The organism is Nocardioides pakistanensis, assembly GCF_054781215.1.
Window position 1 is genome coordinate 111,583 of record NZ_BAAGUV010000025.1, and the last position, 81,049, is coordinate 192,631.

At 72.3% G+C, this 81,049-nt stretch carries 74 protein-coding genes (1 of these 74 cut by a window edge); 47 read left to right on the forward strand and 27 right to left on the reverse strand.

Annotated elements, in window-relative coordinates:
* The 3 genes in view from ACYVIH_RS11820 to ACYVIH_RS11830 are tightly spaced (each overlapping or abutting the next) and all read right to left on the reverse strand, a layout consistent with a single transcriptional unit that may run on beyond the window.
* Positions 1 to 181, reverse strand: partial view of an SGNH/GDSL hydrolase family protein gene (locus ACYVIH_RS11820; protein WP_460869550.1) — the beginning only. Its footprint begins 734 nt before the window's first position; the window shows 181 of its 915 coding nt (coding positions 1-181); its start codon is at positions 179 to 181; its stop codon lies beyond the left edge, outside the window.
* Positions 178 to 960: an ABC transporter permease gene (locus tag ACYVIH_RS11825; RefSeq protein ID WP_460869552.1), complete on the reverse strand. Its 783-nt coding sequence runs from the start codon at positions 958 to 960 to the stop codon at positions 178 to 180. The genes ACYVIH_RS11820 and ACYVIH_RS11825 overlap by 4 nt, the downstream gene beginning before the upstream one ends.
* A complete protein-coding gene (locus ACYVIH_RS11830; RefSeq protein ID WP_460869555.1) occupies positions 957 to 2,246 on the reverse strand; it encodes an alpha/beta fold hydrolase in 1,290 nt (429 codons plus the stop codon). Before ACYVIH_RS11830 ends, ACYVIH_RS11825 begins: the two co-directional genes overlap by 4 nt.
* 52 nt (positions 2,247 to 2,298) lie before the next feature.
* Here ACYVIH_RS11830 and ACYVIH_RS11835 point away from each other — a divergent pair, with 52 nt between their 5' ends.
* Positions 2,299 to 3,867 (forward strand): FMN-binding glutamate synthase family protein, encoded by a 1,569-nt coding sequence (locus ACYVIH_RS11835; RefSeq protein WP_460869557.1) that lies wholly within the window; start codon positions 2,299 to 2,301, stop codon positions 3,865 to 3,867.
* A gap of 15 nt (positions 3,868 to 3,882) precedes the next feature.
* On the opposite strand, the gene ACYVIH_RS11840 is transcribed toward ACYVIH_RS11835, so the two are convergent.
* The gene (locus ACYVIH_RS11840) at positions 3,883 to 5,334 is read right to left on the reverse strand and encodes an alpha,alpha-trehalose-phosphate synthase (UDP-forming) (RefSeq protein WP_460869559.1); all 1,452 of its coding nucleotides are present in this window, start codon (positions 5,332 to 5,334) and stop codon (positions 3,883 to 3,885) included.
* 61 nt (positions 5,335 to 5,395) lie between these two features.
* Complete coding sequence (locus ACYVIH_RS11845) at positions 5,396 to 6,385, reverse strand: Gfo/Idh/MocA family protein (protein WP_460869562.1); 990 nt, start codon at positions 6,383 to 6,385, stop codon at positions 5,396 to 5,398.
* A gap of 195 nt (positions 6,386 to 6,580) precedes the next feature.
* Between ACYVIH_RS11845 and ACYVIH_RS11850 the strand changes: the two genes are divergently transcribed.
* Genes ACYVIH_RS11850 through otsB form a run of 3 tightly spaced genes read left to right on the forward strand, consistent with a single transcriptional unit; the run spans position 6,581 to position 8,240 of the window.
* Entirely contained in the window at positions 6,581 to 6,880 is a 300-nt protein-coding gene (locus tag ACYVIH_RS11850; protein ID WP_460869564.1) for a DUF3263 domain-containing protein, read from the forward strand.
* A gap of 1 nt (position 6,881) precedes the next feature.
* Positions 6,882 to 7,385, forward strand: coding sequence for a LytR C-terminal domain-containing protein (locus ACYVIH_RS11855; RefSeq protein ID WP_460869566.1), 504 nt, complete (start codon positions 6,882 to 6,884; stop codon positions 7,383 to 7,385).
* 12 nt (positions 7,386 to 7,397) lie between these two features.
* Positions 7,398 to 8,240, forward strand: a complete 843-nt coding sequence (otsB, locus tag ACYVIH_RS11860; protein ID WP_460869568.1) for a trehalose-phosphatase — start codon at positions 7,398 to 7,400, stop codon at positions 8,238 to 8,240.
* Here otsB and ACYVIH_RS11865 read toward each other — a convergent pair.
* Positions 8,203 to 8,634: a hypothetical protein gene (locus ACYVIH_RS11865; RefSeq protein ID WP_460869571.1), complete on the reverse strand. Its 432-nt coding sequence runs from the start codon at positions 8,632 to 8,634 to the stop codon at positions 8,203 to 8,205. The two genes, otsB and ACYVIH_RS11865, sit on opposite strands and share 38 nt — an antisense overlap.
* Positions 8,635 to 8,689: 55 nt before the next feature.
* Here ACYVIH_RS11865 and ACYVIH_RS11870 point away from each other — a divergent pair, with 55 nt between their 5' ends.
* The 3 genes from ACYVIH_RS11870 to groL all read left to right on the forward strand — a co-directional run bounded on the left by ACYVIH_RS11870 (position 8,690) and on the right by groL (position 12,019).
* Positions 8,690 to 9,151: a PPOX class F420-dependent oxidoreductase gene (locus ACYVIH_RS11870; RefSeq protein WP_460869573.1), complete on the forward strand. Its 462-nt coding sequence runs from the start codon at positions 8,690 to 8,692 to the stop codon at positions 9,149 to 9,151.
* Complete coding sequence (locus tag ACYVIH_RS11875; protein ID WP_460869574.1) at positions 9,148 to 10,020, forward strand: ATP-grasp domain-containing protein; 873 nt, start codon at positions 9,148 to 9,150, stop codon at positions 10,018 to 10,020. The genes ACYVIH_RS11870 and ACYVIH_RS11875 overlap by 4 nt, the downstream gene beginning before the upstream one ends.
* A 373-nt stretch (positions 10,021 to 10,393) precedes the next feature.
* A complete protein-coding gene (gene groL, locus ACYVIH_RS11880; RefSeq protein WP_460869577.1) occupies positions 10,394 to 12,019 on the forward strand; it encodes a chaperonin GroEL in 1,626 nt (541 codons plus the stop codon).
* Positions 12,020 to 12,228: 209 nt separating this feature from the next.
* Here the strand turns inward: groL and ACYVIH_RS11885 are convergent, their stop codons facing one another.
* Positions 12,229 to 12,714 (reverse strand): DUF6281 family protein, encoded by a 486-nt coding sequence (locus tag ACYVIH_RS11885; protein ID WP_460869579.1) that lies wholly within the window; start codon positions 12,712 to 12,714, stop codon positions 12,229 to 12,231.
* A gap of 99 nt (positions 12,715 to 12,813) precedes the next feature.
* Complete coding sequence (locus tag ACYVIH_RS11890; RefSeq protein WP_460869581.1) at positions 12,814 to 13,458, reverse strand: alpha-ketoglutarate-dependent dioxygenase AlkB; 645 nt, start codon at positions 13,456 to 13,458, stop codon at positions 12,814 to 12,816.
* Between the two features lie 243 nt (positions 13,459 to 13,701).
* On the opposite strand from ACYVIH_RS11890, the gene ACYVIH_RS11895 reads away from it, so the two are divergent.
* The 3 genes from ACYVIH_RS11895 to ACYVIH_RS11905 all read left to right on the forward strand — a co-directional run bounded on the left by ACYVIH_RS11895 (position 13,702) and on the right by ACYVIH_RS11905 (position 17,813).
* The gene (locus tag ACYVIH_RS11895) at positions 13,702 to 14,451 is read left to right on the forward strand and encodes an ABC transporter ATP-binding protein (protein WP_460869583.1); all 750 of its coding nucleotides are present in this window, start codon (positions 13,702 to 13,704) and stop codon (positions 14,449 to 14,451) included.
* On the forward strand, positions 14,451 to 16,997 hold the full coding sequence (locus ACYVIH_RS11900) for an ABC transporter permease (RefSeq protein ID WP_460869585.1): 2,547 nt from the start codon (positions 14,451 to 14,453) through the stop codon (positions 16,995 to 16,997). Before ACYVIH_RS11895 ends, ACYVIH_RS11900 begins: the two co-directional genes overlap by 1 nt.
* A 66-nt stretch (positions 16,998 to 17,063) precedes the next feature.
* A complete protein-coding gene (locus ACYVIH_RS11905) occupies positions 17,064 to 17,813 on the forward strand; it encodes a GntR family transcriptional regulator (protein WP_460869587.1) in 750 nt (249 codons plus the stop codon).
* Positions 17,814 to 17,832: 19 nt separating this feature from the next.
* On the opposite strand, the gene ACYVIH_RS11910 is transcribed toward ACYVIH_RS11905, so the two are convergent.
* Entirely contained in the window at positions 17,833 to 18,183 is a 351-nt protein-coding gene (locus ACYVIH_RS11910) for a hypothetical protein (RefSeq protein WP_460869589.1), read from the reverse strand.
* 10 nt (positions 18,184 to 18,193) lie between these two features.
* On the opposite strand from ACYVIH_RS11910, the gene ACYVIH_RS11915 reads away from it, so the two are divergent.
* The 4 genes from ACYVIH_RS11915 (at position 18,194) to ACYVIH_RS11930 (ending at position 21,846) form a co-directional block, all read left to right on the forward strand.
* Entirely contained in the window at positions 18,194 to 18,949 is a 756-nt protein-coding gene (locus ACYVIH_RS11915) for a copper homeostasis protein CutC (RefSeq protein WP_460869591.1), read from the forward strand.
* The gene (locus ACYVIH_RS11920; RefSeq protein ID WP_460869594.1) at positions 18,946 to 20,145 is read left to right on the forward strand and encodes a DUF4031 domain-containing protein; all 1,200 of its coding nucleotides are present in this window, start codon (positions 18,946 to 18,948) and stop codon (positions 20,143 to 20,145) included. Before ACYVIH_RS11915 ends, ACYVIH_RS11920 begins: the two co-directional genes overlap by 4 nt.
* Before the next feature lie 41 nt (positions 20,146 to 20,186).
* Positions 20,187 to 21,362, forward strand: coding sequence for an MFS transporter (locus ACYVIH_RS11925; protein WP_460869596.1), 1,176 nt, complete (start codon positions 20,187 to 20,189; stop codon positions 21,360 to 21,362).
* 100 nt (positions 21,363 to 21,462) lie between these two features.
* Complete coding sequence (locus ACYVIH_RS11930) at positions 21,463 to 21,846, forward strand: hypothetical protein (RefSeq protein ID WP_460869598.1); 384 nt, start codon at positions 21,463 to 21,465, stop codon at positions 21,844 to 21,846.
* Here the strand turns inward: ACYVIH_RS11930 and ACYVIH_RS11935 are convergent.
* Both ACYVIH_RS11935 and ACYVIH_RS11940 read right to left on the reverse strand, forming a co-directional pair.
* Positions 21,825 to 22,541 carry a spermidine synthase gene (locus ACYVIH_RS11935; RefSeq protein WP_460869601.1) on the reverse strand — a complete coding sequence of 239 codons (717 nt, stop codon included), beginning with the start codon at positions 22,539 to 22,541 and terminating at the stop codon, positions 21,825 to 21,827. The two genes, ACYVIH_RS11930 and ACYVIH_RS11935, sit on opposite strands and share 22 nt — an antisense overlap.
* Positions 22,538 to 23,185, reverse strand: a complete 648-nt coding sequence (locus ACYVIH_RS11940; protein ID WP_460869603.1) for an HD domain-containing protein — start codon at positions 23,183 to 23,185, stop codon at positions 22,538 to 22,540. Before ACYVIH_RS11940 ends, ACYVIH_RS11935 begins: the two co-directional genes overlap by 4 nt.
* Positions 23,186 to 23,254: 69 nt before the next feature.
* On the opposite strand from ACYVIH_RS11940, the gene ACYVIH_RS11945 reads away from it, so the two are divergent.
* Both ACYVIH_RS11945 and ACYVIH_RS11950 read left to right on the forward strand, forming a co-directional pair.
* A complete protein-coding gene (locus tag ACYVIH_RS11945) occupies positions 23,255 to 25,813 on the forward strand; it encodes a cation-translocating P-type ATPase (protein ID WP_460869605.1) in 2,559 nt (852 codons plus the stop codon).
* Positions 25,814 to 25,874: 61 nt separating this feature from the next.
* Positions 25,875 to 27,026, forward strand: a complete 1,152-nt coding sequence (locus tag ACYVIH_RS11950; protein ID WP_460869608.1) for a GNAT family N-acetyltransferase — start codon at positions 25,875 to 25,877, stop codon at positions 27,024 to 27,026.
* 25 nt (positions 27,027 to 27,051) lie between these two features.
* Here the strand turns inward: ACYVIH_RS11950 and ACYVIH_RS11955 are convergent, their stop codons facing one another.
* From ACYVIH_RS11955 to ACYVIH_RS11970, 4 genes are all read right to left on the reverse strand, one after another.
* Positions 27,052 to 29,103 carry a HelD family protein gene (locus ACYVIH_RS11955; RefSeq protein ID WP_460869610.1) on the reverse strand — a complete coding sequence of 684 codons (2,052 nt, stop codon included), beginning with the start codon at positions 29,101 to 29,103 and terminating at the stop codon, positions 27,052 to 27,054.
* A gap of 113 nt (positions 29,104 to 29,216) precedes the next feature.
* Complete coding sequence (locus tag ACYVIH_RS11960; RefSeq protein WP_460869613.1) at positions 29,217 to 30,863, reverse strand: DNA repair helicase XPB; 1,647 nt, start codon at positions 30,861 to 30,863, stop codon at positions 29,217 to 29,219.
* Positions 30,860 to 31,432: a CGNR zinc finger domain-containing protein gene (locus tag ACYVIH_RS11965; protein ID WP_460869615.1), complete on the reverse strand. Its 573-nt coding sequence runs from the start codon at positions 31,430 to 31,432 to the stop codon at positions 30,860 to 30,862. The genes ACYVIH_RS11960 and ACYVIH_RS11965 overlap by 4 nt, the downstream gene beginning before the upstream one ends.
* A gap of 69 nt (positions 31,433 to 31,501) precedes the next feature.
* A complete protein-coding gene (locus ACYVIH_RS11970; protein WP_460869616.1) occupies positions 31,502 to 33,886 on the reverse strand; it encodes a helicase-associated domain-containing protein in 2,385 nt (794 codons plus the stop codon).
* A gap of 27 nt (positions 33,887 to 33,913) precedes the next feature.
* On the opposite strand from ACYVIH_RS11970, the gene ACYVIH_RS11975 reads away from it, so the two are divergent.
* The 5 genes from ACYVIH_RS11975 to ACYVIH_RS11995 all read left to right on the forward strand — a co-directional run bounded on the left by ACYVIH_RS11975 (position 33,914) and on the right by ACYVIH_RS11995 (position 40,462).
* Positions 33,914 to 35,821, forward strand: a complete 1,908-nt coding sequence (locus ACYVIH_RS11975; protein WP_460869618.1) for a helix-turn-helix domain-containing protein — start codon at positions 33,914 to 33,916, stop codon at positions 35,819 to 35,821.
* A gap of 66 nt (positions 35,822 to 35,887) precedes the next feature.
* The gene (locus tag ACYVIH_RS11980; protein ID WP_460869620.1) at positions 35,888 to 36,667 is read left to right on the forward strand and encodes a 3-hydroxybutyrate dehydrogenase; all 780 of its coding nucleotides are present in this window, start codon (positions 35,888 to 35,890) and stop codon (positions 36,665 to 36,667) included.
* A gap of 13 nt (positions 36,668 to 36,680) precedes the next feature.
* The gene (locus tag ACYVIH_RS11985; protein ID WP_460869622.1) at positions 36,681 to 38,060 is read left to right on the forward strand and encodes an MFS transporter; all 1,380 of its coding nucleotides are present in this window, start codon (positions 36,681 to 36,683) and stop codon (positions 38,058 to 38,060) included.
* 118 nt (positions 38,061 to 38,178) lie between these two features.
* On the forward strand, positions 38,179 to 38,781 hold the full coding sequence (locus tag ACYVIH_RS11990; protein WP_460869624.1) for a histone deacetylase: 603 nt from the start codon (positions 38,179 to 38,181) through the stop codon (positions 38,779 to 38,781).
* Positions 38,782 to 38,845: 64 nt separating this feature from the next.
* Positions 38,846 to 40,462 carry an AMP-binding protein gene (locus ACYVIH_RS11995; protein WP_460869626.1) on the forward strand — a complete coding sequence of 539 codons (1,617 nt, stop codon included), beginning with the start codon at positions 38,846 to 38,848 and terminating at the stop codon, positions 40,460 to 40,462.
* Positions 40,463 to 40,468: 6 nt separating this feature from the next.
* Here the strand turns inward: ACYVIH_RS11995 and ACYVIH_RS12000 are convergent, their stop codons facing one another.
* On the reverse strand, positions 40,469 to 43,237 hold the full coding sequence (locus ACYVIH_RS12000; RefSeq protein ID WP_460869628.1) for a S8 family serine peptidase: 2,769 nt from the start codon (positions 43,235 to 43,237) through the stop codon (positions 40,469 to 40,471).
* Between the two features lie 195 nt (positions 43,238 to 43,432).
* Between ACYVIH_RS12000 and ACYVIH_RS12005 the strand changes: the two genes are divergently transcribed.
* Positions 43,433 to 43,816, forward strand: coding sequence for a cold-shock protein (locus ACYVIH_RS12005; protein WP_460869630.1), 384 nt, complete (start codon positions 43,433 to 43,435; stop codon positions 43,814 to 43,816).
* Between the two features lies 1 nt (position 43,817).
* Here the strand turns inward: ACYVIH_RS12005 and ACYVIH_RS12010 are convergent, their stop codons facing one another.
* Positions 43,818 to 45,158 carry an MFS transporter gene (locus ACYVIH_RS12010; RefSeq protein WP_460869632.1) on the reverse strand — a complete coding sequence of 447 codons (1,341 nt, stop codon included), beginning with the start codon at positions 45,156 to 45,158 and terminating at the stop codon, positions 43,818 to 43,820.
* 83 nt (positions 45,159 to 45,241) lie between these two features.
* Here ACYVIH_RS12010 and ACYVIH_RS12015 point away from each other — a divergent pair, with 83 nt between their 5' ends.
* Entirely contained in the window at positions 45,242 to 46,009 is a 768-nt protein-coding gene (locus ACYVIH_RS12015; RefSeq protein ID WP_460869634.1) for a DUF3027 domain-containing protein, read from the forward strand.
* A 21-nt stretch (positions 46,010 to 46,030) separates the two neighbouring features.
* Here ACYVIH_RS12015 and ACYVIH_RS12020 read toward each other — a convergent pair whose 3' ends face one another.
* Positions 46,031 to 46,351, reverse strand: coding sequence for a DUF2530 domain-containing protein (locus tag ACYVIH_RS12020; protein ID WP_460869636.1), 321 nt, complete (start codon positions 46,349 to 46,351; stop codon positions 46,031 to 46,033).
* Between the two features lie 133 nt (positions 46,352 to 46,484).
* Between ACYVIH_RS12020 and ACYVIH_RS12025 the strand changes: the two genes are divergently transcribed.
* From ACYVIH_RS12025 to ACYVIH_RS12060, 8 genes are all read left to right on the forward strand, one after another.
* The gene (locus ACYVIH_RS12025) at positions 46,485 to 47,972 is read left to right on the forward strand and encodes an NCS2 family permease (protein ID WP_460869638.1); all 1,488 of its coding nucleotides are present in this window, start codon (positions 46,485 to 46,487) and stop codon (positions 47,970 to 47,972) included.
* A gap of 42 nt (positions 47,973 to 48,014) precedes the next feature.
* Positions 48,015 to 48,923 carry an ABC transporter ATP-binding protein gene (locus ACYVIH_RS12030; RefSeq protein ID WP_460869640.1) on the forward strand — a complete coding sequence of 303 codons (909 nt, stop codon included), beginning with the start codon at positions 48,015 to 48,017 and terminating at the stop codon, positions 48,921 to 48,923.
* A complete protein-coding gene (locus ACYVIH_RS12035) occupies positions 48,920 to 50,503 on the forward strand; it encodes an ABC transporter permease (protein ID WP_460869642.1) in 1,584 nt (527 codons plus the stop codon). The genes ACYVIH_RS12030 and ACYVIH_RS12035 overlap by 4 nt, the downstream gene beginning before the upstream one ends.
* Before the next feature lie 292 nt (positions 50,504 to 50,795).
* Complete coding sequence (locus ACYVIH_RS12040; protein WP_460869644.1) at positions 50,796 to 54,176, forward strand: cell wall-binding repeat-containing protein; 3,381 nt, start codon at positions 50,796 to 50,798, stop codon at positions 54,174 to 54,176.
* A 111-nt stretch (positions 54,177 to 54,287) separates the two neighbouring features.
* Positions 54,288 to 54,737, forward strand: coding sequence for a MarR family winged helix-turn-helix transcriptional regulator (locus ACYVIH_RS12045; RefSeq protein WP_460869646.1), 450 nt, complete (start codon positions 54,288 to 54,290; stop codon positions 54,735 to 54,737).
* Positions 54,734 to 56,008 (forward strand): MFS transporter, encoded by a 1,275-nt coding sequence (locus ACYVIH_RS12050; RefSeq protein ID WP_460869648.1) that lies wholly within the window; start codon positions 54,734 to 54,736, stop codon positions 56,006 to 56,008. Before ACYVIH_RS12045 ends, ACYVIH_RS12050 begins: the two co-directional genes overlap by 4 nt.
* Positions 56,009 to 56,110: 102 nt before the next feature.
* Entirely contained in the window at positions 56,111 to 57,370 is a 1,260-nt protein-coding gene (locus tag ACYVIH_RS12055) for a class I SAM-dependent methyltransferase (RefSeq protein ID WP_460869650.1), read from the forward strand.
* The gene (locus ACYVIH_RS12060; RefSeq protein WP_460869653.1) at positions 57,354 to 58,415 is read left to right on the forward strand and encodes an SdiA-regulated/phytase-like domain-containing protein; all 1,062 of its coding nucleotides are present in this window, start codon (positions 57,354 to 57,356) and stop codon (positions 58,413 to 58,415) included. The genes ACYVIH_RS12055 and ACYVIH_RS12060 overlap by 17 nt, the downstream gene beginning before the upstream one ends.
* On the opposite strand, the gene serC is transcribed toward ACYVIH_RS12060, so the two are convergent.
* Positions 58,378 to 59,499, reverse strand: a complete 1,122-nt coding sequence (serC, locus tag ACYVIH_RS12065) for a phosphoserine transaminase (protein WP_460869655.1) — start codon at positions 59,497 to 59,499, stop codon at positions 58,378 to 58,380. The genes ACYVIH_RS12060 and serC overlap by 38 nt on opposite strands.
* A gap of 129 nt (positions 59,500 to 59,628) precedes the next feature.
* Here serC and ACYVIH_RS12070 point away from each other — a divergent pair, with 129 nt between their 5' ends.
* The 5 genes from ACYVIH_RS12070 to ACYVIH_RS12090 all read left to right on the forward strand — a co-directional run bounded on the left by ACYVIH_RS12070 (position 59,629) and on the right by ACYVIH_RS12090 (position 62,903).
* A complete protein-coding gene (locus tag ACYVIH_RS12070) occupies positions 59,629 to 60,108 on the forward strand; it encodes a zinc-ribbon domain-containing protein (RefSeq protein ID WP_460869657.1) in 480 nt (159 codons plus the stop codon).
* 6 nt (positions 60,109 to 60,114) lie between these two features.
* Entirely contained in the window at positions 60,115 to 60,585 is a 471-nt protein-coding gene (locus tag ACYVIH_RS12075; RefSeq protein ID WP_460869659.1) for a GNAT family N-acetyltransferase, read from the forward strand.
* A 194-nt stretch (positions 60,586 to 60,779) separates the two neighbouring features.
* Positions 60,780 to 60,932: a hypothetical protein gene (locus tag ACYVIH_RS12080; RefSeq protein ID WP_460869661.1), complete on the forward strand. Its 153-nt coding sequence runs from the start codon at positions 60,780 to 60,782 to the stop codon at positions 60,930 to 60,932.
* A gap of 127 nt (positions 60,933 to 61,059) precedes the next feature.
* Positions 61,060 to 61,530 carry a hypothetical protein gene (locus tag ACYVIH_RS12085; protein ID WP_460869664.1) on the forward strand — a complete coding sequence of 157 codons (471 nt, stop codon included), beginning with the start codon at positions 61,060 to 61,062 and terminating at the stop codon, positions 61,528 to 61,530.
* Positions 61,527 to 62,903 (forward strand): 4Fe-4S binding protein, encoded by a 1,377-nt coding sequence (locus ACYVIH_RS12090; protein ID WP_460869666.1) that lies wholly within the window; start codon positions 61,527 to 61,529, stop codon positions 62,901 to 62,903. The genes ACYVIH_RS12085 and ACYVIH_RS12090 overlap by 4 nt, the downstream gene beginning before the upstream one ends.
* Positions 62,904 to 62,927: 24 nt before the next feature.
* Here ACYVIH_RS12090 and ACYVIH_RS12095 read toward each other — a convergent pair whose 3' ends face one another.
* A complete protein-coding gene (locus tag ACYVIH_RS12095) occupies positions 62,928 to 64,028 on the reverse strand; it encodes a citrate synthase 2 (RefSeq protein ID WP_460869668.1) in 1,101 nt (366 codons plus the stop codon).
* A gap of 100 nt (positions 64,029 to 64,128) precedes the next feature.
* Between ACYVIH_RS12095 and pdxH the strand changes: the two genes are divergently transcribed.
* The 3 genes from pdxH (at position 64,129) to ACYVIH_RS12110 (ending at position 67,257) form a co-directional block, all read left to right on the forward strand.
* Positions 64,129 to 64,776, forward strand: coding sequence for a pyridoxamine 5'-phosphate oxidase (gene pdxH / locus ACYVIH_RS12100; RefSeq protein WP_460869670.1), 648 nt, complete (start codon positions 64,129 to 64,131; stop codon positions 64,774 to 64,776).
* Between the two features lie 431 nt (positions 64,777 to 65,207).
* Positions 65,208 to 66,770, forward strand: coding sequence for an MFS transporter (locus ACYVIH_RS12105; RefSeq protein WP_460869673.1), 1,563 nt, complete (start codon positions 65,208 to 65,210; stop codon positions 66,768 to 66,770).
* A gap of 13 nt (positions 66,771 to 66,783) precedes the next feature.
* Entirely contained in the window at positions 66,784 to 67,257 is a 474-nt protein-coding gene (locus tag ACYVIH_RS12110) for a MarR family winged helix-turn-helix transcriptional regulator (RefSeq protein ID WP_460869675.1), read from the forward strand.
* A 7-nt stretch (positions 67,258 to 67,264) separates the two neighbouring features.
* On the opposite strand, the gene ACYVIH_RS12115 is transcribed toward ACYVIH_RS12110, so the two are convergent.
* From ACYVIH_RS12115 to ACYVIH_RS12125, 3 genes are all read right to left on the reverse strand, one after another.
* Complete coding sequence (locus tag ACYVIH_RS12115) at positions 67,265 to 68,824, reverse strand: glycoside hydrolase family 13 protein (RefSeq protein WP_460869677.1); 1,560 nt, start codon at positions 68,822 to 68,824, stop codon at positions 67,265 to 67,267.
* 70 nt (positions 68,825 to 68,894) lie between these two features.
* A complete protein-coding gene (locus ACYVIH_RS12120) occupies positions 68,895 to 69,662 on the reverse strand; it encodes a hotdog family protein (protein WP_460869679.1) in 768 nt (255 codons plus the stop codon).
* A gap of 6 nt (positions 69,663 to 69,668) precedes the next feature.
* Complete coding sequence (locus ACYVIH_RS12125; RefSeq protein ID WP_460869681.1) at positions 69,669 to 71,027, reverse strand: cryptochrome/photolyase family protein; 1,359 nt, start codon at positions 71,025 to 71,027, stop codon at positions 69,669 to 69,671.
* 20 nt (positions 71,028 to 71,047) lie between these two features.
* On the opposite strand from ACYVIH_RS12125, the gene ACYVIH_RS12130 reads away from it, so the two are divergent.
* The 3 genes from ACYVIH_RS12130 (at position 71,048) to ACYVIH_RS12140 (ending at position 73,504) form a co-directional block, all read left to right on the forward strand.
* Positions 71,048 to 71,737 (forward strand): metal-dependent transcriptional regulator, encoded by a 690-nt coding sequence (locus ACYVIH_RS12130; protein ID WP_460869684.1) that lies wholly within the window; start codon positions 71,048 to 71,050, stop codon positions 71,735 to 71,737.
* A gap of 79 nt (positions 71,738 to 71,816) precedes the next feature.
* Positions 71,817 to 72,722, forward strand: coding sequence for an ABC transporter ATP-binding protein (locus ACYVIH_RS12135; RefSeq protein WP_460869687.1), 906 nt, complete (start codon positions 71,817 to 71,819; stop codon positions 72,720 to 72,722).
* Positions 72,719 to 73,504 (forward strand): ABC transporter permease, encoded by a 786-nt coding sequence (locus ACYVIH_RS12140; RefSeq protein ID WP_460869689.1) that lies wholly within the window; start codon positions 72,719 to 72,721, stop codon positions 73,502 to 73,504. Before ACYVIH_RS12135 ends, ACYVIH_RS12140 begins: the two co-directional genes overlap by 4 nt.
* On the opposite strand, the gene ACYVIH_RS12145 is transcribed toward ACYVIH_RS12140, so the two are convergent.
* Entirely contained in the window at positions 73,444 to 74,292 is an 849-nt protein-coding gene (locus ACYVIH_RS12145; RefSeq protein ID WP_460869692.1) for an NAD-dependent protein deacetylase, read from the reverse strand. The genes ACYVIH_RS12140 and ACYVIH_RS12145 overlap by 61 nt on opposite strands.
* A 104-nt stretch (positions 74,293 to 74,396) precedes the next feature.
* Between ACYVIH_RS12145 and ACYVIH_RS12150 the strand changes: the two genes are divergently transcribed.
* A complete protein-coding gene (locus ACYVIH_RS12150; RefSeq protein WP_460869694.1) occupies positions 74,397 to 75,089 on the forward strand; it encodes a hypothetical protein in 693 nt (230 codons plus the stop codon).
* 18 nt (positions 75,090 to 75,107) lie between these two features.
* Here the strand turns inward: ACYVIH_RS12150 and ACYVIH_RS12155 are convergent, their stop codons facing one another.
* Complete coding sequence (locus ACYVIH_RS12155) at positions 75,108 to 75,686, reverse strand: protein-L-isoaspartate O-methyltransferase family protein (RefSeq protein ID WP_460869696.1); 579 nt, start codon at positions 75,684 to 75,686, stop codon at positions 75,108 to 75,110.
* A gap of 7 nt (positions 75,687 to 75,693) precedes the next feature.
* Positions 75,694 to 75,960 carry a DUF2277 domain-containing protein gene (locus ACYVIH_RS12160; protein ID WP_460869698.1) on the reverse strand — a complete coding sequence of 89 codons (267 nt, stop codon included), beginning with the start codon at positions 75,958 to 75,960 and terminating at the stop codon, positions 75,694 to 75,696.
* A gap of 75 nt (positions 75,961 to 76,035) precedes the next feature.
* Between ACYVIH_RS12160 and ACYVIH_RS12165 the strand changes: the two genes are divergently transcribed.
* The 4 genes from ACYVIH_RS12165 (at position 76,036) to ACYVIH_RS12180 (ending at position 80,409) form a co-directional block, all read left to right on the forward strand.
* Positions 76,036 to 77,223, forward strand: a complete 1,188-nt coding sequence (locus ACYVIH_RS12165; protein ID WP_460869700.1) for a saccharopine dehydrogenase family protein — start codon at positions 76,036 to 76,038, stop codon at positions 77,221 to 77,223.
* 92 nt (positions 77,224 to 77,315) lie between these two features.
* Entirely contained in the window at positions 77,316 to 78,683 is a 1,368-nt protein-coding gene (locus tag ACYVIH_RS12170) for a lytic transglycosylase domain-containing protein (protein WP_460869702.1), read from the forward strand.
* 39 nt (positions 78,684 to 78,722) lie between these two features.
* Positions 78,723 to 79,556 (forward strand): DUF72 domain-containing protein, encoded by an 834-nt coding sequence (locus ACYVIH_RS12175; protein WP_460869704.1) that lies wholly within the window; start codon positions 78,723 to 78,725, stop codon positions 79,554 to 79,556.
* A 10-nt stretch (positions 79,557 to 79,566) separates the two neighbouring features.
* Entirely contained in the window at positions 79,567 to 80,409 is an 843-nt protein-coding gene (locus ACYVIH_RS12180) for a lipoate--protein ligase family protein (RefSeq protein WP_460869706.1), read from the forward strand.
* Positions 80,410 to 80,458: 49 nt separating this feature from the next.
* Here ACYVIH_RS12180 and ACYVIH_RS12185 read toward each other — a convergent pair whose 3' ends face one another.
* A complete protein-coding gene (locus tag ACYVIH_RS12185; protein ID WP_460869708.1) occupies positions 80,459 to 80,896 on the reverse strand; it encodes an NUDIX domain-containing protein in 438 nt (145 codons plus the stop codon).
* Between the last annotated feature and the right edge of the window lie 153 nt (positions 80,897 to 81,049).

The window sequence follows — 81,049 nt, forward strand, 5'->3', positions numbered from 1 at the left end:
TGAACGAGTCACCCAACGCGACGTACTTCTCGAACGCCGGCACGGGGTCGGCCTCGGCGAGGTCCTCGGTCTGGCGGCGTACGTCGTCCACCTCGTCGACGCTCTCGGTGCCGGAGGAGCACGCGCCGAGCAGGAGTACGGCGGCCACGAGGCCCGCCAGGGCACGGGGGAGGCGGTTCATCGTGGGTACCGCTCCCTCATGTCGTCGCGGACGACCCGGGCCTCGGCAACCATCCGCAGCAGCACCGCGCTGGTGACCGCCTGGGCGGCGACGATGCCGACGAGCACGAGGATCTGGGCGGCGCCGGCCTCGAGCGGGGTGCCGCCGCCGAGCAGCACGCCGACGAACGCGCCGGGCAGGGTGACCAGTCCGACGGTGCGGGTCTTGTCGAGGTTCGGGGTGAGCGCCTCCTTCGCGCTGGGCTGGATCACCTCGATCGCTGCCTGCCTGCTCTCCAGCCCGACCGCGAGGCCGGCCTCGTAGGAGCCGAACTCCGAGGACAGGTCGTCGTAGGCACGCCGGCCGGTCAGCGTGGCCGCGGTCATCGTGTTGCCGATGATGATGCCCGCGGTGGGCACCAGGCCGGCGCCGTTGAACGGGATCACGCCGGAGCCGAGCACCAGCAGCAGCACCGGGAGGACCCCGGCGGTGATCGCGGCGCCGACCCAGAGCACCTCCTGGCCCTTGGCGGTGATCCGCTTCGCCGAGGTGCGGGTGGCGACGGCGAGCATCACGAACGAGAACAGCAGCGACCACCACAGCGAGCTCAGCGCGGCGGTGATCACCAGGGAGACGGCTGCGAGCTGGACCACCGCGCGCGCGGAGGCGGTGACCGTCTCGCGCTCGACCTGCAGATGGCCGAGGTAGGAGGCGGCGATCCCGATCCCGACGAGCGCGACGAGGACGACCGCGAGGCGCCAGTCGGGGCTGGGGGCGATCGCGGAGGCGGCTGCGGTCACGGACGCGCCGCCAGTGAGCGCGAGGAGGCCGACCCGTAGCGGCGCTTGGGGTTCGAGCCGATGGCGCCTCTGGCCGTGGTCTTCTGGGCGGCTGACTTCTTGGCCACAGGTTCCTTGGCGACGGCCTTCTTGGCCGCCGTCTTCTTGGCCGCCGTCTTCCTCGCGGCGGGCTTCTTCCGGCCGGCCGCGGGGCGCGCGGCCCGGGCCGAGACCGTGGCCGCCGGCTGCTCGTCGAGGAACTCGTCGAGGATCCGCCAGGTCGTCGTGCGCGAGGCCCGGCCGGTGAGCATGCCGAGGTGCCCGCCGGGCACCACCTCGAACCGCACCGACGGTGCGCCGGTGACCAGGTCGACCATCGGTCGGATCGCCTTCACCGGGGCGATCTGGTCGCTCTCGCCGGCGAAGACCAGCATCGGCACGCGGATGTCGGCCAGCGCGATCTGCCGGCGGTCGCCCATCCGGACCACGCCGGTGGCCAGCTGGTTGCCCTTGAGCAGCCGGTGGTAGATCTGGCCGAACGTGCGGCCGGGGTAGGCGGTCATGCTCGCGGTGAACCGGTCCACCGCCTCGATCTGGGCGAGGAAGTCGGTGTCGTCGAGGTTGGCCGCGATCGCCACGGGCTTGGTGACCAGCTTGTCGAAGCTCGACAGCTGGAACGCCCGGCGCACCAGCGGCTTGGGTGCGCCACCCATCGCGCGGTAGAGCTGGGTGACCAGACCGCCACCCTCGCTGAGGTTCAGCAGCGGCCGGATCGGGGCGACCAACGGCACCCGGGTCACGTCGACGGGGGAGCCGACCACCGTGAGCGACGCGATCGGCAGGTCCGGCCGGTCGGCGGTGGTGAGCAGGGAGAAGATCCCGCCGAGGCTCCAGCCGACCAGATGGACCGGCCGGCCGCCGGCGTGCTCGGACACCGCGGTGACCGCGGCCGGGAGGACCTCGTCGACCCAGTGCTCCATGCCGAGGGTGCGGTTGGCGAAGGAGATCTCGCCGTACTCCACGAGGTAGGTGCGCCGGCCCTCGGTGACCAGGTGCTCGGCCAGCGAGCAGCCGCGGCGCAGGTCGTAGCACAGCGACGGGGCGGCGAGCGGGGTGACCAGGAGCACCGGGTCGCCGGCCTCCTCGACGTCACCGGGCGGCCGGTAGTGGTACACCTCGCGCAGCATGCCCTCGTCGATCAGGGTGCGGGGCATCCGGCGCAGGTCCGCGACGCCGCCGTACAACACCTTGTGGGCGACGTTGCTGGCGGCAGAGACGACCTGGTCCGGCTTGGGGATCAGATCCATGCGGCGAAGGATACCGTCGCGTCGGTCGGCCGAGTTGGGGTACGACGGGCGCATGAGACTGTCGCGCGCCCTGAAGTCAGCACCTGTCGTGGCCCTCGCCGGGCTGGCCACCTACGACCTCGCCCAGCGCAAGCACGCGCTGCTGCGGAACTTCCCCGTGCTGGGGCACGGGCGGTACCTCCTCGAGGCGGTCGGCCCGGAGCTGCGCCAGTACATCGTGACCGACAACAACTCCGAGCGGCCGTTCAGCCGGGATCAGCGGCGCTGGATCTACGCCTCCTCCAAGCTGGAGAACAACTACTTCGGGTTCGGCACCGACAACGACGTCGAGCACACCGAGGGCTACCCGATCATCAAGCACCGCACGTTCTCCGACGTCGTGCCGGCCTCCTCGCCGCACGTGGGACAGGAGACCGCATTGCCCTCTGCGAAGGTCCTCGGTGGCCCCCGCGGACGCAGGCACGCCTTCCGTCCGGAGTCGCTGGTCAACATCTCCGCGATGAGCTTCGGCTCGCTCTCCGCGCCGGCGGTGGAAGCGCTCAACCGCGGCGCGGCGCTCGCCGGCTGCCTGCACAACACCGGCGAGGGCGGCATCTCCGCCTACCACCGCCAGGGCGGTGACCTGGTGTTCCAGATCGGCACCGCCTACTTCGGGGTGCGCGACGAGGCCGGCCGGTTCGACCTGCAGCGGCTCAAGGACCTCGTCGCCTCCGCTCCCGTGCGGGCGATCGAGATCAAGCTCAGCCAGGGGGCCAAGCCGGGCCTGGGCGGCCACCTCCCGGGCGCCAAGGTCACCCCCGAGATCGCCGAGATCCGTGGCATCCGGGAGGGCGTGGACTGCATCAGCCCGTCCCGGCACGCGGAGTTCTCCGACGTCGACGGGCTGCTGGACTGGGTCGAGCTCCTCGCCGACGAGACCGGCCTGCCGGTGGGCATCAAGTCCGCGGTCGGCGACCTCACCTTCTGGGAGGAGCTCGCGGCGCTGATGTCGCGCCGCGAGCGCGGGGTCGACTTCATCACGATCGACGGCGGCGAGGGCGGCACGGGCGCCGCACCCCTGGTGTTCAGCGACTCGGTGTCGTTGCCGTTCCGGGTCGGGTTCAGCCGGGTCTACCGGATCTTCGCCGAGGCCGGCCTCACCGACGACGTCACCTTCATCGGCGGCGGCAAGCTCGGTCTGCCCGACAACGCGGTCGTGGCGATGGCGCTGGGCTGCGACATGCTCAACATCGCCCGCGAGCCGATGCTGTCGATCGGCTGCATCCAGGCGCAGAAGTGCCACACCGACCGGTGCCCGACGGGCGTGGCCACCCAGGACCCGTGGCTCTCCCACGGCCTGGACCCCGCCCTGAAGTCGGTGCGTGCGGCCAACTACATCAAGACGCTGCGGCGCGACCTGATCAAGGTCGCCGAGTCCTGCGGGGTCGCGCACCCGGCGCTGATCGACGCCGACGACGTGGAGATGCTCTACGGCAACCAGGTCGCCCGGCCGCTGCGCGAGGTCTACGGCTACGAGCCCGGCTGGGGCCGGGTCTCGCAGGAGCGGGCGGCACAGATCACGGCGCTGATGGCCGGTGCGCCCGAGGGCGGCTCCGCGCCGCCGTCGCCGACCGCGGTCTGAGGCGCCGTACGGCGGTCAGCTGCGCCGGGCGGGCCGCAGCGTCTTGCTGTGCTTGGGGCTCTCCTGCGACAGCGCGCTGAGGAAGCTGTCGGCCCAGTCGGCGACGCTGTGCTCGGAGACGGTCTTGCGCATCGCGCGCATCCGCTTGTGCAGGTCCTTCGGCTCGGCCCGGATCGCCTCGAGCATCATCGACTTCATGCCGTTGATGTCGTAGGGGTTGACCAGGAAGGCCTGGCGCAGCTCGTCGGCGGCCCCGGCGAACTCCGAGAGCACCAGTGCGCCGTCGTCGTTGAACCGGCAGGCGACGTACTCCTTGGCCACCAGGTTCATGCCGTCGCGCAGCGGGGTCACCACCATCACGTCGGCGGCCTGGTAGAGCGCGGCCATCTCCTCGCGCGGGTACGACGAGTGCAGGTAGTTGATCGCCGGCCGGCCGATCCGCCCCAGGTCGCCGTTGATGCGGCCGACGAGCAGGTCGATCTCGTCGCGGAGCACGCGGTACTGCTCGACGCGCTCGCGGGACGGGGTCGCCACCTGGACGAACACCGCGTCCTCGACGGTGATGTGCCCCTCGGCGAGCAGCTCGCTGAAGGCGCGCAGCCGGGCGTAGATGCCCTTGGTGTAGTCGAGCCGGTCCACGCCCAGCAGGACGTGGCGGGGGTTGCCGAGCTGCTCGCGGATCTCCTTGGCGCGCTGCTGCACCGACTCGCTGCGGGCGAGGTTCTCGAACTCCGCGCAGTCGATCGAGATCGGGAACGCGCCCGCGGTGACCGTGCGCCCGTCGGGCAGGTAGACGGTGTCACGGTGGGTCTTGTGGCCGACCCGCTGGCGCACCAGCCGGACGAAGTTCTGCGCGGCGCCCGGCCGCTGGAAGCCCACCAGGTCCGCGCCGAGCAGGCCTTCGAGGATCTGCCGGCGCCAGGGCAGCTGCTGGAACAGCTCGGCGGGCGGGAACGGGATGTGCAGGAAGAAGCCGATCCGCAGGTCCGGGCGCAGCTCGCGGAGCATCGCCGGGACCAGCTGGAGCTGGTAGTCGTGCACCCACACCGTCGCGCCCTCGGCGGCGATCTCGGCGGCCTTCTCGGCGAACCGGCGGTTGACCACGACGTAGGAGTCGAACCACTCGCGGTGGAACTCCGGCTTGGCGACGACGTCGTGGTAGAGCGGCCACAAGGTGGCGTTGGAGAACCCCTCGTAGAACTCCTCGACCTCCTCGGCGCTCAGCCGCACCGGCACCAGCGACAGGCCGTCCTCGACGAACGGGTCGAGGTCCTGGGCGGTGCCGCCGGGCCAGCCGATCCACGCGCCGTCGTTCGCACGCATCACCGGCTCCAGCGCGGTGACCAGGCCACCGGGCGAGCGGCGCCAGCTGGTCGTGCCGTCGGGGTTCTCCACCCGGTCGACCGGGAGCCGGTTGGCGACGATGACCAGTTCGGCGGACTGCTTCGGTGCCTGCTTGCTGCTCACGGTTCGACCCTAATGCGTCATGGTGCGGTTGTGGGCCGTGTCATACCCGATGGACCGCACCTCACACGGTCACCTCGTCGGCGGCGTAGCGCAGTCCGATCCGGTCCCGGATCCGGTCCATCAGCCGCATGACGTCCAGGCTCTCGTCCAGAGGCACGAGCGGGCTCTCGACCTCCCCGTTGCGCAGGCAGCGCATCACCTCGGCGGCCTCGTGCGCCAGGCCGGTGCCCAGCACCTCCTCGGTGACCAGGTGCGACTCGCCGTCCGCCACCCAGCGAGCCTCGGTGGGGTGGTGGAACGCCTCGCCGATGTCGACGCGACCCAGGTCGGTGGCGATCGAGGCGGTCCGTGGGGACCAGGCCGTCATCGTCGAGGAGAGCGAGGCGACCGCGCCGCCGGGCCAGCCCAGGCTGACCGCCAGGTTCAGGTCGATCCCGGTCGAGGACATCTCGGCGACCGCCTCGACCTTCTCGGGCTCGCCGAGGAACAGGTACGCCAGCGTGAGCGGGTAGACGCCCAGGTCGAGCAGCGCACCGCCGCCGAGCTCGGGGGCGATCAGCCGGTGGTCCTGCGGCACGTCGACGAGGAAGCCCAGGTCCGCGCGCACCTGCTGGATCCGGCCGAGGTCGCCGCGGTCGGCGAGCTGCTTGAGCCGGCGCACCACCGGGTTGCACCGCATCCACATGGCCTCCATGAGGAACAGTCCCCGTTCTCGCGAGACCCGGACCAGGTCCTCGGCCTCCCGGGCGGTGAGCGTGAACGCCTTCTCGCACAGCACCGGCTTGCCGGCGTCGAAGGCCAGCATCGTGTGCTCGTGGTGCAGCGCGTGCGGCGAGGCGACGTACACCACGTCCACGCGGTCGTCGGCGACCAGCTCGGCGTAGGAGCCGTAGGCGCGGGTGCTGCCCGGGCTGCCGTGCCGCGCCGCGAAGGCCTCGGCCCGCGACAGGTCGCGGGACGCGACGGCGGCGAGCTCGGCGTCGGGAAGGTGCCGCAGCTCCTCGGCGAAGGAGGTGGCGATCTTGCCGGTGGCTAGGATTCCCCATCGCACGGGGCGGTCGGCCGGGAGTGGCTCGGCCACCCGCGGGCCGGGTCTCACATCGAGGGGCGGGAGGTCACCGAAGGGCTGCGACATGGTGTCATGACAGCCTGGCGAAACACCCCGATGCAAATGACATGGTTGTCGTTCGTCGCCTACGATGGGCTCCGAACGCTCAACGCCGATCGCAACCGCTGGAGTCGACACATGGATGCCGCGAACGCCCTCAACCGGGGCCAGGACACCCCCTCGGCCGAGGAGCTCTCCGAGAGGGACCGCGAGATCCTCAACTTCGAGCGTCAGTGGTGGAAGTACGCCGGCGCCAAGGAGCAGGCGGTCCGGGAGAAGTTCGACATGTCGTCGACCCGCTACTACCAGGTGCTCAACGCCCTCATCGACCGGCCCGAGGCGCTGGCCTTCGACCCGCTCCTCGTGCGGCGGCTGCGCCGGCTGCGCGCCACCCGTCAGCGGGCCCGCTCGGCCCGCCGGCTCGGCTTCGAGGTCTGACTTGGCCGCGCGGGCGCGCAACGAGCGCGGCGTCGCGCCGCCCACCCCGGTCGCGGCGCTGAGCCTGGGCGCGGTGCTGCTTGCGGGCATCGCCTTCCTGGCCACCGCCGGTGGCACCGACGAGCCGGTCGACGCGGCCCGGCCGGTGATCGCCACGCCCAGCCCGACCCCCACCGCGCCGACCCCGACGATCGCCCCGGAGCCGACCCGCGAGCGGCAGCACGCCGTGCGGCGCGGCGAGGTCTACGTCGAGGTCTACAACAACTCCGGCATCTCCGGCCTGGCCGGCAGCACGGCCAAGACCGTCTCCGGAGCCGGCTGGCAGGTCGTCGGCTCCGACAACTGGTACGGCACCATCCCGGCCAGCACCGTGTACTACCCCGAGCGCCTGAAGCAGGAGGCGCGGCTGCTCGGCCGCGACCTCGGCATCAAGCGGCTCAAGCCGGCGATCGCCCCGATGCGGCTGGACCGCCTGACCGTGATCCTCACCGCCGACTACGCGTGACACGCTAGCGGCATGGACTTCCGCACCCCCGAAGGTCAGCAGCGCTACGACGAGCTCGTCGCCGACGCCCCGCGCGTGGTCGTCGGGCTCGACTTCGACGGGGTGCTCGCGCCGATCGTGGACGACCCGGCCAGCGCGGTGATCCACCCCGACGGGCGGCGTACCCTCGTCGCGCTCGCCCGGCAGGTGCGCGGCGTCGCCGTGATCACCGGCCGGCCCGCACGCCAGGCGATCGCGCTCGGCGGTCTCGACGAGGTCGGCCAGGAGCTCGCCGAGCACGGCAAGGCGCTGCACCTGATGGGGCAGTACGGCAACGAGCGCTGGTCCTCCACCGACCGCCGGGTCGTGTCGCCGCGGCCGCCCAAGGGCCTCGGCAGCTTCATGGCCGAGCTGCCCGACCTGCTGCGCCGCCACGACGCGACGGACGCGTTCGTCGAGGAGAAGGGGCTCGCGGTCGCCGTGCACACCCGCCGGCTGGCCGAGCCGACGGCCGCGTTCGAGAGGCTGCTGCCGGTGCTCACCGACGCCGCCGCCCGGTTCGACCTCGGCGTGGAGCCCGGCCGGATGGTGATCGAGGTCCGCGCACCGGGGATGGACAAGGGCCAGGCGCTGCGCACGATCCACGCCGAGCTCGACGGCCACGGCGCGATGTTCGCCGGTGACGACCTCGGTGACGTCGAGGCGTTCCGCACGGTGCAGGCGCTGCGCGACGGCGGGCTGCCCGGCCTGCTGGTGTGCTCGGGCTCGGAGGAGCAGAAGGCGCTGGTCGAGCTCTCCGACATCGTCGTCGACGGCCCGCAGGGCGTGCTGGCGTTCTTCAGGCAGTTCGCGCGCGACGCCGCTGCCGCCGGCTGAGCAGCGGGTAGCCGCCGTCGGCCAGTCCCGCGCGGGTCTCGAAGACGTTGTACGTCGCGTGGTCGCCTCCGCGCAGGTAGGACCATGCCGCGGCCACGCCGTACATCGGCAGCATCGGCAGGCCCAACGAGACGGCGTACTGCCAGCTGTGCCGCTCCTCGTGGACCAGCATCCGCTCCCGGTCCGCCCACCAGCCGGGGTCGTGCCGGGTCAGCACGACGTTGCCGACGGTGAACGCCGAGGCCACCGGGAACGGCAGTCGGTAGCCGCTGGCGAGCAGGAGGCCCCGCGGACCGCGGGAGAGCCGGGCCCGGCCCAGGGCGGCGACCACGACCCCGAGCAACGTCGACCCGTTGACCAGGTTGACCGCCGCCTTCACCCACCACGGCTGCATGCGCCAGACGATAATCCACCGCGGCCTGCGTGCCTTCGTGGGTAGTGTCGCGACCATGGCACGCAAGATCGCAACCGCGGAGAAGGTCGACCGGGAGAGGCTGCTGGAGTTCGTCCGGCCACGGCACAAGGGCACGCTCATGACCCTGCGCAAGGACGGCAGGCCGCAGCTGTCGCCGGTGGCCTGCGGGGTGGACGAGCAGGGGCGCATCGTCGTCTCCACCTACCCTGAGCGCGCGAAGGCGGTGAACCTCCGCCGTGACCCGAGGGCATCGATCCTGATCCACTCCGACGACTGGAACGACCCCTACGTCCAGGTCGACGGCACCGCCGAGGTGCTCGACCTGCCCGACGCGCTCGAGCCGTTGGTGGAGTACTTCCGCTGCATCGCCGGCGAGCACCCGGACTGGGACGAGTACCGCGACGCGATGGTCAAGCAGAACAAGTCGCTGATCCGGATCACCGTCGAGCGGTGGGGTCCGATCGCCAGCGGCGGCTTCCCGGCGGACCGCGCATGAGCGACGTCCTCCTGGTCACCTGCTCGGCACTGCCGGACGGCGAGGCCGGCGGCGCGCTGCTGGTGGAGGAGCTCGCCGCCCGCGGCGTCGCCGCCCGGTGGGTGGCTTGGGACGACCCCGGCGTCGACTGGTCGGCAGCCCGGCTGGCCGCGGTGCGCTCGGCATGGGACTACTACGGCCGGCGCGAGGAGTTCCTGGCGTGGGCACGGTCGGTCGAGCAGCTGACCGCGCTGGTCAACGACGCCCGGGTGCTGGAGTGGAACACCGACAAGCTCTACCTGCTGGACCTGATCGACGCCGGGCTGCCCGTCGTACCCACGATCGGGGCGGAGGACGAGAGCGAGCTGCCCCCGGCCGTCGCGGCGTTCGACGCGGCGGTGGTCAAGCCACGGGTCGGTGCCGGTGGCCGCGGGGTGGTGGTCTTCGACCTGGAGCCCGGGGGGCCGGAGGGGCTGGACGAGTCCCAGCTCCAGATCGGCCCATGGGTCGTGCAGCCGCTCGTGGAGTCGGTGCGCACCGAGGGGGAGACCTCGGTGTTCGTGCTCGGTGGCCGGGTCAGCGCCCAGGCCCGCAAGGTGCCGGCGGCGGGCGGGGAGATCCGGGTGCACGAGCAGTACGGCGGTCGCACCGAGGCCGTCGCGGTGACCGCCGAGGCCGCCGACCTGGCGCTGCGCACGGTCGCGGTGGCCGAGAAGCTCCTCGACGCCCGGCTGCCCTACGCGCGCGTCGACCTGATGCGCCTGGCGGACGGGACGCTGGCGGTCAGCGAGCTCGAGGCCAGCGAGCCGGGGCTCTACCTCGACGTCGTGCCGCAGAACGCGCCCGCCTTCGCCGACGCGGTCGTCGCGCTGCTCGCCGAGCGGGCCTAGACAGACGAGAGGCCGGAGCGCGGTGTCCTTGCGGACTCCGGCGCTCCGGCCAAAACCCCGTCGCACCCACGAGGTGGATTCAGGCTAGGACCGCGTCCGGGGCCGGTCAATGGTGCGCGGGCGGTCGACCGGGGATCGGCGTGCTGCGGTCTAGACACCGGCGCGGGTTGGCCCCGGCCCACCCGCCTTGCACTCGCCCTGGTCGAGTGCTAAACATTGGTTAGCACTCTCCAGGTGAGAGTGACAGTTCAAGGGCCGGGAAGATGAGGTCCCGAGCGCCGGCGGGAAGGGACTGCCGGGTCTGCAGGGATCGTCCGTCGCGGGCATCGATCCGGTCCACTTTCAACTCTACGCGTGAGGAACCGCAGGAGTTATGTCGAAGCTTATTGCGTTCAACGAGGAGGCCCGGCGCGGCCTCGAGCGTGGCATGAACACGCTCGCCGACGCCGTCAAGGTCACCCTCGGCCCCAAGGGCCGCAACGTCGTGCTGGAGAAGAAGTGGGGCGCCCCCACGATCACCAACGACGGTGTGTCCATCGCCAAGGAGATCGAGCTCGAGGAGCCGTACGAGAAGATCGGCGCCGAGCTCGTCAAGGAGGTCGCCAAGAAGACCGACGACGTCGCGGGTGACGGCACCACCACCGCCACCGTCCTGGCCCAGGCCATGGTGCGCGAGGGTCTGCGCAACGTCGCCGCCGGCGCGAACCCGATGGGCCTCAAGCGGGGCATCGAGAAGGCCGTCGACGCCATCTCCGAGCAGCTGCTCGGGATGGCCAAGGACGTCGAGACCAAGGAGCAGATCGCTTCGACCGCCTCGATCTCCGCTGCTGACACCCAGGTCGGCGAGATCATCGCCGAGGCCATGGACAAGGTCGGCAAGGAAGGCGTCATCACCGTCGAGGAGAGCAACACCTTCGGGCTCGACCTCGAGCTCACCGAGGGTATGCGCTTCGACAAGGGCTACATCTCGGCGTACTTCGTCACCGACGCCGAGCGCATGGAGACCGTGCTCGAGGATCCCTACATCCTGATCGCGAACCAGAAGGTCTCCAACGTCAAGGACATGCTGCCGCTGCTCGAGAAGGTCATGCAGTCCGGCAAGCCGCTGCTGATCCTGGCCGAGGACGTCGACGGCGAGGCCCTGTCCACGCTGGTCGTCAACAAGATCCGCGGCACCTTCAAGTCCGTCGCCGTCAAGGCCCCGGGCTTCGGTGACCGCCGCAAGGCCATGCTGCAGGACATCGCGATCCTCACCGGTGGCCAGGTCATCTCCGAGGAGGTCGGCCTCAAGCTCGAGACCACCGGGATCGAGCTGCTCGGCCAGGCCCGCAAGGTCGTCGTGACCAAGGACGAGACCACCATCGTCGAGGGCGCCGGCGACGCCGACCAGATCGCCGGCCGGGTCAACCAGATCCGCGCCGAGATCGAGAAGAGCGACTCCGACTACGACCGCGAGAAGCTGCAGGAGCGCCTGGCCAAGCTGGCCGGCGGTGTCGCGGTGATCAAGGTCGGCGCGGCCACCGAGGTCGAGCTCAAGGAGCGCAAGCACCGCATCGAGGACGCCGTCCGCAACGCGAAGGCGGCCGTCGAGGAGGGCATCGTCGCCGGCGGTGGCGTGGCGCTCGTCCAGGCCAGCGACAAGGCGTTCGAGAAGCTCGAGCTCGAGGGCGACGAGGCGACCGGTGCCGCGATCGTGAAGCACGCCGCCTCCGCGCCGCTGAAGCAGATCGCGATCAACGCCGGCCTCGAGGGCGGCGTCGTGGCGGAGAAGGTGCGCGGTCTCGAGCCCGGCTTCGGTCTCAACGCCGCCACCGGCGAGTACGTCGACATGATCGCCGAGGGCATCCTCGACCCGGCCAAGGTGACCCGCTCGGCGCTGCAGAACGCCGCGTCGATCGCCGCGCTGTTCCTCACCACCGAGGCCGTCGTGGCCGACAAGCCCGAGAAGGCTCCGGCCATGCCGGGTGCCGACGGTGGTATGGGCGGCATGGACTTCTGAGTCCGGCACCACCAGCACCACTGCGAAGGGCCCCGGGATCTCCCGGGGCCCTTCCGCGTCTCCGGCCGGCGTGAGGCCCGGGCACTCGACTGTCACAACGGTTCACCTGACCGGTTGTGACAGCCGTTCTGCACCATGGCACGTCACAACCGTTCAGCTGAAGGATTGTGGCGTGGAACCTCGGAACAGTACGAGGTCCAGGCGGTCTCTCAGTCCAGGCCCAGCGCGGCGGCGACGTCCGCCGGTAGGGGCGCGGCGTCGGCGAGCCCCGGGGCGTGGCTCCGGGCGACGTAGACCCACAGCCCGTCGGGGCCCTCGGAAAGCACGGCATAACGCGGGTCGACGCCCTGCACCGCGAACGCCTCCACCGGCATCGCCTCCGCCTCGGACTCCTCGCCCCCGCCGGTGTCGTCGCACGGGGGCAGCTCGGCTCCCTCGAGCGCGGCGCCGGGCGAGACCTCACCGGCGTCGACCTGCAGGTAGAGGGTGTCCTCGTAGCTGACCGCCGCGACGCACGAGGCGGCCGCCCCACCCGCGGCCCGCCCCTCGCCGGACCCGCCGGCTCCGGCGTCGGCCGGGTCCGCTCCCTGGGTCTCGGGCTCGTCGTCGGGCGCGCATCCGGTCAGGGCCAGCGTTCCGGCGACCGAGAGCACGATCAAGGTGCGGGTGAGGCGGGTCGTGGGGCGTCGGGACATCGTGGGTCTCCTCGGGTCGTCGTTGGCGGTTCGACGCCGCGGAGGACGATCCGGTTCCCGCCGTGCTCGACGCCGAGGCCGAGGCGCCCGACGCCGCTGCTACCGGACCCCGTGCGGCCGGAACTGGATGCTGATCCGGGGCCCGACCGGGCGGGTCGTCTTCGGGACGGCGTGCTCCCAGGTGCGCTGGCACGACCCGCCCATCACCAGCAGGTCGCCGTGGCCGACGACGAACGAGATCGTTGACCCACCGCCGCGCGGACGCAGCAGCAGTCGACGGGCCTCGCCGAACGACACGATCGCGACCATGGTGTCCTCGGTGCGGCTGCGCCCGATCGTGTCGCCGTGCCAGGCGACCGAGTCGCGCCCGTCGCGGTAGTAGCAGAACCCGGCCGTGGTGAACGGCTCGCCGAGCTCGGTGCCGTAGTGGGCGCTCAGCCGGTCGCGGGCCTCGGCGACCAGCGGGTCGGGGAGCGGCTCGCCGTGGCCGTAGAACTTGAGCAGTCGCGGCACATCGACCACCCGGTCGTACATCTGCCGGCGCTCGGCGTGCCACGGCACGTCGTACAGCAGCCGCCGGAAGAGGTCGTCGGCGCCGGTGACCCACGCGGGGCGTACGTCGACCCATGCCCCGCGGCTCAGCGGGGTGCGCCGCACGGTCTCGCCGAGCTCGCCCAGAGCCGGTCCACCCGACGGTGCCTCCACGAGCTCGTCGAACAGGGAGGCCTGGAAGTCCACGGTCATGCCGTCAGAGTACGACGATTCGAACACATGTTCTAGTGCGGCGGGGCCGACTCGACGTGCACTCACGAACACCACCGACCGGGTCCACGCGCAGACCCCGTCCCGCCCCCGGGCGAGTGCACGTCCGTTCGGCCCCGGAGAGCGACGGGGTCAGGGGTCAGGGTCGGCTCAGGGGCAGGTCCGGGGCACAACGGTGGTCCTGCCGGTGCCGCGACGACGGCCCCCGCTCCTACGTTGACGGCCATGACTGCTGCACGCATCCACAACCTCACCAAGACCTACGGCGACGGCCCGACCGCCGTACGCGCCCTCGACGGCGTGACGCTCGACCTGCACGACGCGGAGTTCACCGCCGTCATGGGCCCGTCGGGCTCGGGCAAGTCCACGCTCATGCACTGCGCCGCCGGCCTCGACCGCGCCGACAGCGGCTCGGTGCTGATCGGCGACACCGACCTCGCGACCCTGGACGACAAGGGCCTCACCCGGCTGCGGCGGGACCGGGTCGGGTTCGTCTTCCAGGCGTTCAACCTCGTGCCGACCCTGACCGCGGAGGAGAACATCGTGCTCCCGCTGTCGGTGGCCGGCCGCCGTCCCGAACCCGAGTGGTACGACGTCGTGGTGGCCGCCGTGGGTCTGGGGTCGCGTCTCGGGCACCGGCCCCACGAGCTCTCCGGCGGCCAGCAGCAGCGGGTCGCCGTGGCCCGGGCGCTGGTGAGCCGACCGAACGTGGTGTTCGCCGACGAGCCGACCGGCAACCTGGACTCGCGCTCGGGCGCCGAGGTGCTCGGCCTGCTGCGCCGCTCGGTCGACGAGTTCGGCCAGACCGTGGTCATGGTGACCCACGACCCGGTCGCGGCGTCCTACACCGACCGGGTGGTCTTCCTCGCCGACGGCCGCGTCGTCGACGAGCTCCGCAAGCCCACCCGCGAGCAGGTGCTCGAGACCATGGCCGGCCTCGACGCCCGCGTGCCCGAGCAGGCGGTGGCCCGCTGATGTGGAAGGCAGCCCTCAAGAGCCTGCTCGGCCGCAAGCTGCGGCTGATGCTGAGCACCACCGCGATCGTGCTCGGCGTCGCGTTCGTCGCCGGCACGTTCGTGTTCACCGACACCCTCAGCCGCAGCTTCAACGGCATCTTCGCCTCGACCGTCGGTGACGTCGTGGTGCGTCCGGCCGGCGGTGTGGGCGACGACATCTCGCCGACGTCGAAGAGCGTCCCCGCCGACGTCGTCGACGACCTCGTGCAGGTCGACGGCGCGGCCCGCGCCGACGGCAACGTCACCACGTTCGGGGTCTTCGCGGTCGGTGAGGACGGCAAGGTCGTCGGCGGCCAGGGCGCCCCCGGTCTCGGCGGCAACCTGACCGACGCCCCGGCCGGCCACGGGATCGAGGGGCTCGAGGTGGTCGAGGGCGAGCAGCCCGACCGGCCCGACGAGGTCGCGATCGACCGGCGCACCGTCGAGCAGGCGGGCTACGAGCTCGGCGACGAGGTGCACCTGGTGACCTCCGGCGCCGAGCCGGTGCTGCGGCCGACCCTCGTCGGGATCGTCGACTTCGCCGAGGGCGGGTCGCTCGGCGGCGCCTCGATGACGGTGTTCGAGGAGGAGACCGCCCAGGACCTGTTCATGCAGGGTCGCGACGCCTACACCGACGTCTGGGTCACCGCCGAGGACGGCGTGAGCCAGACCGAGCTCCGCGACGCCGTGCGCGAGGTGCTGCCGGCCGGCCTGGAGGCGGTCACCGGTGACCAGGCCGCCGAGGACGCCGGGGGCGACCTCACCGAGGCGATCGGCTTCATCACGACCTTCCTGCTGGTCTTCGCCGGCATCGCGCTGGTCGTGGGCAGCTTCCTGATCGTGAACACGTTCTCGATCCTGGTCGCCCAGCGCAGCCGGGAGCTGGCCCTGCTCCGTGCGCTCGGTGCCTCGCGCCGGCAGGTGACCCGCTCGGTGCTGCTCGAGGCCGGCGTCCTCGGGCTGGTCGGCGCGACCGCGGGCCTGGCCCTCGGCGTCCTGCTCGCGGTCGGCATCCGCGCGCTGTTCGCCACCTTCGGCCTCGACATCTCCGGTCAGCCGCTGGTCTTCGAGCCGCGCACGGTGATCGCGTCGTACGCCGTGGGCGTCACCGTCACGCTCCTCGCGGCGTACCTTCCGGCCCGCAGGGCCAGCCGGATCGCCCCGGTCGAGGCGCTCCGCGACGACCAGGCTCTCCCCGAGGGGGCGCTGCACCGGCGGCTGCTCGCCGGGTCGGTGCTGGCCGTCGGTGGGGCCGGCGCGATCCTCGCCGGCCTGTTCGCCGACGTGTCCGGTGCGACGTGGTTCGTGGGCGCTGGGATCCTGGCCTCGCTGCTCGGCGTCGCGGTCGGCGCGCCGGTGGTCGGCCGGCCGGTGGTGGGTGCGGTGGCGGCGCTCTACGCCCGGCTGTTCGGCACCGTCGGTCGGCTGGCCGGTCAGAACGCGCTGCGCAACCCGCGTCGTACCGCGGCCACCGCCTCCGCGCTCATGGTCGGGCTGGCCCTGGTCACCACGATGGCCGTGATCGGCTCGTCGGCCAAGGCCAGCGTCGACAAGGCGGTGGACGAGCAGTTCCTCGGCGACCTGGTCGTCTCCAACGCGATCGGGATGCCGTTCTCGCCGAAGGTCGCCGACCGGATCGAGGCGACCGACGGCGTCGCGAGTGTCACCCGGTTCCGCTACGCGATCGGGGAGACCGCCGGTGAGCGCCAGGGCCTGATGGGCGTCGAGCCGGCGACCCTCGAGCAGGTCGTCGACCTCGACCTCCTCGAGGGATCGGTCTCGGACCTCTCCGACGGCGCCGTGCTGATCTCGGCCGGCCTGGCCGAGGAGCGCGGGATCGGCCTCGGCGACACCGTGGAGTACACGATGCCCGCCGGCGAGATGAGCTACGACGTGGTCGGGGTGTACGACGACAACCCGGTGCTGTCCTTCCCCTACACCACCACCCTCGGCACGCTCGTCGACGCCGGCTTCCAGGAGGCCGACAACTACCTGCTGGTCGACCGTGAGCGGGGGACGAGCACGACGCAGCTGCAGCAGACCATCGAGCAGCAGACCGCCGACATGCCGATGGTGACGGTCAAGGACCAGGAGGGGTTCGCCGAGGAGCAGCGCGGTCCGATCGACCAGATGCTGATGCTGATCTACGCGCTGCTCGGCCTGGCGCTGGTGATCGCGGTGCTGGGCATCGTGAACACGCTCGCGCTGTCGGTGATCGAGCGCACCCGCGAGCTCGGGCTGCTGCGGGCAGTCGGCCTCGAGCGCGGCCAGCTGCGCCGGATGGTGCGCCTCGAGGCGTTCGTGATCGCCCTGCTCGGTGGCCTGCTGGGCACCGCGATGGGCACGCTGTTCGGGCTGGCCCTGGTGACCTCGCTGCAGGACGACGGCCTCGAGGTGGTCGCGCTCCCGTACGGGCAGATCGCGGCATTTGTCCTGGCCTCTGGGGTGGTCGGCGTCATCGCGGCGGCCCTCCCGGCGCGACGGGCCGCTCGCCTCGACATCCTGGGCGCGATCGCCACCGAATGACCCGACGGCAGCACACGGCCCCCGTTCCCGGGCTAAGGTGAGGCTAGGGGAGATGGGGAGTTGGCGATGGGAGACGTGATCACACCTGATCGTGCCCGACAGCCTGTGCTCAAGCACGTACAGGTCCGGGAGTACGTCCGGAACCTGATCCAGGACGCCGAACCGGGCAGCCCCGCGCCGTCAGAGCGCGAGCTCGTCCAGCGGTTCGGGGTGGCCAGGATGACCGTCCGGCAGGCCCTCGATGCGCTCGTCACCGAGGGCCTGCTCGAGCGCGTCCCGGGACGTGGCACGTTCGTCGCACGGACCAAGATCGACGTACAGATCCGGCTGTCGAGCTACACCGAGGAGATGAAGCGTCGCGGGATGACCGCGTCGTCCCAGACCCTGCTGGCTCGGATGGAGGCCGCCGGCCCCGGGGTGGCGCGGGCGCTGGAGATCACCGAGGGCGACAAGGTCGTGCACTGGCAGCGGATCCGGCTCGCCGACGGGCTGCCGATGTGCATCGAGGACGCCTACATGGCCGACAGCATCGTGCCGGAGTTCCTCGAGTCGCCGCTGCCGGAGAGCCTGTACGCCGAGTTCAAGCGCCGCGACCTGCTGCCGACCTGGGGCGAGGACTCGGTCGACGCCGCCCTGGCCAAGCCGGAGGAGGCCGAGCTGCTCGGCATCAAGCCCGGCGACCCGGTGCTGCGCATCGCCCGGCGGGCGTTCGCGGGCAACATCGCGGTGGAGGTCTCCCGGTCGACGTACCGGGCCGACCGCTACACCCTGTGGGTGCCGATCTGCCGGCCGAACACGCCGGTGCGCAACCGCTGAGGTCGCGGCCCGGCCGGGGTCACCCGGTCAGGCCACCGAGCGGTGCCACCTCGATGCCGGAGGTCTCGCACACCCACATCGGGTCGGGTCCGCCCAGCTCGGGGTGGATGTAGAGGGCGTGCGGGTCGAGGTGGTCGCAGGCCCGGCACAGCGGCCAGCGGCCGACCCGTTCGAGAAGCGCGTCCTGGACGTCCTGCGCGACCAGCCCGGCGACGTACTGCCTGCCCTCCTCCCACTGGGAGGTCCACCAGCGCCGGGTGGTCACCGCCGCCTCGAGCGCGGAGACCGTCTCGGCGTCGGCGGCCCGGGTCGCCTCGAGGTCGTGCAACACGAGGGCGCGTGCCGTCATCAGGGCGTCGTCGGATGTCACGATGTCCATTGTGAACACAGACGGTGAGCACCGGCGCAGCACCGCCCTGCTCGAGGTGGTCGTGGTGCATCCCCGCGACGTGCCGGGTGCCGACGAGGGCGGCGCCGACCGGCTGTTCGTGGTCACCGACGTGACGGCCGGTGGCCTCGCGCCGGAGCCGTCCGTGGTCTCCGCGGTCTGCAAGGAGACCGAGGTCCCGGTTCGGGTGATGCTGCGGCTCAACGACGGCCTGAGCACGACCGGCGGCGAGCTCAGCCGGCTCGTCGGCCTCGGCGAGGACTACCTGTCCGTCGGCGCCGAGGGGCTCTCGTTCGGCTTCCTCACCACCGACCTCGAGATCGACGTCGACGTGTGCTCCTACCTCGCCGACCGGCTCCCGCAGGTGCCGTGGACCTTCCACCGGGCCGTCGACTCCGTGCTGAGCACGGACCGGGCCTGGCGCCGGCTGGCCGGCCTGCCCGGTCTGGACGCGGTGCTGTCGGCCGGTTCGCCGCGCGGGCTCGACGCCGGCTGCGACGAGTTGGTCGCGCGGGCGACGGCCGATCCCCACGTCGCGCGGCTCGTGGTCGCCGGCGGCGGGCTGCGGCCCGAGCACGTGCCCTGGCTCTCGCGCGCCGGCATCCGCCAGTTCCACGTCGGCTCGACCGCGCGGCCGGGCGGCTCGTGGACCAAGGCGTACGTCGACCCCGGTCATGTCCGGGCGTGGCGGATGCTGGTCGACGACGCGGTCGAACACGCCGAGACGGCGCACGGATCGACCGCGTGACCCTGCTGATCGACCCGCCCGGCTCGGAGGGTCACGGCAGGCTGTGGTCGCACCTGGCCAGCGACAGGTCCTACGACGAGCTGCACCGGTTCGCCGCGGAGCTCGGCATCCCGCGGCGAGGGTTCGACCGCGACCACTACGACGTCCCCGCCGAGCGCTACGAGCAGGTGGTCGCCGCCGGTGCGGTGCCCGTGTCGAGCCGCGAGCTGGTCCGCCGGCTGCACGAGATGGGGCTGCGGCGCCGCAAGTCCGAGGTGCTCGGCCCGCGACGACCCGGCCGGCCGCTCCTCCGGCCCCGGCGGCTCGTGCCCGGTGACACGGTGGCGGTGGTGGCCCCGGCCGGTCCCGCTCCCGTCGACCGGCTCGACGCGGGTCTGGCGGTGCTGCGCGGCTGGGGCCTGGAGGTGCGCGAGCTGCCGCACGTGCGTGGCCGGGACGAGGAGCTGGACTACCTGGCGGCACCCGACGCGGTGCGCGCCGCGGAGCTGACCGCCGCCTGGACCGCCCCGGGCGTCGCGGCGGTGTTCTGCGCCCGGGGCGGCTATGGGGTGCAGCGGATGGTGGACCTGCTCGACTGGCCGGTGCTGGCCGAGGCGGGCCCGAAGGTGCTGGTCGGCTTCTCCGACGTCACCGCGCTGCACCAGGCGTTCGCGAGCCGGCTCGGCGTGGTCACCCTGCACGGCCCGGTGGTGACCAGCCTGGGCGCCGGGGACGACGCGTCGCGCGACCACCTGCGGCGGATGCTGTTCGACCCGGAGTCGGTGCACGACCTGAGCCCGATGTCCGGGCGGGTCCGCGTCGGCGGCGTCGCCGACGGGGTGCTCGTCGGCGGCAACCTCGCGCTGCTGGCCGCCGAGGTCGGCACCCCGACCGCCCGCCCGGCCGCGCGGGGGATCGCGGTGCTCGAGGACGTGGGCGAGGACCCCTACCGGCTCGACCGGCTGCTCACCCAGCTGCTTCGCTCCGGGTGGTTCGACGACGTGCGCGGTGTCGCGGTCGGCCGGCTCACCGGCTGTGGCAGCGACGAGGCCTCCCGTCGGGTCGTGGAGGACCGGCTCGCCCCGCTCGGCGTACCCCTGGTCACCGACCTTCCGTTCGGGCACGCCGACCACAACCTCACCCTGCCGCTCGGGGTGCCCGCGCGGCTCGACGGCGACGCCGGGACCCTCACGCTGACCACCACACCGCTGCTCTGACCGGTGTCGTGCGCCGATCGGTCCGGATGAGAGGCTGCGGTGTGGACAGGCAGACGGTCGGGGTGGCTGTCGGCGGTGCCGCGGTCGTCGGTGTCGCCTTCGGCATGGCCCGCTACGCCTACGGGCTGACGCTGCCCGATGTGCGAGCGGAGTTCGGGCTCTCCGAGCTGCTCCTGGGCCTGATCGCCAGCGGGACCTTCGCGGGCTACCTCGTCGGCCTGCTCTCCGCGCCACGGCTCTCGGCGCGACGGGGTCCGCGGGCACCGACCACCGTCGGTGGCGTGTGCGGGGTCGTGGGCGCGGCGACCGTGGCGTTCGCGCCGTCGCCGTGGATCCTCGCAGCGGGCGCCGTGCTCAGTGGCAGTGCCGCCGGCTGGGTCTGGGCGCCGTACTCCGACATCGTGACCAGGGTCGCACCGCGTCGGCACCACCCCACGCTGTTGGCGGTGATCACCACCGGGACCAGTCTCGGTCTGGTCGGGCTCGCCGCGCTGGCCCTGCTCGCCACGTCGTGGCGGCTGACCTGGGCAGGCATCGCCGTCGCCGCCGCGGCCGCTGCCCTGCTGAACCTGCGCGCGGTGCCCCGGGTGGGTCCTCGCGCTCCGGACCAGGACACGTCGAGAGGGTCGCCGTGGCGACGAGCCATGGCTGCACCGCTGGTGTACGCCGTGCTCTACTTCGCCGCAATCACCGTCTACTTCACCTACGCCGCCGAGGTCGCCCGCAGCGGCGGGCTCGGGGCGTGGGCGGCGCCACTGCTGTTCGCCGTCATCGGCGTCGGGGGACTCGTCGCCCTGCTCACCGGCCGGATGACCGGTGCGGTCGGTACGACGGCGGTCGGCATCGGCAGCACCTGGGTCGTCGGCGGCGCGCTCGCCCTGCTCGCACTCGGACGCTCGTCGTTGCCGCTGACCCTGCTGTCCGCGCTGCTGCTCGGCGTGGGCTACATGGTGGGCTCGTCGCTGCTGGCGATCTGGACGGCACAGGTCGTCCCGGACCGCCCCGGTGACGGCTTCACCGTGGCGCTCGTGGTCGGTGCGGTCACGTCGATCGCGGCGCCGGCGGCGATGGGCGCGCTCATCCCGCTCGCAGGGCTGCCCGCGATGCTCCTGGTCGTCGCCGGAGTCGCCGGCGGCGGCGCCCTCGGCCTGCCGTTCCTGTCGCCGCGTCGGTCGGCTGAGGATGTCGGCGCGCCGGGACGGCGTCGCAACCGCTGACCGGACGCCCCCGGCGACGCGCCGAGGGCGACGGGGCGAGCCACCGATCTGAGTATCCGCACCCACGACAGGGCGGCAGGAGCCGCGGCAGGGTGGAGTCATGACCGACCGCCGCGCCCGCATGCTTCCCGCCGCGCTCCTCGGTGCCGGCCTGACCGGCTGCTACCTGGGGGTGTGGCAGGTGTACGTCGAGCAGGACCCCTGTGAGAGCACCGCGATGCTGGGCTGCATCGGCCGAGGGCTGCAGATGTATCTCGTCGGCCTGCCGGTGCTCTACCTGCTGTGGGCGCTGGGGATGCGGCTGCTCGGGGTCGCGCTTCCATGGCTGGCGCCGCTGGCGGTCGCGCTCGCCCTGCTGGTCCTGGCCGAGCCGGCCCAGTGGCTCGACCTCGACCTGTGGGTGTGGCCGGTGCTGCTCGGCGCGGTCAACGCCGGGTGGGTGCGGCTGGCCGGCCTGCGGGCTCAGCGCACGGTCGCGACGTAGACGGTGTTGGACCGGTCCTCGCCGCCGTACGGGTTGGCGAAGTTGACCACGTGGGCCTGCCAGCCGGCGAACACCTCGCCCAGGACCTCGCCGAACTCCTCGTCGGGCGGGTCGTCGGACCACAGCGCGAACACCCCGTCGTCGGAGAGCAGGGCGCGCATCCGTGCCAGTCCGGCGGCGGTGTAGAACGGCGCGTGGCTGGGGTGCAGCACGTGCCGCGGCGTGTGGTCCACGTCGAGCAGCACCACGTCGAAGCGCCGACCTGGCGCGGCAGGGTCGAGGCCCTGGCCGCCGGCGACCATTGCGAAGAAGTCACCGTGCACCATCCGGGTGCGCGCGTCGCGGACGAGCTCGGCGGCGCCGGGGACGAGCTCGCGTGCGTGCCAGTCGATGACGGCTGCGAGCGCGTCGACGACCACCAGCGACGTCACCCGGGGGTCGGCCAGCGCGGCCCGGGCCGTGCAGCCCAGGCCGAGGCCGCCGACGGCCACGTCGAGCCGGTCACGGTCGAGCGCGGCGAGACCGAGCCGCGCAAGCTCCTCCTCGGCGACGGTGAACAGGCTCGACATCAAGAACTCGTCACCGAGCTTGACCTCGAACACGTCGGTGTCCAGCGCAGGGTCGTGCCTGCGGCGGAGGCTGATCTCGCCGATCGGCGTGTCCTGCCAGTCGACCTCCTCGAACCGGGCGCTCATCGGGGCGCCTCCAGGGACTCCAGCTCGCGCTGCACGTTGGCGCGGGCCGCGGCCTCCCAGAGCTCCTGGGCCAGCGGCGAGTGGAACAGCGTCGGGCCTTCCAGCAGCGCGCGCAGGACGCCTGCCCGCCCGGCCCGGAAGGTGTCCTCGTCGAGGTCGGCGTACTCCTTGCGCACGCCGCGCACGTACTCGGCGTACCGCTCCGGCCCGGAGGCGAGGACAGCGAGGTCGGCGTCGCACAGCAGAGCGCCGGCGACGTCTCCGGGCCCAGGCCGGTGGTCGGCGGTGAGCCGGACCAGCCGGGCGACCTCGGCGACGAGCGGGTCCGGTACGCCGGTCGCGCCGAGCCGTTCCTCGGCGAGCACCGCGGAGCGTTCCTCGTCGTCGCGGTGCCCGTCGTACACCGCGTCGTGGAACCAGGCCGCCAGCCTGAGCGCGGTGGGGTCGACCCCGGCGGCGGCCGGCTGGGCCAGCAGCATGTCGAGGTGCGCGAGCACCTCGGTCAGGTGGCGGACATCGTGGTAGCCGCGGCCGTCCTCGGCGTAGGCCGCGACCAGTTCGTCCCGCAACGGTCCGTGCGCAGCGAGGATCCCCGGCCACTGGTTCTCGAGGGGCCGGTGGAGGGGCTGTTCGGGGGCGGTCACCGACCCAAGTCTGGCATCTCGGGCCGAACGGCCCTCCGGTTCGGGCGCCGCGCGGACCAAGATGGGGGCGTGGGAACGACCGCTGGTCAACGAGTCAGCCACACCGGCCTGAGCACGGCCGAAGCCGCGCGCAGGCTTGTCGAGCACGGCCCGAACCGGCCGCCGGAGGCACCACCCCGCGGGTGGGCCAGGCGGGTGCTCGACCAGGTCCGGGACCCGATGATCCTGCTCCTGCTGGCGGCTTTCGTGGTGACCGTGGTCGTCGGTGACGTCAGCGACGCCACGATCATCGCCGCCGTGGTGGTGCTGAACACCGGCATCGGGGTGTTCCAGGAGGTGCGGGCCGAGCAGGCGATCGCCGCGCTCGGACGGATGGCGGCCCCGCACGCCCACGTGTTCCGCGACGGCACCCTCCAGCAGGTGGCGGCCGCCGACCTGGTCCCCGGGGACCTGCTCCGGCTCGAGGCCGGCGACATCGTGCCCGCCGACGCCGACCTCGAGGAGGCCGTCGCGCTGCAGGTCGACGAGTCGGCGATGACCGGAGAGTCGGTCCCGGTCACCCGGTCCACCGGTGAGGAGGTGCTCGCCGGAACCGTGCTGACCAAGGGCCGCGGGGTGGCCACGGTGACCCGGACCGGAGCGGACAGCGGGCTGGGCAGGATCGCGGCGCTGATCGCGTCCGCCGGCGTGCGTCCCACGCCGTTGCAGCAACGGCTGCGGCGGCTCTCGCACCTGCTGGTCGGCCTGGTGCTCGGGCTCGCGGTGCTGGTGTTCGTGCTGGGGCTGCTGCGCGGGGAGCCGGTCACCGACATGCTGATCCTGGCCGTGAGCCTCTCGGTGGCCGCGATTCCCGAGTCGCTGCCGGCGGTGGTGTCGATCTCGCTGGCGCTCGGCGCCTACCGGATGGCCCGGCGGGCCGCGGTGGTGCGCTGGCTGCCGGCCGTCGAGACGCTCGGCTCGGTCACCGTGCTCGCCTCGGACAAGACCGGGACCCTCACCGAGGGCCGGATGGTCGTGCAGCGGTTGTGGACGCCCGAGGGCGAGGCGGTGGTCAGCGGCCACGGCTACGGTACGGCGGGCGCGATCGAGCCGCGCGACGGCGGGACCCCCGTGCCCGCCGACCACCTGCTCCGCGACCTCGTGCTGTGCAACGACGCGCACCTCGGCGGGCCGGAGGACGGCGAGTGGCACGTCGTGGGCGACCCGATGGAGGCCGCGCTGCTGGTGGCCGCCGCCAAGGGGGGTGTGGACGCCACGGCGCTGCGGCGCAGCTGGGAGCGCGTCGAGGAGGTGCCCTTCGACAGCGAGGGCCAGCGGATGACCACCGTGCAGCGCTCGGACCAGGGCTGGCTGGTGGTGTGCAAGGGCGCTCCCGAGGTCGTCCTCGACCTGGTCGGTGACGGTGACGGTGCAGCGGCCACGGCCCGGGCGGTGGCACACCGGCTGGCGGCCGACGGGTTCCGGGTGATCGCGGTCGCGGAGGCGACGTACGACTCCCGGCCACCGGGAGGCCGGCTGGAGCAGGACCTGAGGCTGGTCGGGCTCGCGGGCATCGCGGACCCGGCCCGCGAGACCGCGGCGGAGGTCGTCGCGGAGTGCCAGGCGGCCGGGATCCGGCTGGTGCTGATCACCGGCGACCACCCCGAGACCGCGCGGGCGATCGCCGACGGGCTCGGCATCTCCGCCGTCACCCCCGGCATCGCGCTGGGCGAGGAGGTCGCCCGCGGCGAGCACGTCGCCCGGGTCGAGGAGATCGGCGTCTACGCCCGCACCAAGCCCGAGCAGAAGGTCGACATCGTCCGTGCCTGGCAGGAGCGCGGCGACGTGGTGGCGATGACCGGCGACGGGGTGAACGACGCACCGGCGCTGCGCCGGGCCGACATCGGCGTGGCGATGGGACGGCGCGGCACCGAGGTCGCACGACAGGCCGCCGCGCTGGTGCTGGCCGACGACGACCTGCGCACCGTCGTGCACGCGGTCGCGGAGGGGCGGCGGATCTTCGCCAACATCCGGACCTTCCTGCGCTACGGGCTCTCCGGCGGGTTCGCCGAGGTGGCGGTGATCCTGGTCGGCCCGTTCCTGGGGATGCCGCTGCCGCTGAACGCCGCCCAGATCCTGTGGATCAACATGCTCACCCACGGCCTGCCGGGCGTCGCGTTCGGTGGCGAGCCGATGGACCGCTCGGTGATGCAGCGGCCGTCGATGTCGCCGCAGAAGTCGGTGCTCGGCGAGGGCCTGTGGCGGCAGATCCTCGGCACCGGCGTGGTGATCGGAGCGGTGTCCCTGGTCGCCGGGCTGCTCGCCGAGTCCCGGGGCGAGGACATCCAGACCTGGGTGTTCCTGACGCTCGGGCTCGCCCAGCTCGGCGTCGCGCTCGCGCTGCGGGCACCGCGCGAGGGGGTGGGGTGGCGGGCCCGTGGGCTGGAGGCCGCGGTCGCCGGCGCAGCGGTGCTGCAGGTGGCGGGTGTGCTCTTCGGTCCCCTGCGCGGACTGCTCGGCACCGAGCCGGTGACCCTGTCGGTGTTCGGCCTGCTGCTGGCGCTGAGCGTCGTGCCGGGGCTGCTGATCGCGCTGGAGAGGTTCATCGGCCGCCGTCGCGGTCTTAACGGCGTGGAAACACGGCCGTAGCCGCCCGGCAAGCCCGACCGGCTTGACTCCTGGGTGCACCCACCAGAGAGAAGGAGTCGCCATGTTGTGGCAGGTACGCGCACTGCTCGAGGACCGTCCCGGAGCCATGGCCGCCCTGGCGGCCGGCTGCGGCGACCGCAACGTCAACATCCTGGGCCTGCAGATCTTCCCGGCCGCGGACGGTCGCGTGGTCGACGAGCTGGTCCTGCACACACCGGGCGGCTGGGGCGCCGAGGACGTCGCCGAGCTGTGTGCCGCCGCCGGTGTCGTCGACCCGGCCGTCGCCCCGTGCTCGCCTCACGCGCTGGAGGACCAGCCGGTGCGGTACCTGCGGGCGGCGCAGGCAGTCGTCGACCGGCCGGACCTGCTCGAGCAGCAGCTGTGCGCGCTGCTCGACGCCGAGCCGGCTGACGGCGCTCCGAGCGGCGACCTGCTTGTCCTCGACGACCTGCGTGGCCCGCGGGTCGCGCTGTCGCGGACGGTGCGGTTCACCGACACCGAGCTCGCCCGCGCCGCCGAGCTGCGCCGGCTGGCCGCAGCCGCGCTCGGACCGGCCGTCGCGGCCGGCACCGCCGGTCCGCGCAGCGAGGCCGGCGCGTCGGTCACCCTGCGCCGCGGCCGGATCGAGGACGTCGATGCGCTGGTCGCGATGCACGCACGGTGCTCGGCCCAGACCGTCTACCGGCGCTACCACGCCCCGGTGCCCCACCTGAGCCCCCGGCTGGCCCGGGCCCTGCTCGCCCCACGGCGCGGCCTGAGCATGGTGGCCACCGTCGGCGACGAGGTGGTCGGGGTGGGCCTGGTCGCGTTCGAGGACGAGACCGCCGACCTGGGGATCATGGTCGAGGACCGCTGGCAACGGCAGGGCTACGGGACCCGGCTGCTCCGCGCCCTCGCGGAAGCGGCAGCCGGACAGGGTGTGCAGACGATCACCTGCCTGGTGCAGCCCGACAACCCGGCAGTGCTCGCCACCGTCCGCCGCGCCGGGCTCCGCGCCAGGGTCGGCTTCGCCGACGGGTTCAGCCGCTACACCGTGCCGGTCGGCGACCTCGCACCGGACGGCGCCGCAGGCCGTCGGGAGCGTCACCGCAACCGCCCCGCCATGGGCGAGATCACCGCGCCGCTCGTCGCGCTGCTGCACGACCGAGCGGAGCTGCGGGAGGTGCACCCCGCGGCCGACCTGCTCGACCAGGCGGTCCGGGGCGGGGCGTGACTGGGGCGTCCGGGGCCCGGCGAGATCAGCTGGTCGCCAGCTCCGGCGGCAGCGCCTCGGCATGGAGCACGACGAGCGAGGTGACCGCGCGGGTGAGGCACACGTAGAGCCGGCGCAGCCCGGTCAGCCGGTCGGCCTCGCCCGCGACGAGGCCGGCCGGCTCGAGCAGCACGACGTGGTCGAACTCCAAGCCCTTGGCCAGCGAGGCGGGGACCACGTCCAGCTTGGCGTCGACGGCGTCGGCCTCCTCGCCGAGCACGGCATGGTCGATGCCCTCGGCGACCAGCCTGCGCGAGACGGCGGCGACGAGTGCGTCGGGTGCGATCACCCCGACCGAGCCGACCCGGTCCAGTGCCCGGCGCGCGGCATCGGCCGCGGCGTGCACGACGTCGTCCACCCGGGTCAGCTCGAGCTCGCCGCGGGTCCGTCGTACCGAGGTCGGCGGTTGGAGGCCGGGCGCGATGTGGGGCAGGAGCCGGGCGGCGAGCTCGATCACCTCACCCGGCACGCGGAAGCCACGGGTGAGCTGCTCGACGTGCGCGGTGGGCTTGCCGAGGTGGGCCAGCGCCTCCTCCCACGACCGGCTGCCCCACGGAGTGGTGGCCTGAGCGAGGTCGCCGAGCACGGTCGTCGACCCGGTGGTGCAGCGCCGGCCGACGGCGCGCAGCATCATCGGGGACAGATCCTGCGCCTCGTCGGCGACGACGTGCCCGAGGCTGGGGGTGCGCGAGACCAGGTCGGCCGCCTCGTCCACGAGCACGGCGTCGGCGACGGACCAGCGCACCGAGGCCGGCCCCTTGGCGGGCTTGGCCCACAGCAGCAGTGCCTGTTCCTCGTCGGTCAGCAGCCCGTCTGCGGCCTGGCCCAGGAACTCGGCGTCGCTGAACAGCCGCATGACCAGCCGGGCCGGGTCGACCGCCGGCCAGAGCTGGTCGGCGTACTGCTTCACCGGACGGCTGCGCGCGACCGCGTCCTGCACCCGGTCGTCGGGGGAGTCCCCGGCCAGCTCCATCTTCACCAGCACCGCATGGGCGAGCCGCTGGGGCAGCATGGCCCGGGCGGCGCCGTACCGGACCCCGCGCTCGCGGAGCGCGGCGACGATCTCCTCGGCCTCGTACGTCGCGACCCGCCACCGCCGGGCGCCGCGGGGGACCACGAGGCCCTCACTCGGCGGACGCAGATGCGACCAGAGGGCACGCTCCAGTACGGCGGCCATCCGCGCGTCGCCCTTGAGCGTGGCCACGTCGGCCGGGTCCTCGCCCCGCACCACGCAGCGGGCGTTGACGGCGTGGAGCGTCTTCCCGACCAGCTCCTCGATCGTGGTCTGCTCGGCGTCGATCTCGCCGAGGGCCGGGAGCACGTCGCCGATGTAGCGCAGGAACGAGGCGTTCGGTCCCACCACCAGCACGCCCTGGCGGGACAGCTGGTCGCGGTGGGTGTAGAGCAGGTACGCCGCGCGGTGCAGACCCACTGCGGTCTTGCCGGTGCCGGGGGCGCCCTGGACGCACACCGAGCGGGCCAGGTCCGCGCGGACGATCAGGTCCTGCTCGGGCTGGATGGTGGCCACGATGTCGCGCATCGGGCCCACCCGGGGACGCTCGATCTCGGTCTCGAGGATCTCCGAGTGCGCCTCCTCGATCCCCTCGAGCAGCCGCTCGTCCTCGAACGCGGTGATCCGCCCCTGCTGGAAGCCGAACCGGCGCCGCAGCCGGACGCCCATCGGCTCCACCCGGCTCGCCCGGTAGAACGCGCGGCTGATCCGCGCACGCCAGTCGACCACCATCGGGTCGCCGGACTCGTCGGTGACGTGGCGCCGGCCGATGTAGAACCGTTCGCCGCGCGCATCCTCGTGCTGCTCGTCGTAGTCGAGCCGGCCGAAGAACAGCGGCACCGTCGGGTCGTCCTCGAGTGCCTTCATCCGCTGGTAGATCGTGGACTCGAGGATCTGCTGGCTGACCCAGTCGCCGGCCGCGGAGGTGTCCAGCGAGGCGGTCTTGGTGCGCATCCGGGCGAGCTGTTCGCGCGAGCGGGTCAGGTGCGCCTGCTCGCCGGCCAGCACGGGGTCGGGGGTAGGCACGCGTGGACCTCCGCGGTCGCGGTCGGGGTGGGTGGGCCCGACGACGTTACCGGTGCGCCCGTCGTACGTCATGCGGTTTTCGCGGGACCCGGCAGCGGGCGTAGAGAGCCGGCTCAGGACTCCGCGGCGATGTCGTCGGCGTCCATGATCCGGTAGGCGTAGCCCTGCTCGGCGAGGAACCGCTGCCGGTGCTGGGCGAAGTCGGCGTCGACGGTGTCGCGCGCGACGATCGCGTAGAACCGCGCGGAGCGGCCGTCCTCCTTGGGTCGCAGCAGCCGACCGAGCCGCTGGGCCTCCTCCTGGCGCGAGCCGAACGCGCCGGACACCTGGATCGCCACCGCGGCCGAGGGCAGGTCGACGGAGAAGTTCGCGACCTTCGACACCACGAGCAGGTCGAGCTCGCCGGTGCGGAAGGCGTGGAACAACCGCTCGCGCTCCTTGACCGGCGTCTCGCCCTTGATCACCGGCGCGCCGAGCCGCTCGGCGATCTCGTCGAGCTGGTCGATGTACTGCCCGATCACCAGCGTGGGCTCGCCCTTGTGCTTCTCGACCAGTTGCTGGACGACGTCGGTCTTCACGTGGGTGCTCGAGGCCATCCGGTAGCGCTCGTCGGGCTCGGCGGTGGCGTAGGCGAACCGCTGCCCCTCCGGCAGGGTCACCCGCACCTCGACACAGTCGGCCGGGGCGATCCAGCCCTGGGCCTCGATGTCCTTCCACGGCGCGTCGTAGCGCTTCGGGCCGATCAGCGAGAACACGTCGCCCTCGCGGCCGTCCTCGCGCACCAGCGTCGCGGTCAGCCCTATCCGGCGGCGGGCCTGGAGGTCGGCGGTCATCCGGAAGATCGGTGCCGGGAGCAGGTGCACCTCGTCGTACACCACCAGGCCCCAGTCGCGGGCGTCGAACAGCTCGAGGTGCGCGTAGCTGCCCTTCCGGCGGGTGGTCATCACCTGGTAGGTGGCGATGGTGACCGGCCGGATCTCCTTCTTGGTGCCGGAGTACTCGCCGATCTCGTCCTCCGTGAGGGAGGTGCGCCGGAGCAGCTCCTCCTTCCACTGCCGCGCGGAGACGGTGTTGGTGACCAGGATCAGCGTGGTGGCCTTCGCGTGCGCCATCGCCGCGGCGCCGACGATCGTCTTGCCGGCGCCGCAGGGGAGTACGACGACCCCGGAACCGCCGTGCCAGAACGACTCCGCCGCGTCGCGCTGGTAGGAGCGAAGCTCCCAGCCGTCCTCGCGCAGGTCGATCGGGTGCGCCTCGCCGTCGACGTACCCGGCGAAGTCCTCGGCCGGCCAGCCGAGCTTGAGCAGCGCCTGCTTGAGGTTGCCCCGCTCCGAGGGGTGCACCGCCACCGTCTCGTCGTCGATGCGCTCGCCGAGCATCGGCTTGACCTTGCGCGCCCGCAGCACCTCCTCCAGCACCGGCCGGTCGGTGGAGACCAGGACCAGCCCGTGGACGGGGTGCTTCTCCAGCCGCAGCCGGCCGTAGCGGGCCATCGTCTCGGCGATGTCGACGAGCAGCGCGTGCGGGACGGAGTAGCGCGAGTAGGCCAGCAGCGTGTCGATCACCTGCTCGGCGTCGTGCCCCGCGGCCCGCGCGTTCCACAGCCCGAGCGGAGTCAGCCGGTAGGTGTGCACGTGCTCGGGGGAGCGTTCGAGCTCGGCGAACGGCGCGATCGCCTTGCGGCAGTCCTGGGCGCGCTCGTGGTCGACCTCGAGGAGCAGGGTCTTGTCGGACTGGACGATCAGCGGACCGTCGTTCATGCGCGCGCCCCCTGCGCCGCCTGGGCACTCTGGGCTGCCTGGGCGTCCTGGGCGACCGCCCGCTGGCGGGCGCGGTAGGCCGCGACGTTGGCGCGCGAGGAGCAGCGGTCGGTGCAGTAGCGCCGGGACTGGTTCGGCGAGACGTCGACGAACACGTCCTCGCACGGGCTGGCGTCGCACACCCCGAGCCGGGTCGCGCCGAGGTCGCAGACCAGCGTGGACAGGCCCATCAGGGACTCCGCGACCAGCAGCTCGGCCACCGTGGAGTTCCGGTCGGCGACGTGCATGTGCCACTTGCCGGGCTCGTGGCCGGCGATGTACGGCGTGACCGGGTGCTTGGCGAGCAGCTCGTTGAGCAGCTCGACCACCCGGGCCTCGTCACGGTCGTTGGATGCCTCGAACACGGGCCGGAGCTCGCGCTGGAACCGGCGCAGCGCGGTGGCGTCACGCTCGACGACCTGCTCCTGCAGCCAGGCGCGCTCGGCGAGGAACCGGCGCAGGGCGGCGGCGTCCTCCAGCTCGGCGTTCACGAGGTCCGCGGAGCGCTCGGCGTAACGAACAAAGTCCATGCCTGGAGGTTACCGGCGAGCGCCAAACCCCTGTGGCGGTAAGGGGCACCGGTCCAGTCCGCCGGGGAGTCAGCCGGCGGGGGCGACGGCGGTGATCCGGTGCACCGCGAAGGCACGGACGTCGTCGGCGCGGTGGTCGAAGGCGGTGAGCCAGCCGGCGTCGACCTTGACCGGGTCGACCACCCGTTCGACGGTGGAGCCGTGGTTGTCGAGGTAGGAGATCCACACGCTGCTCCTGCTCTCCACCGCCTCGCGCAGGGCGGCCATCGTCGCCATCGGGCCGCCGCCGGCGACGGCGGCCTGAGCGCTGCTGCGCGGCCGGCTCTCCGCGGCCCGGTCACCGGCGCGGATCGCGCCGACCGTCGCGGCCACCCGCGCCGCGAGCCGAGCCGCCCCGACGTCCGGGCTCGGGGGCCGCTGCCGGGGCGGTCGGGCCCGGTGGGTGTCACGCCGCGCGAGCCGCACGGTGCCGTCCGGCGCCTCGACCACGGGGGCGAGGCCGAGCTCGCGCAGCCGCGGCAGGAGTACGTCGACCGGCACGTCGCTGACGACCACGGTCGGCGCGATCCGGCGCAGCCGCAGCCCGGATGCCTTGGGGTGATGGACCAGCTCGGCCAGTGCCGCCTCGTCGTCGCTGCGCAGGAACGAGCCGGCCGCCCCGACCCGCACCGTCCCGAACCGCCGGGCCACATCGTCGACGAGGTACACCAGCGGCTGCGGGACGGGGGTCCGTGACGAGGAGGTGAGGAAGCCGTGGACCTCGGCGGCCGACCAGCCGGAGTCGAAGCCCCGCCGCACCGACGAGGCGGTGAACCGGTAGACCGTGGCCCCGCCCCGGGACTCGATGTCGGCGACCATCGCCAGCTTGTGGGCAAGGTCGTGCTCGAGCGGACCCGGTGCGACGGCGGTGAGGTCGGCCTGGAGCAGGACGTGGTCGACCGGCTCGGGCAGCAGCGGCTCCAGGACCCGGGCGGCCTCCTTGCGCGGCTCGTCGGCCCCCAGCAGCGCCCGGCCGTGGGAGCAGAGCCCACCCAGGGCGCTCACCCCGAGCACCGCGGACTCGTCGACGGCCCACGCCACCGCCTCGGCGCGCTGTGCGGGACGGCGCGGGCGCAGCCAGCGCATCCGGTCGACGAGAGAGGGGATCCCGGTCGAGGCGGCCAGCACCGTGCCCGGCGGCAGCTCGGCGAGCTCGGCGAACGCCTCCTGGCGGACCTCGGGCAGCCAGCCGCGTTCGAGATCAGGGACCAGTGCGTTGACCGCCTTGCGGTTCTCGTCGCGGCTGCCGACCAGGCCCATCAGCCGCGGGCTGGTCAGCCACGCGTGGGCGAGCGAGGCCCAGCGCTCTCCCGCGGACCCGCTGCTCCAGATGTCGAAGGAGTCGGTGGGCAGCCAGGCGGCGTCGTGCTCCTCGGTGTCGCCGACGGCGACGAGACCGGCTGCGGCGGCCACCTCGACGTGCAGCGCGGCGGTGCGCTCGTCGACGTGCAGCAGCTCGGCGGCGGCCTTCAGGTCACGGACCCCGAGCCCGCCGGTGCGCAGCGCGGACGGCGGATGGGTGCCCCAGTGCTCGAGCAGCAGCTCGACGTGGCGGACCAGGTCGAACGCCGCGCCCGCCCCGGCTCGGTCGACCAGGGCCTGGTCGCGCTCCGAGGTGGCCAGGTCCGGAGCCCGATCGACCCGGTGCCGGGTCGTACGCCCGTCGCGCAGGCAGATCGCCACCTCGCGCGGGACGACCACGTGCTTGCGGTCCCGCGCGATCACCAGCCCGCGGGCCAGGAGCCGGTCCACCGGCGACTCCGACGTCGCCCGGCTCACCGTCCGGTCGGTCGACTCCACGGTGCCCGGCGCGGCGTCGCGTTCGAGGTGGTCGAGGATCGCCCGGGCGCGCTCGTCGAGCTCGGCCACCAGCTCCTCCACGGCCTCGCGGTCGCGGAGGCGGTCGCTGATCCTGGCGACGTCGGTGAGCCGGTCGCCGCTGACGTCGAGCCCGAGGTCCCGGGCGAGCGCGGCGACCCGGGAGGGCCCGTACGTCGACAGCAGCTGCTCCGCCGAGGGGCCGAGCCCGCTGATCGACGTACCGACGATGTCGGCGACCACGCTCACCGCCCGCAGCTCCTCGGTCGTCCCCCACAGCAGGGCGAGCGACCGCAGCTCGGAGACCGCCGCCTCGACCGTGGCGGGATCGGCGTGCAGGTGCTGCTTCAGGTCGGCGAGGGAGCAGCGGCCGCCGAGCGCCACGGCAGCGTCCAGCGTCGCGAGGCCGAGCACATCGAGCTGGTCGACGGCGCGCAGCACCGAGGCACGGGTGCTGGCCCGGGACGCGAGCTGGGTGGAGTCCTGGGGCGCGGGCACCGAGAGGTCCGGACGGGACTCGAGCAGGCGCGCGAGATCGGCGTCCGACCAGCCGCGGAACTGGTCGGCCAGGGTGCGCGGTGCACTGCTTCCGGCCATCCGCTCCACGGTACTAGGGTGCGCCGCATGTCTCAGGCCGCTTCGTTCCTCGACCTGCTCTACAGCGGCGCCTCCCGAGCGGCCTTCGATGCCGTGGTCGGCGAGGCCGAGGCCCGAGGGGTGGGGGGCGCGGAGCTGGAGGCGGTGCGTGAGCAGCACCGAGTCGCCATGGCCTTGCGGGAGCAGTTCGCCCTCCAGCGGCAGCGCGAGGCGGAGATGACCGCGCTGTACGAGACGGCCAAGGACCTCACCGCGATCCGCGACGTCGACGAGATCCTCGCCGCGATCGTGCGCCGCGCCCGCACCCTGCTCCATGCCGACATGACCTACCTCTCGCTCAACGACGAGGAGGAGGGCGCCTCCTACATGCGGGTGACCGACGGGGCACTTACGGCGGCGTTCGCCAAGCTCCGGCTCCCGCTCGGCACCGGCCTGCTGGGTCTGGTCGCACAGTCGGGTGCGCCGTACTACACCGACGACTACCAGGCCGACGAGCGGTTCGTGCACCGCGACTACATCGACACGGCCGTCGAGGACGAGAGGATCCGCGCGATCCTCGGAGTCCCGCTCGTGGTGGAGGGCAAGGTCATCGGCGCCCTCCTCGCGGTGCACCGGAGCGTGCGTCAGTTCCCGCCGGCGGAGGTCTCGTTGCTGACGTCGTTTGCGGCGCACGCCGCGGTGGCGCTGGAGAACGCGCGCCTGTTCGAGCGCACACAGGCCGCGCTCGCCAAGGTGGACGAGGTGAACCGGCAGATCCGTTCGCACAGCGAGGCGGTCGAGACCGCAGCGCGGGCGCACGACCGGCTCACCGAGGTGCTGCTCCGGGGCGGCCGGGTGCCCGAGGTGGCCGAGGTCGTCGCCGACGTCCTCGGTGCCTCGCTGAGCATCGACGACCGGGACGGGCACCGGCTGGCGACGGTCGGGTCGCCTGCGCCGCCGCTGATCGGGATCGAAGCGGCGGCCGAGGAGTCGGCCGGCTCCGGCCACAGCGTCGAGGTGCCCGGCGGGCAGGGCCACACCTACGTCGCTGCCGCGCTCGCCGGGACCGAGCGGCTCGCCACGCTCGTTCTCCATCGCGAGCAGGAGCCGCTCGGGCTCGCCGACCGGCGCACCCTCGAGCGGGGTGCGCTGGTGACCGCGCTGGTGCTGCTCTTCGGACGCTCCCTTGCCGAGGCCGAGGACCGGGTGCGCGGCGAGCTTCTCGCCGACCTGCTCGCCGGTCGCGGCGTCGACCCTGAACGCCTGGCGGAGCGGGCGCGCCGCCAGCGGGTGGACCTGGGCCGGCCGATGGTGATCGCCGTCGCGGCCGTGGACGGCCTCGACCGGCAGCGAGCCGCCCAGGTAGCCTCCCGGCACGCCGACGAGCACCGCGGCCTCGGCGGGTCCCACGACGGCAACGTGGTGGTGGTGCTTCCGTCGGCCGACCCGCTCACGGTGGGAGAGCAGCTTCAGGCGCGGCTGGCCGCGGCAGGCGGGTCGTCGACCGTGGGTGTGGCCGCCGCGGCGCCGGGGCTCGATGCGCTGCGGGCTGCGAACCGGGAGGCGGAGGGCTGCCTGCGGACGCTGGAGACGCTGGGCAGGCGGGGGGAGGTCAGCGACCCCGCCGGTCTCGGGCTGGCCCGACTGGTCCTCGGCGGAGGTGGTCGGGAGCCTCTCGACGAGTTCGTGGGGGCCACGATCGGGCCGGTTCTCGCCTACGACGCACGCCGGGGCACCGAGCTCGTGGCCACGCTCGAGCAGTGGTTCGCCACCGGCTCGCGGCCCTCCGACACCGCCCGAGCGCTGACCATCCACCCCAACACGGTCGCCCAGCGCCTGGAGCGGATCGGGCAGCTCCTGGGTCCCCGCTGGCGCGATCCGTCCCGGGCGCTCGACCTCCAGATGGCCCTTCGGCTCCATCGGCTCCGGGCATCCGGTTCCAACCGGGACACATAGTTCGCGCGAGAGTGTGGGGGTCGCGCACATACCTGTCGCCCACCGGCGCGCGTAGCGTCACCGGGCATGAGCAACGTCCATGAGACCCAGGTCACAGATCTCGCCGGTCGCGTCGCGCTCGTGACCGGAGGTGCCAGCGGCATCGGCCGTGCGGTGGCACAGCGGCTGGCCGACGCCGGTGCCCACCTGATCGTCCTCGACCGCGACGAGACCGGAGCCAAGCAGCTGGCCGCCGACGTCGGCGGAGACCATCTCGTCGCCGACCTGTCCGACCCCGGGGTCGTCGACACCCTCGGGCTGGCCGGCCTCGGCGTCGACATCCTCGTCAACAACGCCGGCCTCCAGCACGTGGCGCCGGTCGAGGAGTTCGACCCCGACCAGTTCGCGCTGATCCAGCGGGTGCTGCTCGAGGCACCGTTCCGGCTGGTGCGCACTCTGCTGCCCGGGATGTACGACCGGGGCTGGGGCAGGGTCGTCAACATCTCGTCGGTGCACGGTCACCGCGCCTCGCCCTTCAAGGCCGCCTACGTGAGCGCCAAGCACGGCCTCGAGGGGCTGTCCAAGGTGGTCGCGCTCGAGGCCGCGGGCCGGGGGGTCACCAGCAACACCGTGTGTCCCGGCTACGTGCGCACGCCGCTGGTCGAGGGACAGATCGCCGACCAGGCCCGTGCCCACGACATCGCCGAGACCGACGTGCTCAGCGACGTCCTGCTCGCCCGTACCCCCCTCAAGCGACTCGTCGAGCCCGAGGAGGTCGCCGACATGGTGGCGTTCCTCTGCGGTCCCGGGACGGAGTCGATCACCGGAAGCTCGTTCATGATGGACGGCGGCTGGGCCGCCGCGTGAAAGGAAACGATCGATGACAGCACAGACGCATGCGGCACACGCCTCGGGCGGACCGGCACCGGAAGGCGGAGAGTCGCGCACCCCCATCGTGAAGGTGGTCTTCGCCAGCCTGATCGGGACCGCCGTCGAGTGGTACGACTTCTTCCTCTACGGCTCTGCAGCCGCGCTGGTGTTCGGGGCGCTCTTCTTCCCCTCGTCGGACCCGCTCACCGGCACCCTGCTCGCCTTCGGCACCTACGCACTCGGCTTCGTTGCGCGGCCCCTCGGCGGGATCGTCTTCGGCCACTTCGGTGACAAGGTGGGTCGGAAGAAGATGCTGGTCACCTCCCTCATGCTGATGGGCGGCGCCACGATCGCGATCGGCCTGCTGCCGACGTACGCCACGATCGGCATCGCCGCGCCGATCCTGCTGCTCGTGATGCGCCTGCTCCAGGGCTTCGCGGTCGGCGGTGAGTGGGGCGGCGCCGTGCTGATGGCCGCAGAGCACGGTCGCGACGAGCACCGTGGGTTCTGGTCCTCGTGGCCACAGGCGGGTGTCGCGATGGGCAACCTGCTGGCCACGGGCGTGCTGTGGGTGCTGGCCGCCGTGCAGAGCCAGGAGACCTTCCTGGCCTGGGGCTGGCGTGTGCCGTTCGTCCTGAGCGCCGTGCTGGTCCTGGTCGGGCTGTGGGTCCGGCTCTCGGTCGAGGAGTCCCCTGTCTTCGCCGAGGCCAAGGCGGAGATCGCGCAGAAGCAGGCCACGGCCTCGCACATGCCGCTGCTCGAGGTGATCCGCAACTACCCACGCGAGGTGTTCATCGCGATGGGGATGCGGATGGCGGAGAACATCTCCTACTACATCTTCACCATCGTGGTGATCACCTACATCACCGAGTACGCCGGCCAGGACAAGGGGCCGATCCTCCAGGCACTGCTCATCGGCTCGGCGGTGCACTTCGTGTGGATCCCGATCGTGGGCGCACTCTCCGACCGCGTGGGCCGTCGCCCGCTGTACCTGCTCGGTGCGGTCGGGGTCGCCCTCTGGTCGTTCTCCTTCTTCGACCTGGTCGACAAGGGCGGCGCCGGCAACCTGACCCTCGCGGTCGTGGTCGGGCTCATGCTGCACGCGCTGATGTACTCCCCGCAGGCCGCGTTCTTCTCCGAGCTGTTCGGCACCTCGGTGCGCTACACAGGGGCCTCGGTCGGCTATCAGCTGGCCTCGATCTTCGCCGGCGCGCTCGCGCCGATCATCGCGCTCAAGCTGCTGGGGACCGTCGAGGAGAGCAACACGACAGCGGTGGCCGTCTACGTGTGTGCGGCGTCCGTGCTCACCGTGGTGGCGGTGCTGGCCGCAAAGGAGACGCGGGCCTCGTCACTGCGGCACGACCGCGTCGTCCGGGAGGCGCACGCCTGACCCGCCGGATCCACGACGAGGGCCCCACCACCGGTGGGGCCCTCGTCACGTTCGGGCGCTGCCGAGGCGGGTACGGTGCACGGCAGCCATGACTGCGACAGAGGTGCAACCAGCCCCCGTGCCCCACGAGGGAGAGGTCTGGTACGTCAGCTACGGCTCGAACATGTCGGCCGCGCGACTGGCCTGCTACATCGAGGGCGGCTGTCCGCCCGGAGGCAGCAGGGTCAATCCGGGCGCGCGCGACCCCCGGCTGCCGCGGCACAGCATCGGGGTGGAGCTGCCGGGCTCGGTCTACTTCGCCGGCGAGTCGTCCCAGTGGGGCGGCGGCGTGGCGTTCTACGACCACCAGACCCCGGGCCCCGCCGCGGGCCGGGCCTACCTGGTCACCGCGCAGCAGTTCGCCGACATCGCCGCGCAAGAGATGTTCCGGGTGCCCGACCCCGACGACCCGATCGAGGCGATCGTGCTCGGTGGCCTCGATCCTCACCTCGCGGGCCGCCACCACGTCGGCCCGGGCCACTACGAGACGCTGGTCGAGGTGGGCCGGGTGGCCGGGGCGCCGATGCTGACCTTCACCGCGCCGCACGGCATCGACCATGTCGAGCACAACGAGCCGAGCCCGTCGTACCTCGCGACCCTCGCCGCCGGCCTGCGCGAGGCGCACGGATGGGACGATGAGCGGATCGAGGGCTACTTCGAGCGGCTGAGGCCGCCGGGCTGACCGCTCGGCGCAGGATCCGCCCGGCCGGGTCGCGCACTGTGTTACAGGTCACTAACCTGCTGTCATGGAGTCCTACGCAGCCGGAGAGACCACCCCGCCGCTGATCGAGGAGACGATCGGCGCGAACTTCGAGCGGATCGCCCGCGAGCACGCCGACCGGGAGGCGCTGGTGGAGGTTGCGACCGGTCGGCGGTGGACCTACGCCGAGCTGGACCGGGACGTCGACGTGCTCGCGCGTGGGCTGCTCGGGGCCGGGATCGCCAAGGGGGACCGGGTCGGCATCTGGGCGCCGAACTGCGCGGAGTGGACGCTGGTGCAGCTGGCGACGGCGAAGGTGGGCGCGATCCTGGTCAACATCAACCCGTCCTACCGGACGCACGAGCTGGCCTACGCGCTGAACCAGTCGGGGCTGCGGCTGCTGATCTCGGCTGTGGAGTTCAAGTCCAGCGACTACCGCGCGATGGTCGAGGAGGTGCGCCACGACTGCCGGGCGCTGGAGCGCGTGGTCTTCATCGGTACGACGGACTGGGCCGGCCTGCTCGCGGAAGGGGAGGCGCTGCCGGCCGGCGCCGTGGCGGAGCGCATGTCCACGCTGACCAACACCGACCCGATCAACATCCAGTACACCTCGGGGACCACCGGCTTCCCCAAGGGCGCGACGCTCTCGCACCGCAACATCCTCAACAACGGGTTTTTCACCACCGAGCTGCTGGAGTTCACCGCCGAGGACCGGCTGTGCATCCCGGTGCCGTTCTACCACTGCTTCGGGATGGTGATGGGCAACCTCGGCTGCACCACGCACGGCGCGACGATGGTGATCCCGGCCCCCGGTTTCGACCCGGCCGTCACCCTGCAGGCGGTGCAGGACGAGCGCTGCACCGGTCTCTACGGCGTGCCGACGATGTTCATCGCGATGCAGAACCACCCGGACTTCGCCTCCTACGACCTGTCCTCGCTGCGCACCGGGGTGATGGCCGGCTCGATCTGCCCGGTGGAGGTGATGCGGCGCTGCATCGACGACATGCACATGGAGGGGGTCTCGATCGCCTACGGGATGACCGAGACCTCGCCGGTGTCGTGCCAGACCCGCAGCGACGACGACCTGGAGCGGCGTACCGCCACGATCGGCCGGGTCCACCCGCACGTGGAGATCAAGATCGTCGATCCCGTCACCGGGGAGACCGTCGAGCGCGGCGAGCCCGGGGAGTTCTGCACGCGCGGCTACTCGGTGATGCTCGGCTACTGGAATGATCCGGAGAAGACCGCGGAGGCGATCGACGCCGACGGCTGGATGCACACCGGCGACCTCGCGGTGATGCGCGAGGACGGCTACGCACAAATCGTCGGCCGGATCAAGGACATGGTGATCCGGGGCGGGGAGAACATCTACCCGCGCGAGATCGAGGAGTTCCTCTACACCCACCCCGATGTCGAGGACGTCCAGGTGATCGGGGTCCCCGACGAGAAGTACGGCGAGGAGCTGTGCGCCTGGGTCCGGATGCGCGACGGCGCCGAGCCGCTGGACGCCGAGAAGGTGCGCGAGTTCGCCACCGGCAAGCTCGCCCACTACAAGATCCCGCGCTACGTCATGGTCGTCGACGAGTTCCCGATGACCGTCACCGGCAAGATCCGCAAGGTCGAGATGCGCGAGGAGGCCGCCCGCCGGCTAGGCCTCGCGTGACCCCGGTCAGTTGACCGTGACGAAGGTCTGCTCCGCCGAGCCGGGGTAGCGCACGGCTCCGAACCAGCGACTCGTCGGGTCCAGGTCGTCCCAGCTCAGCTCGACCGAGAACGGCTCGCCGGAGAGCACCGGGACGCTCGCGGGGACCCGTACGTTGCCGGCGTCGCCGTCGCGGACCACCCAGCTGTAGAGCTGTGCGGTGGTGGTGGACCCGTTCGCGGCCTCCCCGGAAGCGACGTAGAGGGCGTACTCCCCGGGCTCGGGGTTCTCCACGGTCAGCTGCTCGTCGGCGCCCAGGCCGGTCGCCGAGGCGACGATCTCCCCGTCGCGGGACAGGTACAGGTCGAGGTCGTCGCTGTCGCGGCCCTCCAGCTCGAAGCGCAGCAGCGCGGTGCCGGTCGGGACCTCCACCGGGAACTGCGCCGTGTCGGCGTCGAGCTGCGGTGCGTCCGGCCGGAAGTCGCCGGGCTCCAGGGTGAGCCCGACCGGCTGGGCCGCGGCGAGGCCGGTGACCGCCACCTCGAGCTCGCCGTCGACGCCGGCGACTCCCTCGATCCTCACCGATCCGGCGTCGTTCGTGCCGGTCACCTCACCGGCGGTGGAGAGGGTCCGGGGGGTGACCACCATCGGCATCCGGGCCTGGTGGCTCAGCCCGGTCCACACCAGCGCGCCTCGTGCCGGGGCCTCGAGCTGGGCGGTGCCACGGTCGATCACCACGACGAACCGGCCGGTCTCGCCGGGGGCGAGCTGGAGCGTCCTGGGACGGACCCGCACGTCGAGGCCGGGGAGGCCGAGCACCCGCGCGTCGTAGGTCTCGGTGCTGCCGGAGACGTTGGTGACCCGGCGCACCAGCTGGCTGCGGCCGACGAGGTCCCCGACCGCGATCGAGGGCAGGTTCAGGTTGCGGGTCGGCACGGTTCCCTCGAGCCAGGCACGGTACTGCCGCGGCGGCGCGTCGAGGACCAGGCCGGGGTCGAGCAGGTTCGCGGCGTCGACCTGCCCGGCGCCTGCGGAGAGCGGCCCGGAGACCCCGGCCAGCTCCACCGCAGTGGTCGACATCGCCGACTTCACCATCGCCGGGGTCCAGGCCGGCCGCTCGCCGCGCACGAAGGCAGCCAGGCCCGCGACGTGCCCGGCGCTCATCGAGGTGCCGGAGCGCTGCTCGAAGGCGCGGCCGCCCGCGATGCCCGCGGCGCCGGCGGAGAGCACGGCCACACCCGGTGCGGTCAGGTCCGGCTTGAGCAGGCTGCCACCGTCGACCGGGGCGGGTCCACGGGACGAGAACGACGCGAGCTGCCGCACCGCGGTGTCGCCGGTGGCTCGGGGGTCGAAGGAGGCGCGCGGGTCGGCGGTCTCGGCGACGAAGTCCTTGATCGCCTGGCCGGCGGCGACGTCGACGTGCACGGTGGGGACGGCATGGAAGTCGGAGTCCACGCTGTCCGGGCGCACGTTGGCGAGGACCATGCCGACCCCACCGGCGCGCTGGACCGCGGTGGACTTCTCGACGCGCGCGATCGTGCCCCGGTCGCAGACCACGATCTTGCCCTGCACCACGTCGGCGTCGAGCGAGCCGGGCAGGCAGAGCCGGGCGTCCTCGGTGGTGCTGGTCTCGGCGACGGCGCTGGTGGACACGACGATGCCGGTGGGCGGCAGGACCCGGTCGGAGACCATCGCCCCGACGTACGTCTCGTCGCCCTCGAGCGCCACCGCGCCCTGGAACAGGCGGTGCGTGCTGGCGCCCACCGTGGTCACCCACGGGCTGGTGTGCCGGACGGTGCCCTCGCCGGGCCCCCGGTTGCCGGCCGAGGCGGCGACGAAGACGCCGCGGGCGGTGGCGTTCAGGAACGCCTCCTCGATGGCCCGGGAGTCGCCACCGGCGGAGGAGATGGCATAGCTGATCACGTCGACCCCGTCCGCGACGGCGCGGTCGATGGCCGCCACGGCGTCGGCGGTGGAGCAGCCGTCGTCGGCCGGGTCGGGCGCGGTCCAGCACACCTTGTAGGCGGCGATCCGTGCCGCGGGCGCCATGCCCGAGGCGTCGCCGAAGTCCTGGCCGTCGACCTGGACGGCGACGCCGTGGTTGCCGGCGGCGATCGCGGCGACGTGGGACCCGTGTCCGGTGCCGTCGCGTGGAGAGAGGTACTCGGAGGCGGCGAGGTTCTGCTCACCGAACCCCTTCACGAAGTAGCGAGCCCCGACCAGCTTGCTGTTGCAGTCGGCCGGGTCCCAGCTCTCGCCGGTCTCGCAGCCGCCGGCGAACCCGGCCGGCCCGCCGCGGGCCGCGCCGGGAAGCGCCGCGAAGCTGGGGTTCTCCGGCCAGATGCCGCTGTCGATGACGCCGACCACGGTGCCGCGGCCGGCCTGCTCGGGACCGCCGGTAGCGGCCCAGGCCTGGTCGGCGTGCAGGAACTCCGGTGAGTCGACCGAGTCCAGACGCTGCTTGGTGCTGCGCTCCACGAACGCGACGCCGGGTGTGGAGCGCAGCTGCTTGGCCTGCTCGCGGGTCAGCTCCGCGGCGAACCCGTTGAGCGCCGCGCCGAACCGGTAGAGCAGCCGTGGCTCACCCAGCTCGCGGAGCAGGTCGTCCTGGGCGGTGCGCATGCGCGCCGCGGTGCCGGGGCGGGGCAGGTCCTCGAGTGCGACGACGTAGACGGCCGGTGTCGCGCTGCCGGGGCTCGGTGGCGCCGCGTCGGCGAGCCCGACCGGTGCCAGCATCCCGAGGGCGGTCGCGACCGAGATCGCCAACCCCCGCCGGACGCGCGACAACGTGCTCAACGGGACACCTTTCGACACAACGATGCGAGACCGTGTCGGGACGGTCGGAACCCCCCATGCTTCCAGGGTCACCTGACGGATTCAATCGGTTCGGCCACATCGGCAGAACCCAGTCGTGGTGGGGACGGCCGCCGCCATATCCTGGGTCCGGTCAACGTGCGTCCACGCGCACTCGAGCAGATAAGAGGTCAACCGGTGCCAACGGGCAAGGTCAAGTGGTACGACGCCGAGAAGGGCTTCGGCTTCCTGTCCAAGGACGAGGGCGGGGACGTCTACGTCCGGGCCGGCGCCCTGCCCGCCGGCGTGGCCACGCTCAAGGCGGGGCAGCGGGTGGAGTTCGGGATCGTGCAGGGCCGCAAGGGCGACCAGGCCCTGCAGGTCCGGTTGCTCGAGCCGGCGCAGTCGGTGGCCAAGGCGATGCGCAAGAAGCCGGCCGAGATGGTCAACATCATCGAGGACCTCTACCGGCTGCTGGAGAACGTCGAGAAGGGGTACCGCGCGGGGCGCCACCCCGACCCGAAGACCGTCAAGCCGACCGCGATGCTGCTGCGCGCGCTCGCCGACGAGCTGGAGCTCTGACTCAGCCCCGACGTAGCGTGTGGAGCACCAGCCCGCTCCACGCGACGAGGATCCCGGCGGCGACGCCGAGGCCGAGCTGGGGGTTCAGCGGCAGCGCGATGCCGATGAACCCGCCGACCACCCAGGCCAGCTGCAGCAGGGTCTCCGCCCGCGCGAAGGCGCTGGTCCGGCTGCGCTCGGCGACCCCGCGCTGGATCAGGGCGTCGAGCGAGAGCTTGCCCAGGGACTGGGCCATGCCCGCGGTGAGTCCCAGCAGCACCGCCGTGGGCAACCCGTAGAAGAACGCCACCACCACCGCCATCGCGGTGTCGGCCAGCAGCGTGGCGATCACGGTGATCTCCGGCTTCACCGAGCGCAGCAGCGACCCGAGCGCCACCCCGATCGTGCTGCCGGCCCCGGCCGCGCCGACCACCAGGCCGAGCAGCAGCTCGGGGCGGTCCTCCCAGCCCGGGAACGGCCGGTCCCGGAGCAGGAAGGCCATGTACATGGTCAAGAACCCCGAGAGCAGGCGCAGCCCGGCGTTGCTGCGCAGACCCACCACGACCTGGTGCGGGATGCGAGGGCGGACCCTCGGCCCGCCCTCGGAGCGGCCCGCGACCGTCGCGAGGCCGACCTGCTCCTCGCCGACGGAGGAGTCGACCCGCGACGGGAGCAGGATGGCGAGGATGGTGGCGCCCACGAAGACCAGGAACGCGTAGCGCAACGACCACTGCGCGCCGAACGTGGAGGCAAGCACCGCGATCGGTGCGGAGACCGCGGCCCCGGCCACGCCGGCCAGGGAGATCCGTGAGTTGGCCTTCACCAGGGTGAGCCGGTCCGGCAGCATTCGGGGTACGGCGGAGGCACGCGTCACGCCGTACGCCTTGGACGCGACCAGCACGCCCAACGCGGCCGGGAACAGCGCGACCGAGCCCGTGAGCACCGCGTCGGCCAGCACCCAGCTGAGGAACGCGCGCAGGGCCATCGTCCCGCCGATCGCCCAGCGTCTGCCCTGGCGGAACCGGTCGAGGAACGGGCCGACCAGCGGAGCCACGATCGCGAACGGCAGCATCGTCATCGCCAGGAACTGCGCCACCTGCAGCCGCGCCTCGCCGGTGGGCACCTGGAAGAACAGCGTGCCCGCCAGCGAGATCGCGACCGCCGCGTCGCCGGCGGCGTTGAACGCATGCAGCTCGATCAGCCGGTAGAGACCGGTATCGCCGGCACCCTCGGCGCGGGTGGCCCGGCGCGCCTGCCGGTAGGTGTAGCCGGCAGCCCGGGCGGTGGCGCTGCCGGCGCGGCGGGCGGCCGTGGTGACGGCGTGGGTACGCCGGTGGGGCCGGCTCGCATCCTCCTCCGCCATGGGGCCCATCCTGCCCGCAACCACTCCCGAATGTGGCACCCGGGGAGACACGGACTCCGATGATGGGAGACAATCTCCCGGTGATGACAGCCGCTCGGACCTTCAAGCCCGACACCGTCGGCGTGCAGGCGGTCGACGTCGCCAGGGAGGCGTTGCTGCAGCTCGTCGACCCCACGGACGTCGGGGAGCACCTCGGCTACGCCAGCGAGGACGAGCGGGTCACCACCCACTACTTCGACTGCGTCCGCACGGGCTACCGCGGGTGGCGCTGGTCGGTGACGGTCGCACGCGCCGCCCGGCAGAAGCACGTCACCGTCGACGAGATCGTGCTGTTGCCCGGCGACGACGCGCTGGTTGCACCCCCGTGGGTGCCGTGGCGCGAGCGGATCCAGCCCGGCGACCTCGGCCCCGGCGACCTGCTCCCGACGGAGGAGGACGACCCGCGGCTGGTGCCGGGCTACCTCGCCGACGACGAGGTGATCGACGCCGACACCGTCCGTGAGGTCAGCGACGAGGTCGGCCTGGGCCGGCCCCGTGTGCTCTCCCTCGAGGGCCGTGACCTCGCGGCTCAGCGGTGGTACGACGGCAGCCACGGACCCGAGGCACCGATCGCGCAGTCGGCCCCGGCCAAGTGCAGCAGCTGTGGTTTCCTCGTGCGGCTCGCCGGTCCGCTGTCCCAGGTGTTCGGTGTGTGCGCCAACGCCTACGCCAACGACGACGGACGCGTGGTTTCCTTCGACCACGGCTGCGGCGCGCACAGCGAGGCGCGGCTGCACAAGCGGAACCTGCCCGCCCCGCTGCCGGAACCGGTGCTCGACACCCTCACCTGGGACGACCTCGAGCAGTTCTAGACGTCGCGGTTGCGGCCGCGGCTATGCCGTCGCGCCGCGGGCCTCGAGCGTGCGGCGCCGGCGACGCCGGCAGTAGTCCCAGCCGATGATGCCGAGGCCGAACCCGGCCACACAGGTCCACAGCCACCAGCCCCGGCCGCTCTCCTCCAAGCGTCCGTAGAACGGCAGCAGCAGCACGAACGCCAGCGCCCACAGCGCGGTGCCGACCGCGACCGTGCGCACGCCGTCGACGTCGAGCGGCTCCACGTCGGCGATGATGAAGGTGCGCCGACCGATCTCGTGCACCTGGACGTTCTCGACCGCCTCGCCCCCGGTGTCCTGCCCTCTCGGCTCCTCCTCCACGCGTTCCAACCTAGTCCACGCCCGGGCGCGGTGATCACGCAGCGCTGCGGCTCTGGCAAGATTTGCCGGCGGGTGAGCCCCGTACGGGGACTCCCTGTGCCGACCGGCGACCGGACTTCGACGAGGGACAGACGTGGACAAGCCCCAGACCACCGAGCGTGGCTCGACCCCAGCATCGCCCGTGGACCGCTACTTCAAGATCAGTGAGCGCGGCTCGACGCTCGGTCGCGAAGTGCGAGGTGGGCTGGTCACCTTCTTCACGATGGCCTACATCATCGTGCTGAACCCGCTCATCCTCGGCTTCGCCCAGGACGGTGACGGCAACTACCTCGCCGGCGGTGCGGAGCCCAACCTCGCCGCCATCGCTGCGGCGACCGCCCTGGTGGCGGGGGTGCTGACCATCCTGATGGGTGTGGTCGCGAACTTCCCGCTGGCGCTGGCGACCGGGCTGGGGCTCAACGCCTTCGTCGCGTTCACAGTGGCGTCCGGCATGTCGTGGGCGGACGCGATGGGGCTGGTGGTCCTCGAGGGCCTGATCATCCTGGTGCTGGTGCTGACCAACTTCCGCACCGCCGTCTTCCACGCCGTGCCCGCGCAGCTCAAGGTCGCGATCAGCGTGGGCATCGGCCTGTTCATCGCGCTGATCGGCCTGGTCGACGCCGGGTGGGTGCGGCGCCTGCCGGACGCCGCGAACACCACCGTGCCGGTCGGCTTCGGCATCAACGGCTCGCTGCAGGGCTGGCCGGTGCTGGTCTTCGCCGTCGGCCTGGTGCTGGTGATCGGGCTGTACGTGCGGCAGGTCAAGGGCGCGATCCTGATCTCGATCCTGGTCACCACGGTGCTCGCGGTGATCGTGGAGACCGTGGTCGAGGTCGGCCCCACGGTGACCGACGACGGCGTGAACCCGAAGGGCTGGAACCTCAACGTCCCGGCGATCCCCAGCGACGTGGTGGCCACCCCGGACTTCTCGCTGCTGGGCCAGGTGTCGCTGTTCGGCTCCTTCGAGCGGGTCGGGTTCGTGACCGCCGTACTGTTCATCTTCACCCTGCTGCTCGCCGACTTCTTCGACACGATGGGCACGATGACCGCGATCGGCGCGGAGGCCGGCCTCAACGACGAGGAGGGCGCGCCGCCGAACGCCAAGAAGATCCTGGTCGTCGACTCCCTCGCCGCCGCGGCCGGTGGCGCCGCGGGCGTCTCCAGCAACACCTCCTACATCGAGTCCGCATCCGGTGTCGGCGAGGGCGCGCGCACCGGCCTCGCGAGCGTGGTCACCGGGGTGCTGTTCCTGCTCGCCACCGTGCTCGCTCCCCTGGTGCAGATCGTCCCCAACGAGGCGGCGGTCCCGGCGCTCGTGCTGGTCGGCTTCCTGATGATGCAGCAGGTGAAGAACATCGACTGGGACGACGTCGAGATCGCGATCCCGGCGTTCCTCACGATCGTGTTGATGCCGTTCACCTACTCGATCTCGGTCGGGATCGGTGCGGGCTTCCTCTCCTACGTCCTGGTCAAGGTCGTCCGCGGCAAGGTCGGCCAGGTGCACCCGCTGATGTGGGTGGTCTCGGCCCTGTTCGTCGTGTACTTCGCGATCGAGCCGATCCGCAACCTGCTGGGGGCGTAAGTCCCGTGACGGGTCCCTCGCTCCGGTGCCAGAGTGGGGGACATGAGCACTGCGATCTCGGCCTCGGGGCTGGTCAAGACGTTCGGCAGGACCGTCGCCCTCGACGGTCTCGACCTGGAGGTGCGCACCGGGGAGGTGCACGGCTTCCTCGGCCCGAACGGGTCGGGCAAGTCCACCACGATCCGGATCCTGCTGGGGCTGCTCCGCGCCGACAGCGGCTCGGCGACGGTGCTCGGCGCCGACCCCTGGCGTGACGCGGCGGAGCTGCACAAGCGGCTGGCCTACGTGCCCGGCGAGGTGGCCCTGTGGCCGAACCTCACCGGCGGCGAGGTGATCGACCTGCTCGCCCGGCTCCGCGGCGGCCTGGACAAGAAGCGGCGAGCCGAGCTGCTCGAGCGGTTCGACCTCGACCCGACGAAGAAGACCCGCAGCTACTCCAAGGGCAACCGGCAGAAGGTCGCGCTGGTGGCCGCGCTCGCCTCCGACGTCGAGCTGTTCCTGCTCGACGAGCCGACCTCCGGCCTCGACCCGATCATGGAGGCCGCCTTCCAGGCCTCGGTCGGTGAGCTGCGCGCCCAAGGGCGCACCGTGCTGCTGTCGAGCCACATCCTCGCCGAGGCCGAGGCGCTGTCGGACCGGGTCAGCATCATCCGCGCCGGCCGGGTCGTCCAGAGCGGCACGCTCAAGGAGCTGCGCCACCTGACCCGCACCTCGGTGACGGTCTCCACCGAACGATCCCCGGACCGCATCCAGGAGGTGCCCGGCGTCGCGCACGTGATGCACGAGGACGGGCACGTCTCCTTCGACGTCGACACCGACCACCTCGACGACGCGATGGACTACCTGGCCCCGCTGAAGATCACCTCCCTGGTCAGCCACCCGCCGACGCTGGAGGAGCTGTTCCTGCGCGAGTTCGGCGAGCAGGTCCCCGCGGAGGAGGCCGAGCGGTGAAGGCGCTGACCGGCGTCGGCCCGTTGCTGCGGTTCGTGCTCCGGCGCGACCGGATCTACCTGCCCGTGTGGATCCTGGCGCTGACCGCGACCGTGTACGCCTCGATCGCTGCGGTACGCCGCACCTACGACACCCCCGCCGAGATCCTGTCCTACGCGAAGAACGTCGGCGGCTCGCCCGCGTCGGTCGCCATGGCGGGCCCCCCGGTGGCGCTGGAGCAGGTCGGCGGGATCCTGATCTACGAGACCAGCCTCACCGCCCTGATCGGGGTGGCGCTGATGGCGGTGTTCACGGTGATGCGGCACACCCGCCGCGAGGAGGACGCCGGACGGGTCGAGCTGCTCGGCTCCACGGTCGTCTCCCGGCACGCCGTCGTGACCGCCGCCGCCATCGTCTCCGGCCTCGCCTCGGTGCTCGTCGGCGCCGGCGTCGCGGCGTCCTTCGTCGCCGAGCAGCAGCCGCTGCGCGAGTCGGTGCTCTACGGCGCCTCGATCGCCGCGATGGGCGTGGTGTTCACGGCCGTCGCGGCTGTGGCTGCGCAGCTGATGAGCCACGGTCGTGGAGCGGTCGGGTTGTCGCTGGCCGTGCTGGCCCTCGCCTACGGCCTGCGCGCCGTCGGCGACATCCAGGAGAACTTCCTCAGCTGGCTCTCGCCGATGGGCTGGTCGCAGCAGGTCCGGGTGTACGACGACAACCGGTGGTGGCCGTTGGCCCTGTCGGTGCTGCTGAGCGTCGTACTCATGGGGGCCGCGGTGGCGCTCGAGAGCCGTCGCGACCTCGGGTCCGGTGTCTTCCCTGCCCGACCCGGGCCGGCCGAGGCAAGGCCGAGGCTGGGCACCGTGGTGGGACTCTCCTGGCGGCTGCAGCGGGGCTCGATCCTCGGCTGGTCGGTAGGCCTGTTCGCGATCGGGCTGCTCTACGGGTCCTTCAGCCGGTCGATCGAGAACATGATCGAGGACAACCCCGAGCTGGAGCAGTACTTCGCCCAGACGGGCGCCTCCAGCATCGTCGAGGCATTCTTCGCCACGGCGATGCTGCTGATGGCGATCGCGGCCTCCGGGTTCGCGGTGTCCTCGGCCCTGCGCACGCGCGCCGAGGAGTCCGCCGACCGGCTCGAGTCGGTGCTCGCCACGGCGGTGTCGCGCCCGCGCTGGCTCCTCGGCAGCCTGCTGGTGACGCTGCTCGGCACCGCGGTCGTGGTCGGCGTCAGCGGGCTGGGAATCGGCATCTCCTACGCGGCGACGGCCGGTGAGAGCGCCGACGTCCTCCGGATGACCGGGTACGCGCTGGCCTACCTCCCCGCCCCACTCCTCCTCGCGGCCCTTGCGGTGCTGCTGGTCGGCTGGCTGCCCAGGGCCTCTGGCGCGGCGTGGGCTGCGCTCGCCCTGGTGTTCGTGATCGGCTGGCTCGGGGACCTGCTCGAGCTGCCGACATGGGTCGACGACATCTCGCCGTTCAGCCACCTGCCCGCCGCGCCGGCCGAGGAGCTGCAGCTGCTGCCGGCCGCGGTGCTGTCGGCGCTGGTGCTCGGCACGGTGCTGCTGGGCGGTGTCGGGTTCCGCCGTCGGGACATCGGCTGACTGTTCGACCGATGATCTGGTAAGGCACCCCTCTTAGTCACAAGTGACGAGGCATCCGAGGTCGTCAGGCACTGTCCGGACATATGCGGCGGGACGAGACTCGTAGCGACGAGTGGACATCCGGGGGGCCTTGGATGGGCTCAAGTCGCGACAACGGCGCACGGATCGGGCTCTGGGGGGACACCGCATCGGCGGCAGCGGGGGCTGGCGGCGATCACGACTATCTCCGGCATTCGCCATCGAACAGTGTCGACCGGCCGAGGGGGGCAGGTCGGGGCGGGATGGAGAAGTCATGAACCTCAGATCGCGCGGCGGTGGGGCGCTCGCAGCCGCCCTGGCAGTGGCGCTGCTGGTGCCGCAGGCGGCACTGGCTGCCGAGGACGGCGAAGGTCACTACGGCGGCGGTAACGGCAGTGGCCAGGGCGGCGGTGGCCAGGGCGGCGGTGGCGCCGGCGAGGACGGGGGCAAGGACGGCTCGACCGGGTCGATCTACTCCGACCTCGTGATCGCCCTGCGCGACGCCAAGGGCGTGCCGGTCCTGAAGGAGTACGACGTACCGGCGACCGAGGAGGAAGAGGCCACCACGGAGTACTGCGTGCAGCCGGTCTCCTATGAGCCGGTGCCCGGTCTCACGGCCGAGAAGAACCCGGTCGACCAGCGGGACGTCTACGTGATCCCGCTGCAGGGGGAGTGGTGGACGGCTCCGCCGGCCGGTGGGCTGCCCGTCGAGGAGATCGAGACGTGCGACCCGCAGCCGCAGTACGCGATGTTCGTGCACGAGGCCGAGCTCGAGCGGCTGAACATGGCGCGGACCGCCGACGACGTGATCGCGCGCAAGCAGGCCGATGTCGAGGAGAAGCTGCGGCTGGGTTCTGACGTGGCGCTCGAGGCGGCCGGCCGGATCGCCATCGACGGCGAGATGCTCGACGCCTCGCCCGAGTACGCCGGGATCTACCAGTCCCTGATGTACTCCGGCACGATCCCGGGCCTGCAGTTCCACGTGGACACTGCCAACCCGGACGCACCCAAGGCGGCTCCACCGGCCGAGATCGGACCGGACGCCACCACGCACGGCTTCCGCAACAGCCGCTTCGACGCGTGGGAGCTCGCCGCAACGGCGATCGGCGTCGCGGCCAGCAAGACCATGCCGATCTCGCTGGACGCGGTCATCTACTACAACCAGGTGATCGGTTTCCCGCCCGAGGAGACCACCGCAGCGGCGGCGGAGGGCACCGGTGGGACGGGTGGCAGCCCGAGCACCGAGGAGCCGAGGCAGATAGACGAGGACTGGCTCCCCATGATCAAGTTCGTCGAGGACACCACGGGCAAGCGGTACGTCGACTACACCGGTTTCAGCTACAACCGCGCCGACACGTTCCCCGGCAGCATGACGATCCTCAACGTCGACAAGATGAGGTGGGAGGTCAAGCCCTACATCGGCACGGTTCCGTTCCTGGACCTCTCCGGTGACAAGAACCCGGACACCGAGACGCTGACCGGCGTGGTGGCGTTCGCCCAGCTCGCCGACGACGTGCGCTCGCTGATCAACTACTACCACGTGATCGAGGGCATCCCCGGGATCTACATGGACCCGGTGGGCATCGACACGACCGCCGCCCAGCTGAAGCGGATCACCGATCCGGCCGTTGACCTCGGCACGCTGCCGAGCGCGGTCTTCCCGACCGAGCCGTTCCAGGTGACGGCGTCGCTGTTCAACCCGTGGGGTGGCAGCGTCATCGAGCAGACGAACCTCAAGGTCACGGTGGATGCAGGCGAGGCAGTGCTCGACGTCGGCGACGTGACAGCCGTCTCTCGCCCCACGGACGCGGACCCGAACAGCTGGGACCTGCCGTTCGAGGCGGTCAGTGGAGACCTGGTCGGGTACTGGGGACCGGCGGGTGGCTTCCAGGTCAAGCCCGGCGACAAGTACGTCACCACGTTCGACGCCAAGCTCGCCGCCGACGCTCCCGTCGGTGACTACAGCGTGACGCTGGAGCTGGTGGGCGACCCCACCGAGGCGACTCCCGAGGCGGGCATCAAGACGCTGGCGGCCGACACCGACACGCTCAACGTCATGGCGAACGCGCCGACGGTGCTCTGGGGCGCGACGATCCCGAAGCTGCTGACCCAGGCTGCTCAGCTGCAGCTTCCGGTACGCGTCTACGAGCCCACTCCGGCGCCTGCTCCGGAGCCCGAGGCAACCACGACGGAGGACCGCGTGCTCCAGCTGACGATCACCGGGCCTGACGACGACGGAGTTGCCACGACCCCCGAGCAGCTGAAGGCCACCGACGTGCGCATCTACGGCGAGCAGGTCAAGGTCACCCAGACCACCGACTCCGCTGCCGAGGCCGACGTGGCCGCTGCCGCGGAGGCACAACCCGTCACCGACATGGCGCGGATGACCCTGGCACCCACGTCGGACACGACCGACAACAAGCTGGTCGGGACCTGGACCGTGCCGTGGAAGGTGGGGTACAGCGACATCCTCTGGTACGTCTCGGTGATCGACGGCGCACCGGTGGGGACCTACCAGTTCGACCTCGAGCTGCTCGGCGTCCAGAGCGTCAAGCCCGCGACCCAGGTCACCACCGTGCTGGCTCCTGCCGAGCACGGCCAGAAGCCTCCCGGCACCGGTGAGGACGACGGCGGCGACGGCGGCGGACCCGTCACGCCTCCCGGCACCGGCTCCGGTGGCGGCGGCGAAGGTGACGACGGCGACGACGGCGATGGCGACGGCGATGGTGGCGGCGGGCCCGTGACGCCTCCTCCGGGTGGCTCGGACGGCCCCGACAAGGGTGTCCACCGCGCCGGCGGCACCGACAAGATCGCGACCGGCGTGCTGCTCTCGCAGGAGCGGTTCGACGACGGCGAGGCGGACGCGGCGGTCATCGCCCGCTCGGACGACTACGCCGACGCGCTCGCAGCCATCCCGCTGGTCGATGCGGAGAACGCCACGCTCCTGCTGGCCGGAAGCTCGCTCGACAAGCGAGTGCTCGACGAGGTGAAGCGGGCGGTCGCGGCGAACGGCACCGTCTACATCGTCGGCGGTGACAAGGCGGTCTCGCCCAAGGTCGAAGCCGCCTTGAAGGCGACCGGCCGCAAGGTGGTCCGGCTCGCAGGCACGACCCGGTACGCCACCGCGGTGAAGGTCGCCGGCGCCCTGGGCACGCCGAAGGCGATCCTGCTGGCCACCGGCCGCGACTTCGCGGACGCGCTGGCAGGCGGCACGGCGGCGGCGCACCTCGACGGTGTGCTGCTGCTCACCGACGGCAAGGTGATGCCGAAGGCCACAGCGGGGTACCTGGCTCAGCACAGGACCAAGGCCGCCTACGCCCTGGGTGGGCCTGCCGCGGCCGCGGCTCCGAAGGCGACGAGGGTCGTCGGCACCGACCGTTACGACACGGCCGTTCGGGTCGCGAAGCGCTTCCTCAAGAACCCGGCGGGTGCGTCGGTGGCGGCGGGGACCCGGTTCGAGGACGCGCTGAGCGGTGGCGCGGATGCCGCGGCGCAGGGCTGGCCGTTGCTGCTCACCATGCCGGACCGGCTGCACGCGGCAACCGCGAAGTACGTGACCGAGACCAGGTCGGTCGCGGCGGTGGACGTGTACGGCGGGCCGAAGGCGATCCACGAGCAGGTCGCGACTGCTCTCGGGGGCTGCCTGAAGAGGTGATCTGAGCCATCCCGGCCCGGGGCCGAGACCGTGCGACGTGCGCGGCCTCGGCTCCGGCGCGTTCCAGGAAATCGGAATACTTAGCAAGGCTAATGAGTTAGGCTAAGCATCATGTCGCCGACGATCGAACAGCTTGCCCGCACCGACGCAGGGCTCGCCGCAGCGCTGCGGGTCTCCGTGGCGCGGCTCACCCGACGGCTGCGCAGCGAGCGCGACCCGGAGAACGAGCTGAGCATCGGCCAGCTCTCGGTGCTCGGCGCGCTGTTCCGGGGTGGGGCCTGCTCGATCGGCGAGCTGGCCGCCCAGGAGCGGGTGCAGCCGCCGTCGATGACGCGCACCGTGAACTGCCTGGAGGACGCCGGTTACGTCCTGCGGCGGCCGCACGAGACCGACGGCCGCCAGGTGGTCATCGAGCTGGCCGACAAGGGACGAGCCACCCTCGACGCCGACCGCCGTCGCCGTGACGCGTGGCTCAACCAGCGGCTGCGCGAGCTCACCCCCGAAGAACGTTCCGTGCTGCGCAAGGCAGCCCCGATCCTCGAAAGGCTGGCGCATTCTTGAGCCCCACCTTCCGCGCGTTGTCGAACCCCAACTACCGGCTCTACGCGGCCGGTGGTGTGGTGTCGAACGTCGGCACCTGGATGCAGCGGGTGGCTCAGGACTGGCTCGTCCTCCAGCTGACCAACAACTCAGGCACGGCGCTCGGCATCACCACGGGTCTGCAGTTCCTGCCGATCCTGCTGCTCTCGCCGTACGCCGGTCTGGTCGCCGACCGGTTCCCCAAGCGTCGCCTGCTCCAGGTCACGCAGGCGATGATGGCCGCGCCCGCGCTGCTGCTCGGAGTCCTCGCGGTCACCGGCGTCGTCCAGACCTGGCACGTCTACCTGTTGGCGTTCCTGTTCGGCATCGGCACCGCGTTCGACGCCCCGGCCCGCCAGTCGTTCGTCAGCGAGATGGTCAGCAAGGAGGACCTGACCAACGCGGTCGGTCTGAACTCCGCCTCGTTCAACTTCGCCCGGATCATCGGGCCGGCGCTGGCCGGCTTCATGATCGCCTGGCTCGGCGGCGGCGCCGAGGCGACCGGGTGGGTGATCGCGATCAACGCGCTGTCGTACGGCGCCGTGGTGGTAGCCCTGCAGCGGATGCGGGTCGAGGACCTCGACACGCCTGAGCTCCAGGGACGTGAGAAGGGGATGATCCGCGACGGCATGCGCTACATCCGCAGCCGCCCGGACATCATGATGATCCTCGCGATCGTGTTCTTCGCCGGCACCTTCGGCCTGAACTTCCAGATGACCTCCGCGCTGATGGCCACCGAGGTCTACGGCAAGGGGGCGTCGGAGTACGGCATCCTCGGCACCACGATGGCGGTGGGCTCGCTGACGGGGGCGCTCCTGGCCGCTCGGCGCGGTGTGGTGCGCCACCGCCTGGTGATCCTGTCCGCCCTGGCGTTCGGCATCGCCGAGGTGATCTCCGGCCTGATGCCGTCCTACCTCACGTTCGCGCTGTGGACCCCGGTCATCGGGATCACCGCGCTGACCATGATCACCGCCGCGAACACCACGATCCAGATGACCGTGACCCCGGAGCTGCGCGGCCGGGTGATGGCGCTCTACATGATGATCTTCATGGGCGGCACCCCGCTCGGCTCGCCGATCGTCGGCTGGGTGGGCGAGGTGTTCGGGGCCAGGTGGACCCTGATCGGCGGCGGCGCGGTCACCGTGCTCGGCACGCTGTTCGCGGTCGCGGTGTTCAGCCGCAGCCAGGGCCTGCTCGACCCGGAGATCAACGACTACCGGCTTCCGCGGCTGCGCGCGCGCAGCGGTCGATAAACTCGGGCCCCATGAACCCCCGCTACCGCCGCATGGTGATCCCCGGTGCCCTGGTGGCGCTGATTCTCCTCGTGGTGGTCGCGGCCCTGGTGCGGGGCTGAGATGGCCGAGCCCCTGCTGCGGGTCCTCGCCCGGATGCGTTCGCTGATCCTCGACGACCGGACGCTCGTGCGCGCGGTGGCCTCCGGTCGCCAGAAGGGCCAGACGCCGTGTTGGCGCCGCGTCGAGATGAGGTACGTCGATCTCAAGGCCGGCAGGCACCTCCAGGTCACCGCCTACGACGACACCCAGGCGCACACGTCGAACCACGCCGTGGGCGACGACGCGAAGAACGCCCTCGACGACCTGCTCGACGAGCCGTTCGGGAACTGGCACGTGGACACCGTCACCGAGACCCACCAGGTCCGGGTCACCAAGAAGCTCGCGGCGATGGTGCACACGAGCCCCCGCAAGGTCGCGAGCGAGGACGGCGAGCCGGCCGAGCCGCAGCGCTCGCACGACCGGGCCAAGCCGCGGCTGCTGCCCGAGGACGACCCGGCGCTGGTCGCGGTGGGGATCTCCGACGGGAAGGGCCGGGTGAAGCCCAGCCGGCAGGCGAAGTACCGCCAGGTTGAGGAGTTCCTGCGCACCCTCGGCCCAGCCCTCGACGAGGCGATGTCCTCCGGCCGGCTGCGCACGCCCACGGCCGAGGAGCCGCTGGTGGTCGCGGACCTCGGCTGTGGCAACGCCTACCTGACGTTTGCGGCGCACAGCTACCTCACCCGGGTGCGGGGCCTGCCCGTGCGGATGGTCGGGGTGGACGTGAAGGAGCAGTCCTACCGGCACAGCACCGAGCTGGCCGAGGGCCTCGGCATCGCGGACACGATGACCTTCGTGCAGGGCGACATCGGGTCCGTGGCGCTCGACGAGCGGCCCGACGTCGTACTCGCGCTGCACGCCTGCGACACCGCCACCGACGATGCGCTGGCCCGTGCGGTGCTCTGGGAGGCCTCGCTCGTGCTGGCCGCCCCGTGCTGCCACCACGACATCGCCGCGCAGCTGCGCAGGGTGCCGACCCCGGCGCCGTACTCGCTGTTCACCCGCCACGGGATCCTCCGGGAGCGGTTCGCCGACACGCTCACCGACGCGCTGAGGGCGGGGATCCTGCGGTTGCTCGGCTACCGCGTGGACGTGATCGAGTTCGTGGAGAGCCAGCACACGCCGCGCAACACGCTGCTGCGGGCGGTTCGCACCGGAGCGGCGCCCGGACCGGCCGCGCGGGAGGAGTACGCCGAGCTGGTCCGGACCTGGAACGTCCACCCGCGCCTGGCCGAGCTGCTCGGGGAGCAGCTGGGGGCACGGACCAGTGAGCCGGCTCATTAGGTACGCCGCTGTCGGCGTCGTCGGCCTGCTCGCGATCGCCTCGATCGGCGGGACGGCCTCGCTGGCCCGCTTCGAGCCGGACGGCAACCCTGCCGTGCAGGCCGAGGTGGTCACCACGCTGACCGACGAGGCCGTCGAGGAGTCGTCGGGCCTGGTGGTCCGCGGGGACCTGCTGTTCACCGTCAACGACTCCGGCGACGGGCCCCATGTCTACGCCCTGGACCGGGCGACCGGCGCGGTCACCGACGTCTCGACCTACGACGACGAGGACCCCTTCGACGTCGAGGCGGTCGCCGCGGGACGGCGCGACGCGCTGTGGGTCGGCGACATCGGGGACAACCAGCGGGTGCGTGGCTCGATCCGCGTACACCGGTTCGTGCGGCCGCCCTCGGGCGGTGCCCGTGACGCCAGGCACTACGACCTGAGCTACCCCGACGGACCGCACGACGCAGAGGCGCTGCTCGTCCATCCGCGCACCGAGCGGGTCCTCGTGGTCACCAAGCGCCCGCTGATCGGCGGCGTGGTCTTCCGTGCCCCGCGAAGGCTCCGTGACGGCGGGATGCACCGGCTGGAGCGGGTGGCCGCGGTGCCGGGTTTCATCACCGACGGCGCATTCTTCCCGGACGGCCGGCACGTCGTGCTCCGCACCTACGGCACGGCAGCGGTCTACACCTACCCCGCCTTCCGACCCGTGGGCGAGGCGTTCGAGCTCCCCCTGCAGGACCAGGGGGAGGGGATCGCGGTGGGTGCGGACGGCCGGCTGTATTTGAGCTCGGAGGAGGTGCCCTCGGAGATCCTCGCGATGGAGCTGCCCGACCAGGTGGCCGCGGCGATGTCGCCGCCTGCTGCCGAGCCGGACGACACCGTGGCAGAGGACGACCCCGCCCCCGAGGCCGCAGGGTCTGCGGACGGGGACGGGGCCGACGAGCCGGACCGGCCGGGCCCGGGCCGACCGCGCGGCTACGTGCTCGCCGCGGTCGTCGGCACCGGCCTGGTCGCGCTCCTGGTCAGAGCTTCTCGACGACGTAGTCGACGCAGGCGGTGAGCGCCTCGACGTCGGCCGGGTCGATCGCGGGGTACATCGCGATCCGCAGCTGGTTGCGGCCGAGCTTGCGGTAGGGCTCGACGTCGACGATCCCGTTGGTCCGCAGGGTCTTGGCGACCGCTGCGGCGTCGATCGCCTCGTCGAAGTCGACGGTGCCGATCACCAGCGAGCGGTGCTCGGGGTTCTCGACGTACGGCGTGGTGTACGACGTACGCTCGGCCCAGCCGTAGAGCCGGTTCGAGCTGTCCGTCGTACGCCCGACCGCGAAGTCCAGGCCGCCCTGGCTGTTGAACCAGTCGAGCTGCTCGGCCATCAGGAACAGCGTCGCGATCGCCGGGGTGTTGTAGGTCTGGTTCTTCAGCGAGTTGTCGATCGCGGTCGGCAGGTCGAAGAACGCCGGGACCCAGCGGTCGGTCGCGGCGATCTCGGCGGCCCGGTCGAGTGCGGCCGGTGACATCACCGCGATCCAGAGGCCGCCGTCGGAGGCGAAGCACTTCTGGGGCGCGAAGTAGTAGGCGTCGACCTGCTCGATGTCGACCGGCAGGCCGCCGGCCCCCGAGGTGGCGTCGACCAGCACCAGCGCGCCCTCGTCGGCGCCCTCGACGCGCTTGACGGGGGCCATCACGGCGGTCGAGGTCTCGTTGTGCGCCCAGGCGTAGGCGTCCACGCCGGCCTCGGCCTTGGGCTCGGGGCGGCTGCCGGTGGCCGACTCGATCACCGTCGGGTCGGCGAGGAACGGAGCGGCCTTGGCGGCCTTCGCGAACTTCGAGGAGAACTCGCCGAAGGAGAGGTGCTGGCTCTTCTCGCGGATCAGGCCGAAGGTGGCGATGTCCCAGAACGCGGTGGCACCGCCGTTGCCGAGGACGACCTCGTAGCCCTCCGGGAGGCTGAACAGGTCCCGGACGCCCTCGCGCACGCGACCGACCAGGTTCTTCACCGGGGCCTGGCGGTGCGAGGTGCCGATCAGGGAGGTGCCGGTCGCGGCGAGCGCCTCGACGGCCTCGGTGCGGACCTTGGACGGGCCGGCGCCGAAGCGGCCGTCGGCGGGCTTGAGCGAGTCGGGGATGGTGATCGCGTCGGTCACGGAGAAACCTCGTATCGTCGAGTGGAGTGTGACCTGACCTCGTTGTCAGTGGAGCGCGCGCGTGGTGCGGCGTCTCGGTGGCCCTATTGTGTCACCTCGCAGGCACCATCCACGAAACGGGGGAACGCCATGAGCAACCACACACCGCCTCCTGGGCAGGACGGCCCTGCCTCGGCCCGGGCGCGGCACCGCACCCTGTTCCGGGTGCTCGGGATCGTGTCCATGGGTATCGCGATCACCCTGATCGCGATCTCCTTCTACGACTTCTTCACCTTCGGCTCGGAGACGGCGGCCGAGACGAGCTCGGGGGCACCCTTCGACATCGGCGGGATGGACGAGGGCGTCGACGAGGGGCCCACCAAGATGTGGATGTTCTTCGTCGCGCTCCCGTTCTTCCTCGCCGGCGGCTTCCTGCTCAACCTCGGGTTCGCGGGAGCGCACGCGAAGTACATGGCCGGGGAGTACTCCCCGGCGATCCAGAGCGTCTCGCGCGACCTCGGCATGCGGTCAGAGGCCTCTGGCGCCGGTCCGTACTGCCGAAGCTGCGGCACGCAGAACGACGCCGATGCGCGCTTCTGCGACAGCTGCGGCGCGTCGATGGGGGCCTGACCGCCGGTGGAGCTGCGTCCGGTCAGGTTCACCCACCCCGACGCCGTCGCCCTGGTCGACCAGGTGCAGGCGGAGTACGTCATGCGCTACGGCGGACCGGACGAGACCCCGCTGGACCCGGCCATGTTCGACGCCCCGGCCGGTGCGTTCTTCGTCGGCTACCTGTCCGACGAGCCGGTGGCGATGGGCGGCTGGCGGTTCCGGTCCGACGTGTCCGCCTTCGACCGGGTGCCGGTCACCGAGATCAAGCGGATGTACGTCGCTCCGCGGGCACGTCGCCGGGGACTGGCCCGGCTGGTGCTCGACCACCTGGAGGGCGCCGCACGCGACGCCGGCGCGGCCGTCATGGTGCTCGAGACCGGCATCGAGCAGCCCGAGGCGATCGCGCTGTACCTGTCCTCGGGCTACAGCCCCGTCGAGGGGTTCGGGCACTACAAGGACTCGCCGAAGTCGAGGTACTACGGCAAGCTCCTCTGACCCGCGGTCAGGCGGAGGCCGGGGCCGAACGGCCACCCGGCATGGCCCGCTCGGGCCGGGCCGGGGTGGGAGAGACGGGTCACATCGGGGCGTTCGGGTCCATAACGGGCGCGGGATCGACGTACCGTCGAGGGGTGGGGGGAACGCCGGGCTCCCCGAAGTCCGCCCGGCATCACGACGTAGAGGTCCCGGACATGGAACTGCTTCTCCTCGGCGTGGCCGCGCTCGTCGCGCTCACGGCCCTTCTCGTGCACCGTCGGATCCAGGTGGTCGCCTGGGACCGCGAGCTTCGCAGCGCCTTCGGCGAGAGCGAGCGCCGCGAGATCTCCCGGCGGCGCGTGCTCTAGCAGCCGTCGGACCGGTGGTCTCGAAACAGGACCATCGGCCCGGCATTCCGGGCCCTCCAGACGATCCGGGCCGCCGGCTCCCGCGCGGACGATGAGACATCGGCGTCCGCAACGGGGGAGGAACCCAATGTCGAGACCGGCAACCGTCGCCGGGGCCGCGGTGACCGCGGTCCTCGCAGTCGTCGGCGTGAGCACCCCGGCGGTCGCCGCCGTCCCCGAGCCTCCGCTCCAGGAGCACGCCGCGCGCCCAGGACACGGTGAGCAAGCCGACCACGGTGAGCGCGCCGAGCACGAGCACGTGGATCCGTCCCCGCCGAGCCCCTCGGACGCGCACGACGAGGGCGCACACGACGGCGGAGCGCACGAGGGCGCAGACGACGGGGATGCGCACGACGAGGGCACGCACGGCGCCGGGCCGGGCGGTGCGCCGGCTGAGGAGGCGGGGCACGGCGACCACGGCCCAGCCCCTGCCCACGTGGAGCCCGCGACGCGCTCGTTGGTGCTCAGCGGATTCGGGGCGGTGAACGCTGCGGTGCTGGTCGCCGCCGCCGTGCTGGGCCGGCGTACACCCCGCCGCGGCCGTCGGAGCCGGCGGTGAGCGCCCCGGCCCGGGTCCGGGAGCAGGTGGGCGATCGCAGCCTGCTCGACAACCGGTTCGTGTCCTCGGTGGTCCGCAGCCGCTGGTACCCGGCGGTCTTCCAGATCCCGGTGGCCGCCGTGTTCGGCCTCGTCGCCTACGAGCTCCTCACCGGTCCGGCCACGGCGCACGACAACGCCGGCACGGCGCTGATGTGGGTGCTCTGGTGGCCGGTCGTCCCCATCACGTTCCTGCTCGTCGGGCGGTTCTGGTGTGCCGTCTGCCCGTTCGCGACGCTGAGCGACCTCGTGCAGCGTGTCGTCGGCCTCCACCGGCCGGTGCCGAGGTTCCTCAAGGTGTACGGCATCTGGGTGATCGACGCCTCGTTCATCGCGATCACCTGGGCCGACCACGTGTGGGGCATCGTCGGCTCGCCGTGGGGGTCGGGGGTGCTGCTGCTGCTCCTCACCACCGCCGTCGTCGTCAGCGGCGCCTTCTTCCAGCGACGGACGTTCTGCCGCTACCTCTGCTTCCTCGGTGGTCTCTCCGGCAACTACGCCCGGGCCGGCATGGTGCAGCTGCGCACGGACCCCGAGATCTGCGCGACCTGCACCTCGCGAGCCGCGTGCTACAACGGCACCGCGACCACGGCGCCGTGCCCGCTGTTCACCTTCCCGCGGACCATGGACAGCATGGCGAACTGCAACCTGTGCGCCAGCTGCGTGAAGTCCTGCCCGCACGACGCCATCGCGATCACGGTCCGTCCGCCCGCCAAGGAGCTGTGGCTGATCGGCCGGGCCAGGATCGAGGAGTCGTTCCTGGCGATGGCGATCATGGGCATCGTCTTGATCCAGAACGTCACCATGCTCGGCGTCTGGCAGGACTTGCTGGACTGGATCGCCGCACGCACGGGGGTCACCAGCTACCCGGTGATCTTCACCTTCGCGTTCGCGGTGGCCGTGGCCCTGCCGGTCGGGGTGCTCTGGGCTGCGGCCCGTATCGCCGCCCCGGCCAGCCGGGAGAGCGTGAAGCAGAACTTCGCCCGGTTCGGCTACGCGCTCATCCCGCTCGACGTGGCCGCCCACCTCGCGCACAACCTGTTCCACCTGCTCGCCGAGGGCAAGTCGGTCCTCTACACCGTCGGGGGCATCTTCGGCGGCTCGGCCCAGGGGTCGGCGGCGATCGTCGGGACGGGCACGATCCAGGTCCTGCAGTACGCCTTGCTCGCGCTCGGCGCGGGCCTCTCGGTCTACACCGCTCGCAGGATCTCGCTCGCGCGGCACGGTGACGGGCCGCGTGCCCGAGCCGTCGCCGCGCCGATGGTAGGCACGGTGTTGCTGTTCGCCGCCGTCAACGCCGTGTTCTTCGCGCTGCCGATGGCGCACCGGATGTAGCCGAGGCCCGCGGGTCGCGTACGGTCACGACCAGGCCGGGTTCCAGCCCTCGACCTCCTCGGCCTTGCGTGGGCCGGGGCCGACGTACTTGGCCGACGGCCGGATCAGCCGGCCGGTGCGCTTCTGCTCGAGGATGTGCGCCGACCAGCCACCGGTGCGGGCGCAGGTGAACATCGAGGTGAACATGTTGCTCGGCACCTCGGCGAAGTCCAGGACGATCGCGGCCCAGAACTCCACGTTGGTCTCGAGCACGCGGTCCGGCCGGCGCTCGCGCAGCTCGGCGAGCGCGGCCTTCTCCAGCGCCTCGGCCACCTCGTAGCGGGGAGCGGCGAGCTCCTGCGCGGTGCGGCGCAGCACCCGGGCGCGGGGGTCCTCGGCGCGGTAGACTCGGTGGCCGAAGCCCATCAGCCGCTCGCCGTTGTCGAGCAGCTCCTTGACGTAGGCGCGGGCGTCGCCGCGCTCCTCGACGTCGCGGATCATGCCGAGCACGCGGGAGGGCGCGCCACCGTGCAGGGGGCCGCTCATCGCGCCGATCGCTCCGGAGAACGCCGCGGCCACGTCGGCGCCGGTGGAGGTAATCACCCGCGCGGTGAAGGTGGAGGCGTTCATGCCGTGCTCGGCGGCGGAGCTCCAGTAGGCGTCGATCGCCTTGACGTGCTTGGGGTCGGCCTCGCCCTTCCAGCGGATCATGAACTTCTCCGCGAGGGTCTCGCCCTTGTCGACCTCGCGCTGCGAGACGACCGGCTTGTCGAGCCCGCGCGCCGCCTGGGCGGCGTACGACAGCACCATCACCGCGACGCGGCTGAGGTCCTCGCGGGCCTGCTCGTCGCTGATGTCGTAGGTCTGGCGCATCCCGAACGCGGGCGCCAGCATCGCGACGGCGGCCTGGACGTCGACGCGGATGTCGCCGGTGTGGATCGGGATGTTGTACGGCTCGGCGGGCGGCAGGCCGGGCTCGTACCTGCCGTCGATCAGCAGGCCCCAGACCTTCTCGAACGGCACCCGGCCGACAATGTCCTCGATGTCGACGCCGCGGTAGCGCAGCGCGGAGCCTTCCTTGTCGGGCTCGGCGATCTCGGTCTCGAACGCGACGACGCCCTCAAGGCCGTGCTGAACCTCGCTCATGGTGACTCCTTTGTCTGCAGGTGGCTCAGCGACGCATTCTGCACCTCCGGGTCCGGGCGCGTCACTTCGGGCGCTCTGTGCGGGGCACTAGATTCGCCTCGTGGACTCCCGAGAGCTCAGTGACCTGCGCCGCGAGTACGCCGGCGGCGGCCTCGACGAGGCCGACCTCGAGCCGGATCCGGTGGCGATGTTCCGCCGTTGGATGCAGGACGCGCTGCGTGCCGGGCTGTTCGAGCCGAACGCCTTTGTGCTCTCGACCGTGGACGCGGACGGTACGCCGAGCTCGCGGATCGTGCTGCTCAAGGGGCTCGACGAGCGGGGCTTCGTGTTCTTCACCAACTACGCCTCGCGCAAGGGGCGGGAGCTCGCCGCGAACCCTCGAGCGGCGGCGCTCTTCCCCTGGCACCAGCTCGAGCGGCAGGTGCGCGTCGAGGGCACCGTGTCGCGGCTGAGCGATGCCGAGAACGACGCCTACTTCGCCACCCGCCCGCGCGCCTCGCAGGTGGGTGCCTGGGCCTCGCCGCAGTCGCTGGTGGTCCCCGACCGGCTCACCCTGGACCGGGGGTACGACGAGCAGCTCACCCGGTTCGGCGAGGACGACGTGCCGCGCCCGGAGCACTGGGGCGGCTACTGCGTCGCACCGCAGAGCGTGGAGTTCTGGCAGGGCCGGCTCGGCCGGATGCACGACCGGCTGCGCTACCGCCGTACCGGGGACGACACGTGGGCGATCGAGCGCCTGGCGCCGTAGCCGCCCGGACAGCAGACGACCCGCAGGCGGTTGCGGCTCCTCAGGGATGAGGTCGCTCTCCGGGCGGACGTCCCGGAGCACCTGCGGGTCGGGTGACTGCTTGGTATTGCCAGCTGCTCACCGTCGTCGGGAAGCACAGTCGTGCTGGCCGGTGCGCTGCTAGCGAGCAGCCACCTCACGAGTCCGTAAAGAATTCACTTCTGGACCACCTCCCTTCTCGTGTGCGTCAAAAGTACGTCGCGTCCCGGGTGGCCACAAGCGGTTATCCGCGCCGCAGGGGACTTGGTTGCAGGCGACAACTAGTTCAGCTATAGTTGCCGCCGGCAACCATCGCGGGCCGCCCTTCACGCCGCCCGACCGACTTCACGAACCCCCGAGGACCAGAGCTCTTGACACCACCCGTCTCCACCGCGAGCGCAGCCACGACACCGATGACCCACCGCGACGTCCTCAAGGCGCTCTCCGGCCTGCTCCTCGCGCTCTTCGTGGCGATGCTCTCCTCGACCGTGGTCGCCACCGCGCTGCCGCGGATCGTGGCCGACCTGGGCGGCACCGGTTCCGGCTACACCTGGGTGGTGGTGGCGACCCTGCTGACGATGACCGCGACCACGCCGCTGTGGGGCAAGCTCGCCGACCTCTACAGCAAGAAGCTGCTCGTGCAGACCGCGCTGCTGGTCTACCTCGCGGGATCGGTGGTCGCCGGGCTGACGCCGAGCATGGAGGTGCTGATCGGCGCCCGTGCGGTGCAGGGGATCGGCATGGGTGGCCTGACCGCGCTGGTCCAGGTGGTGATCGCGACGATCGTCACCCCGCGGGAGCGGGGCCGCTACTTCGGCTACCTCGGCGCGGTCTTCGCCGTGGCCACGGTCAGCGGACCGCTGATCGGTGGCCTCATCGTCGACACGCCTTGGCTCGGCTGGCGGTGGACCTTCTTCGTCGGTGTCCCGTTCGCGGCAGTGGCCTTCGCGGTGCTCCAGAAGACCCTGCACCTCCCCAGCCAGCGGCGCGCGGTCTCCATCGACTTCCTCGGTGCGCTGCTGATCTCGGCAGGCGTCTCGGTGCTGCTGATCTGGGTGTCGCTGGCGGGCACGAGCTTCGCCTGGGCCTCGGTGGAGACCACCGTCCTGGTCTCGGCCGGCGTCGCGCTCCTGGTCGCCTTCGTCTACGCCGAGACCAAGGTCGCCGACCCGATCATCCCGCTGCGGCTGTTCCGCGATCGCACGACCAGCCTCGCGGTGTTCGCCTCGGTGATGGTCGGGGTGTCGATGTTCGGCTCGACGGTGTTCCTGACCCAGTACTTCCAGATCGCCCGCGGGATGTCGCCGACGGCCGCCGGTCTGATGACGCTCTGCATGGTCGGCGGCACCCTGGTCTCCAGCATCGTCAGCGGCCGGCTGATCGCCCGCACCGGAGTCTGGAAGCGCTACATCGTCGGCGGGGCCGTGCTGCTGCTCGCCGGCCTCGGGCTGCTCGGCCTCATCGACGACGCGATCAGCCTGGTCGAGGTCGGGGCGTTCATGGCGGTGCTCGGCATCGGCATGGGTGCGGTGAACCAGAACCTGGTCCTCGTCGTCCAGAACAACGCCGCGCAGGCCGACATGGGCGCGGCCAGCTCGCTGGCGGCGTTCTTCCGGACCATGGGCGGCTCGATCGGCGTCTCCGCGCTCGGTGCAGCCCTCAGCCACCAGGTGGTGGCCGGGGTGACCCGGGGGATGGGCCGGCTCGGCGTGCCGGTCGCCGGCGGTGGCGACAGCGCGGCCGCCGTGCCCGACATGACGACCCTCGAGGGACCGGTCCGGCAGGTGTTCGAGACCGCGTACGCCGACGCTACGGGACACATCTTCTGGCTGGCCGTTCCGTTCGCGCTGCTCGCCCTGGTCGCGGTGATCCTGATCCCCGAGGCCCCGCTGCGTACGACGATCGAGCGGGCCGACGAGCTGGAGCAGCGTCGTGAGACCCGGCAGCCTGCCGGCGTCCTCGCCGAGCCGGCCTGAGACGCTGGCTGCCATGACCCCCTCGCCGGAGGCCGCCAGGTCCGAGTCGCTGCTGCGCATCGAGCGCGAGCTCGGGTCGCTGATCCACCGGGTGCGCCGCCGTACGGTGCGCAACGCCGCAGCGGTCCACCCCGACCTGCTGCCGGCCGCCTTCCCGGTGCTGATGTTCGTCGTCGACCACGACGGGGTGCGCGCCGCGGACGTGGTCGACCACTTCGGTGTCGACAAGGGTTCGGTGAGCCGGCACGTCGTCCACCTGCAGGAGCTCGGTCTGGTGAGCCGGGCCTGCGACCCCGAGGACCGGCGGGCGCAGACCATCGTCGCCACCGGCGAGGGCCGGGCCCGGGTTGCGGCGGCCCGCGCCGCGCGGCGCGAGGAGATCGCCGGCCAGCTCAGCGACTGGACCGCCGCCGACCTCGGGGCCCTGGCCGACGCGCTGGCGCGCTACAACGCCGCGCTCACCGCGAACGAGCCGTCCCAGCCCTGACGTCCGGTCAGGCGGGGCGGAACCAGGCGGCGGCGTCGGGCGGGAGCTGCCCGTCGACCAGCGGCGCGCTGGAGAGCACCAGCTCGCCGGCCTCGACCGGGACCGGGGCGGCCTCGGTGCCGCAGTTGAGCGCACAGACCAGCCCGCCGCCGCGGACGAACGCCAGCGTGTCCGGGGCGCTGTCGAGCAGCGTCACCTCGTCGGGCAGGTCGTCGGTGACCTCGCGCCGGGTGCGCAGGGCCAGCTTGTAGAAGCTCAGCGTCGAGTCCGGGTCGCCCTCCTGTGCGGCGGCCGTCACCGCTGCCCACGACGCCGGCTGCGGCAGCCACGGCTGGCCCTCGCCGGGTCCGAACCCGAACGGCGGCTCGTCGCCGGACCACGGGATGGGCACCCGGCAGCCGTCGCGGCCGACGCCGCCGCCGCGCAGCCAGGTGGGGTCCTCCCGGTCCTCGGGGGCGACCTCGACCTCCTCCAGGCCGAGCTCCTCGCCCTGGTAGATGTAGGCGCCGCCGGGTAGCGCGAGCATCGTCAGCAGCGCAGCCTTGGCGCGGGCGAGTCCCTCGGCCCCGCCGCCGTACCTCGTCACGTGCCGCACCACGTCGTGGTTGGACAGCACCCAGGTGGCCGCGGCGCCGGCGAGGCCCACGGCGTGCAGGCTCTCCTCGACCACCCCGCGGAACGCCTTCGCCGACCACGGCGCCTGCAGCCAGTGGAAGTTGAACGCCTGCTGCAGCTCGTCGGGCCGGATGTAGCGGGCCATCGACTCGGGGGTGTCGGTCCACGCCTCGGCCACGGCCATCCGGTCGCCGTCGTACTCGTCGAGGATCTGCCGCCACCGCCGGTAGACGTCGTGCACCTGCGGCTGGTCCCACATCGGGAACGTCTCGCCGGGCTGGAGGTCGGCCATCTCCTCCGGTGTGTAGAGGCCGTGCGCCACGTCGATCCGGAAGCCGTCGACGCCGCGGTCGAGCCAGAACCGCAGGATCGACTCGAACTCCGCGCCGACCGCCGGGTTCCACCAGTTCAGGTCGGGCTGGGTGACGTCGAACATGTGGAGGTACCACTGCCCGTCGGCGACCCGGGTCCAGGCCGGTCCGCCGAAGACCGACTTCCAGTTGTTGGGCGGCTCCGCGCCGTCGGCGCCCTTGCCGTCGCGGAAGACGTAGAGGTCGCGCTCGGGGCTGCCCGGAGCGGCACGCAGCGCCTGCTGGAACCACTCGTGCTCGATCGAGGTGTGGTTGGGCACCAGGTCGACGATCACCCGCAGACCGAGCTCGTGGGCGCGGGCCAGCATCGAGTCGAAGTCGTCGAGCGAGCCGAACAGCCGGTCGACGTCGCGGTAGTCGGCGACGTCGTAGCCGTGGTCGTTCTGCGGGGACGTGTAGAACGGCGTGATCCACACCGAGTCGACGCCCAGCCCGGCCAGGTAGGGCAGCCGCTGCTCGATCCCGGTCATGTCCCCGATGCCGTCGCCGTCGGAGTCGGCGAAGCTGCGGATGTAGATCTGGTAGCACACGGAGTGCTTCCACCAGGGGCTGGTCGCGGGCGTCTCGGATCGGATTTGCACGTTCCAATCCCAGGGCAGCAAGCGGGTTCTGTCAAACCGGGGGGTACGGCGGTCGGCCCGCCGTGACGGGTCAGCCGAAGGCGGCCGGGTCGATCTCGATCCACACGTGCCGGGCCCGGGCGACGATCCGCCCGTCGGAGTCGTACATGGTCGAGGCCGTGAACGTCTTGCGCCCCGAGGACGACAGCTCGGCGCCGACCACGACGTGCGGCTCGCCGACGACGGGCAGCGCGTCGACGTGCGCTGCGATCCGGCCCAGCACCATCGGGCGGCCCTCGAGGTCGGTCGCCCAGCCGCCCACGCAGTCCAGCGCCGCCCACGCGGTGGCGAGGCCGACCCGCTGGACGCCGACGTCGAGCAGGTCCGAGGCGACCGCGAGGCCGGCGTGCGGGGTCCACGTCGCGGCGACCCGGCCGTCGCCGACCGGCCCGGGGAAGATCCGGAGGCCGTCGCCCTCCTCCCGATCCACCCCGCACACGAAGCAGCGCGGGAACGGGTGCGAGCGGAAGCCGGGATAGCCGGCCGACGCCTCGACGGCCTGGGCGGGGGAGACCTGCTCCACCGCGGTGAGCTCCTCGTCGGTGCACCGCGCCTCGGCCACCAGCTCGTCACCGGCGAGCAGCCGGGCGGCTCCGGCGTCCGGGTGCGCGACGGTCAGCGCGGTGTCCAGCGGCGGTGGCTTGCGCAGGGTCACCTCGACCACCGTGCACGCGGGGTCGCCGTCGGCGCGGCTCGCGAGGCGCTCGGCGAGCAGGCCGGCGGTGTAGCCGCCGTTGCCCGAGCTCGTCGGGCCGCAGAACCGGGCCGGGATCTCCAGGGCGCTGTCAGTGGCGGGCATCGTGCATCAGCTCTTCATCCGCTCCAGTCGGGCGAGCGCCTCCCGGCGCTCCTCGGCGTGGTAGACGAGCGGCGGCGGGTACCCGTCGGGTGGGCCACCGGGCCGCTTCCACGGCTCATGAATGTACGCCGTCTCGACGTCGGCGAGCTCGGGGACCCACCGGCGGACGTAGTCGCCGCGCGGGTCGAGCCGCCGGCCCTGCGTGGTCGGGTTGAAGACCCGGAAGTACGGCGCCGCGTCGGTGCCGCTGCCGGCGACCCACTGCCATCCGTGCTGGTTCGAGGCGAGGTCGGCGTCGACCAGCAGGTGCATGAAGTGCCGGGCGCCGTGCTGCCACTCCAGGTGCAGGTCCTTGACCAGGAAGCTGGCCACGATCATCCGCACCCGGTTGTGCATCCACCCGGTTGCGCGGAGCTGGCGCATCCCGGCGTCCACGACCGGGTAGCCGGTGCGTCCCTCCTGCCAGGCGGCGAAGTCGTCGGCGGGCTCGTCGTACTCCATCGCCTTGAGCTGCGGGCGAAGGTAGTCGCGGGCGCTGTCGGGGCGGTGGTGCAGGACGTCTGCGTAGAACTCGCGCCAGGCCAGCTCGTTGCGGTACGCCGTGGCGCCGGGGCCCGGGCGGGCGGCGAGGTCGGCGAGCAGGGTGCGTGGATGGACCTCGCCCCACTTCAGGTGCACCGACATCCGCGACGTGCCGTCGAGGTCGGGACGGTCACGGTCCTCGTCGTACGCCTCGACGTCGTCGAGGAACGCGCGCCACCGCCGGAGTGCGGCTGTCTCGCCGGCCGGCGGCAGGGTCATCCCGTCCGGCGCAGGCGCTTCGGGGATGCCGTGGGAGGATGCGGCGACCCAGGGCTGGTCCCCGGCCGGCGGCTCGGCCGGGGCCCGCCACCCGTGCTCGGCCCACGCCTTCGCGAACGGCGTGAAGACCTGGTAACCGGCGCCGCTGCCGTTGCGCACCCGGCCCGGTGCCACGGCGTACGGCGACCCGGTCGCCCGCAGCTCGACGCCGGTCGCGGCGAGCGCGGCACCGACCGCCTCGTCGCGCTGCCGGCCGTAGGGACCGAAGTCCGCGGCGACGTGCACGCTCGCGGCCCCGACCTCCGCCGCGACGCGCGGCACCTCGACCGCCGGGTCGCCGTGGCGTACGACGAGCCGCCCGCCGGTGCACTCGTCGAGCGCCACCAGGGACCGCGCCAGGTACGCCCGGCGGGCCGGGCCGGCGGGGCCCCACAGGCGCGGGTCGACGACGAAGAGCAGCAGCACCTCGAGGGCCGCGTCGCAGGCCGCGAGCAGGGCCGGGTTGTCGGCCAGACGGAGGTCGCGCCGGAACCACATCACGGCGGGAGCAGGAGGTGCGTTCATGGATGGGCCACAATATGCGGGTGAGCGACCTGATCGACACCACCGAGATGTACCTCCGCACGATCTTCGAGCTGCAGGAGGAGGGCATCGTGCCCCTGCGCGCGCGGATCGCCGAGCGGCTCCACCAGAGCGGCCCGACGGTCAGCCAGACCGTGGCCCGGATGGAGCGCGACGGGTTGCTCACCGTCGAGGGCGACCGGCACCTCCAGCTCACCGACGAGGGGCACCGGATCGCCACCCGAGTCATGCGCAAGCACCGGCTCGCCGAGCGGCTGCTCACCGACGTGATCGGTCTGGACTGGGAGCTCGTGCACGCCGAGGCGTGCCGCTGGGAGCACGTGATGTCGGAGACCGTGGAGCGGCGCCTGATCGAGCTGCTCGACCACCCCACCGAGTCGCCCTACGGCAACCCGATCCCCGGCCTCGAGGAGCTCGGCGAGGACACCCAGCGCGAGGAGTTCCGCGACGGCGTCGAGCCGCTCGCCGACGTCGTCCGGCCCGGGGCCGAGGTGCGGGTGATGGTCCGCCGGATCAGCGAGCCGCTCCAGCTCGACGAGGCGCTGATGACCGCGCTGCGCCGGGTCGGCGCGCTGCCCGACAAGGTGGTCACCGTGGCGGCCGGGGCCGAGGGCGTGCTGGTCGGCAGCGGCGGGGAGACCGCCGAGATCGACCGCGCCGCTGCGGCGCACGTGTTCGTCCGCAGGCTCTGACCCTCGTCCGGCGCGAGCACGACTCGCCGGTGCGGACCTGCCCGTCTCGTTATCGGGTCGTTCTGGTTGGATGGGACGCATGATGCGGGAGGGAAGGCAGGTCGACGTCGTCGGCCTGACCAAGATGTTCGGCCACCTCAAGGCCGTGGACGACCTGACGTTCTCGGTGCGTCCGGGACTGGTCACCGGGTTCCTCGGCCCCAACGGGTCGGGCAAGACCACCACGCTGCGCTGCCTGCTCGGGCTGCTGAACCCCACGTCGGGCACGACGACGATCGGCGGGGTTCCCTACCGCGAGCTCGACGACCCGATCGGCACGGTCGGCGCCGCGCTGGAGGCCTCGAGCTTCCACCCCGGGCGCTCGGCGAAGGCGCACCTGGAGGTGATGGCGATCGGGGCCGGCAAGGACCCGGCCCGTGCCATGGACATGCTCGCCCAGGTCGGTCTCGCCGAGGTGGCCGGCAAGCGCGTCGGCGGTTTCAGCCTGGGCATGCGGCAGCGGCTCGGCCTCGCGGCGGCGCTGCTCGGTGACCCGGAGGTGCTGATCCTCGACGAGCCGGCCAACGGCCTGGACCCGGCCGGCATCGCCTGGCTGCGACAGTTCCTGCGCGCGCTCGCCGCTGAGGGACGCACGGTGCTGGTCTCCTCCCACGTGCTCAGCGAGGTCCAGCAGACCGTCGACGAGGTCGTCGTGCTCTCCCGGGGCCGTCTGGTCCGGCAGGGCACGCTCGCCGACCTCGACAGCGGACCGCGCGAGGTGCTGGTCCGCACGCCCAGCCCCGAGCAGCTGCGTGACGCGCTCGCGGACGGGCCGATGACCGTGGTCGGCACCGACGACGAGGGCCGCCTGCGGGTGGCCGGCGGCACCACGCAGCAGGTGGGCCACGCGGCGTTCACCGCCGGCGTGGAGCTGCACGAGCTGGTCGCCGAGGCCAGCCATCTGGAGCGGGTGTTCCTGGAGCTGACCGAGGGAGGCCACGCATGACCGCGCTGGTGCGAGCCGAGTTCAAGAAGATCGCCTCCACCCGGCTGTGGTGGGGCCTGCTGATCGGGGCGCTGGTCTTCGTCGCCCTCCAGTCCGGCGTCACCGCCGGGTTCTCCGGCATGGACGCCGGTGCCGGGCAGACCATGCCCGGGCCGGAGACGCCCGAGGCGATCCGGTCGATCTACCCGCTGGGGATGTTCACCGGCACCTACATGTTCGCGCTCGTGCTCGGCATCACCGGGATGACCGGCGAGTACCGCTACCAGACGATCACCTCGACCTTCCTGGTCTCCCCGCGCCGGGCCCGGATCGTGGGCGCGAAGATCCTCGCCCACGCCGTGATGGGCGTGGTCTACGCGATCGCCGGGCTGATCGTGGCCTTCGTCGTCGGCGGGGTGGTGCTGGCGATCCGCGGCTACGGTCTCGGCCTCGGCGCCGACCGGCTCTGGCCGACGGTGGCCCTGTCGGTGGTCGCGATCGCGGTGTGGACGGTGGTCGGCCTCGGCGTCGGCACGCTGATCCGCAGCCAGATCGTCGCGATCGTGGTCGGCATCCTGTTCACGTTCCTGATCGAGCCGCTGGTCACGGTCGTGGCCTCGGCGACCGACACCGACTGGATCGCGAAGTGGCTGCCGAGCAACGCCTCGTCGGCGCTGATGTCGCCCGGCGACACGATGCTGGACTACCTCGACTGGTGGGCCGGTGGGCTCGTGCTGCTCGGCTACGGGCTGGTGCTGGCCGGGATCGGGGTCTGGCTCTCGGTGCGCCGCGACGTCTCCTGACCCGCCAGCGCGGTCAGGAAGCCCGCGCAGCCGGAGTCGACCTTGTACGTCGCCAGCTCGTCGCCGCGGGTCGGTCCCCGGTTGACGATCACCACGGGGATGCCGAGCTTGTGGGCGTGCCGGGCGAACCGGAAGCCCGACAGCACGGTGAGCGAGGACCCCGCCACGAGCAGGGCGTCGGCCGCCTCGACGGCGTCGAAGCAGCGCTGCACGCGCGGCTTGGGGACGTTCTCGCCGAAGAACACCACGTCCGGCTTGAGCACCCCGCCGCAGCGCAGGCACGCCGGGACGACGAAGCCGTCGGTGTCGTCGAGCTCGACGTCGCCGTCGGGGCGCATCGCCAGGTGGGCGTGGTGCTCGGCGTACCCGGGGTTCACCGCGGCCATCCGCTCCTGCAGCGACGCACGGCTGCTCTGCTCGCCGCAGGCCAGGCAGACGACGTCGGCGATCCGACCGTGCAGCGCCAGCGCGCGGCTCCCGGCCCGCTCGTGCAGCCCGTCGACGTTCTGGGTGATCAGCAGCGGCACCCGGCCGGCGGCCTCGAGCCGAGCGAGGGCGTGGTGGGAGGGGTTGGGCTCGGCGTGGCGCATCCGGCTCCAGCCGAGGAAGGAGCGTGCCCAGTAGCGCTGTTGGGCACGGGGGCCGGAGACGAACTCCGCGTAGGTCATCGGCCGGCGGACCGGGGCGCCGGGCCCGCGGTAGTCGGGGATGCCGGAGTCGGTGCTCACCCCGGCGCCGGTCAGCACGGTGAACCGGCGGGAGGCGAGGAGTTCGAGCGCGGCCTGCACCACGCCAGCGTACGTGGACGATCCGGACAGGATCGGTCTGGACCTCGCACCGATTCGGCAACTCCGCGGTCGGACACGAGGATTCGCGCCTACCCTGGTGCCTCATGCGATTCGAATGGGTGCAGGTGTCGGCAGCAGCCCTCGTCACCGGGGTGATGGCGCTCGTCCTCGCCCAGATGCTGAACCCTGGCGGCAACGAGAACTCGCCGTCCGCGCAGCTCCTCGTCGCGGCGGAGTACCCGGGTCGCTGGCTGGCGATGAGCATCCTCTTCTTCGGCGCCGCCGCCGCGATCGTGCTCGGCACTCCGTCGATCCTCATGCTGTTCCAGGACAAGCGGGGTCGCGGCCTCGGGGTCCTCGGCGTGGTGGCACTCGCGATCGGCTGCGTGGGTGTCGGCGGACTCGCCGCGCTGATGCTGATGTTCCGGGCCCTCGCGATCAAGGCGCTGGAGCAGGGCCAGGCCTCGGCGACGGAGATGGAGCTGGTCACCTCGGCCCTGGACGAGAGCGGTCTGCAGATCTCGCTGATGGTCTGGGTCTACGGGTTCCTGCTCGGCGTGCTCCTGATCGCGCTCGGCCTGCTGCGGTCCGGCCGCACGCCGGCGTGGGTGCCGGGGCTGCTCTTGGCCTTCCTCGCGATGCAGGTCGTGCTGCCGTTCCTCGGTGGCGGCACCGACGCCCGGGTTGCCTCGGCGCTGGGCCTGATCCTGCTCGCCGGCGGGTTCACCGGGATCGCGACGAACGCCACCTCCCCGCAGAGCCCGGTGCGGATCACCCAGACCCTCGCCGGTCGGTGACCCCGAGCGCTGCCGCGGTCAGGGCTCGACCAACGGCACGAAGGTGTACCACCCGGCCCGGCTGATCTCCGGCTCGCCGTCGGTGCGCCGTACGACGGTCATCCGGCCGCCGACCGGGACCACCATCAGGCCGCCCACCTCGAGCTGGGAGACGAGCTCGACGGGCAGGGTGGTCGCCTGCGCCGAGACCAGGATCCGGTCGTAGGGCGCCCGTTCGGGCAGACCGAGGACGCCCGCCCGGGCCTGTTCGATGCTGGTCCACGCCATGTCGTAGCGGCGCAGGTTGGCGCGCCCCCACTCGGTCAGCTCGGGCACGACCTCCACGCCGACCACCTCGCCCGCGGGACCGACGAGGTCGCCGAGCAGTGCGGTGGTCCAGCCGGAGCCACAGCCGACGTCGAGGACGCGGTGGCCGGGCTGGACGTCGAGCAGCTCGAGCATGTCGCGCACGGTGCTGGGCTGGCTGTTGGTCTGGCCGTGGCCGATCGGGAGCGCGGCGTTCTCCCCGGCGAACCCGTGCTGCTCAGGCGGCAGGAAGTCGACGCGCCGGACGCGCTCGAAGGCGCCCCGCAGCCGGTCCGCGTCGGTCATGGCCATGCGGCCCTCAGGCGTAGCGGGCGGCGGCGCGCTCCCGCGCCTTGGCGGCCTCGACCTCTCGGTTCTTCGGCGCGGCCGAGGTGGTCAGGTCGGCCAGCAGACGTTCGGTGGCCTCGGTGACCTCGCGGACGGCACGGTCGAAGGCGGCCTGGTTGGCCTGGGATGGACGGGTGCTGCCGCTCACCTTGCGGACGTACTGCAGGGCTGCGGCCTGCACCTCCTCGGCGGTCGCGGGTGGCTCGAAGTTGTGCAGGGTGCGGATGTTGCGGCACATGCTGCCGAGCCTACGACGCGGTGTGGCATGGCGCACCTTGTCGCAAACCGGGGCAAGCCGCCAGAGTGGGGGCTCATGAGCCCCCACGACGCGAGCCGCCCCTACGACATCGTCCTCTTCGGCGCGACCGGGTTCACCGGTGGCCTCACCGCTGAGTACCTCGCCCGCAACGCCCCCGACGGCTGCCGGTGGGCACTCGCCGGCCGCAACCGGACCAGGCTGGAAGAGGTCCGCGCGGCGCTCACCGCGATCAACCCCGCCCTCGGGGAGATGCCGCTGCTGCACGCCGACGTCACCGACCCCGGCTCGCTGAAGGAGGTCGCTCAGGCTGCGCGGGTGGTCATCACGACCGTGGGTCCCTACCTGGAGTACGGCGAGCCGCTGGTCGCCGCGTGCGCGGAGGCGGGCACGGACTACGTCGACCTGACCGGCGAGCCGGAGTTCGTCGACCGGATGTACCTCGGCTACCACGAGCAGGCGCAGCAGACCGGAGCGCGGATCGTGCACGCGTGCGGCTTCGACTCGATCCCGCACGACCTCGGGGCGTGGTTCACGGTGCAGCTGCTGCCGCAGGGAGTGCCGGTGAAGCTGCGCGGGATGCTGCGCGCGGGCGGGCGGCTCTCGGGTGGCACCTTCGCCTCGGCGATGACCGCCTTCTCGCGGGCCCGGCAGATGAAGCAGGCCGCGGCCGAGCGTCGTCGCGTCGAGCCGCGACCGGAGGGACGCCGGGTGCGGGCGACGGCCCGGCCGCCGCACCGCGACCCGGAGACCGGCTGGTGGCTCGTGCCGCTCCCGACGATCGACCCGCTCGTGGTGAAGCGGTCCGCGGCGGCGCTCGAGCGCTACGGCCCGGACTTCGAGTACGCCCACTACGCGGCGGTGAAGCACCTCCCGGTCGTCGTCGGCGGGGTCGTCGGCGTCGGCGCGCTGGCCGCGGCCGCGCAGGTGCCGCCGGTCCGCGACTTCCTGATCAAGAAGGTCCCGCAGGGACAGGGGCCCAGCGAGGAGCGGCGGGCACAGTCCTGGTTCGCGATGCGCTTCGTCGGTGAGGCCCGCGGGCACCGGGTCGTGACCGAGGTGTCCGGCGGGGACCCCGGCTACGGCGAGACCGCGAAGATGCTCGCCGAGTCCGCGCTGTGCCTGGCTTTCGACGACAACCCGCCGGTCGCGGGCAACGTGACCACCGCAACGGCCATGGGCGCCAACCTCGTCGACCGCCTGGTCGCCGCGGGCATCAGGTTCGAGGTGCTCGAGAACAGCTAGCCAGGGCACCGGGCAAATCCGGCGAAAACCTGCGCCCGCTTCGGGGGTTACCTACCGTGGGAATCGGGGTAGGGAGCCGGGGTGATGGCACAGTGAGTCCGACGTGGGGGCGTCGCGTCAAGGGTCCTCTGGGGATCCTGGGCGTGCTCCTGCTCGCCCCGATGATCTCCACCTCCGCCGGCCCGGTCGACTCAGCGCCGGCCGCCTCCCGTGACGCGGCCGCGCCGGAGCCGGGCCGCATCGTCTACAGCCTGGCGAGCCGCGCGGGGGCCCGGTCGGCGATCATCGACCAGATCGACTCCGAGACCCTGCTGCAGGAGATCGAGGACGTCGGTTCCGACGACCGCTCGACCAAGGGCATGCGTGCCTGGACGGTCAGCGAGCTGGCCAACCACGACCTTCCGCTCGCGGCCAAGCGGGCCTACCAGCGGGCGGCCGCAGCCATGAGACGCACCGATCCTGGCTGCGAGCTCCCGTGGACGCTGCTGGCCGGCATCGGCCGCGTGGAGTCCGACCACGGCAGGTACGGCGGCGCGCAGCTGAGCACCGACGGGGTGAGCCGGCCGCAGATCATCGGGGTGCGCCTCGACGGCACCGGCCCGGTCGCCGCGATCCGCGACACCGACGGCGGGCGGATCGACCGGGACAAGGCGTGGGACCGTGCCGTGGGGCCGATGCAGTTCATCCCGTCGACCTGGGCGAACGCCGCCCGTGACGGCGACGGCGACGGGCGGATGTCCCCGCACGACATCGACGATGCTGCGGCAGCGGCTGCGTCGTACCTCTGCGCCGGGTCGGGCAGCCTGCGGGACCCGGCGACCCAGGCCGCGGCGATCTTCAGCTACAACCAGGACGACTACTACGTGGCGTTGGTCCAGGCGTTCGAGGTCGGCTACCGCACCGGTGTGTTCGACCTGCCCCCGCCGCCGCCCACCGAGGAGGAGCTGGAGCAGCGCAGGGAGCGGCGTGCGGCCAAGCTCGCGGCGAGGCGTGCGGCGTCTCGTGAGGAGCGGCGCGAGGAGCGACAGGCAGCGGTGCTCGCGGCGCGTCGCGAGGTGCGCGAGGAGCGGCGGGCCGCGAAGGACCGGTCGTCCACTCCCGCGCCCGGCGAGTCGCCCAGCAAGTCGCCCAGCAAGTCGGCCGAGCCCTCGCCGACACCTCGGCCGAGCCCTGAGGCGTCACCGACCCCGACCGAGCAGCCCAAGGACGGTCCGCGCGAGGCCCAAGGCAGGTTCACCGAGTGCGACGGCGGCTACTGTCTCGCCGGCAAGCTGCTCGATCTCGGGGCCGTGGCGCAGCTCGACAAGAAGGCCAACGGCGACTACGACCGCGACGGCGCCGTCGAGAGCAACGGCGACGAGGTCGCGGGGATGCTCGGCCGCAACGTGACCATGGTGGTGGAGGAGATGCCCGACGGCCGGCTCGGGATCCACAGCATCAACGGCCACTCGGTGGCGTGAGGCTGGGCTGAGACCCAGGCTCGGGGGTACACAGGTCACGTGGGACGGATCCGGATCGGCATCTCCGGGTGGAACTACGCCGGCTGGCGCGGCGACTTCTACCCCAAGGGCCTCGTGCAGCGGCTCGAGCTCGCCTACGCCGCTGAACGGATGACGTCGATCGAGGTCAACGGCTCGTTCTACTCCCTGCAGCGCCCGACCAGCTATGCGGCGTGGCGCGCCCAGACCCCGGACGACTTCGTGTTCGCGGTCAAGGGCGGGCGGTTCATCACCCACATGAAGAAGCTCGCCGGGGTGGAGACCGCGCTCGCCAACTTCTTCGCCTCCGGCGTGCTGGCGCTCGGCCCCAAGCTCGGTCCGGTGCTGTGGCAGCTGCCGCCGAACCTCGGGTACGACGAGGCGCGGCTCGCTGCCTTCTTCGACCTGCTGCCGCGGACGACGGCGGCGGCGGCCGAGCTGGCCAAGGGCCACGACGCGAAGGTCCCCGACGACCGTGCCCTGACCGTCGCCGAGGAGGACCGGCCGATGCGCCACGCGTTGGAGGTCCGGCACAGCAGCTTCGCGGTGCCCGAGGCGGTCGAGCTGCTGCGCGCGCACGACATCGCGTTCGTCGTCGCCGACACCGCCGGCCGGTGGCCGCTCGTCGAGGAGGTCACCAGCGACCACATGTACGTCCGGCTCCACGGCGACACCGAGCTCTACACCAGCGGGTACACCTCCGAGGCCCTCGACCGCTGGGCGGAGAAGGTGTGCCGGTGGGCCGAGCAGGGCCAGGACGTGTACGTCTACTTCGACAACGACGCCAAGGGCTACGCGCCGCACGATGCGCTCGGGCTCATCGAGCGGGTCGGGGAGCGGGTGCCGGCACCGTAGGCTCGCCGGTGTGAAGCTCTTCCATGGGGCCCTGCCCTCGCACGATGTCGTCGTTGATCGGGTCGTCGCTTCTCAGGTCATCGCTTCGGGGGCCGCCGCTGGCGAGGGCGCCGCCGCTGGAGTCGCCACTGGCGGGGGCGCCGCGCAGGCGCTGGAGATGGCGCTCGCTCAGGCGATGATGCGGCGTGTCAGCCGTGGCGACGCCGGTGAGATGCTGCGGGTGTACCAGCCCTCGGGAGCGGCAGTCGCCTTCGGCCGGCGCGACGTGCGCCTTCGGGGCTTCGACGCCGCCGTGGCCGCCGTACGACGGGCAGGGTTCGAGCCCTGCGTGCGCGCGCCCGGTGGACGCGCGGTGGCGTACACGTCGCAGGCGCTGGTCGTCGACCACGTCAGCCCCGACCCGGAGTGGCCCTCGGGACTGGAGGCCAGGTTCGGCGAGTTCGGTGAGCTCTGGACCGGTGTCCTCAGCGGCCTCGGGATCGACTCGCGCGTGGGCGAGGTGCCGGGGGAGTACTGTCCCGGCTCGCACAGCATCAACGCCCGTGGCAGGGTGAAGCTGGTCGGGACCGCGCAACGGATGGTGCGCGAGGCGTGGCTGTTCAGTGCGGTGCTGGTGGTAGACGGGGCCGCCGAGCTGCGGCCCGTGCTGCGCGATGTGTACGGCGCGCTGGAACTGCCGTTCGACGACGGTTCCGTCGGGTCGGTTTCCGAGGAAGTGGCCGGGGTCGCGGTGTCCGACGTCGAGGAGGCGCTGCTCTCGGCGTACGACTCCCGCTACGGGCTGACCCCCGATGAGCTCTCCCCGGAGCTGGTCGAGGAGGCTCGGGCGCTGCTGCCCGACCACGTGGTCTGACAGGCGGCTACGACGTCCTACTGCGGCTCTCGAGCATGCTCGTTCGCAGTCAGCAGGTGCCGGGTGATGACGGGCCGCGCGGCCGCCGCGGCGACAGACCGCTCAGCAGATCCCGGACCGCTTCGGGCTGGAGGTTCTCCGTAGCGATCCGGTCCAAGGAGACCCACTCCGGGGAGTAGTGGTTCTGGTCCGACTGGACGAGGGCCTCTGGACCGCCGACCTCCATGGGGCCCGCTTCGACCGACACCAGGAAGTAGTGCGCAGTCCGGTCCTGGTGTGTGATCGTCCAGAGGTGCCGGTCCGCGACGCCACGGAGGCCGGTCTCCTCCCGGAGCTCGCGGATCACGGCGTCGCCGGGCTCCTCGCCGGGCTCGACACCGCCGCCGGGAAGCACGCAGTAGCTCTCGCTGTACTTGAGGCGGCGCAGCACGAGAAGGCTGTCGCCATCGAGGACAACGGCGACTGCACGGTCCGCCAGGTCGGCCACAGCCACGGACTGTAGCTGCCGATGGAGGGCGCCGGGGAGCGAACGTATCGGGAAGGAGCCGGAGGCCCGATGGCTCCAACCGGGCGGCTCAGACGGCGTGGAGGAGTTCGAGGAGGTGGCGTTCCATGTGGCTGGCTTGTGCGGGGTCGGGGG

What these genes read in the sequence shown, in the direction of transcription:
- ACYVIH_RS12110 (WP_460869675.1), top strand. Translation starts at nt 66,784, where the DNA reads ATGACCCCCTCGCCGGAGGCCGCCAGGTCCGAGTCGCTGCTGCGCATC.
- ACYVIH_RS12125 (WP_460869681.1), bottom strand. Translation starts at nt 71,027, where the DNA reads ATGAACGCACCTCCTGCTCCCGCCGTGATGTGGTTCCGGCGCGACCTC.
- ACYVIH_RS11975 (WP_460869618.1), top strand. Translation starts at nt 33,914, where the DNA reads ATGTCTCAGGCCGCTTCGTTCCTCGACCTGCTCTACAGCGGCGCCTCC.
- ACYVIH_RS11900 (WP_460869585.1), top strand. Translation starts at nt 14,451, where the DNA reads ATGTGGAAGGCAGCCCTCAAGAGCCTGCTCGGCCGCAAGCTGCGGCTG.
- ACYVIH_RS12070 (WP_460869657.1), top strand. Translation starts at nt 59,629, where the DNA reads ATGAGCAACCACACACCGCCTCCTGGGCAGGACGGCCCTGCCTCGGCC.
- ACYVIH_RS11885 (WP_460869579.1), bottom strand. Translation starts at nt 12,714, where the DNA reads ATGTCCCGACGCCCCACGACCCGCCTCACCCGCACCTTGATCGTGCTC.
- ACYVIH_RS12150 (WP_460869694.1), top strand. Translation starts at nt 74,397, where the DNA reads ATGCGATTCGAATGGGTGCAGGTGTCGGCAGCAGCCCTCGTCACCGGG.
- ACYVIH_RS11930 (WP_460869598.1), top strand. Translation starts at nt 21,463, where the DNA reads ATGACCGACCGCCGCGCCCGCATGCTTCCCGCCGCGCTCCTCGGTGCC.
- ACYVIH_RS12160 (WP_460869698.1), bottom strand. Translation starts at nt 75,960, where the DNA reads ATGTGCCGCAACATCCGCACCCTGCACAACTTCGAGCCACCCGCGACC.
- ACYVIH_RS12015 (WP_460869634.1), top strand. Translation starts at nt 45,242, where the DNA reads ATGACAGCCGCTCGGACCTTCAAGCCCGACACCGTCGGCGTGCAGGCG.
- ACYVIH_RS12155 (WP_460869696.1), bottom strand. Translation starts at nt 75,686, where the DNA reads ATGGCCATGACCGACGCGGACCGGCTGCGGGGCGCCTTCGAGCGCGTC.
- ACYVIH_RS12080 (WP_460869661.1), top strand. Translation starts at nt 60,780, where the DNA reads ATGGAACTGCTTCTCCTCGGCGTGGCCGCGCTCGTCGCGCTCACGGCC.
- ACYVIH_RS11850 (WP_460869564.1), top strand. Translation starts at nt 6,581, where the DNA reads ATGGATGCCGCGAACGCCCTCAACCGGGGCCAGGACACCCCCTCGGCC.
- ACYVIH_RS12095 (WP_460869668.1), bottom strand. Translation starts at nt 64,028, where the DNA reads ATGAGCGAGGTTCAGCACGGCCTTGAGGGCGTCGTCGCGTTCGAGACC.
- ACYVIH_RS11870 (WP_460869573.1), top strand. Translation starts at nt 8,690, where the DNA reads ATGGCACGCAAGATCGCAACCGCGGAGAAGGTCGACCGGGAGAGGCTG.
- ACYVIH_RS11995 (WP_460869626.1), top strand. Translation starts at nt 38,846, where the DNA reads ATGGAGTCCTACGCAGCCGGAGAGACCACCCCGCCGCTGATCGAGGAG.
- otsB (WP_460869568.1), top strand. Translation starts at nt 7,398, where the DNA reads ATGGACTTCCGCACCCCCGAAGGTCAGCAGCGCTACGACGAGCTCGTC.
- ACYVIH_RS11985 (WP_460869622.1), top strand. Translation starts at nt 36,681, where the DNA reads ATGACAGCACAGACGCATGCGGCACACGCCTCGGGCGGACCGGCACCG.
- ACYVIH_RS11890 (WP_460869581.1), bottom strand. Translation starts at nt 13,458, where the DNA reads ATGACCGTGGACTTCCAGGCCTCCCTGTTCGACGAGCTCGTGGAGGCA.
- ACYVIH_RS11980 (WP_460869620.1), top strand. Translation starts at nt 35,888, where the DNA reads ATGAGCAACGTCCATGAGACCCAGGTCACAGATCTCGCCGGTCGCGTC.
- ACYVIH_RS12085 (WP_460869664.1), top strand. Translation starts at nt 61,060, where the DNA reads ATGTCGAGACCGGCAACCGTCGCCGGGGCCGCGGTGACCGCGGTCCTC.
- ACYVIH_RS11865 (WP_460869571.1), bottom strand. Translation starts at nt 8,634, where the DNA reads ATGCAGCCGTGGTGGGTGAAGGCGGCGGTCAACCTGGTCAACGGGTCG.
- ACYVIH_RS12135 (WP_460869687.1), top strand. Translation starts at nt 71,817, where the DNA reads ATGATGCGGGAGGGAAGGCAGGTCGACGTCGTCGGCCTGACCAAGATG.
- ACYVIH_RS12120 (WP_460869679.1), bottom strand. Translation starts at nt 69,662, where the DNA reads ATGCCCGCCACTGACAGCGCCCTGGAGATCCCGGCCCGGTTCTGCGGC.
- ACYVIH_RS11905 (WP_460869587.1), top strand. Translation starts at nt 17,064, where the DNA reads ATGGGAGACGTGATCACACCTGATCGTGCCCGACAGCCTGTGCTCAAG.
- ACYVIH_RS12140 (WP_460869689.1), top strand. Translation starts at nt 72,719, where the DNA reads ATGACCGCGCTGGTGCGAGCCGAGTTCAAGAAGATCGCCTCCACCCGG.
- groL (WP_460869577.1), top strand. Translation starts at nt 10,394, where the DNA reads ATGTCGAAGCTTATTGCGTTCAACGAGGAGGCCCGGCGCGGCCTCGAG.
- ACYVIH_RS12045 (WP_460869646.1), top strand. Translation starts at nt 54,288, where the DNA reads ATGTCGCCGACGATCGAACAGCTTGCCCGCACCGACGCAGGGCTCGCC.
- ACYVIH_RS11970 (WP_460869616.1), bottom strand. Translation starts at nt 33,886, where the DNA reads ATGGCCGGAAGCAGTGCACCGCGCACCCTGGCCGACCAGTTCCGCGGC.
- ACYVIH_RS11965 (WP_460869615.1), bottom strand. Translation starts at nt 31,432, where the DNA reads ATGGACTTTGTTCGTTACGCCGAGCGCTCCGCGGACCTCGTGAACGCC.
- ACYVIH_RS12030 (WP_460869640.1), top strand. Translation starts at nt 48,015, where the DNA reads ATGAGCACTGCGATCTCGGCCTCGGGGCTGGTCAAGACGTTCGGCAGG.
- ACYVIH_RS11875 (WP_460869574.1), top strand. Translation starts at nt 9,148, where the DNA reads ATGAGCGACGTCCTCCTGGTCACCTGCTCGGCACTGCCGGACGGCGAG.
- ACYVIH_RS12010 (WP_460869632.1), bottom strand. Translation starts at nt 45,158, where the DNA reads ATGGCGGAGGAGGATGCGAGCCGGCCCCACCGGCGTACCCACGCCGTC.
- ACYVIH_RS11935 (WP_460869601.1), bottom strand. Translation starts at nt 22,541, where the DNA reads ATGAGCGCCCGGTTCGAGGAGGTCGACTGGCAGGACACGCCGATCGGC.
- ACYVIH_RS11895 (WP_460869583.1), top strand. Translation starts at nt 13,702, where the DNA reads ATGACTGCTGCACGCATCCACAACCTCACCAAGACCTACGGCGACGGC.
- ACYVIH_RS12055 (WP_460869650.1), top strand. Translation starts at nt 56,111, where the DNA reads ATGGCCGAGCCCCTGCTGCGGGTCCTCGCCCGGATGCGTTCGCTGATC.
- ACYVIH_RS12105 (WP_460869673.1), top strand. Translation starts at nt 65,208, where the DNA reads ATGACCCACCGCGACGTCCTCAAGGCGCTCTCCGGCCTGCTCCTCGCG.
- ACYVIH_RS11960 (WP_460869613.1), bottom strand. Translation starts at nt 30,863, where the DNA reads ATGAACGACGGTCCGCTGATCGTCCAGTCCGACAAGACCCTGCTCCTC.
- ACYVIH_RS11950 (WP_460869608.1), top strand. Translation starts at nt 25,875, where the DNA reads ATGTTGTGGCAGGTACGCGCACTGCTCGAGGACCGTCCCGGAGCCATG.
- ACYVIH_RS11830 (WP_460869555.1), bottom strand. Translation starts at nt 2,246, where the DNA reads ATGGATCTGATCCCCAAGCCGGACCAGGTCGTCTCTGCCGCCAGCAAC.
- ACYVIH_RS12040 (WP_460869644.1), top strand. Translation starts at nt 50,796, where the DNA reads ATGAACCTCAGATCGCGCGGCGGTGGGGCGCTCGCAGCCGCCCTGGCA.
- ACYVIH_RS11835 (WP_460869557.1), top strand. Translation starts at nt 2,299, where the DNA reads ATGAGACTGTCGCGCGCCCTGAAGTCAGCACCTGTCGTGGCCCTCGCC.
- ACYVIH_RS12165 (WP_460869700.1), top strand. Translation starts at nt 76,036, where the DNA reads ATGAGCCCCCACGACGCGAGCCGCCCCTACGACATCGTCCTCTTCGGC.